Here is a 115343-nt window from a genome sequence, read left to right on the forward strand (position 1 = left end):
AAAGCGCGATGATGCATATGGGCCGCTACGTCGCCGGGCTGGCCGAGGCAGCCAGCCGGCACGGCGCGACGATCTTCGAGCAGGCAGCCGTCGCAGAACATCGGCAGGCGGGCAACCGTCATCATCTGAAGACGGCGCGGGGCAGTGTCACCGCCGATGCCGTGCTTGTTGCCACCGGTGCCTATACGCCTTCGACCTTCGGCTATTTCCGCCGCCGGATCATCGCTGTCGGCAGCTTCATCATCGCCACCCGGCCGCTGACGGCGGCGGAGATTGCGGCGACGATGCCGGGCAATCGCACCTGCGTCACGTCGATGAACATCGGCAACTATTTCCGGCTCTCACCCGACAACCGGCTGATCTTCGGCGGCCGCGCCCGCTTCTCGGCGACGTCCGACCAACGCTCGGACGCGAAAAGCGGCGCGATCCTGCGGGCGAGCCTTGCCGAGATCTTCCCGCAGCTTGCCAGTGTCGAGATCGACTATTGCTGGGGCGGTCTCGTCGACATGACCAAGGACCGCTTCCCCCGCGCCGGCTATCACGACGGCGTCTGGTACGCCATGGGCTATTCCGGCCATGGGGCGCAGCTTTCGACGCATCTCGGCATGATCATGGCGGATGCGATCCTCGACCGGCCGGACCGCAACCCGCTCAACGGTCTCGAATGGCCGGCGGTGCCAGGCCATTTCGGCAAGCCCTGGTTCCTGCCGCTCGTCGGCATGTATTACAAGATGCTGGACAGGTTCCAGTAGCGTACTGCTTATCCCTGTTTGTGGAAGCCGTCGAGGGCGAGGTGGTTACGCGCGGCCAATGACATCGATTATGGTCGTCTGCCACGTCTACACAACCATTCTCGGCCCTGCGTTGCGGGTGATGGAGGGCCTGAAATACGGATCGACGAAGGACTGATCACAACGCCGGAGGCTCCGTTCGATGGCGTCGAAGAGGCCGCATGCGCATTCTCCGTTACTGCTCGGTCAGCTCTTTCGCCTGGTCCTTTATGGAAGTGATTGTCAGGAGCTGATGCGTCAAGCCTGGAATGGCTGCAGGGAAGCGGCCTTCCAGAGCGGCGGTGCCAACCGTGAAGCCGGCGGCCCGGCCGCTGACGACGGCATGGATGCGTTCGGGGCGGTCGATCGAGCCTGCGACGATGACGGGCTTGACGACAGCGTCGCGGACCGCCCGGATGAGATCTGCGCCATCGACATCGGCGCGATAGGCAAGGAGATCGAGGCCGTGGACGCCTTCGCGGGCGGCAAGGTCTTTTGCGCTTGCAACGATCTCCGTCATGGAACCCTCCAGAACGCTGGGATGGCCCGCAATGCGGCCGGGGAAGGGGTAGTAGCGGATACCACTTCCCTCAAGGAGGGGAAGGACGTCGTCGAGATGGGTGCCGCCAAGCAGATAGTCGACGCCGAGCGTGAGGGCAGCGCGCACCGACGCGATTTCGCTGGCGCGGTCGAGTGAAACCACTTCGAGATAACTCTTCGCGCCTGCGGCCCCGATTTCCCGGTCAAGCTCGAAAGCACCTTGAGGGGTAGGCCGATACCCTTGAAGCCAATATGACGGACACCCGCAGAAAGCACCAAGGGAAGCTGCGCCAGCGCATCCGGGATCGTCCGGTCGTTGCGGGTCAGCATGAAGACGAAATCGATGCGGGTCATGTCAATCCTCCTGGTCGCACGGTGCCTTCGCCAGTCGGCGGGCGTAGTCGATCGCTGTTTCGAGACTCCTCGGATCGGCGATGCCTCGGCCGGCGATATCGAAGGCGGTGCCATGGTCGGGGCTTGTGTGCACGAAGGGCAGGCCGAGCGTGATATTCACGCCCTTTCCAGTCCGAGTTTTTTGACCGGGATCAGCCCCTGGTCGTGATACTGCGCGACGACCACATCGAAGCGGCCGTTTCGGGCCTGCATGAAAACCGTATCGCCGGGCCAGGGGCCGCTGGCGTCTATGCCTTCGGCGCGGGCCGCCTCGACGGCGGGCGCGCTGATGCGGATTTCCTCATCTCCGAAGAGACCGCCTTCGCCGGCATGCGGATTGATTCCCGCAACAGCGATGCGGGGCGGGCGATTCCCAGCGCGCGACCCCTCGTGGGCTAGGCGGATCGCGGACATCTGTGCCGGAAAATCCGCCCGGCGGATCGCGTCTGCCAGCGAACAATGGATCGTCACCAGCACGGTGCGGATATCGTCGTTGGCGATCATCGCCACGCGCCCCGCACCACCTTTTTTCCGCGAGGATTTCCGTGTGACCGGGTATGGAAGCCCCGCAGCGGCAAGTGCCTCCTTGTGGATCGGCGCGGTCACGATGCCGGCGACTTTACCCGATCTGGCGAGATCGATCGCTGCAACGACAGCATCATAGGCCATGCGGCCGCTGGTGGCGCTCACCTTGCCGAGTGCTGGCGGGGTTTCGATGCGGGACCCGGCGAGGATATTCAGGGCGCCATCCGGCTTCGCATCGGCGACGTCATGGATCGCATTCAGGTGCAGACCGGCGCGTCTCGCGCAGGCGACAACGAACGCGCTGTCGCTCGTTGCGTCGGCGTTGGAGGAAGTTCACAAAGTTGACGTGTCCCCGCCGATCGTCGTTTCCTGCGAACGGTCCGTCGCCATGCGCTGGCTGATCCCGCGGCTTTCGGAGTTCCAGGATCGCCAGCCCGAGATCGACCTTCACCTTTCCGTCGGTGGTGGGGGCTTCGATTTTGCGCGCGACCGTATCACGCTCGCGATCCGCAGACTGGATTTTGCGATCGATGCGAACTGGCAGGTCGAACGGTTGATCGAAGAGGAAGTCGGTCCCGTCATGCATCCCGCCATGGCGGATCGGTTTGCCGCCGGTGGTTATGTCGCGCTTGCTGCAAAGACCCGGCCGGATGCCTGGCAGAAGTGGTCCGCCGCCCATCCGGACGCGCCGAAGCCGCGCTCGACGCGCTTCCTTGACCATCATTTCCTGATGGCGGAGGCCGCAGCCGGCGGTCTGGGCGTGGCCATGTGCCCCAAGATCATTGCCCTCGACGATATCCGGAAAGGCGGCCTCGCCGCGCCGCTCGGCTTTCAGCCTAATGGCTCACATTACGGCATCATTCGTTCGGCGCTGGCGAAGAAGACGGCTGGAATCGATCAATTTGTGTCTTGGCTTCTCGCCGCCATTCACAAAGATTTCTATGTGGCGTCTTGAGCCCACACACCGTCGCGGTTCCTAACTTGATCTCAAAACCGGTCAAGCATTCGAAGTGCAACAACTCGCTTCAATACCAGACCGCTATCAGGTGCTCAGGCATTCGGGCCAAGTATGTTTGCTCTGGCTTCGACAATGTGGTCGTACATGTTTCGCTCGGCCTCTCTGCTGTCGCGATCTTTGATGGCGTCAAGAGTGGCCTGATGCTTGGCGATATAGGCCTTCATGCGCTCAGGGGTTAGTGACTGCTCCTTCATTTTCCCCCAGAGGTTTCCTGCCCGTACTGTGTGAATACCTTCATAGAGCGAGGCGAGAAGACCATTGCGGGCGGCTCCGACGATGATGCGGTGAAAGACAGCGTCCCATTTCTCGAATTCGACCAGGGTTTCCGCCGCGCTGCCCCGATCGATCGATTTCTGCATTTCGTCGATCTCCTGCCTAGTCGCCCGTAACGCCGCCAAGGCGGCGATCTTGGGTTCCATGATTAGCCGAGCCTCGAAGACTTCGGCCGGATAGGTGCGCAACGCGTCTCCCGTGCTGCCTGGCGGGCGACGGAGCGCCGTCGAGGTAACCCCGCTGCCAGCGATAAACGTCCCCCTGCCCACGTGCCTAATGAGCCGGCCCTCCTTCTCCAGAGAAGCAAGCATCCGCCGAAGTGCGGTGCGGGGCAGCCCGAGTTTGAGCGCCAGGTCGCGCTCAGGCGGTAACCGATCCCCGGGCTCCAGACCTTCGGCTTCGATGAAATCCTTCAAGACTACGCTCATGAGCCCTCGCTAATTATTTTTCGCAACCAAATTGATCTATATTGACACCAATTGCAAGACCAATCTTATATTGATTGAGGATCAGACCCCTGATTGGTAGCGAATGGCGCTGAACTACAGGGACTGCATGCTGCGTACTGCTTCAGAACGATTGTCGGAGGGCAGCACGCATAGGGCCGGCGACTAAAATCGCAAGGTAACCGCTCCGTTGAAAGGGAGGAATCTCGATGGCCGCTAGAACAGAGGCTGTTTCTGGAGACGACGCAGCGCTTTCGGTGCGTGGCCTGACAGTCGACTTGCCGAAAGGCATGGAACGGGCCCATGCCGTCGAGAACATCTCGTTTGATCTCAAGCGGGGCCAGATCCTGTGCATTATCGGCGAGTCCGGCTCAGGCAAGTCGGTCACGGCAAACACGATCATGGGGCTTTTGCCGAAGCTGATCCCCGTCTCGTCCGGCGCTATTCATCTCGATGGTACCGCCATCATCGGCGCACCGGCGAAAAAACTGCGAGGACTGCGCGGCCGCGTCGTATCGATGATTTTCCAGGATCCGCTCTCGGCGCTCAATCCGCTGATGACGGTCGGCGAGCAGGTTACCGAAGTCCTGACCGCACATGGCGTGGGCACGAAGGCGTCGCGGCGCCAGCGCGCCATCGAGCTGCTGACTGAAGTCGGTCTGCCCGATCCGGAGCTCATGTACTACCAATATCCGTTCCGGCTCTCGGGTGGGCAACGACAGCGCGTGATGATCGCCATGGCCCTGGCGCTCGAGCCCACGGTCCTGATCGCCGACGAACCGACCACGGCCCTCGACGTCACCACGCAGGCGCAGATCCTGAAACTGATCCGTGACATTCAGCGCCGCAAGGGCATGAGCGTGATGTTCATCACCCATGACTTCGGCGTCGTGGCCGAGATCGCCGACAGTGTCGTGGTGATGGAGAAAGGCCGCGTTGTCGAGCAAGGCAGCGCCGAGCAGGTTCTGAAATCCCCCACCCACCCCTACACCCAGCGCTTGATCGCCGCCGTTCCGCATCTGACGGGCGAGGATCGCGCAGCTCAGGCGAAGGCGAGCAACGAGACGATCCTGAAGGTCGAAAGATTGTCGAAGACTTATCGTAGCGGGAGTGCCCTGTTCGGCAGCCAACGCATCGTGCCTGCAGTGAAGGACGTCTCATTCGATCTGGCTGCGGGACGCACCCTCGGCGTTGTCGGCGAAAGCGGCTCCGGCAAGTCATCGCTCGGAAGGCTTTTGATCAAGCTGCAGGACAGTGATGGCGGTCGGATTCTTTTCGAAGGCCGCGACATCGCCAACCTTTCCGAATCCGAATTTCGTCCGCTGCGGCCGCGGATCCAGATGATCTTCCAGGATCCCTTCGCGTCGCTCAACCCGCGTTCGACCATTGGACAAATCCTTACCGTCGGTCCCGTCGCACACGGCATGCCTTACGCCCAGGCGCGCGAGGAGGCGCGAGCGTTGCTGGCCCATGTCGGTCTCGATGCCGGCGCCTTCGGCCGCTATCCGCACGAGTTTTCCGGGGGGCAACGCCAGCGCATTGGCATCGCCCGAGCTTTGATGTTCAAGCCCAAGCTGCTGATTGCCGACGAGGCGGTCTCTGCGCTCGACGTGTCCATCCAGGCCCAGATCCTCAAGCTGCTCGATCAGATCCAGCGGGAAACTGGCGTATCGATGATCTTCATCACCCATGATCTGCGCGTCGCTAGCCAGATCTGCGACGAAATCGCGGTGATGCAAAAAGGGCAGATCGTCGAGCGCGGTCCGCCATCACAAATCTTTCTGAACCCGCAATCGGCCTACACGCGCGAGTTGGTGGCGGCGATTCCGGGGGAGCGGCCGAGGAGCACACCGCCGGCTGCTGCGAACTTTTGAGAGCCACGGCGAAGATCGCCACTAGGGAGGAGACATCATGGCTAAAGATCCGACAACCACATCGACCTATTCTCGACGCGACGCGCTGCGCCTCATGGCAGCGGGCGGCATCGCCTGCTTTGCCGCCCCCAACCTGCTCGGCAAACCTGCCTTTGCCGAAACCGCCAACCCGACCGGCCGCGTCGTCGTCGGGCTTTCGCAAGAACCGACCGTCTTCAATCCGCTGATGGCCCATATCGAGGTAGACGACGCGGTCCATTTCTCGGTGTTCGACGCTCTCTTCCGCATGGATCCGAAGGGTGTTCTCCAACCCAATCTCGCGGCCGAAGTGCCATCACAGAAGAACGGCGGCATTTCGGAGGACGGTCTGAACTGGCGCATCCGCCTGCGTGACGGCGTGCGCTGGCATGACGGCGAGCCCTTCACCGCCGAGGATGTGAAGTTCACTCTCGAGCTAATCACCAATCCGAACTTCCGCGCGTGGCGCACGGGTGGGCATTCCCTGGTGCGTGACATCACGGTGGTCTCGCCGACTGAGCTGACCTGGCGCATGGAGGAGGCTTTCGCTCCTTATCTGTCGTTCCTCGCCGAAACCTTCATGGTGCCCAAGCACATTCTCGAGAAGGAGGCCGATCCCAACACCGCCGCCTTCAACCAGGCGCCCGTCGGCACCGGTGCCTTCAAGTGGGCGCAGCGGGTTGCCGGCGACCATCTCGAACTCGTCGCGAACCCGCAATATTTCGGCGACGGCCCCTATATCGAGCGGCTCGTCTTCAAATACATTCCCGACATGACGGTGCTCTACACCCAGTTCAAGAGCGGCGACATCGACTTGGTGGACCAGGCATACATAACCGCCGACCATTACGAGGAAGCCAAGACATTGCCCGGGCGTGTGGTGACGCTGGAGCCGGGGGCATCGCTCGAGTCGGTCTTTCTCAATCTCGAGAAGCCGCAATTCAAGGATCCGGCGGTGCGCCAGGCGCTCTATGCCGCAATGGATCGAAAGGCCATTATCGATGCGATCTACTTCGGCGTAGGCACTCTAACGGAGAGCTTCATGCCGAAGGAGTCTTACTACTACAATCCGAACCTTCCGGCGCAGGAGTTCAACCTCGATCGGGCGCGACAGATCCTCGACGAGGCGGGCTGGGTTCCGGGCCCGGATGGGATCCGGGCGAAGGACGGGGTGCGGCTGTCGTTCGCCAACTCGACGACGTCGGGCAACAATCTGCGTGAGCAAGTGCAGCAGTTCCTGCAGCAGACATTTGCGGAGATCGGCGTCGAGATGACGATCTCGAATATGCCGGCCGCCGTCATGTGGGGCGAGTTCTGGCTCAAGTCGCAGTTCGACTCGGCGATCGCCGGTGTCACCTATCTCATCGCGGCGGATCCGGACGCCACCAACCGTCTCCACAGCAGCGCCATTGGCGCGAAGGGCGGGAAGGGCTCGAACACCGCCCAATACTCCAACCCGGAAGTTGATGCGCTGCTCGAGAAAGGTGCCCGCACCTTTGATCCGGAAGAACGGCGGGCGATCTACAACCGCGTGCAGGAGATCGTCCGTCAGGACCTGCCGTTCCTGCCGCTGTTTGCCTATACAAACGTGTTGGGGCGCAAGGAAGGTCTCGAGGGCTTCGAGGCCAATGCCAATACCCGCACGGCATCCTGGCATGCCGCCGGATGGCGCTGGCAGAGCTGACCTACGCGTGACACACGCCGCCGCCGCTCAGGCGGCGGCCATTCTTTGACGCTGTCATAAGGAGGAAAGCCAATGCGCGGCTTCCTGCTCAATCGCCTTTCACAGAGCCTCGTCCTGCTCCTGATCGTTTCGGTCATCGGGTTCGTCGTCCTGAATCTGCTTCCGGGTGGCCCGCTGGCGCAGTTCGGGCTCGATCCCAGCATGACCCAGGACGATCTCAACCGTCTCAAAGAACAGCTGGGACTCAACCGTCCACTGTGGATGCAATATCTGGACTGGGCCTGGCGCCTCGTTCAGGGCGACTGGGGTCACTCCTTCCGTGACGGCGCTCCCGTGCTGGACGTGATTGGCCGCCACCTTGTTGCGACGCTGTTGTTGATGGGGTCCTCCACCGTGATTGCCATCGCCATCGGCACGTGGATCGGCATCCGCGGCGCCACGCACCGCTATTCGATTTTCGACTATCTGGCGACAGTCGGTGCCATGGTGGCGTTGTCGATCCCGACCTTCTGGTTCGGTCTCGTCGGCATCTACGTGTTCTCGCTGCGCCTGGGCTGGCTGCCAGCCGGAAACATGTACACGATCGGCGACGGCTCGGTCCTGAATTATCTTCATCACCTGATCATGCCGAGCATTGTGCTGGCGCTGGTGCATGTCGCCATCTGGAGCCGCTACATGCGAACGGCGACGCTTGACGTCATCAGCCAGGAATTCGTCAAGACCGCCCGCGCCAAGGGGCTGAGTGAGCGTCGGATCCTGATGAAGCATGTCGTCGGCAACGCGCTGCTGCCAATGATCACACTTGCGGGAATGCAGCTTCCCAGCGTTCTCACGGGTGCTCTGGTTACCGAGACGGTGTTTACCTGGCCGGGCATGGGCCGGCTGTTCCTCGATAGTCTCGGTTACAGCGACTACCCGGTCGTGATGGGGCTGCTCATGTTCTCGGCAATACTCGTCGTGCTCTGCAACCTGCTCGCCGATATCGTCGTCGCCATCATCGATCCCCGTATCCGTCTGAGCTAATCGCCTCATGGACGCTCAACAGGAGGCCACCATTATGACCGCCATTGTTGCAAATTCACGCCAGGAGCGTTGGTGGAACAGCCGAACGGCACACCGCTTCATGAACCACCATCTGGCCCTGCTCGGGATGGTGATGATCGCCGTCCTGACGCTGGCGTGCGTCTTGGGCCCCTACCTGCTGCCGTATGATTCACTCTATATCGATCTGCGCGCCCGCTTTGCTCCGCCCTTCACGGGCCACCATTACATGGGCACCGATCCGCTGGGCCGGGACTTGGCGGCGCGGCTCTTCATGGCTGGGCGCGTTTCCCTGCTGGTCGGCTTCTCCGCGATGCTGTTGTCGACGCTGATCGGCACCCTTGTCGGCGTGATTGCGGGCTACCGGGGCGGCTGGATCGGCACGACGCTGATGCGCACCGTCGATGGCTTCCTGTCGTTCCCGTCGATCTTCCTCGTGCTGGCGCTTGCCGCGGCGCTGAAGCCAAGCCCGATGATGATTACCGTCGTCATTGCCGCCACCAGCTGGATGGAGGTCGCCCGGATCGTCGAGGCCGAGGTCCGCTCCCTTCGCGAGCGCGAATTCGTCCAGGCCGGTCGCATGCTGGGCTTAAGCGGAACCCATATCATGTTCCGCGAGATCCTTCCGAACGCCATCGGTCCGATCATCGTCGCGGCCACCCTGACCGTCGCTCGCGCCATCCTCATGGAAGCCTATATCAGCTTCCTCGGTTATGGAATTCAGCCGCCGCTGCCCAGCTGGGGCAACATGCTGAATGGCGCGCAGCAGTATCTGGGGACCGCACCGTGGCTGGCGATCATTCCTGGTGCGGCCATTGCCATCGCTGTAACAAGCTTCAACTTCATCGGCGACGGGCTGCGCGATGCGCTCGATGTTCGCGGTGATCACAACTGAGGAAAATAAGCACCCCGGCGAAATCGCAGCAGCTTAGCGAAGGCAACACCCAACAGTTGGTTTTCAACAGGCGATGCATGCGCAAGCTGCTGCACCTGATCGAAACATAAGCCCGATGCAACTCGCCTCTCATCGTCATCAGTCCCACTAGGCCCTTGGCCGACGCAACGAGACGTTAGTCCCATGGAAGACTCCAGAATCGCAGACAAGAACACGCCCTACTGGTGGGAGGAGGCACCCGTCAAACCGCTGACGCGGCAGCCGCTGGCCAAGAAGGTCGACGTGGCGATCATAGGCGCCGGATACACCGGGCTATCGGCGGGTCTCGTTCTGGCGCGCGAGGGCCGCTCTGTTGCGGCCTTCGACGCAATGAACCCGGGTGAGGGGGCCTCGACGCGCAACGGCGGAATCACCAGCGGAAGCATTCGGCCGGACTACGCCACGATCACCCGGCGCTTCGGCGAAGAAAAGGCGATTGCAATCGAGGCGGAGGGCAAGGTCGCCCGCGAATTCCTCTATGACTTCATCAGGACCGAAGGGCTCGAGTGCGACTTTCAGCTGGTTGGCCAGTTCAAGGGCGTAATCGGATACGACGATTACGAGAAGACGGCCCGGAGCGCCGAAGTGCTGGCGAAGAGACTGGGGATCGATGCCTATGCGGTGCCGTACGCCGAACAGCGCAACTACATCGGCACGGATTTCTATCGCGGCGGCATGGCGCGGATGGATATTGGTGGGCTGCACCCGGCCAAGTTCCACGCTGAGCTCCTGCGGGTGGCGCTGGCTTCGGGACTGACGGTCCATGCAGGTACGCGTGTGACTTCGGTAACGAGGGATGGTTCCGAGTTCCGTGTCGCGACGGAGGCGGGCACGGTGGTGGCCCGCCAGGTTCTCGTCTGCACGGATGGCTATACCGACGGCGCCGTTCCCTTCTTGCGCCGCCGGCTGGTCCCGGTTCGCAGCCGGATCATTGTCACCGAGGAGCTCCCGCCAGAAGTGATGGCGCGGCTGATGCCGAAGCGGATGATGATGATTGAGGGCAGGCAACTGGGGTTCTACTACCGCCCGACGCCCGACGGCAAACGCATTCTTCTAGGGGGGCGCGACAGTTCGCGCGTCGGCGATCCGGCCGCGCCGAAGCTGTTTCTGCGCCGCGGCTTGGTGAACCTGTTCCCGGAACTGGAGAACGTTCGCCTGTCGCACACCTGGTTTGGCAATGTGGCGATGCACCGCGACATGCTGCCCCGCATCTTCGAGAAGAACGGCGTGGTCTATGCCACCGGTTTCTGCGGTTCGGGCGTGGTCTGGGCCCCATGGATCGGAACGCGCGCGGCTCACAAGCTGCTGGGGCATGCCGCGCAAGCGCGCACGGCTTTCGACTTCCGGCCGCCTGCATTCATTCCCCTTTACAATGGCAATCCCTGGTTCATGCCGGCGATCATTGAGGGCTATCGGATGCAGGACCGCATCGCCCTGTACCGCGCCCGCCGATAGAGCTTGACCGTTTGAGGACTCCAGCGCTCCTGCGGGGCGCTATCGAGAATCATGCACTATTGCAGAGGAATACAGATCATGCCGGTCGAGGTTCAGAAAGTCCCTGACAGCGCCTCTTTTCCAACCCAGGTGGATGTCGTCGTCATCGGGGCAGGGATCGTCGGTACATGCACGGCCTATGAACTCTCCCGCCAAGGCGTCTCCGTTGCTCTGCTCGAAAAGGGCATCGTTGGCGGCGAGCAATCGAGCCGCAACTGGGGGTGGGTCCGGCAGCAGAACCGCGATCTCCATGAGCTTGCCCTTGCCATGTACAGTCTGCGGCGCTGGGAGGAATTGGGCACCGAGATCGGCCGCGATCTCGGTTTTCGTCGGACCGGGATACTCTACTGCACCAAGAGCGAGGCGGATGTCGCCAGGTGGGAAAAGTGGGGAAAGGCCGCACGCGTCCAAGGATTCCACAGCCAGATACTCACTGCTTCCGAGGCGAATGAGCGGGCCTCGGGCGGCACGTCCTCCTGGGTCGGCGGCGTCTGGTCTCCGACTGACGGGAGAGCGGAACCGAGCCTTGCTGTGCCTGCCATCGCCGAGGCCGCGAAGGAAAACGGCGTATCGCTCCATCAGAACTGCGCCGTTCGAGGCCTCGACATTACCAATGGCCAGGTAACAGGGGTGTGGACGGAGCGGGGAATTGTGAAAGCGAGCACCGTTGTTTGCGCCGGCGGAGCATGGGCTTCCCGCTTTTCTCATCGCTATGGCATCGAAGTTCCAGTCGCCAACATCGCCGGGACCGCGATCAAGACAACCCCGGCGCCCGAAATCGTTCAAGCAGGATGCCTATCGGCTTCGAACTTCGTGTTGCGGCGTCGGATCGATGGCTCCTACACGGTTGCCGTACCCGGACACGGTACGCTCGACATCACGCCGCGAGGAATGCGATATGCATTCAAGTTCTACGAGATGTATCGGAGCAAGATCGGCAAGAAGCTCAAATACCGCCTCAACAGCAGCTTCTGGAATGGCCCCGATGCCTTCGGCAGCTGGGAGAACGACGAGATCTCTCCGTTCGAAAAGAGCCGCATTCTGGATCCGGCGCCCGACGCGGAACTCGTCAAACTCGCAGTGAAGAACCTTGAAAGCGAGTACCCGGCGCTGAAAGGGATCGGGATCGAGCGCGCGTGGGGCGGGCTCATCGATACCTCTCCGGACCTCGTGCCGGTTATCTCGAGAGTGGAGGAACTCCCCGGCTACGTGATCGCCGCCGGCTTCAGCGGACACGGTTTCGCGATCGGACCGGGGGCTGGCCGGCTGGTGAGCGAGATTGTCTTGAATGAAGAGCCACTGACCGACATTTCGCCTTACAGGCTGAGCCGGTTCAGCGATGGCTCGGCGATCCGACGGCCCGAAATGATGTAGCCGCCAGATCGGCTGCCTTTGTAACCCAAGGGATTATTGTCACTGAGCCTCGTCCACTGACGAGACTCCAACCGCTCATGCAAAGGTCGTGGCAACAACCGGGTGGGCGCATATGAAACTGGACAGAATTGACATCAAGATCCTCTCCGAGCTCCAGAAGAACGGACGTATTACTTATGTCGAGCTCGCCGAGCTCGTTAACCTATCCGCAACCCCTTGTCTCGTGCGAGTGAAGAAGCTGCAGGCAGAAGGCTATATCGGCGGCTATTCTGCGATGATCAACATGGGAAAGCTTGGCCAGGTTCTGACTGTCTTTACAGAGATAACCCTGAGGAACCATCGCCAGGCCGACATCGCCCGCTTCATGTCGGCCATCCAAAATATAGAGCAAGTCATCGAATGCCACGTCGTCTCGGGCGACTACGACTATCTCGTCAAGTTCGTGGCGAGCAGCATAGGAGAATACCAGTCGCTGATGGAGCGGCTGGTAGAAATGGACGTCGGAATCGAGAAATACTTCAGTTTCGTCGTGCTCAAATCGCCGATCACGAAGTACCACATGCCCCTGACGAATCTGTTCGACATTTAGGGAGCCGAACTGCCTGCCAGCCTCTATCCGGACCTGTAGAGGCCTCGCTTCAAACCGTCGTCAGATTGACCCTAGCCGTTCCCTCATCGGGTTAATGCAGAGCCGTGAAGCCACGGATGTATCACGGTCATGAGCCTCGCAGATTATCGCCGCAACCAATTTGATCTATATTGACACCAATCATAAAACCAATCTTATATTGATCGCGTGTCCAACCTGATTGGTAGCGAAGGTGCTGAACGTGAAGCCAACTCCCGCGCAAAAAACAACTCCGCTTGTCTCTCCCGCCTCGGCTGCCGTAGTCCGCGATGCTCCTACGCAACTGTTCATCGGCGGCGAATGGGTGTCTGCAAAAGAAGACCGCACCTTTGAAGTGGTCGACCCCTCGACCGGAGATGTGATCGCCACAGTTTCCGACGGTGATATCGGCGATGGAATATCCGCGGTCGACGCAGCGGAAAAGGCCGCTGCGGTTTGGAAGGCGACCTCGCCGCGGCGTCGCTCGGACGTTTTGATGAAGTGTTTTCACCTTGTGCTCGAACGGGCCGAATGGCTGGCGCAACTGATCACCGTGGAAAACGGCAAGGCACTTGCGGACGCCAGGTCGGAGGTCGCCTACGCCGCGGAGTTTTTCCGCTGGTACGCGGAAGAAGCTGTACGGGCGCCGGGCGAGTTCGGACCTGCCCCCTCCGGCGCCAATCAGATCATCGTCAACCACGAGCCGATTGGTATCGCCGTGTTGGTGACGCCTTGGAACTTCCCGGCAGCAATGGCGACCAGAAAGATCGCTCCCGCACTGGCCGCTGGGTGCACATGCATCCTGAAGCCCGCAGCGGAGACCCCGCTTACGGCACTGGCGATCGGCGAAATTATGCGGCAGGCAGGCGTTCCGGCCGGAGTGGTCAACATCGTGACAACGAGGAAAGCGGGCCCCGTGGTCAGCGCCATGCTGCATGACAAGCGGGTACGGAAGCTGTCGTTTACAGGCTCGACAGGCGTCGGCCGGACACTGCTGCGCGAGGCTGCGGACCAGGTTGTCAGTTGTTCGATGGAACTCGGCGGCAATGCGCCCTTCGTTGTATTCGACGATGCCGACCTGGAGACGGCTGTCGCCGGAGCAATGGTTGCCAAGATGCGCAATGGCGGCGAGGCATGCACTGCTGCGAACCGCTTCTATGTCCAGAAGGGAATTCTCGAGAACTTCACGCGGCGGTTTGCGGAAGAGATGGCGGCGCTCAAGGTCGGAGCAGGCCTGGCTCCGGACACGCAGCTCGGGCCACTGATCACCGAGGCCGCGGTCGCCAAGGTGGAACGCCTGGTGGACGACGCCATTGCCAAGGGAGCCCGCCTGGTTACGGGTGGCGGCCGGTTGAACCGCGACGGCTTCTACTATCCGCCTACCGTACTGGCAGACGTTTCTCCCGATGCCGAGATCCTTCGCGAAGAAATCTTCGGGCCGGTTGCGCCAGTCATTGCGTTTGAAACCGAGGACGAGGTCGTCCAGATGGCGAACGATACCGAATACGGGCTGGTGTCCTATGTGTTCAGCAGCGACCTCAAACGCGCGCTTGCGGTCGCCGGGCGGCTGGAAAGCGGCATGGTCGGAATCAACCGAGGCGTCGTCTCCGACGCTGCCGCACCGTTCGGCGGCATGAAGCAGAGCGGCCTCGGCCGCGAGGGAAGCCACCACGGCATGCTCGAATATCTCGAAACGAAATACATCGCCGCAAGCTGGTAGGCACTCTGCGATCCTGACCGCTTCCTTCTACCGTAATGACGGTCTCGTAACGAGGTCGGAGCCGACTCACATCCATCTCGTCTAACGACGACGCGGCTTTGCCTTCACCCAGGTAAAAATGGAGAACCAGATGTCACTACTCAAAACGATTGACCCGAGTCCCTCGTTCGAACCGAAGCACGCGTCCCCCGCGCCGGATCGCCTTATCGCCGGTGCACCCGCCTTCAAAACCTGGGCGCAGGACAGCGACAAAGAGGGTAAGGTGAATACCGGCGTCTGGGAGGCCACTCCCGGTGAGACGCACTCCATCAAGGGCGAAACCTTTGAGTTCTGCCATATCCTGCAGGGAGTGGTCGAGTTGACAGAGAAGGGTAAGGAACCGGTCATTTATCGCGCGGGCGACAGCTTCGTGATGAAACCCGGCTATGTCGGGGTCTGGAAAACGATCGAGACGGTACGGAAAATCTACGTCACCGTCACTTGATCGTTGCGCCGAAGAGACCGTTCCGACGCACATTACTTGCTTTTTTGAGAGGGGACGGGGCGACTTGGCAGGGCAGGTCTGCCGGTCGGCGATGCTCGAAAAATGGCTGGGCGATTATTCGCCCAAGCGTCTCTTAAACCCAGTTCGTGCTTCCAGCAGTATGCCTTTCACAAAGAGCTTGCGCTTCGCTGTTGCCTGAGATCTCATCACTCACCCCGAGAGCGGTAAAACCTGCCGCTGTTGTTTCCAAGGTGAGCGTGGATCCCAATGAAACGGATCAACCCATGCGAACGGAAACGTTCACTCTCGCGCCTTTCGAGGCTCACCATTTGGATGGTGCTCTGGGTCTGTCACGTGCAGCGGGCTGGGCACACAGGAGAGCAGATTGGGAGATGATATGGTCGCTAAGCGAGGGGCGGGTTGCCCTTGTGGGTGATCGTGTCGTGGGCACAGCTCTCATGACTCCCTTCGGCGACACCTGCTCAGCCATCAACATGATTATAGTCGATGAAAGCCAGCGGGGCCGGGGACTGGGAAGACAATTGACCAGCGCAGTGATGGAACTCGCCGGTGATCGGGAATGCCGTTTGACCGCGACAAGTGACGGTTTACCCCTTTACGAAAAGCTGGGGTTCATTGCGACGCATCAAATCGTCCGCCACCAGGGCGTTATTGGTCACGTCGATACACCTGAAAATGTGGGGTGGATCGGGCCCGACGCCCTGCCGCCAGTCAAAACGCTCGATCGTGCGGCTTTCGGCGCCGATCGCGACGCGCTCCACGATGCGCTGGCGAACGAGGGGCCCTTTGCCGTTATCCGGAACGGTGGCAATATCGTCGCCTTCGCGGCCACGCGGTCTTTCGGGATGGGCGAAGTCGTCGGGCCGGTCGTGGCAGAAAACGCCGAACAGGCGAGGGATTTGATTGCCTTCATCCTCTCCGGTAAGGAAGGTCGTTTCGTGCGTATCGACATCCCTGAACAGAGCGGCCTTTCGTCGTTGCTCGAAGGCTGGGGGCTACCTCACGGGGACGGAGTCGTTGCGATGGTCCGGGGTGCAAAAGGCCGGTCTCAAATATCGGCGGTTCGAACTTTCTGCCTGGCAAGCCAGGCTATTGGCTGACTGCATGTTTGAGGAGGCCGTTATCATTGAACCGGATTTGCGGATCCGGTAGCGGAACCCGGGGCTGGATGGAAAGTCGACGAAATTCATCGATCGGGGCAGCGCAGCGGAAACCCTGACTGAACTCTATCCGCTACCTCATCATCTTCGGAGCGGCTCGTAACGAGCGGCTCGTCTGGCTCCATTCGGGAGTTCATGCCGGCGTGCAATACCTGTGGAAATTCGAGAGCAGTCACCAACCATGCTCAAGGCTCCTCGAAGACGCCGGTATTGACTCTGCCCTCCTTGGCGGTGTCCTGCAACCAGGTCTTGAAAGCGCGACTGCCTGCGATGAGGCGATCCGGCTCGGCAGTTCTATGCTTCGGTTCAAACGATGGATTCTGGTCGATGGTTTTCAGTAGTCACATCTAGGTCTCAATTTTTTACCTGAGTGAAAGTGATATCCGCATCGTCGTTAGAAGAAGGATGCATCGTCATCCATTCCGCTAGCTTGCCTCTGCGCCTCGCTCCAAAACGGCTTACTTCTGATCTGACCTCCACGATCAGATTGCGCCGACTTTGACTTTCGAACCATCAACGAAACGCGACAGGCGGAAGGGGCTGGGGTCGACACAGGGTGTATCATTGGCAACCAGGTCGGCCGCCAGGCGTCCGATACCCGGCCCGAGCCCGAAGCCGTGGCCGGAGCCGCCCGCGGCCAGGTAAAGACCCTTTACACCATCGGCCGGCGAGATGACCGGCACCGCGTCCGGCGTGCAATCCACATAGGCTCCCCAGCTGTCGGCGACTTCGATGCCCGCCAGCGCAGGGAACTGCTCCGTGACACCTTTCAGAATAGCCGCGATCGTGCGGCGGCTCGGCGATGGGTCGAGAACGCGCATTCGCTCGAAGGGCGATTGGGTATCCTTGTTCCAACTCGCGAGCGCTTCCGGTCCACGGAACATGGATTTGCCGACACCGATTTGGATCGCAGACGCACGCACACGTTTACGCCTTCGCCATAGCGGTCGTCGCCGTCGACGATAACTTCGCCGAGATTGAGCCCTATTCTTAGCTCAAGCCGTTCGTTCTGCGTCGCGTCTGCGTTGCGCTCGTTGAGTGAGCGTTGCAGCGAAACGGCGCATTCTACAGCATCGACGGCGCTGCCGAACTCGGCAAGCAATCCATCGCCCATGAGCTTGAAGATGCGGCCGCGCCGCTTCGCGATTTCCGGCTCAATCAGCTCCTTGCGGATCGCGGTAAGACGTTCGAATGTCCCTGTCTCGTCACGCTCCATCAGCGCCGAGTACCCAACGACGTCGGCCGCTAGGATAGCCGCGAGCTTCCTTTCCATAGGGATCCCTCAAGCAAGACGACAAGCCGAACGTTAGCATATAGGCAATAAGCAACCTATAGGTCGCCTCTCCAGTGTTGGCGGCCCCTTCGAGAGTCAGGGCGATGCACGCACAGGACACGTGCAGTCAGCATTGTGCGGCGACTGTGGGTCAATAGCGGCGACCTGGCCAGAGCGCCGTTCGTATCGATGTAGATGATAATCGCCGAAGGCTGAACGCCTCGGAAGGCAGCGGCTCCCGTTGGCGTGTCACGGAGTCTATGCCACTTATTCCCACCTGCTGTTGGCCGCTCGCAAACGGATCAGATCGTCGGCATTTGAGCAAACGGGTGTTCGGTTGAAGGTTCGCAACGGCCTGAATCGGGCCATTCACGCGCCTGCTTTCGATGACCGCAACGGGTCGATCTTTCCGGTTCGATCCGTCGCAAAAAGGTCGGGCCTTGACCTTGAGCGGGACCAGCGAGGGCGGCGCTTCAATGAGAAGCGCCGCCATGAGCACTACAATTCAACTTGCTAAGAAATGGCCAGGGCGTCGTCCACCTCGATCCCGAGGTATTGTACGGTGCTCTCCAGCTTTTTGTGGCCGAGCAAGAGCTGGACGGCGCGCAGGTTGCCGGTCTTCTTGTAAATGTGGGCCGCCTTCGTCCGCCTCATCGAGTGTGTGCCGTAGCGTTTGGTATCAAGCCCGATGCTCGACACCCACCTTTCGACGACCCTGCTATATCGCCGCGTCGACAGATGCGGCAATGCGTGCACGCGGCTTGGAAACAGGTAATCCCGTTCACCGAGCCTGCGACTTCCAATCCATGCAGCGACAGCCTCCCGCGTTTGATCGGTGAGTTCGAATTGCACGGGTCGGCTGGTCTTCTTCTGAATGATGATCGCCCAACCGAGATCGCGACCAGATCACAAGCTCGCAATTTGCTGTCGATCGCGAGATTGAACAGCGCCAGGTCGGCGAGGGATTAAGCTCACAAGGGATTAACGCAAAACCCGTTACAGAAGATCGCATAATGTCGTCTGGAAGCGATTTTGCACGGCACCAGTAGGCTGCTAAATTCCAGCGAGCCGATCTAGGACCTCGTGCGGTCCCGATGCCGAATAACGGAGGCCAGCATGTCGGATCACCCTCATCACCACGGTCATGACCACCATCACGCAGAGGACCGGTGGAAACATAACGGCGTTCGCGTCATCAAGGGGGACCAACTCGATGACAATACGGCCCAGACTCCCGGCATGTATCGGCAGGCGGCCATCAATCATGCGCGTGTCGGCGCCCAGAGGATCTGGGCCGGCACCGTGTCGATCGAGCCCAATGCCAAGACCGGCGTGCATCACCATGGTCTGCTCGAAAGCGTAATCTTTGTCGTTCGCGGCAAGGCGCGCATGCGTTGGGGCGACAGGCTCGAATACGTCGCGGAAGCCGGCCCAGGCGACTTCATCTACGTACCACCCTTTGTGCCACACCAGGAAATCAATGCCGATCCCGACAACGTGCTCGAATGCGTGCTGGTGCGGTCCGACAACGAGGCGGTGGTGGTGAATATCACCGATGTCGATCCGGTGGAAAAGCCGGAGGAAGTCTATTGGGTCGATCCAATCCACAGACATCCAGGCTGACCGTTTGGGAGCCTCTGTTTCGTTCGGCGGGACGGGCTGTCCCGTTTGCGGCACGGACTTCGCTTCACGTTGCCTCACAGTGCGCGTGTCGGAAAACGCTATGGAAGTCAACCGGTTGCGCCATGCCCAGCGTTCCCGCAAATCAGGTGGCTAGCTAAGCTAGTTGTCGGATATAGAGCGGGCGACCATCACTCCGGCGGTTTTACAGAGCACACAGATGTACGGTCGACAAGTTTGCACGAGATGACACGACGACTCGCGCGCACCTTTTCTTCGGCAATGACGCTGTTCAGCCACTCGGCGCCTTGGAAACCGAGATCATAGTACGGCAATGCCGCGGTGGTCAGTTCGGGCTTCAGCGCCAATGATACGGTTCTGAAATCGTCAAAGCCAACAATGCTGACGTCCTGCGGGATTCTTAGTCCCAACGTCAAAGCCGCAATATAGATCTGAATCGCCATTTCATCATTGCCGCTCATGATCGCAGTTGGGCGATCCTTTTGCTGCAACATTTCGGTCGCTGCCGCAAACACATAATTCTCTTCTGCTCCGACCGGTCCTTCCATCCCAAGACGAATGGAGAGGTCGCTCTCCGCGAGGCCGAATTCCTTCACAGTGCGGCGGAAGGCATCGAGACGCAGTTCAGCGCCAAGCAGAATCGGGTTGAGCCTGATATAGCCGATCCTTCGATGTCCCCGTTCGAGCAAATATCGGGTGAGGTCCCGGGCGCCCTGGAAGTCGTCAGGCTCGATGGATGGCAAGAGCTCGCTCGTCTGCGGCCGGCAGTTGATCATTACTGTCGGTATGCTCACATCTCCGGCCTCGGGATCCACAACGCGGTGGTACATCGTCACGTAGAGTACCCCGTCGATACGGTGGGACTGGAACATTTTCCAGATTTCCGCCTCACGTTCGGGTAACCCGCCGGTGTTTGCCATCAGGATGCTTTTTCCATGCGTATTGGCCCAATCCTGGATTCCGCGCACGATATCGACCGAATACGGAGTCGTGGAAACATAGTCGGTGATGATCCCGAACGTGTTGGAGCGGCTTGAGCGTATTTGGCGCGCGGCCATGTTGGGAATGTAGCCGAGATCACGAATGGCCTTTTCCACTCTTTCTCGCGTGTCCTCGGTCACATGCGGTTCGCCGTTGATCACCCGGGACACGGTCTTGTTCGATACCCCGGCCGCTTTAGCGACACTGACGATGCTGACCATGCAGTAATCCTTTCTCTCTGAAGCAGTTGTACACCAAGGGAATGACAACGTCGACATTTTTGATGACAACGTCGACAACTCGCGTTGACAACGTCGTCATGGCGAGATTATGCTTCCCTTCATCGGAGGCTGGAGTGAGAGCCTCGCTCAAAGACAGGAGGATCTCATGAAGAATTTGCTTTCAGCCAGCGCGCTTGCGCTCATCTTCATGGTGGCGCCGGCGAATGCCGAAACCATCAATATCCTGGTCGAAGGCGGCGGCGAGATGCTGCAGAAGGCCGTGGCCGAGAAGTTCACCGCTGAGACCGGCGTCGAGGTGAAGTTCACGGTCGTTCCCTACCAGGGCGTATTCGACAAGTTCTCGGCCGAGATAGCCTCCGGTTCATCGGCGTTCGATGTTGTTACGATCGATGTTGTCTGGAATGCCAAATTCGCGGGCCATGTCGAGGATCTCTCACCGCTTTTCACCGACGCGGTTCGCAAGGATCTGCCACCAGCTTTGCTTGCCGACGCACAGGTTGGAGGCAAAATGATCGGAATGCCCGCCTGGGCGAATGCGGAGATCGTTTTCTATCGCAAGGACCTCTTCAGCAAACCGGAGGAGCAGAAGGCGTTCCAGGAAAAGTATGGCTATCCCCTTGCTCCGCCGAAGACCTGGCAACAATGGCGCGACATGGCAAAGTTCTTCACCCGCGACACGGACGGCGACGGCAAAACCGACTTCTGGGGCACCGACACCATCGGCACCTTTTCCGAAGAGTGGATGGCGCATGTGCTTCAGGCGGGCTCGCCCGGTGTGATCCTCGACAAGGATGGCAAAGTTATCATCGATAACGAAGCGCATAAGAAGGCGCTCGAATTCTACATCGCCCCGCACTGCACCGATCATTCGGTGCCGGAGAATGTGAATGAGATCGGTTGGGGCGAGGCTCAGAACCTGTTCTATCAAGGCAAGACGGCCATGATGAAATTCTGGGCCCACGCCTACAAGATGACGCCTGCGGATTCCAAGGTCAGCGGCAAGGTCGGCGTTGCACCGATGCTGGCGGGCGAGGCCGGAATCGCCGCCATTCCGGGGCCCTGGTACAATGTTGTTCCTTCGACGTCGCAGCACAAGGACGCAGCCAAGAAATTCATAGCCTTTGCGATCGCCAACAATGCATTGGGCATCGAAGCGCCGCTCGGCCTTGCCGCGACGGACTCCGCCTATCGCAGCTATTCCGGCAAGCCGGGATATGAGCATTTCACGCCGCTGCTTGAGACGTTGAGTGCGCCGGCGACCCAAGGGCGGCCGATGAATGAGAAATATCAGGAAATCGTCGATGAAGCTGTCCTTCCCGCCGTGCAGCAGGCCCTGGCCTGTAAGGCGGATGTCGGCAAGGTCCTGACGGATGCCAAGGAAACGATCGAGGACATCCTCAACTAACTCTACATCAGAGGAGAAAATTCTCTGCCTATCATCAGCTTTCGGAGACAGCCATGTCGGGTGAAGACCGATTTGTGCTCTGCATGCTTGCGCCGGCGCTCGCCATCCTAGGCCTGCTGGTCGCATACCCGGTGGGGCTCCTGGTGTTTGATTCCTTTTTCAAGGTAGACACCATCACCCCCCAAATAAGGGAGTGGGTCGGGCTCAAGAACTATATCGACGCGCTAACCTCCAAGCGCGTCGCCGAAAGCGCGTTGAGAACGATTCAATATTCGGTCTTTGCGCTGTTCTTCGAGTTTACCTTCGGCTTCTGCGCCGCTCTCTTGTTTTCGGCACTTCCTGGCAGATCGCGCTGGCATCGCACGGTCTTCACGCTGCCGCTGATGGTGCCGCCGATCGTCGCCGGCCTGCTGTGGCGCTTTCTGCTGGTCGGCAACATTGGCATTCTCAATTATGGGCTCGTCCAACTGGGTATTATCAGAGGCCCCGATGCGATCGCCTGGCTCTCCGACGAGGACATCGTCATCTATTCCGTTTCCTTCGCCGATATCTGGCTGACGACCTCCTTTGTCGCGCTCGTGTCCTACGCCGGATTGACGAACATTCCGAAAGACTTGCTCGAAGCTGCCCGGATTGATGGCGCGAATGCGTTCAAGCGGTTTTGGCACGTCACCTTGCCGCTGATGCGTCCGGTTATCGCCGTCATTGTCATCGTCCGCGCTGTAGATGCGGCCAAGACCTTCGACCTCATCTGGATACAGACGCAAGGCGGCCCCAATCACGCATCGGAAGTGTTCTCGATGAACATCTATCAGCGCATGGTTCGGTTCGGCGATCTTGGCGAGGCATCGGCATCCGGGACCCTGTTCCTGATCGTCATGATGCTTCTCGCCGCCGCGGCATATTGGAAGATATGGAGGCCGGCTCATGCGTAGGGCACGCCGCTTCAATATCAATGGCATCCTGGTCAACGCGGCGGCCCTCGTGCTCGTTCTGTCCTATGCGCTGCCATACGTCTACCTGCTCATGACCTCGATCAAGCCGGCGGCGGATGTCCAGCAGATTCCGCCGAGCTTCCTGCCTGCAGTGGTCTCGCTCGAAAACTTTCGCGAAGTGCTGCAATCGTCGGCTCTGCCGAAGGCGTTCGCCAGCTCGCTCGCGGTGGCGGTGCTGACAACAGTGCTCTCGCTGGCGGTGGCGGTCCCCGCAGCCTACGTCGCAACGCAGTACCGGCGTAGGATCACCACCCTGTTCCTGCTGTTTGCGCTGGTCACGCGTATGGTGCCGTCGGTGTCTCTGGGTGTGCCGCTGTTCCAGCTTTTAAAGTCTCTGGGCCTGCTCGACACGATCCCGGGCCTGGTTCTCGCCCACACCTCGGCTGCCGTCCCGCTGGCGCTGTTGCTCATGTCCGCCTTCTTCGAAGGCGTGCCGAAGGAACTCGAAGAAGCAGCACGCATGGATGGCTGCACACGTTTCCAGGCATTCCGGAAGATTATCCTTCCCGTCATGATTGGTGGGATCGCAGTGACTGCGCTCTTCACCTTCATCACGAGTTGGAACGAGTTCCTCTACGCGTTGCTGCTGACATCGGAGGCTACGAAAACGGCACCGATCGTCATCGCCGAATACAACTCAGTCTACGGGCTTGCCTGGGGAGCGATGACCGCAGCCGCGGTGCTCTATTCGCTTCCCGTGATCGTCGTAACGCTCGCACTTCAAAAACAGATCGTCGGCGGCCTGACATTCGGCGCTGTAAAGGGATGAGGGAGGCAGAAGCATGTCCGCCATAGAGCTGCGCAATATCAACAAGGTCTACGGAAACAGCTTTCACGCTCTGCGCGATCTGAGCTTCGACATCAGGGATGGCGAGTTCATGGTTTTCGTCGGTCCGTCAGGATGTGGAAAGTCTACGGCGCTCAGGATGATCGCTGGCCTGGAGAGCATTACTAGCGGTGAACTCAGGATCGGTGGCAGGTTAGTTAACGATGTCGATCCCAAGGATCGCGACATCGCCATGGTGTTCCAGTCCTACGCGCTTTATCCCCACAAGACAGTGCGCGAAAATATCGCCTTTCCCCTGCAGATGGCCGGGCTGCCGAAGACCGAAATTGCCAACCGCGTAGACGAAGCCGCGCGCACCCTCGAATTGACGACTTTGCTCGACCACAGGCCGGCACTCCTTTCCGGAGGCCAGCGTCAGCGTGTCGCCATGGGACGAGCGATCGTCCGCAAACCAGCGGCCTTCCTGATGGATGAACCGTTGTCGAACCTCGATGCCAAGCTGCGCGTGCAGATGCGCGCCGAGATCGCCAGCCTCCAAAGAAAACTGAATGTCACTACGATTTACGTGACACACGACCAGGTCGAGGCGATGACGATGGGTGACCGCGTAGTTGTCATGAAAGGCGGCGTGCTGCAGCAAGTCGACACACCGCAAAACCTGTACAATCGCCCTGACAATGTCTTTGTCGCCGCCTTTATCGGATCGCCCTCGATGAACTTGTACGAGGCCGTTCTGAATGGAAGGACCCTGACCCTGGGCAGCAACAGTTTCGAAATCCCTGACCGGGTCTTCGAATATCGCCCCTCGCTCAACGGGGCGTCCAACCGTCAGGTCATTATCGGTATCCGGCCCGAGCACATGAACGACGCCGCAATCCGGCCTTCTTCGGCCGAGATCTCGGCCCCGGTCACTCTTGTTGAGGCGCTAGGTTCTGAATCCATGGTGCATCTGAATATCGACGCATCTTGGGTGGATGCCGGCGACCCGGACGCCGTCGCCGACATCGGCGACGAAAAAGCTGCTGTAGCCCGTTTTTCTCCGAAGAGCACAGCACGCGCAGGTGACATCGCGCGCGTCGCTGTCGATGCCGAAGAACTTCACTTCTTTGAACCGGACACCCGCACCAGCATCTGGTGATGGCATAGCCAGGAGAAAAACAAGAATGACTAGCCCCTCTATCGCCACCAATCGCCTGCGACGCCTTCGGATCTCCGGCTAGGATCTTACTACAAAGCCAGACAGAGAGCTGGTTGAACGCATTCCCCAGTCGACTTGCAAGCAACAAGCCAATCAAGAACATCAGTCTACTACCGCTCTGGGAGTAAGAAATGTCCGAGAAGACATTAACAATGGTTAGCGAAAACTGTTATGACGTGACAAAGTATCCCGTAGGTAATCCCTATGAGGATATTGGGGCGGTCATCAATAGCATCATTGCAGATATTAAAAGCAGGCAACCTGTTTCCGATCTAAATGACGGCGGGAAACCTGGAGCAGTTATCTATGTACCGCCGGGCGATTACCGTCTTGCCACTCAAGTCGTTATTGACGTGAGCTATCTGAAAATTGTGGGCTCTGGACACGGTTTTACGTCTTCGAGCATCCGTTTCAACACGCCCGCAAACGAGCTGGCACGCTGGCACGAAGTGTGGCCGGGCGGTAGTCGTATACTTGTGGACATTTCTCCAGAGGCCGCCGACGGTGAGACTGCTGGAGCCGCGTTTTATGTTAAGCGCACCGGAAATCCTCGTATAAGCTCTGTGGAGTTTGCTGATTTTTGCATTGATGGTCTGCATTTCATTGACGATGGTTCGGGGCAAAATGATGCAGAAAATACATATAAGAATGGCAAAACGGGAATCTATGTAGGCAGCGCCAATGACTCATGCCGAATAACGGGGATGGGTCTTATCTATCTGGAGCATGGAGTTATTGTTCATGATGCAGATGCGCTGGCGATAGACAACAATTTCATTGCGGAGTGCGGCAGCTGCATCGAATTGAAGGGTATGGGGCAGGCCTCAAGAATAGCAAACAATTTTGTCGGAGCCGGTTATAAGGGACATTCCATTTATGCTGAAAATTATGGGGGCATTCTAGTATCCTCAAACAACGTATTCCCTCGAGGTGCTAGCAGTGTCTATTTTTCCGGCGTGGTGCGTTCCTCGGTCACAGGAAATAGATTCCATTCGTTTTATCCAGGAATGTTGGTTTTTGCTGCTAACTGTTGCGAAAATTTGGTTTCCTCAAATCACTTTTTGCGAGATCGCGAGCCATGGGCGCCCATGCAGAAGTACGATAACGGCTTGGATGATCTGTTCGGACTTTTGCAAATTGACGGCAGCAACAATTCGATAATTGCGAACCACATTTCAGAAACAATAGATACTCAATATATCAAGCCTCTCGCCGTCAAGCCTGTGATAATTAATGTGGTTTCCGGTAGCGGCAATTACATAGCAAATAATCACATCGTGGCGACAACCGAAACATCGCAAATCAATGATGCACCAAACAGTGCCTGTTTTTCAACACAAGTGGGCGCATTGCTTTCAACTAACAATGTGAAGCCGCTCGAAGTAACTACGGTACTCGTGCAAAATGTGTCCGTGCGGAATACAGTCCTGGATTCAGGGAATGACGAACAGGTTGAGATGGATAAAACAATGAATGCATTTAGGGGTACTCCAGTTCCTTGGATAAGTGGCAAAGTTTTAATATAGGCCGAACGCAGACTCTCGAAATTCAGTGACTATTCCGAAAAGTCATCAATGAGATCATCGAATGAAGAACAGGGTGCAATTGGATGCTGAGCACGGCGTGCGGTTCGAGATTTGGGCTCGGCAAAAGCTTGGAAAATCAGCTCCGGAAGAAGACGCCGATGCCTTCGTTCTGCGTGTCGGCGATTGGGTGGTTTACCGGATCGCGCAGCTGCCGCCCTATTTTCAATTCTATTCCTATACCCATTATGCGGCCGGCCCGCTCACGTTAGAATGGGACGATGGCGCCATTGAAATTCCACTGCTATACAGCTTCAACCCGGACGACGTCGCTGAGAAAGGCGTGACTTTCCTGGAGGTGCGCGACGGCCGCGTCATCGCTCGACCGAAGACATCCTGGCCAGAGTGGTACGAGAGCGATGCAAATCGCCCGCAGCTCAGATTCTCGCCGTTTCAGGCCTGGATGAACGATCCGAACGGGCTGTGTTTCGTTGACGGCCGCTATCACCTGTTTTACCAGTTCCACCCCGTTGAATCCGAATGGGGACCCATGCACTGGGGCCATGCCGTCAGCGATGACCTCTACCGTTGGATCCATCTGCCGGTCTTCCTGCATCCGGAACAGAATCTTTGGTCGCTGGGCGCCACCGGCGGCGCTTTCTCGGGAAGTGCCTTCGTCGGCCCCGAGGGCAAGCTCAGCTTCTACTACACAGAACGGCTGCCGGCCTATGACCTATTCAAGGACTACAAGGAGGTGCAGAAGCGAGTGCTGCCATCGGCCGATCTCCTGCGTCCGGATTCCACTAAGCTGGTACTTGTCAACGGTCCCGACGGTAGCGCCCACGACTTCCGCGACCCCAAGGTCTGGTATGATGCGGCCTGCCGCACATATCGGATGGTGCTCGGCGCGGCGATCGATGGTGATCCAGCCGTCCTGCTCTATGGATCCGAGGACGGCGAGGACTGGAAATTCTTGTCCGTCCTCTATCGCGCTCCCGAGCATTTTCGCCGGCACGGCGCACGCTGCGTGGAGTGCCCGGATTTCTTCGAGCTCGATGGCCATCATGTGCTGGTGATGGGCTTTGTAGGATACACTGAGCCGGAAACCGGCCGTCATAACCTGCTTTACGCGCAGGTCGGCACGTTCGAGGGCGATCGCTTCATGCCCGCGACCCCGGCTTTGCAGGAGTTGGATTTCGGCACCGACTTTTACGCGATGCAGAGCTTCCTGGCAAAGGACCGCCAGATCGCTTTTGCCTGGCTCTTCAATTGGGAATTCCGCAAGCCGGGAGGTTCGCCGTATAGCGGGGAGCTGTCGCTCCCGCGCGTGCTCGGCCTCGACGCCCAACGGAATTTGACAATGATGCCAGAGAAGGGGTGCCAGCGCCTGCGCGCCCGCACTCTTCCACAGACTGCACCTTGCCAATTCGCATGCGAACCGGGGCGCCCCGTCGAGTTGTCTTTGGCAGGCGGTCTGGATGGAGTTCAGATCATCGCGCGGGGCAGCGACGGGGAGAGCTTTAGGTTGGCTCACAGCGCCCGCCGGCTTGAGCTGGCCGTGGCGGAGGATAATGGTGACATCAAGTACCGCTCAGCGCCACTGACGCTCGAACGGTTGACGTTGTTCTTCGACCGCGGCGTCGTCGAGGTCTTCGCCAATGGGGGCGCGGTCTGCGGCACGCGCCGTACCTATAAGATCACAGACCTGACCTCGCTTGAAGTGAAGTCCGCCGACAGGGGCCGGATCGAAACCTATGAGGCATGGAGCTATGATTCCGCTTGGAGTAACTAGCATAGGCGGCGGCTGGTGAACCATATCCATCAACCGCACGTCTCGACGCCGAAGATGGTGCATGCGAATTGCGTATCTATGGTTCGATTCCGTTCAAGGCGGTCATCCCGCTAAATGCCTGTACTGCTGCACCATCTCCACTCTAGAAGAGACGCGAAGTCGCCCCAAGGGGACGCATTACCGCTTTACTGTTCTGCCGGCTCAGGCTCCCTCGTATAGACGCGCCGGAAGCCTCGCGCGATGTGACGGAGCTGGGAGATCGATGACGAAGCGTATCCTAATTACTGGCATGTCGGGAACGGGCAAATCTGCGGTGATCGCAGAGCTTGCGCGGCGAGGTCATCGGGCGATTGATCTGGACGTGCCCGAATGGTCACACTGGGTCGATGCCGCTCAAGGCGACGACCTGACGCCCAGAGATGGACAGGATTGGGTGTGGCGGGAAGATCGCGTCAGAGACCTCCTTTTGCTCAACGAGCGGGAAAACCTGTTCGTTAGCGGTTGCGCCGAGAATATGGACAAGTTGTTCGATGTGATCGACACGATCGTCCTTCTGTCTGCGCCGCTCGAGACGATCATGGACCGGCTGAGAGGGCGGTCGGGCGAAGGATACGGTCAAACAGCGGGCGAGCAGCGCAAGGTTGCCGAGCTGATCGAAGCGGTCGAGCCACTGCTCCGAGAGTCATCGGATTTCGAGATCGACACGCGACAGCCGGTAGCCCACACGGTTGACCAGATACTGTCCAAGGTTGCGTGACTCGCGCCGCCGTGCGGTGCGCCACCAGCCAAGCCTGCCTTATCGCGAAGGAGAGGCCGGCCCCGTGGAGGCTACTTGAGCTCTACAATCTGTTGCTCCGCCGGCAATGGGATGAACCTCTCGTGCAACGACACACTCACGGCACCAACACCTCTGCAACAAAGCGAAAAGTGTTATCCATGTCTCCGGTACAAAACGTCACCTCTCTCTCCGGACAGGCCTCATTCGAGTCTCAATTTGACCGAGCAATTGGGTTGAACCCAGGCGTTGATCCGGTATGCCGGCTTTTGAAGCTGAAAGCAGACGTTCAACGCTCGACGTGAGAGGCGGCCGCAAGTGGGCAAAGCTCCGCTTATGGACGTCCCCTGTATAAGGACTAGGCCCCGGGTTCGTGGCAAACCACTTCGATGTTATGCCCGTCCGGACCAATGACGAAAGCTGCATAGTAGTTCGCGTGGTAGTGCGGGCGCAGACCTGGCGCACCATTGTCTTTGCCACCCGCTTCCAGAGCTGCGCGATAGAAAGCTTCGACTTGCTGCCGATTCTCGGCCGTGAACGCCAAGTGAAGATGCGCCGGCCTCTCGTCGGTTTGGTGCAGGCACAATGAAGCCTTGCCCTTTGCGCTAAGCTCGACACCGTACGAAGGCGGCCCCTCCGAAACAACAGCGACGCCGAGCGGCTCGAGTGCCTTGAGAAAGAACGCTTTGCTCGCTGCATAGTCGCTGACTCCGAATTTGACGTGATCAAACATGAGTTCACCTGAAGTGTTGGGCCTGCCCTGGCGGAAAGGCAACCGGAGCATGCTTCCCAGCTGCGCACCTTGCAATGTCTGCTGGCGGCTGCAAGTGCCGATTGCCACGCTATTTTGCCCTTAGGCTCGTCTAAGCCATTGAAATTCACACAAGTCGTATTTTGGCGTCGACGGCAAACATTGGCTTTTCTGTCATCATAGTTTGCCCCTGCCGCCACAACGAGGCGTCTTCAAGGTTCAGCAAGCAGCAACGCGTCGCCAGCCAACTCAACTAGGTTGTCAGCCTGTACGGCCTTGGACCTTGCAGGGGCTCGCCCACCACGTCGGCATGTCTCGCACGACCTTCGCCGTAAAATTAAGGAAAAGGTCGGCCTCTCAGCGATCGACTACCTGACGCGCTGGCGCATGCTCCTGGCCGGGGACAGGCTGGCGAATACTCAGCAATCAATCGCTGCGATCGCATCGTCACTCGGCTATGAGTCCGAGAGCGCCGGCGCAGCGTTCAAAAGCGTCATGGGCTGCTCACCCAGGCAATTTGGTCGGAACGGAAATTCTCGGGCAACCATTCGCGGAGCGAGGGTCGCAGCCGGCGATCTGATCGAAAGGGGACGTGGTTTAGTGCGGAAATCGGCAGAAGTCGGCCGGCGGAAGCTGAATGGGTACGACGCGCAACCGTTCCTGTCGTCATGTGCCGCATCATCCCTTTACTGTGATCAGCGGGCTAATCTTCGCAACTTTCGTTATCATCGCCGCTTCGACCATGGGCTCTACGACGCTGTCGATTGGCTTATATGCTGCTGGCGCTTCTTCGTTGAGACGAGCCTGAATCTCGGCCACGATATCCTGCCGGCCACGCAAAGGCGCGCTTTGCGGATCGACAGGGCCGATGACGCGCAGCCCATTGCTTGTATTCGTTTTCGAGCGCGCTTCCTGCCGCGAGAGCTTGCGGCCCGCTCCATGGGCGGCTGAGTCTAGAAAGTCAGTCGAACCTCGTCCGGCAAGTAGCCATGTGCCATCTCCCATTGAGCCGGGCAGAATGACTGGCTCGCCCAGCCATTCGTATGGACTAGCGGCCAGGACACCAACACCTCTAGCTGGGCAGGCACCTTTTCTGTGGCGCACGATGTTTCCGCTTTCCCAAACGGCATTGTGTGGGGCGTCATAAACAAGACGGTGCCCGACCTCTCGTCCCAGCGCACGCGCTACAGCCTCCACTGCCGCAAGTCCGATAAAGAAACGGTTGGCAAATGCGGCATTCACCGCATTCGCATGGCCATTCATGTATCTTCGATAGAGCTGTGGTTGCGCCTCCATAGAGAGCACCCGCCAATCCTCGCCAATTCTGGAATTAGACCTCGATCTCTCTTTGGTTGCGGTGCCAACTCGCTGTCCAAAGTCGAGGGAACCGGAGTGGACGACAAGGATGATCGAACCCGCCTTCAGGCTGGCTGTCCTGGCGAATGCGCCATCTACAATGTGATCGACATAGCCAAGTTCAACGAAGTGATTTCCACCACCTATCGTACCGAGAATTGCATCACGGCGGTGGTCACTATTGATCTGCGCATAATCTGCAAAATCGGGATCGATGTGCTCGCACGCGAAAGCGCCATTGTCCGAATGGCGTTCGAGATCGGCCCACGCCCGCGAAAGATCCAGTTTGGAAAGCAGGCCTGTGCTTTTCCGCTGCAGGTTATCGAGAAGCGCCGGTAATCCCTCGCGCAGAATCGCGTGCCGATCCAATCCCGTCAATGCGATATCGCGTCCACCCTGAAAGAAGAGATGCCGAAGATGATGGTCGAGCAGCGGCGTCGACAGTTGATCGGCCGTGACATCGTCGAGAACGACCATACGCATCCCGCAACCGATGTCAGATCCGATCATGTGCGGAAGGACCGCGCCTTCGACGTCAGCTACAACGCCGACAGGCACGGGCTTGCCTGGATGAAAGTCGGGGGTCGTGGCTACGGCCAGCAGGGAGGCACTCTTCTGCGCCATCGCGTCGGGGGTCGGCAAAGCGCGCGCGAGATCTGCAAGTGAGTGCGAAAAGTTCCTGTCCGGCTCGTCGTAGGCTACGACAGACCTGATGACATGGCCAGCAATGTTGCTGGTGCGGCAGATAAATGATGGCGCGTTCATGTTGTTCTCCGTGAGTGCCTAGGTTCAGCAGCCGCGGCAATACGGAGTGCGGGTGCGTATGGCATGGAGCGAAGGAGAACACAATACCTCGACTCAAGCGGTGGGCTTAGAATGCGGTCATCAGGTTTAAACAGCTGATTGGAGCGGAACTCCTAACGAGGCTTATATTCGCTACGCAATGATCAGCGAGAGACCATACGCCCGGACGCAGAGCCGCCATCCCGTTGTCCACAGTGTCGTCCACAACTTGGGCGGCAGTCGCATCGGCGGCCATGCATCGGTCGTCTCAGGTGGGTGGACAGCGGAAGCTCGGTTGCCGCTAGGCTCATGTCTTATTTGCCTCAATGAGCGGACTTTGCGGGAATCGTCAGTGGCTCTTCAAGGACGCGTTTGGCTCAACACTCCTCAGGCGGCTTCACGTGCCGGAATTGCAGCAGCAGTAGCAGGTCGTAGGTGATCTTCAGTGCCGCACAGATGAGGAGGGGCAAGGATCGATATGATGCGGCGAAGAGAGCACCTGCGAGTGCAGGGCTGGCAGCCGCCGCAAGACTTCGGGGAACTGATGTGAAACTTGCCGCGGCAGCACGCTCCGCCTCCGTCACGACCGCCATCACGTAAGACGAGCGTGTCGGCACGTCCATCTGCGAGAGCGCCGCCCGAATGAGCAGCAAGGAAAGCGTCAACGGCAAGGTTGGCGCGAATGCCGCCAGCATCAGGGCTATGCTCGAGGGGATGTGAGTGAACACCATCGTGTTGATGAGCCCAACCCGCTTCGATAGCCATGCGGCGACAGGAAAGGAGAACGCCGACAGCACGCCCGACCAGAAGAAAAACACCCCGGCTTCCGCGAGCGATAGATTGAACCGCTCGAACAGCCACAAGGCGAGCAACGACTGGACCACGAACCCGCCAGCGAAAGCATCAAGGCTGAACAGGGCAGCGAGCTTGAAGACGATAGCGCGCGAAGGGCCAAGCACTGCTTTCGGGGGCTCGTCGCCGGTGATGCGCGGGGGTATGCGGGCATAAAGTACGGCGCCCGCTAGACCTAAGAGCGCATAGAGAATGAACATCAGCTTGATGGCGGTCAGTTGCCCGAGCCCCAGCGGCGTGATCAAGTCAGGCAGTGCTGCGGCAAGGGCGCCAAACGCGCTTGCGAGCGAGCCAACGAGGCTGTAGCGAGCGAACATCCTCGTGCGCTCGACACTCGCCACTTCGCGCGTGAGCACCGCGTGCTCCAGTGGCACGAAGACGCTCACACTGCCGGCCGATGGATTAATCGTGCCGGCAAATGCGACGACCAGCAGCAGCGCATAATCGTTGATCACGGACATGGCGGCACCAGTGGCGACCATCAGGCTCGCGGCGCCCAGAAGCAACCCGCGGAGATCGCGGTGCGCGCCCAGAAACCCGACCACGATCGTCAAGAACGCCGAGCCAAAGAGTGATGCCGTCGCGATGACACCGACTTGCAGCGGCGAAAATCCAAGAGCGAGCAGATAGACCGGCAGCAATATGGCGACGAAACCGTCCCCGAAATCGCGTAAGGCTCGCGCCGCAAAGAGGTATGTGGTCGGATGAATGCTTTGAACGGGTCGCATCACTTTCGATCGCGTCTTGTCGAGGAGCCGGACTCGCGCACCGCTCACCACTGTGCGCTAGGACTATCTCAGCTTAGATCGGATTGGTGCGCTAGACACACCCCATGAGGAATCCATAGGAAAGGCCGATGAACGAGCAGCCGGCCAATACCGTCAGCATGCCGATCGTGAAGCGGAACACTGCGAGCATCACCCCAAGCGTCAGGATCAGCGAGGCGACGTGGACGAAACTCAAGGCCGGGACATCGATCGCCATGCCGAGCCCGCGCTTCGTAGAGTTCACGGAACAACACGTGCAGCGCGAATCATACCAGATTGAGGATGACGCCCACGACCGCGGCAGTGATCGCATTGCTGCTTTGCTGACAAGGCAGTACTAAGTGGCCGCGTCAAGCGGCATCGGTCCGTCGCCCCGTCTCTGAATAGGCAAGCCAGGCGAACAGCCCGGCAATGCCGATCATTGCGATCCAGCCGACAATCATGCGCGTCTGTGTCTGCGCCGCCGGCATCTGCAGCTGGTCGACCTTCGGCCACATGACATGGATGTATCCATCCGGCTCGGCGGTCAGGGCCTTGTCCTCGGTATCGACCTCAAGCATGATTCCCGGCATCGGCCGATCGCCGCTGCTTACCATGACATGCACAGGCGCCATCGCAGCGATGACTTGTCCGTCGCGCTTCACGGTTCCCCAGCCCCATAGCGCGATCTCTGGCTTCATCGTCGGCAGTTTGGCCGTACCGATGCCCGTGTCGCCGTGCATTTCATGATCGTAGACCACCCCTGACCAGGTGGTGTATTGGCCGAGCGGATGCCGAGGCATGGGCTTGTCAACCATAATCTCGTAGCGCGCGCCACCTGACGTGAAGGTCGCGGTTACGCGCATGCCGTCTGTGTTTTGCACGTGCGACCATCGGTTGCCCATCTCAGAGGTCTCGATGCTGATGTCACCGCTGATCGGCTGCGTGTTTTTTAGATCGGTTGGATCCGGACCGACGACGCGTATGCCTTGACCGGATGCGCGGGCGCTCGCGAGCAAGGCATTGGTGCCCTTCTCGACGGGCAGGGTCTGACCGAAGACCGGATCAAGGGCGACGGCAACGAACAGCAGGACCATCGCCACTCCGGTCCATTCGAGCTTGCGGCGCCTCTTCATCAAATATCCGCCAAGCCACCAGCCAAGAAGGGCGGAGACGAGCGCTCCGGGGAAGGACCGCCACCAGAGGTCGTCATAGCCGGAATAGGTCGGAGGACGAAGCGGCAGGCCTCGCGGGCCGAGATACATGTTGTAGGCGGTCCAGACGAGCGCAAGCATCAGTGAGCCGACGATCCATCCCGTTCTGCCGACACCCGCATAGGCGGTCCACGCGCAGACGAAGACAAAGCCGATCAGTATATGCTGGACAAAAAAGGTGATACCGGGGAAATCGCGCAGCAGAACCATTTGCGTCAGCACCCCGTCGACGACGACGATCAAGACGGTGGTGACGAGGCCATAAACGGCGAAATGCCAGGTCTCGGCGCGCTCGATCCGCTGCGCCGGATGGTTGCGCCGCCAAAGCCAGAGCGCCAGAAGGTAGCCAGTGAAGATCGCCAGGAAGTGTGCGGGCACCCCCGTCACCCACAGATGATTGAAATCGAGCCACTCCGGCTCCTGAGGCAATCCCACAGGGGCTAGCCACTGGTAGTAGATTTCCAGAATTGCGGTGTGCACTGCGGTGAGGATCAGACCCGGAAGGATGCCGATGCCGAGAAAGGCCGTGCCAAACAGGAAGACGCTGGTGATCAAAAAGGATTTTGTTATCCAGTAGGTCCAGTAGGGATCATTGTCCCAGAAGAGCCCGTGGGCGATGACAGCATCGATGAAGATCGCGGAAAGGCCGACGAGAACGGCAAATTTGACTGTATCCTTGGCGAGCAGAAACATGGTCGCCACTCCTGTAAGAGCTTCCGACAACCGCCGCTTGTTAACCCAATCTTTCAGCGGTAGCTTTGTTCCTCCAGCCAGCCTCGTTGGCCAACGCCGCGCGAGGCGATGAGAGCCAGCCTGAGGACCACCGAGTTGCTCGTTCAAGCGAACGAGCAACTCTCGGCAAGCCGTGTTCAATTCGTGCGGTTCAGTCCTTCAGGTCCGCCGCGGTTCGTGAAAGCGGCACCAGCCATTGGGACTGATCTCGCCGGCAACGATCTCGCACGCATTTGGCTCGAGGAAATGGGTGCATCCCGCACAGCGGCGGCCCCGGTTGGGAGAATTCTGGTAAGCCGCCTCACGCTTCGGGGTAGTTCCCGCGCCACGCGCCACCGGCGCCATGCGCGGACTTGTCATGCAAGAGGTGAGTCCGACGGCTCCGGCAACTGCAGCCCCGGTCCCTGAGATCTTTAAAAAATTCCGGCGGGACAGCTTTCGGGTTGAATCTCCGGCTGTCGAGTTTTGCTTCACATCGTCATGGTCCTTTTTCATAATCTTTCCTCCCGTCGTGCGACCGCACGTGACCTGAAAGCACAGATCAAATCGACTTCAGGTATTCGATTAGTTCGCTCTTTTCTTGGTCAGTCAGCTTGAGTTCGAGGTGGCGGTCGTAATGGTCTACGACGTCCCCGAGGCTCGCGAACCGCCCGTCGTGGTAAAACCCTCCTTTATGGACCTTTTCCATATCCCAGAGGGCGCGAAGAGGCGCCGTTCGGTATCGTTCATCCGGAGAGCGCATCGCCTGGAAATCATCAATTCCGATCTCCTCCGCCTTGTGCAGGTTCCATCCCGGCTCGGTGAAGATCGGCGGAACGTGGCAAGTGGCGCATTTAGCTTTGTCGTTGAAGAGCGCCTTCCCCTTTTCCGCGGAGGCACGGTTGAAGGCCCCTTCCGGTGGCTGGGGCGTGGGCAGCGCAAGCTGGTAGAAGTGGAGGGCAGGCAGCTTGGGGGTGATCCGGTCTTCCTTGTCCTGTTTGTGGCCCTGTTTCGTCCTGGCGGCGACGGGATACTTTTCAGCATCGTCCAGCCTCGGATCGTAGAAGACGCCTTTCCCGTGCATTTCGAGATTGCCAACGTAGGCGTTCCAATAACTCACTGTCCCCCAAGCGCCAGTCCAGGTGTGGTTGTTCACGCCCGCCAAGCCGAAAGCTGGAGGATTGAGCGTGGCGGCCGTCTTGCCGTCTGGGCGGAAGGCCTTGCCGTCGAGGTTGATCTCGGCATCGAATTTCCCCGGACCCCAAGCCTCAAGCGCCTTCTTCACCTCTTCCTTGCTAAGCTGCAGCATGTCGGTAAAAGCGGTGAGATCGGGAGCCAGGGAGACGATCGCGCCGATGTCGAGATCACGGTTGGGCCAGCCATCGAGGCGGTGCCCGATACCGGGAGCATAGGCGTCATCGACTGTCGAGTGGCAAAGAGAGCATTGGATGCCGACCGATCTCAACGTCCTGCCGTCTTCGCTGAAGAAACTGGTCACGCCGACAACTGCATTGGACTTGAGCAGGACGAGCGTGCTGGCCGAGTCCTTGAGATCGACCTCGCCCTTGTTGAGCGCGTCGGCCACCTCCTTCGGGATCGCGTTCACGTCCACCTTCAATCCGAGCTCGAGAGCCTTTTCCGGACTGAGGCCTGGCCCGACGCCGCCGGCCTTTTCTCCCGCTATCGCCTCGTGAAGCTTGAGCTTGCCGCCCCAAAAGTCCTCGCTGCCGAACGTATCGAAGCGGAAAGTCTCGCGTCCTTCTTCGAGAAACCGCTTTGCCTGATCGGCTACCGCGGCGTCAAAGTTCTTGCCACTCGGTGCTTTCTTGCTCATTTGAGCAGCGGCGGGAATGAAAGCTGTCGACAGCAGAAATGAAAGAAATAAACCAGTATTTCGCCCACGCCTTTGCATCACACGTCCCTCCCAAGACATGAGTGGCAATCGGCGGTCATGTAGTGTTTCGCGGGTCCCCGTTGCGCGCGAAGCGCAAAACCGACCGAATATTAGCAATGGATCATGTTACACCTAATCCGCGCACCCGCAATACCAGTGTGCAAGCATGCGACCCGCGGCGCTAGCGGGTCGAGAATGCGTCTGGTGTGCTGCACGGGCCGGCACAGGAGACTGGTTGTCGTGCCAGTTTTTCAGCAGCCTATTAATGTGCGACTTGGGAAGCTGCCGACATCAGTTCCTCGGGATTCGGCGCCCTGAACGTATAGCCAACCTCCAAAACTTCAGTGAAGCTCCAGCGTACGATCCCCGCCCGGTCCAGCAGGAACTGACCGACAAGCTGCGCCTGGCCGGAGGCCATCATCTGCTGATCGGCTTCCGTAATTTCATATCCTTCCTTCCTGTTGAGAAACTCGCTCATTGCCATTACGTCCATAGGCTCGGGCAACTCGCTCGGGAGATGAACCCGTATCGCCATGACCGTGTCCATCCCCACCTCACGCAAGCCGAAAGCACGGTGCGAGGCGCGCTCCGGGTCGGACGCCGCGAGAAGATCTGGTGTCGGGTGGTAACGGAAATAGAGCCGCGCGCGTTCGACCGGCGTGTTGACGACCGCCAGGCATTCGACGCCTTTCTCATGCAGGGCCGGTTTGAGTTGCGCCATTGCCGCGACATGGCGCCGGCAGAACGGACAGTGTAGGCCCCGAAACAAGCCGATCAGTAACGGGCTATTGCCTCGAAAATCATTGAGCGCAATCTTGCCTTCGCGCGAGATCGCATCGAAAACAACATTCGGTGCCCGGTCGCCTGGCCGCAGCGGGCGGTCCACACTGCTCGTGGACATGACAACCTCCTTGCCCCAATCAGTCAAGAAAACGCTTCGTGATTGAACCCGTGCTCCTGCGCCAGGGTAAGTTAGCGTTCGGCCTTTGCCACATTGCCGAGCTCCAGACTAAGCGTTGGAAATCTATCTTAACATGGAAAAGACATTTGCGGCTCGCTCTCTCCCGAGTCTTCATGAGCGGTCGCTCTGAAAACGGACAGCGAGTTCCGGCGTGGCATTGGTGGATTTGCGCCGCGACGAGCAACGGCACCGCCAGATGCTCACGTTGGTCGAGCACAGATCTCGACTGCCTTCTCGCCGGCTGGTGTACCTTCCAGTATTCAAGTCTTGAAACTCGGGCGGCCTCGGGTGACTGGACGCTGAAATATGGCGAATGACCTCACATGAGAGCACTCGCGAATGCTGTTGCGCTGAAGGTCCGGTACCCGATCTCGTTTTGGACGCTCAGGTCTGCGACGATCAAGGTCGTCAACGGGTCGAGTGTTCCGGTTCGCATCCGTCGCGGTTGGATGGGGGCGGACGGACAGGCCGGCCTTAGGTCCGAATCCTGAGGCGTTCTCAACCGCAATATCATGCATGGCTCGCCGGGCGTCGCTCTGTCGCAAGTCGGCTACGCTTGCCCGACGAGTCGATCAACGAGGCGAGCGGCTTCCTCTGCAATAGCCGGGATGGTGCCTGATTTCCGTGTCGACCCGAAATCGAGGCCGGCGAAGAACAAGCCTGGTATGGCCCCCACCCCATCCTCGTGTACGGGTTGGCCGGCTGCGTCGAGGGCGCCGGGGAGCCGGACCCACGAGAAATCGCCGGTGAAGCCCGTGCACCAAACCACCGATCTGACACGGCTGGCATTCCAATCGATGGACCGGATCGGCGGGTCGGGCAGACGCGGTTCAACCATCTCGGCTGGGTCGTCCTCGGCTGGTGGCGCATCCAGGCCGGCACGCTCGATATATTCGTCGATCAGCCGCTTGGCATTCGCGGAGGCCTCGTCGGCAAATCGGATATTGTCATCGAGCTCGTCACCGAAGATGAGGCTGCCATTCTCCACGCCCCTGAAGCGGCCGAGCAACACCACCCCTCGCGCGCTCAGCGATTGTAGGCTGATCGTGTGGGTCGCGCCAGCGAGCGCGCGTGCTTGAAGCTTACCAGAGGGGAGGACGAGTTCTCTGCGGGGAACGTCGAAAAAGCCGGACAGGGTCAGCCAATTAAGTGTGTTTCCCCCGCGGTAGTGCCGGACCCATCGGCCGTTGCGACTGGTCGCAAGCAAGACCGTGCGCCCGGCTAGTGCCAAATCCTCAGCGATCTGGCCGCCAGATTGGCCGCTGCCGACCACTAGCACCGCGCCATTCTCAAGATCGGCGGCGATGCGGTAGGCCGAAGAATCGACTTGGTGAATGGCGATCGGCAAATCCGCCGACCCTGGTGGCCGGACCTGTCGGTTTTGGTCGCCGGTGGCAATCACCACATTGCGCGCCAGGAGCGCGCCACGAGCCGTGGCGACGCGAAAAAGCCCATCGTCTTTCGTCAGCTCAATCGCTGGGGTTTGGGTGATTACCGGCAGGCAGTGGCGCTCGGCATAGCCTTCGAGATAGGCCACGAACTCGTGGTGGGTTATCGCGCCCCAAGGATCGGGTCCTTCGTAAGCGTCACCGGGTAAGATGGAGCGGATTGTCGGCGAGTTCAGTCTAAACGAGTTCCATCGCTGCGTTCGCCACGTCTCGCCGATCCGGCCTCGATCCAGCACCTGGTGATTGCGACCCTCCTGTTTTAGAAAATAGCTGACGCCGAGACCCGCCGGGCCAGCGCCAATCACAAGCGCGTCGAGAACCTCGCTCATGCGTCCCCTGCAAAACTACAGGTTCATAGCATCGCATACTGCAGCTTCTGGCGGAAGCCGAAGCTAGCTTTCGATCGGCCGAGTCGAACGTGTTCTCAAGGGTCTCTCTCGGGTGGAACCAAGCCCTCAGAGGTCACAGGAGGGTGGAGAGCCGAATTTTGGCCCCACGCCTCAGTAACGCTCTGGTTGGCGCCAGTGAGGAGTATGAGGTCGTGGTGCTACATGCCTCTTCGGAATTCTCACTTAGGCTTTAGACATGGCCATCGGCAACGGTGGCATTTACAGCTTTCCCTTCCAGGGAACGAGGACAGCTTCGATAAACCGGATGGCGGCGGAGAAGGCAAAGGCGCAGATCGCGATGATGCCGATCCCGACGAAGACAACGTCGGTGGCAAGAAACTGTGCAGCGGACATGATCATGAAACCGATGCCGCGTGTCGAGGCGATCAACTCGGCGGCCACCAGTGTGCCCCATCCTATCCCGACCGCGATCCTCACGCCGGTCAGTATCTCAGGCAGGGCTGACGGCAAGACGATGTCGGTGAAGAGCTCAAGCGGTCGAGCGCCAAGCGATCGAGCCGCATTCACGCGCTCGATGGGTAACGAACGGACACCCGCCTGAGCAGATAGGCAGATAGGTGCAAACATCGCCAGCACCAGCAGCGTTATCTTGGACGTTTCACCAATGCCGAGCCAAATGATCATCAGCGGCAGGTATGAGAGAGGCGGCAGCGGCCAGTAGAACTCGATCGGCGTATCCAGGATGCCCTTTGCCCAGCGGTTCAGGCCCATGAGAAGGCCGAGGGGAATTCCAGCCGCTATGGCGATCGACGCCGCCAGGACGATGCGGAAGAGGCTTGCGAAGATATGCTCGGACAATGACGCGCCGGCATAGCCGTCGTAATAGAGCACGCCCACCTGGGTCAGAACCTCCCCAGGACGCGGCAGAAAGAGGTGTGGCACCAAATCGAGCTCGGCGACGAGCCACCATAGAGTCGCAACGGCGAGAGCAGTCGCGATGCTTATGGCTGCCGTGGGTTTCTCGCCCACGCCGAAGCGTACCATTTTGACAAGCCTTGGCTGCGGCCGCTCCTCAGCGGATGAAACAGCGGTCGTCTGGACAATGTCGCTCATGCCGCGCTCCTGAAGTCTTCGGCCCTGTGAAGAATGGCCCGTATTTCCTCGCGCAGGCTGGCAAATTCGGTTGACAACTTGATCGATCGTGCATCTCCGGTTGCCGCAAACCGGCGGACGAAGTCCAGATCGAAGCGGGCAACGACGCGGCCTGGCCTTGGAGACATGACCAGCACCTGAGTTCCAAGGAAAAGAGCCTCTTCGATCGAGTGGGTGATGAAGAAGATCCGCTTTGCCGTCCTGTACCAGATGGAGATCAGCAGTTCCTGCATCTGATCGCGCGTCAGACTGTCGAGGGCACCGAAAGGTTCATCCATCAGAAGGATGTCGGGTTCCGTAGCGAGGGCGCGCGCAATGCCCACCCGCTGGCGCATGCCGCCCGACAGTTCATAGGGCAAGGCCTTGGCGAATTCATCGAGGCCGACCAGCCGAAGCAGTTCATGGGCGCGTGCCCTTCGCTCGCTTTTGCTTACGCCCGCGAATTTCAGACCAAGTGCGACATTGTCGACCACCGTCTTCCACGGAAGAAGGGCATCCTTCTGAAATACCACGCCACGGTCAGCACCGGGACCGCGAACAGGCCGCCCATCGAGGATGATGGCGCCATCCGAGAGAGGTAGGAATCCGGCGATCGCATTGAGCAATGTCGACTTGCCACATCCTGAGGCGCCAAGAGCAACGACAAAGCCGCTCTCGGGAATTTCGAAAGATACGCGGTCAAGCGCATGGACGGTCCGGCCATCGCGCGCCGCGAAGAAGACACTGGCGTGATCGACTTTAAGCATGTGCTCTCTCGCATCTTCGACGCCGGCGCGACTGGGCGCCGGCGTAGGCAGGATCAGTTGCTCGCGCTTGTCAGCGCGTCGGCAGTAACGAATGCACCGTAGTTCGGCAGGACCTCGGAGACCTTCCCCTGAGCCTTCAGGAAAGCTGCCGTATCCTTCAGGATCTTGGCCGCACCGGACTTGTCTTCGCCGCCGAGCCAGGCCTCCGAAGCCTGAACCTCAGGCGTCAGCAACGAGAGGTTTTTCAATGCGGCCGCATGCTGTTCGGGGGTGCCGCCGAGCAACTTGGCGAGCGCCTTGGCGTTTTCGCTGTCGGCGCTCCATGCGCCTTTGTCGGATGCATACGAGGCATAGTACTTGTTGATGACGGAGGCGAAGCTCTTCAAGAAATCCGGATTGTCGGCCGCAAACTGAGAGGTCGCCACCCAGGCCGAGAAGGTCGGCGCGCCTTTGTCAGCCACGTCCCTGGAGGTGACGAGCACCTTGCCGTTCTTTTTCAGTTCGGTCAGCGCCGGATCCCAGACGAAACCGCCATCGATATCGCCGCGGTTAAAACCGGCAACGATCTCAGGCTGCGGGATTGCAAAGACCTGAACGTCCTTTTCGGTGAGGCCGAGTGACTTGATCAATGCCAGAAGCTGATAGTGGTCCGTCGAGACAGGGGCAGCCGCGAGCTTCTTGCCCTTGAGATCACTCAGGCTTTCTATGCCCGACCCGTTGCGAACCACCAGAGCTTCGTCGATACCGGAGATGGTTGAAAGATAAAACGCCTTCACCTCCAGGCCGCGCGAAGCCGCAGCCGCGAAGGGGCTGGACCCGACATAGCCGACCTGCACATCGCCGGCTGCGATAGCGGCGAAGATTTCAGCGCCGGAATTGAACTTGCGGAAATCGATGTCGTAACCCGTGGCCTTGGCGAAGTCGCCATTGGCTATGGCCACCGAGGATGGCAGCGCATCCGTCTGGTAGGCGATGACGACCTTCTTATCGGCGGCATCAGTTGCAGCAGCCATAGAGAGGCTGCCGATACCGACCGCGATTGCAGTGATAACACTCTTCAGATTCATGCTTTGCCCCTGTTCGACGAAAAACGTCTTCGGTGATCTCGTGAATTCAACAGGTGAGAGCGTAAGCAAGGGCAGCCGTTTTCACAGGAATAATACACTAAATTTATGATGTATGTAGGGAATGTTTCTCCTGAGCGGGGCACACCCACGAGGCCCACGAGTTCATCAACGCTCGGCAGCAAGCCTAAAGCGGCTAGCGTGGCCAATGCACAATTCGCTAGCCACGCCGGCTTGAGTCAAATCGGCTTTGTCATGACCCGCGATGAAAGCTTTCCTATTTCACGCCGCCATGTGCGAGTCCGCTCACCAGGTAGCGCTGCAGGAAGAGCGCGATCAGATAGACCGGTGCGATGCCGGCGAGTGAGGCCGCTGCCATCTGGCCGAAGTTCACCAGCCTGTCGCCCTGGAAGAGCGAGATGCCAACCGGGAGTGTTCGCGTCGCATCGGAAAAGGTGAAGGCCGAGGCGAAGAGGAACTCGTTGTAGGAAAGCACCGTGACGATGAGGAGGGTCGCCACGATGCCGGGCGCGATGATCGGTGCGACGATTTGCAATAGGGTGCGAAACGGTCCCGCGCCGTCCATCGCGGCCGCTTGCTCGATTTCGATAGGCATCCGGCGCAGGAAGGGCGTCAGCAGCCAGAAGGCGACCGGCACGTTGGCGAAGCCGTAAACGAGGATGAGGCCGGCGCGCGTGTTGAGGAGGCCGGTTGCCTTCAGCAGCAAGAAAAGGGGGATCAGCGCCACGATGGGCGGCGCCATGTAGCTCGAAAGCGTCACGTCCGCCAGCCACTTGCCGCCAATCTTGAGCCGCAACACCGCATAGGATGAGGGGAGCGCCAGCGCGATGGTGAGGAGCGCAGCAAGTACCGAGACAGTCACGGAGTTGAGAATGAAGCGCGCAATGTCGGCCGCTTCGAAGGCGCCTGGCCAGTTTGCGAGTATCGGCACTGTCGGCCAGAAATGGCCGCTCAGCACGTCGTCCCTGGTCTTGAAGGAAACGGTGACGAGGTAAAGGATGGGCAGCGCGAATAAGCCGATAATCGGCGCGGTCGCCAAGGCTAGCCAGACATGTCGAGCGCCGAGTCTCATGATTCTTGTCTTTCGAAATGCTGGTGTGGGCGGATAACCGGGAGCGTCGCCAGCCCTATGACGAGGCCGTAGACGATGGTCTCGGCCGCCGCACGGCCGACGTCGAACTGCTCGATTGCCCGCCGGTAGATGGAAAAGCCTGCCGATGTCGTCGCAAAAACTTGGTCCGCCGAAAGTCAGGCGGTGAGCGAGCCTCTCGCAACAAGAAATTTTTCGCTCGAGACTTCGCCAGCACCCTTTGACGTAAGCCCCTGCCAATGCTAGACGTGGGTAATCGATAACCCTAGGTGAAGCCGTGACCGTCTCCTTGAATGACATAGCCGAGCGCGCGGGCGTCTCCGTGAAGACGGTTTCGGGTGCGCTGCATGGCGGATCGGCCCGCATGTCGGAGCAGACCCGGCTACGCGTCAAGGAGATCGCCGAGGAACTCGGCTACGTCACCAACCTCGCCGCGCGCAGCATGCGGCAGGGCTGGATGCCGCTTATTGGCGTCGTTGCCGACGAGTTGATCACCTCGCCGTTCGCGACGGAAATCATCCGCGGGCTCGACGGCGCGGCGCGAGCCTCTGACATGGCGGTTTTCGCAATGACGCTGAACGGAAGCCGCGATGTAGGCGCGGTGATCGAAGAAGTGCGCCGCTTTCGGCCGCGGGCGATCGCCTATGCCGCCATGTACCACAAGACGGTCGCGCTGCCGGAGGCGTTTGTCGAGACAGTCGGCGTGATGATCAATTGCCGCGAAGCGAACAACCGGGTGACCTCACTGGTACCGGATGAGTTTGGCGCCGCCCGTGACATCACCAGTTACCTGGTCGAAGCCGGACGAAAGAACATCGCCTTCATCAACCTGCCCGGCCTGCTCGCCGGCGAATTGCGCGAGGCCGGTTTCCGACAGGCGATCACCGAGGCGGGCCTTGATGGCGCCGGCACCCGCGTGTTGCCGGCTGTTCGCAGAGCGATTTATAGCGACAGAGCGCACAGCCTCGTTCTTTCCCACATTACCGAACTGATGAGTGGACCGGACCGTCCGGATGCGATCCTGTGCGGCAACGACCGTGTGGCCATGGAGGCCTATGCGGCGCTACGCCGCGTTGGCGCGCAGATCCCCGACGACGTCGCCGTCGCCAGCTTCGACAACCAGGTCGATATTGCCTCGCGGCTCGATCCGCCCTTGACGACCATGGCCCTGCCGCACCGGGCGATGGGCCGACTGGCCGCCGACATCCTGCTTGGCGGCGATACGACACCGGGCGAGTTGCACAAGCTTCCGTTCCAATTGGTAGAGCGGTCATCCGTATAAATCAGTAGCCACGTAAAACCCGTTGAGGAGGAGAAACAGTGATGGGTAATCGATTACTTTCGTTCCTAATGGCATCGGTCGCGCTCGGAGGCCTGGCCGAAGCAAAAACCGTCATTCACGTGATGCACCAGGGAGACCCCGGCTGGGTCTCGACCTATGGCGAAGTCGCCAAGCGCTTCGAGGCCGCCAACCCGGATGTCGATATCGAACTCATCTATGCGCCACACGACGCCTATAACGAGAAGTTCAGCGCCGCGGTCATGTCAAAACAGTTGCCGGACGTCATGGAACTCGACGCACCCTTCCTCGCCAACTACGTCTGGTCGGGCTACCTGCAGCCGATCAAGCCGCTGATCGACCAGGACATCCTCGACGACATGACGGAGTCCAATGTCGCCCAGGGCACCTATCCGGTTGACAAGGAGCTCTACGCCGTCGGCCTCACCGACTCCTCCGTCGTTCTCTACGGCAACCGGAAATATCTGGAAGCGATTGGCGCCCGCATCCCGAAGGGCGTTGACGACGCCTGGACGCGCGAGGAGTTCGAAGGCTACCTCGAAAAGCTCTCGAAGCTCGAGGGCGTCAAGTGGCCGATCGACACGTTCCGTGGCTACGGCATCAAGACCGAGTGGATTACCTATGCCTACGGTCCCATCCTGCAGTCGGCCGGCTGCGACCTCATCGACCGCAAGACCTGGAAATCCGTGGGAACGCTCGACAGCGATCCTTGTGTCGATGCGCTGACGATGATGCAGAAATGGGTGAAGAACGGCTGGGTTGTGCCGCAATCCTCCGGCACCAACCAGTTCTTCGCCGAAGGCCATCCCGCGGCGCTCGCGCTCGGCGGTCACTGGTTCTATGCCGAGGCCGCGGCTTCGATGAAGGACGATATCGTCGTCATGCCGCTGCCGAAGTTTGGGCCGAAGGGCGCAAGCCCCAACGGCACCTGGATCTGGGGCATCACCACCGCCTCGGAACATCCGGAGATTGCTGGCAAGTTCGTCAGCTTCATGCTCAAGGACAAGGCACTCCGCAACTATGCGAAGGAGGATTCCGCCTATCCCGGTTTGAAGAGCTTCGCCGCCGATTCGCCGCTTTACGCTAACGGCGGTCCGATGGCCGTCGCCTTCGAGCAGGCATCGAAGACCGCGATCGCACGGCCGCCGCATCCGGCCTATCCGATCATCACCTCGGCCTTCATGGGGGCAGTCGACGAGATCTTCAATGGCGGCGACGTCAAAGCCGCTCTGACCGCCGCGGCCGAGAAGATCGACGAGGACATCGAAGAAAACGACGGCTACCCGCCCTTCGACGAACAGCAATAGCGCCCGCATGCGGCCGCGTGGCACCAATGCCGCGCGGCCGCGGCAGCCGATAGGCAGGCTACTATTTTCAGATGAGGAGGAGATCATGACCCTGCAGCAACCGGCGCTGCCAGCGACGGCTGTCGCGACGCGCCCCGCCCGGCGAAGAGACAGGGCCCGCCTGTTCCAGGAGATCGGCATGCTTGCGCCAGCCGTGGCCCTGCTGACGATCTTCCTCGTCGTGCCGTTCCTCCTGTCCTTCTGGACGGCGATGACCAACCAGCCACTGGTGCCGCGACCGACGCCGGTCCGCTTTATTGGGCTCACCAATTTCCTGCGCATCTTCAAGGACGATCTGTTCTGGACCTCGCTCTGGAACGTCTCGCGCTTCACCTTCTGGATCCTGCCCGTGCAATGTGGTCTTGCCTTCGCCACCGCACTGCTGCTCCACCAGAAGCTGCCGCTCCGCAATTTCTTCCGTGGCCTGTTCTTCCTGCCGGCAATCACCTCGATGGTCGTCGTCTGCGTCATTTGGGGAACGCTGCTCCAATATCCGACGGGGCCATTTAACCAGGTGATCGGCTTTCTTTCCGGCGGCCGCATCCAGCCGATCGACTGGCTCGGCGACCCCAACTGGGCGATGTTCTCGATCGTCCTTCTGTCCGCCTGGCAGGCCTATGGCTTTCAGATGATCGTCTATCTCGCAGGCCTGCAGGGCATTCCCGATGAGCTCTATGACGCGGCCAGGATTGATGGCGCCAATGCGTTCCAGCGCTTTTGGCACGTCACCATGCCGGGTCTCAGGCCGACGCATGTCTTCGTGCTGGTGATCACCACGATCCAGGCCTTCAAGCTCTATACCCAGGTTGCGATCCTGACCCAGGGCGGGCCGAGGAGCAGCACCGAGACCGTCGTGCACTACATGGTGCGCGCGGGCTTCGAAGAGCAGAAGCTCGGCTACGCCTCGGCCGTCTCGGTCATTCTCTTCCTCATCGTCCTCGTCATCGCGCTCCTTCAGCGCCAGCTCCTGAGGCGTTTCGATGTCTGATCTCGCTATCCCCACATTACAGACCGAGGCACGGCGCGAGCGCTCCGCGATCGGTTCGCTGCGCCTCGTCCAGACCGCCTGCATCCTCGTCATCGCGCTGGTCATCGTTTCGCCGCTGTTCATGCTGCTGATCGCCAGCCTGAAGGACGACCGCTTCCAAATTCTGGCCGATATGGGCAGTTTCCGCGCCTTCTGGGTCTCCAATCCGAGGCTCTCGAACTTCGCCGAGGTGAGCAATCTCTCCGGCGAGCTCGCCTTTGGCCGCTACCTGCTGAACTCGCTGTTCATTCTTGGCTGCACGGTCGGCGCCGGTCTGATCGTCAACTCGATGGCCGGGTTTGTGCTCGCCTGGGGTACGTTGCGCGGCCGCGCCCTGGTCCTGTCCTTGGTCATCGCCCTCTACGTGATTCCCCAGGAGAGCATCATCATGCCGCTCGTGATCATGGTGTCGCGCGCCGGGATGACCGACACTTTCGCGGTGCAGATCGTGCCCTGGGTCGCAAGCCCGCTGTATATCTTCCTGTTCTACCAGTTCTTCGCCCAGCTTCCGAAGGAGCTCTTCGAAGCGGCCGAGATGGATGGCGCGTCGGTGTTCCGCATCTACCGTTCGATCTTCCTGCCGTTGAGCCTGCCGGCGCTCGCCACCGTCTCGATTCTGATGGGGATCGAGAGTTGGAACCAGTATCTCTGGCCGATCCTGGTGACGCAGACCGACTATGCCCGGCCGATCGCCGTCGCCATCGCCACCTTCTTCGGTCAGGACAGCATCTATTGGGACCGCGCCATGGCAGCCTCCGTCCTGATGATGATCCCGATCCTCGCCCTCTATCTCGCCTTCCAACGCTGGTTCGTAAGTTCCTTTGTTGGCTCCGCCGTGAAAGGTTGATCAATGACAAGCCATGCAATCCTCTCCTCGCCCCTCGGCGGCAGCCTGAAGACATTCAGCGCCACGTTGCCGGCCGGAACGACGCTTCATGCGTGGCTGAAGCCGGTCGATGCAGTTACGCCTGCCGAACTGAAAGCGAGCCGGGACGGACAGGAAATCGGCCGCCTCACGGCGGAAAACGCAGAGGAGTTCGAGTTCCGGGCGCTGGTGATCGGAACGGCCGGCGAAACGTCTTTTAGTTATGACGCCGCGATCACGAGCCTCTCCGTCGTCTATGCCTTTTCGGAGGCGGACGTTCTGGAAACGGGCATCACTGTTCTTTACAGCGGCGAGGGGAATTCCACACCCGCCGTGCCTGGCAGCTATCATTTCCGTCCACCATTCGGCTGGATGAACGACCCGAACGGTTTCGGCCGTTTCGGCGAAAAGGTTCATCTCTTCTATCAGCACTACCCCCATAGCCTGCGCTGGAACACGATGCATTGGGGCCATGCGGTCTCCGACGACTATCTCCACTGGAAGCACCTGCCAATCTTCCTGTTACCGTCGGCGGAACTCTCCGCTCGCGCCGACGGCCGCGGCGGCGCCTTCTCCGGCTCGGCAATTCGGCTTGCTGGAGAGGAGGCCGCGATCCGTGTCTTCTTCACCGAACAGGTCAAAGACCGCAAGCCGGAAGAGCAGATCCAGTTGACCGCCGTCAGCCGTGACCAGATCAGCGCCGGCCCGGCGGAGATCATCCTGCCGGAACGGCCGGCCGGCCTCGACCTGACGATCGATTTTCGTGACCCCTATGTGATCAAAGGCCCGGACGGCCGCTGGAAGATGCTCGTCGGCAGCCGCGATCACGCGGGAGGAGTGATCCTGCTCTACGATACGGCCGATCCAGGCGCCGCCACGGGCTGGAACTTCGTCAGCATCCTTCACCGCGAAAACCGCTTCGGCATGACCGCCGCCGAATGCCCCTGCATCGTGCCGCTCGGTGGTCCCGCCGACGACCCGCAAACCCGTTGGGCGCTGATCTTCGCACTGCTCACCAGCCGCGATCCGGCAACGGCGCGACGCAATATCACCCTTGCAACGGTCGGCCGCTTCGACGGCCGTACCTTCGTCAAGGAATTCGAGCAGGAACTCGACTTCGCAACCGACGCCTATGCCTTCCAGGCCTTCGTCGATCATTCCGGCCCCGTGGGCATTGCGTGGCTGGCGAACTGGACGGAGATTTCGAAGAAGATCGATTTCCCGACAGCCATGACGCTTCCGCGTCGAGTCGTGCGCGAGCACGGTGTGTTGCTGACGCCGCCGATCGATGCGGTCGACAGCTTACGCCAGGAGTTGCTCGACGAGCGCCGGCTGCTCGCCGGAGACAAGGTCGAGCTCACCAACGGAGCCGTCGAGATCGTCATCGATCTCACCGCGCCCGGCGCCAGCTTCGATCTCGAATTCGACCATCCCGACGTCGAGCTCGGCGTCCGGCTCGATGCAGAGGGCCTGAGCATCCTCTACGACGTTCCGGACGGCAAATTGCTGCCCCGCTACATCGCGGCCGGGGCGAGGCCCTCGACGCTGCGCATATTTCTCGACGTCGGCTCGATCGAGGTCTTTGCCGACAACGGCCGATGGACCGGGACCAAGCGCTTGCCCGGATTTGCGAGCGTGCGTTCCGCCCGCCTCACGGCACCCAGAGACAATGTCGCCGCGGCCAGCATCTGGCAGCTCAAGCTCTAACAGGCAATCAACGGGAGGTATTCATGGCATCCGTCTCGATCGATCAGGTTCGCAAGCAATACGGCGCCGTTCCGGTGATTCATGACGTCTCCATGGACATCGAAGATGGCGAGTTCGTCACCCTCGTCGGCCCCTCCGGCTGCGGCAAGTCGACCCTGTTGCGCATGCTGGCCGGGCTCGAGGATATCAGCGGCGGCGAAATCCGCATCGGTGGTCGCGTCGTCAACGACGTCGCGCCGAAAGAGCGCGACATCGCCATGGTCTTCCAGAGCTATGCCCTCTATCCGCACATGACCGTCGCGGAAAACATGGGCTTCGCGCTGAAGCTGAAGGGCCAGGACAGAGCGACGATTGAAAAGAGCGTGCGCGAAGCGGCCGACATCCTCGCGCTCGGGCCTCTGCTCGATCGGCTGCCGAAACAGCTTTCCGGCGGCCAGCGTCAGCGAGTGGCAATGGGACGGGCGATCGTCCGTCAGCCGCAGGTCTACCTATTTGACGAGCCGCTCTCGAACCTCGACGCCAAGCTGCGCGTCACGATGCGCGCCGAAATCAAGGACCTGCATCAGCGGCTGAAGACGACCACCGTCTACGTCACCCACGACCAGATCGAGGCGATGACGATGGCCGACCGGATCGTCGTCATGCGCGGCGGCAACGTCGAGCAGATCGGCAAACCGCTCGAGCTCTACGACCGGCCGGCGAACACCTTCGTCGCAACCTTCATCGGCTCGCCGGCGATGAATCTGTTCGACGGGGCGATCAACAATGGGCAGTTCGTCACCCAAGGCGGGGTGGCGCTTCCAATGCCTGAGGGCTATCAAGGCGCGACGGCGGCGGTCTACGGCGTCCGTCCGGAACATCTCTCCATTGTCGATGAGGGGGCGCCGGCTAGGGTGATCGTGGTCGAGCCGACCGGATCGGAAACGCATGTGCTCGCAAAGCTCGGATCTTCGGACGTGACGATCGTGCTGCGCGACCGGGTCGACTTACAGCCTGGCCAGCCCATCAAGATCGCTCCCGACATGAGAAGGATTCACCTCTTTACATCGCAAGGCATTCGCACAATGTAACGGGTTCTCCGGGAACATTACCGGCGGGGATTGCACGGTGAAGCCAAGGCGGCGTCGGCGCCGGTCAGGAAGTTTCATTGGCGCCCTGATGCGGATGCTGCGATTTCCGTGACGCCATGGCTCCTGCCGCCAGACCGAGTGCCAGTGCGGCGTAGGTCAGTCCGATCGATCTCTTCGAGAGAACGGTCTCCCAACCGGGTGTCAGCCGCTTCGGAACCAGGTGGTAGTCGACTACGTAGGCAATAGCGGCGGTCAGCGCCGCCTTGCGCAGTATGACGGTCGGCTCCCTGGAGCGGTCGGCCGCCAGCCATGCTTCGAAGGGCAGAGCCCAGAAGATCGCCGACAGATGATGAGTGCAGTAACCGAGCAACGTGTGCTTCGCGTCCGCAACCCTGACGTGGCCGGCATCCTCGCCATGAAGCCAATGGCTCGTGGCATTGGTTGGCTGGAAAATGCTCCGTCCCTCCACTCCGGCCAGCAGCGCCAATGCCACCGTTGTCGTCAGGCTCGCGATCGTTCCGCTGGTGACGGCCAACGTGAACGGGCTGCTCCGGCTTTGCGGCGACCAATGTTCAAGGCCTGCCGCGCTGATACGCTGGTTGGAGGAGGAGGTGCTATCTAAAACAAGATCGTGCCCAATCGCCGACATTCGCTTGCCTCACGGTTTGTACACCCCAATCGCTGCAACGTCGCGATGTTCCGCGCGCTTCAGCAGCTTCGGCTCATTCGAGAAAGAATGCATGCAAACCGCGAAACCAATAAACGGACGCAAATGTCCGGCAAATGCGCGGCTCGTGTCAATGGCCGCGTCCGGCTCGGGATCCGGCCGTTCTGATTACTTGCTAGCGCGGTCCGCAACGGGTCGGAACTGGACCCAGATGTCTCCGACGGATGGTAAGCTGCAGTTCGCGCACCGGGGCTCGGCGCGCCGAAGGATTACAGGCTGGGATGGAGCCAGCGCCTCCCGGAACTGGTCCCGTCCGATTCATTTAAATTGGGACAATCGAGACATAGAGGAATTGAATTGGCTTGATTATCCGGCGAAATCGGTCTTCATTGTCCCGAATTCGAGGGCAAATGGGGTGGTCCATGCTGCGTGACTTCAGCGATACGGTGGCGTTCGTAAAGGTCGTGCAGGAGGGCAGCTTCACCGGTGCTGCGCGGGCGCTGCGAACGCCGAAGACGCGGATCAGCCGCAAGGTTCAGGAACTGGAGGCGCGGTTAGGGGCCCAGCTTCTCCACAGGACAACACGCAGCCTGAAGCTCACCGAGGCTGGCACGATCTACTTCCAGCGTTGCGAGGGCTTGGTCAAAGATATCGAAGATGCCGAAAGTGCTGTGGCCGAACTGCAGCAAAATCCCAAGGGCTGGCTCAGGATCACAGCTCCACACTGGTTGTCGACGCGCATTCTGGCGCCGGTGCTCAGCGAATTCAGAAGGTTCTACCCGGATGTCTATCCGCAGTTGCTTCTGGCCCATGAGGTGCTGGATGTCGTTGCCAAGGAGATTGATATCGCGCTGCGTCTGTCGGAGGGGCCGTTGCCCGATTCCTCGCTCAGTGCCCGCCGGCTTGGCGACCTGCCAATGGGCATATATGCGGCTCCCGCTTATCTTGAAAGGCACGGGAGCCCCTCGAACCCGGCAGAGCTCGTCAATCATGCTTGCCTGTTGACACAGTTCTATTTCGACAAGCCGGTCCACGCCTGGCCGCTGATGCGCGAGGGGCGCCGCAACGAGTTCCCGGTACGCCCCGTTGCGGTGGCCAGCGATCCCGAAGGGTTGCACGGCTTTCTGCTGGCGGGCGAAGGTCTGCAAATGACCAGTGATCTCCGTGTCAGGTCGGACGTCGCCGCAGGACGTCTCGTCCGCGTGCTCCCCGAATGGTCCGGGCCGGCCCCCACGCTTTACGCGATGAGAGCCGGCGGGCGTATCCAGCCGCCAAAGGTCAGGGCATTCCTCGACTTTCTGGTGCCGAGGATGAACCTCAATGAGATCCGCGAGAATGCGGCTGCTTCGCAATGATCGGCTCTGCGGCAGGGGCACGGTGAGGTGGAGCCGGCGCAACGGGCTCCGCTCCGTTGCGCCGCTATGGGTCGTTTTTAAGAGGCATAGTTGACGGGAACCCAGTCGTAATTCGTCGAATCGCGGCGAACATGGCCGATGCCCGGGAAGGCAATGTGAGCGCCGGCCACCAGGTATTTGCCGTCGGCCGCATGCGCGAAGGCCGCCTCCCTGGCACGAATGGCCTCGGACTGATCCGTATCGAACTGGATCGCCACGTCCGGCTCATCGAACTGAAGCACGTTTCCATGGGTAATGTCGCCCCAGAAAACGATCTTCGCGCCGGCGCTTTCCACAACGATCGAGCTGTGCCCCGGCGTGTGCCCGGCCCGCAGGATCGAGCCGATGCCCGGCAAGATTCTGGCATTATCGCCGAAGGTGCGAACCCTGCCGGCCTCGGCATAGGGCCCCAGACTCTCATGCGCCTCGACGAAATAGCTCAGCGGCACATTGGCCGGTCGGCTCTCCACAGGCGTTTCCATCCAGAAAGCATGTTCCCGTTTGTTGACGTGAATGGTCGCGTTGGCGAACACCGGCTTGCCTTTGATCGTCAGCCCGCCGGAATGGTCGGTGTGGATATGGGTCAGGATGATGTCGTCAATCTGGTCCGCTTTGTAGCCGGCCGCCTCGAGATTGGCGACGAGCTCGCCGAGCGCACCATCGAGATAGGCGCCCGTGCCGGCGTCGATCAGCACCAGCCTCTCCCCGGTGTTGACGAGGAAGGCGTTGACCGACGTATCTGTCGGCGTGCCCATGAAGGCCGCGGCCAGCGCTCTCCGCGCATCTTCGGCGTCGGTGTTTGTGTAAAGCTCCGGAAGAGGCAGCGGAATAGTGCCGTCCGAAAGCGCCGTCAGTTCGAAGCTCCCAAGCTTCATTCTGTAAAAGCCGGGAGCCTGGAAAGATTGAAGGGGTGCCTTCGCGAGGGCCGGGGTGAACCCGCCCGAAACGGTTCCCGCTGCGACGAGCGCCGCTGCGCTCTTAATGAGGCCTCTACGGGTGAGCATGGCAGTTCTCCGATGTTTGACGTTTCGTCCACCGTTTCCATGTTGATGGCCAACTGGTGTGAGCAGAAACCTAATCGGGCTCGAATGATCGCAGTAGGCGATGAAAATGGACCGCATTGTCTCGAAAATAGATACAATGCGCATGAGTTTATTGCATGAGGGGAGACGAGTTTGCAGGTCCCGAGTTGCGATTAGCACACCACGGCACCGACATTTGTTCCAACGACGAAGCTTGCCAAGAAAGGTGAACGTCCGCTTCGCACGCCCACGACGGACATACCGGCCATATCGGCGAATGACAGCAACGGGTCGATTTTTCGCGTTCACCACCGTCGGAGGTGGGTGACCTATCGCCGCCCTGATGAGCGGGCAGGAGCCGCGTCGCTCTGTGCCTCCGCCACGAGAGCCGAGCTTGCCAGGCAAACCGCACTAGGAGGGTGCGCGCTCATCCATGATGGTCATACGCATCAGCTCTACATCGCCGTTCATCGGCCGGTCGTCGGCATAGGCCGGAATGGCGGCGCGGATTCGTTGATAAAGCGCGTTGGTGCGTTGCGCCCTACCGGCGTCATGCGGCTGCAGGTCATAGGCCTGGGCCGCGGCCAAGAGCTCGATGGCGAGGATCGTCTTGAGATTGTCGAGGATCGCCAGCACCTTCGAGGCAGCCGGCGTCGCATGGGTGAGGATGTCCTCCTGCAGGGCAGAGGTGATGCCACCGTCGAGGCTTGCGGGTGCAGCGAGACGACGATTTTCGGCGGCAAGCGAGGCGGCCGTGTATTGGGCGATCATGAAACCTGAAGAGACCCCGCCGTCGCGCGCAAGAAACGGTGGGAGACCGCTCACCAGCGGATTTACCAGCCGATCGATGCGGCGTTCGGAAATCGCCGCGACCTCCGCAACCGCAACGGCCAGCGCGTCCATCGCGAGGCCGAGCGCGGCACCGACGGCGTGGGCCTGCGAATGAACCTCGGGCGCTTCGGGCGATCCCGAGACCGCAGGGTTATCGGTGAGGCTTGCGAGTTCGCGATTCACAACGTCGCCCGCATGCGCGAGCACGTCGCGCGCGGCCCCATGAATATGCGGCACGGCCCGCAGGCTCAACGGATCCTGCGTGCGATTTCCTGCGGTAGCGGCCAGCATTGGGCTGTCCTGGAGGTAATCGCGTAACTTGGCCCCGACATTCTGTAAGCCCGTCGAAACTCGAAACGACAGCGTACCGGCGGCAAAGGCATTTGCCTGGCTGCCGAGGTTCTCATAGCTCATGGCTGCGGCCGCATTCGCCCAGTCAAAGAGCCTTTCGGCACGCGAAAGCGCGACCGCGGCAAGACCGGTGGCGCAGGGCGTGCCGTTGACGAGACTCAAGCCCTCCTTTGCCTCGAGCCGTAAGGGCGAAATCCCGAGCAGTGAGAGCGCCTCGCCGCCGCTAATCTCGCCCTTGCCGTCGACGACACCACTGTGGCCGATGAGCACCAGACCGATTGCGGCGGCATGGGTGAGATAGCCTACGGAACCGCGCGACGGTATGCGAGGAATCAGGTCGGCATTGAGCAGCGCCAGCAGCGCCTCGACGGTCTCGATCCGCACACCGGAATAGCCGTGTGCGAAATTGGCGATCTGCGCCGCCATCACGGCGCGCGCTTCGCTCCGCCCCAGCGGTTCGCCGACGCCGCAGGCGTGGCTCAGGACGATGTTGTGCGACAGGGCCTGCTGGTTCTCGCGGCTGATGACGACATCGCAAAGCGCTCCGACGCCAGTATTGATGCCGTAGCCGCGGATGCCGCGTTCCACCAGTGCATCGACGATGCGGCGGGCATCAACGATCCGCTGACGCGCCCGCTCGGACAGCGTCAGGCGTGCGCCATCGGCAATCGCGGCAATCTCGGGCCATGTCAGCGGCGCATCGATGGTGATCGTTTCAGCCATGGTACTCGGGTCTTCCGTGCCGGCGCTGGACGAAGCGCGCGACATAGTCGTTTGCCGGGTTGTCGAGAATGTCTCCAGGCGAGCCGACCTGCACGACCTGACCGTCCTTCAGGATTGCAATCTCGGACCCGATGCGCAGGGCCTCGTCGAGATCGTGGGTGATGAAGACAATGGTCTTAGACAGATTCTGCTGCAATTGCAGCAATTGATCCTGCATGTCGCCGCGGATCAGCGGGTCGAGTGCGCTGAAGGCCTCGTCCATCAGGATCACGTCGGTATCCGCGGCAAGCGCCCGTGCCAGCCCGACGCGTTGCTTCATGCCACCCGACAGTTGATGCGGGAATTTCGCGTCATAGCCCGAAAGGCCAACCGTCTCTATCCATTTCATTCCGATCACGCGGGCGTCGCATTTGGACGTACCGCGCACGCGTTGGCCGTAGACGACATTCTGAAGCACAGTCCGGTGTGGCATCAGGGCAAAGCTCTGGAAGACCATGCTGACGCGCCGCATGCGAAAGGCGCGTAGCGCCTTCGGGTCGAGGTCAAGGATGTTGCTGCCGTCGAAGAGGACCTCGCCGCGCGTGGGTTCGATAAGCCGGTTGATATGGCGCACCAGCGTCGACTTGCCGGATCCCGAGAGCCCCATGATGACGAAGATCCTGCCCGCGCCGATCTTGAGACTGACGTCGTTGAGGCCGACGCTGGACCCGGTTCGGGCGAGGATCTCAGCCTTGTCCAGACCGTCCTTGGCCATGGCGAGCGCCTTCTTCGCATCATGCCCGAAGATCTTGTAGACATTGCGGATCTCGATGTCAGCCATTGCGGGCGTCCTCCGTCCGGGGCTTGCCGAAGCCCTGCGTGATGCGGTCGAGCACGATTGCGAGAATGACGATGCCGATGCCGGCCTCCAGGCCCTTGCCGACGTCGAGCGTCTGGATACCATTCAGAACCTGCTCGCCGAGGCCACGTGCGCCGATCATCGAGGCGACGACGACCATCGAAAGCGCCATCATGATAGTCTGGTTGAGGCCGGCCATGATGGTTGGGGTAGCGAGCGGCAGCTCCACTCCAAACAGGATCTGCGCCGGGCTGCCGCCGAAAGCGGTTGCCGCCTCGACAACCTCGCCGTCGACCTGGCGGATGCCGAGATCAGTGAGACGGATGAGCGGCGGAACCGCATAAATGATGGTGGCAAGGATCGCCGGCACCTTGCCGAGGCCGAAGAGCATCAGCGCCGGGATCAGGTAGACAAAGCTCGGCATCGTTTGCATCACATCGAGAACCGGCAGGGTGACGTTGCGTACGACCCGACTCTTGGCGACGAGAATGCCGATCGGCACGCCGATCACCACCGAGACGATGGTCGCCATCAGCATCAAGGCCAGCGTCTGCATCGTCAGGTCCCACAGGCCGAGCACGCCGACCGCGAGAAACAGCGCGCCCACGGCGATCGTCAGCGACCATCGCTTCGAGCTCTGCCAGGCAAGCGCCATGAACGCGAGAATCACGAGCCACCAGGGCAGGCCGCGCAGAATCCATTCAATGAACAGCACGGCCTTCAGCATGACGCCGCTGATCGCCTTGAACACCCAGCCGTAGTTGGTGACGAGCGCTTGAATGAACTCGTTCACCGGCCCGCGGATCGAAAAATTGAGAGAGTCCGGAAACATCGGAACCGTTCCTTGCTCATGGAAGCTGCCGGCGGTCATCGCCGCCCTGTTCGCGGCACGTCGGCAGCTCCTAGCGCCGCCGCTTGCTTCCGGCAACAAGGGCGGAAGGAAACGGCAAGCGCGGGCGATGAAGGGTGTCGTTACTTGAGGCTCGCTTCGATCTTGCCGCGTGCCTCGTCGGAAACCCACTTGCCCCAGACATCGGCCTTCGTCTTCAGGAACTCGGCTGCCGCGGCGGCCGCATCGACCTTGTTGTCGACCATGTAGGCAAGACTGCCGTTGACGTCCTCAAGCGGGAAGGTCGCCTTTTCGAGGATCTCGATGATTTCCGGAGCCTCCGAGGCGAAGGTGCTGTTCACACCATAGGCGACATCGACCGAGGGGAAGGCGCAAGCCTGATCGCGCTTGCCGTTGGCGCTGCTCAGTTCTTTCCAGCAGGCTTCGTTATAGGCGGGCTCTTCAAGCTGGATCAGCTTGAATTTGCCCATAATCGCGGTCGGCGACCAGTAGTAGAAGAGGATCGGCTCGCCCTGGAGATAGGCGGAGGTGATCGCCGAATCGAGCGCCGTGCCGGTGCCCGGACGGAAATTCACATAGGCTTCGCCAAGCTTGTAGGCTTCGAGCTTGGCGGTGCTGATGCCTTCGCAAGTCCAGCCGGATGGGCAGTTCAGGAACCGGCCCTTGGACGGTTCCTCGGGATCGGCAAAGATTTCGACGATCTTCGGATCGGAAAGCTGGGATACGCTTTTGAGGTCCGGGGCCTTGGCCTCGATGTTGCGCGCCGGATCGCCATGGATGATATACTCCGGTACGAACCAGCCTTCGCTGGCACCCACAAAGGTCTTGCCCACGGCCATCACCTTCTTTTCCTCGACCGCCTTGTTCCAGACGTCCGAGCGGCCGAGCCATTCCTCGGCAAAAATCTGGACGTCGTTGTTGGCGGTCGCCTGCTCCAGCGTCACGGAATTACCGGGAATGGAATCGACCTGACAATCATAGCCCTTGGAGAGGATGGTCTTCATGACCTCGGTGACGAAGGCGCCGCTTTCCCAGTCGATACCGGCGAAGGTCACGGTCTTGCCGTCGCCGCAATAGGAGGCGCTGGCGCTACCGGCGGATGCCGCCAGCATCAGACCGGCGGCGGCGAAGGTGAGTTTCATTGTGCTGATCGACATGCGCATTCCCCTTTTTTGATGTTGGCTTCGATTGCAGTTTTGATGAGTATGCGTGCTAAGGCGCGGTTGTTTCCTCTGTCCGGCCGTGATGTTCCTCGTGCATGCGGACGCCACTCATGTCGTGATGGACACCCCCCCAAAAATAAGCCGTACGCACCTGTATGATCTTGTATATGGAACTATAGATATTTTATGCTGGTGCGCAAGAACGAAATAAACGAAAAGAATCGTCGTCGTATGCACAGCATTCGATCGATCCAGTGGATGGGGGCTTAGCCTGATGGCGGCAGTGGAGCGTAAGAACGGGAGGGCGACGTTTGAAGACGGGCCGGTGCCGCGCTATGAGGCGGTCAAGCACTTTATCCGTAGCCGCATCGACAGTGGTGAATGGCCGGCGCACCATCGCATCCCATCAGAGAATGAGATTGTCACCGATTTCGGCGTCAGCCGTATGACCGCGAACCGCGCGCTGCGGGAACTCGCCAATGAAGGGATGATCACGCGGGTGCAGGGGGTCGGCTCGTTCGTTGCTCCGCAAAAGGGCAGCACGGCGTTGCTCGAGGTCCGCAACATCGCCGACGAGATCCGCGAGCGCGGACACGCGCACACGTCTCGCACTGAGCTGATGAAGCAGGAGGAGGCTACGTCGGAGATCGGTTATTCCCTGGGGCTCGCCACCGGCGCGCGCGTCTTCCATTCGATCATGGTTCACTTCGAAAACGGGCTTCCAATCCAGATCGAGGACCGTTTCGTAAATCCGGCCATCTGCCCCCGCTACATGGAACAGGACTTCACCGCAATGACGCCGAACGCCTATCTAACGGCGATCGCTCCCATTACCCGGACGGAACAGATCGTCGAGGCAGTCTCGCCGCAGCTTTGGGAACGCAAGCTGCTCGGCATCAGCCGAAATGAGCCGTGCCTCATGATCAGGCGCCGCACATGGTCCGATACGGCGAACGTGACGACGGCACGTCTCCTCTACCCTGGAACGCGATATCGCCTTGAGGGCATCTCATAACGAAATGGCTACTGCGTCGTTGCGACAGAGTTGCGTGACGTCACTTACCAACATGGACACGAAGGGGTCCGTCCGGCCACGTCTGGCGGAGCTGGCGATATTGCAGGTCTCGCTGACCGTCAGTAATGGGGCAAATACCGGATATTCCGATTTCATTGGTAGATGACCGCATTGGGTCGATTTTTCCGGTTCCGATTAGTCGCGGAATGGGGTCTGCCGAACTTTCCTATTGCTTAGAGTGCGAAATAGGGGCAGTCGCTCAGTCAGATCTGGTGCGCGCCATAGCCGGAGGTGGGTGCGCTCAAGCTCCATCTGAGATGAGGTCGGGAGCGGCACTGTCCGAGCGGTGGGCTGGGTCGTTGCCTGCGTCCCACGGCTACATTTGGCGGCGGTTAAGCAGCGGGGCTAGTGGCAGCTTGAGAACCGCGGCGCCAAGCAGCATCTAGACCGGAATGTTGAAGCCCCCGGTGCTGTCGCGCGCCACGCCAAGGAAGAATGGACCCAAGGCGCCGGCGAAGTAACCAATGCCGAGAACAAAGGCTATCCAGGAGTTCGCTTCGTTTGCATCCCGTGCGTGGTCGAGCGGCAGCACCATGCCGAGGGTGAAGGAGCCTCCGACGCCAAGGGCGATCAGCGGAACGAAAAGATACGGCATCGTCTGCGGCATGAGAGCAATCGCCGAGATGCCGAACAGAGAGGTAGATGCGAACAGGGCTATCAGGCGCCGTCGATCGTTGTTCCGACTGATGAAACCGGCAAGCGGATTTGCTTCCCAAGGCGCAGCCCGCGATCGCGGCCCTGCGTGAGCGCGGGCTCGATGCCACCCTGTTGACCGGCGACCTCGCGCAAGCGGCTGAGCGGATCGCGGCCCTGGTTGGCATCAAGAACGTCCAAGCGGGCCTTTCGCCGGAGGCCAAACGGCTTGCCCTGAATCGGCTCCGCGATGATCACGGTTCGGTGGCGATGGTCGGCGATGGACTGAATGACGGGCCGGTTCTCGCCGCCGCAGATGTCGGTATCGCCGTCGGCTCCGCCACCGATCTCGCCCGCGAGACTGCGGCGCTCGTGCTGCCTGCGGATGGATTGTGGATGCTGCCCTGGATCGTCGACGTGGCCCGCGCGGTTCGCAGGACCATCTTGACCAACCTCATGTGGGCGTTCGGCTAGAACCTCGTCGCGCTGACGTTCGCAGCATTTGGACTTCTGCAGCCGATCCTTGCGGCGGCGGTCATGGCTGGCTCGAGCATCCTCGTGGTGGTGAATTCGCTGCGGCTGGAGCGGCTGCCCGATCCTGTTCCAGCGCTGATCCCGAAGCAACGATCCGGCACCAAGGTGGAGCGTACCCACAACGGCACCGGCATTTCCGCAATGGCCGGCCCGGCCGCCGAACGGAGTTGAGTTTCAGCCAAACACGTCGTGCGTGTAGGCGTGATACGAGCCTTCGGCCGCGCTCAGCCTGCCGCCGGTCCTCGATGACTGAATACCGAAACTGGTACAGGGACAATGAAGCCTTTCCCTTTGGGCTAAGCTCGACACCGTACGAAGGCGCTCCCTCCGAGACAACAGCTACGCCGAGCGGTCCGAGCGCTTTGCTCGCTGCATAGTCGCTGACTCCGAATTGACGTGGTCAAACATGAGTTCTCCCGAAGTATGTGGGCCTGCCTACGATTCTCACGGATAGCCGCCAACCCACAGCGTCTTCTGATCATTCTTCCTTGTCAGGAAGTGTTTGGCTTTCCATCCTGCGCGGAGGCTCGAACGGCAGAACATCCGGCACCACGCGCACGCCGGTGGTAAACTTGAACGAATAGCCAAGGTCGTTCGGATAGGTCATCTCGAGGAAAAAGGCGATCCAGCCTTGGGCTGGCCTTGCCACCTTGCCTGTATAGACGCCGTCCCCTTCGTCGTTCAGCACTGAGCTGCGAAAGGCTGGCCCAATCGTCTCGAGACGGAAGTCGCGCGCTGTCGGGTTCGCCGCCTGCCACAATCGCACGACCGTCGGCTCCGTCTGCGTCCTGAGACGGATCGATCCGTCCTCTTCGAAGCTCCACTCAAAACGCGGCCGTTCCAAGCCGGCGATGATCGATTGGTAGAAGGCGAGGGCGCTCTCGGCCGCGTCCGAACCGCGCAGCGAGTGGTCGGTGTTCGGCACATAGCGCAGATAGGTCTCGCCCTTCAGGCCATCGATGTAGAACTGCGAAGAGTCCGGCAGAAAATACTGATCCCCCGTCGAATTGACGATCATCTTTGGCATCGTCAGCCGATCACGATAGGCGTAAGGATCCTCGATAGCGAGGAGCTCGCGCGATTGCGCCGTGCCGAACCATTGCATGAGCCCGGCTTCCTGATAGGGGCCGAGCGCAGAGGCCCAGCGTCCATAGGCGCGATAGTGATGCTCGAAGGAGGGCTCGATGTTCAGCATGTCGATGACCATCGGGACGATCGCCACCACTCGCTTATCGACCGCGGCCGTCGTCCAGGCGGTCCAGCCCCGCTTCGATCTACCTCCGACCACGAACCGATCGACGACCGTGGCGCCGCCCTGCGTGCTCGCGCAAAATGCGGTCACCGCGTCCATCGCCCGAACCGCGCTCTTCGTCATCGGCAGGCGGAGCGGCCATGTCTCATCGCCGGTTCTGAGGTACTTCCCCCAGCTATAGGCGATGATCGCGTCCTCCGAGCGCGGCCTTTCCTCGCCTGCGAACGTGAGCGGCTGGTTCGGCACCATGCGCACCTCGCTCACCACCGAGCGCGTCATGACCGCAAGCGACGTGAGGAGAGGATTGACGCGCGCCGGCGGACGGCTCGAGGTTGAGCCTCCGCTTATGACGAGAACGCCGATGCGGGTCTCGACACGCTCAGGCCTGACGATGGTCAGCCAATGCCTCCAGAGCGGCTTATCAACCTCCCGCGCCGCGCGCCATTGTTGCGAGGTCATGTCGAGGACGTGCGCCGTGTAGCCGTCGCCCGGTATGGTCGTCACGAGCTCATACCGGTAGGCCGGGTCGGCCGCGGCGACATAGCGGTCAAGCGCTGTCTCGCCGTAAGCCACTGCGGATGGCGTCGGCACAAGGGCCAACAGGGACGCGAAGATAGCGGCAAGCGTTGCCTTCGGCATGAGCAGGACTCCCGTACTGCAGAGCTGTATTCTACACCGCTTTTAGGCCTTGGAGGGCTGCAGGGTGGTGCAAAGCATCGCCATCTTCGAAGGGGCAACCGGGCAAGCCCCCCCGGGGCACGTCTAACAAGCCCGTGAGACAGAGAGGCGCGCGTCGGGTGCCTTGTTGCAAAATCGGCTGCCGAGGGCTCTTCTGCCTTGGCGTCAGATTGAATAGATGCCGAATTGGCCTGCTGGTTGGCGTGAGCATCTTGAAGAACCCGGCTTGCTCATATGCAAGACGATTGTCTCACAATGCGCTATTGTAATACTCCATGTCGAAGGAAACTGGGCAGCCGATTTCACCTGCCGCAGTTGACGGGCAGGATCTAGGCGCTCGCGACCTGATTGCGATCGTAACGGAATTCCTACGCGAGTTGCACCCGCAGCAGGCACGCTCGATCGACGTTGCTCCATCGAGCAGAATCGAGCGCGATCTCGGCATCGACAGTCTCGGCCGAACCGAATTGGCTTTGCGGATCGAGCGCGCCTTCCATATGAAGCTACCCGCCCGCGAGATGGCCGAAGCCGAAACCGTGTCCGATCTCGTGCGGGCGCTGGACCGGGCCCGACCGGCGGGCGAACGAAGCACTCCCGGCGGACGCCTAACCGCCGTCCTTCCGACCGTCCCCGCTGCGACCGAGGCACGTACACTGGTCGAGGCGTTGGAGCGGCACGAAGCGCGGCATCCAGAGCGGCTGCACCTTACAGTGCTGGAGGACGAGACCACCACCCTCGGTGCCCTTACCCATGCTGATCTCGGCAGGCGAGCGCGTCGGCTTGCCGGCGCACTCGTCGCTCGCGGTATCGCGCCGGGCGATCGGGTCGCCTTGATGCTCCCGACCGGACTCGATTTCTTTATCGCATTCTTCGCCATCCTCTACGCCGGTGCCATCCCCGTGCCCATCTATCCGCCGACGCGGCTTTCGCAACTCGAAGAGCATGTACGCCGGCAGGCCGGAATCCTCGGCAATGCGGGCGCCTCTCTGCTCATCACCTTGCCCGAAGGACGTCGGCTTGCCGGCTTGCTCAAGGCACTGGTCGACTCGTTGAATTCAGTCGATTGCGTCGCGGAGATGGAGGATTCGGCGGCGGAGCCGGACATCGCCCTTCACCATGGCGACCCCGCCGCAACGGCGCTTATCCAATACACGTCCGGCAGCACCGGAGACCCAAAGGGCGTCGTGCTCAGCCATGCCAACCTGCTGGCAAACATTCGCGCGATGGGCGATGCCATGCGCGCAGGCTCGGACGATGTGTTCGTGAGCTGGCTGCCGCTCTACCACGACATGGGCCTGATCGGCGCATGGCTCGGCTGCCTCTACTATGGAGCTCCGCTCTATGCGATGTCGCCTTTGAGCTTCCTCGCGCGGCCGGAAAGCTGGTTGTGGGCGATGCACCATTACCGCGGGACGCTGTCGGCCTCTCCGAATTTCGGATTCGAGATCTGCCTGAACAAGATCACGGATGCCACCATCGAGGGGCTCGACCTCGGTTCGGTGCGCATGATCGCCAATGGAGCCGAGCCGGTGCGCGCTGGTACGCTCCGCCGGTTCAGCGAGCGTTTCGGTCGTTTCGGCTTGGCCGTGGAGGCAGTGGCTCCGGTGTATGGACTTGCGGAGTGTTCCGTCGGCCTTGCTTTTCCGCCCCTCTCACGGTTACCACTCATCGATCGGGTGGATCGCGAGGCGCTGAGCACGCGCGGCATCGCCGAAATTGCGCGTGCGGATAGTCCGGCACTCGAAATCGTCGCCTGCGGCCAACCACTGCCGGGGCACGAAATCCGCATCGTCGATGAAGCGGGCCGCGAACTTGGTGAGCGGCGGGAGGGTCGGCTGGAATTTCGCGGCCCCTCCGTGACGGCGGGCTATTTCAACAACGAAGAGAAGACACGCGCGCTCTTTCATGATAGCTGGCTCGACAGCGGCGACCGCGCCTATATGGCCGGCGGCGACGTCTTTATCACGGGCCGCGTCAAGGACATCATCATCCGCGCCGGTCGTCACCTTTATCCTCAGGAGATCGAGGAGGCGGTGGCTGCCATACCCGGAATCCGAAAGGGAGGCGTGGCCGTCTTCGGCACGGCCGACCGTGCCGCTGGCACGGAGCGGGTGGTCGTTGTCGCGGAAACGGCCGAGACGGACACGCATGCGCGCGCAGCGATCGAGGAGCGCGTGGTCGCGGCCTCCGCCGACATTGCCGGCAGTCCGGCCGACGAGGTGCTCCTGGTGCCGCCGCGATCGGTGCCGAAGACGTCGAGCGGCAAGCTCCGGCGTGGCACTGCGAAGGCTCTCTTCGAGAGCGATCGTATCGGAACCGCCCGGCGGGCATTTTCAGTGCAATTGTCCGGATTGCTGCTGCTCGGTGTCGGCACGCAGATCCGGCGCTTCGCGCGGCTTGCCCGGGATACGCTCTATGCCGCCTGGTGGTGGGCCGTTCTTGGCGTGGCGATATCATTCGGATCACTCGCGGTGCTCTTGATCCCGAGTCTCTCCTGGCGCTGGCGCGCCGTCAGGAGGATCGCGCGCGGCGCACTTGCCGCCATGGGCATCCCGGTTGAGACCGCCGGCATCAATCGCATCCCGAAAGAGGGCGTGATGCTCGCCTTCAATCATGCGAGCTATATGGACGTGCTCGTCCTCGCCGCGATTCTCTCGGGCGAGCCGGCAATCGTGGCCAAAAGGGAGCTTGCCCGCCAATTCCTCACGGGCCCGTTGCTGCGGCGTCTCGGCACCCCCTTCGTTGAGCGCTACGATGTATCCGGCAGCCTGCAGGACGCCAGGGCGTTGACGGACCTGGCGCGCAAAGGCCGGGTTCTCGTCGTTTTCCCAGAGGGCGCATTCACGCGCAGGGCGGGCCTCTCCGGCTTCTATCTCGGCGCCTTCAAGGTGGCCGCGGAGGCGGGTCTCAAGATCGTTCCGGGCGCCATCCGGGGAACGAGGTCCATGCTTCGGGGCGAACAATGGTTTCCGAGACGCGTCCCGCTCAGCATCGAGATCGCCGAGGCGGTCGCGCCGACGGGAACGGATTTCGCAGCCATCCTGCAACTGCGCGACGCCGTGCGCGAGGCGATCCTCAGGCGCTGCGGCGAACCCGATCTCGGCGGTCTGGCAAAGCCCGAGCCGCCTCCCGCCTGAGATCACGATGATTTTAGATCGGGTGGACCTAAAATCATAAACGTCATCGATTCTAACGGGTTCGCGCGGACTGCGGGCGGAAAAACGCGTATATTTTTCCTGATCCCGCGCTAAACATCTGAAATCAGCGCCTGGATTGAAAGCTCGGCGCTGACGGGAGTTCGTAGCGGGAATATTCGCAGGCGGATTCCGGAGGTTGCGTGGTTGGTCGAACGAATGAATGGATGGGGCTTAATCGGTCATCTGACGGTTTCGGTCAGTTTATGGGCCTGACCCTAGGCTCAGCCCACCAAAATAGGGCGGCTCGACGTACCTCGCATGGTAAGAAATTCAGCTAGAGACACCTGGTCCTGATGAGACGATGGTTTTGGATCGCTGCGCTCCTGGTGTTCGCCATGGTGGCTTTCAAGCCCTTGATCTTCCGCGCCGTCGAAGCCCTTCTGGTGATCGAGGACGTCGCCGCAGGCTCTGGGGCGAGCCGCCTGAAGGAGTGGAGGGCGGCCCCCATCCGCGAACAGATCACCTATCGCGTACCAGGGAAAACGAACACCGCGGATGTTTATCGTCCCGGCGGAGGCGAGCATGCACGGGCGACCGTCGTCGTCGTCCCCGGAGTCGTGCGGCTTGGCAAGGACGACCCCCGCATCGTAGCGTTCGCGGAGACCATGGCGAGATCGCGATTCATGGTGTTCGTGCCGGACCTGAAAAGCCTCCGTGAACTGTCGATCCGGTCTGAGGATGTTGATGAGCTCAGCGCGCTCACTTGGCACATCGCCTCGAAGGAGACCGCTGGCGCCGAGAAGAGCGTCGGGATCGTCGCCTTTTCCTATGCTGCAGGGCCGGCCATCCTGGCGGCGATGAACCCACAGACGCGGAGGCTCGTCCGTTTCGTTTATGCCATCGGCACCTACTACGACATCATTTCCCTCGGCACCTATTTGACGACAGGCTATTTTCGCGAAGGCCCCGATCAGGGCTGGCAGAGACGAACGCCGAGCTCCTATGCCACCTGGGTCTTCGTCCACAGCAGCGCAGCGTGGCTGAAGGACCCCGCGGATCGGCGGATTCTCAAAGCGATGTCAGAGACAAAGCTTGCGGACCCCGACGCTGATGTGAGAGGTATGGCCGCGCAGCTTGGGCCAGAGGGTCAAGCGGTACATCGGCTGCTTCTCAATAGGGATCCGGAGAAGACGCCGCTGCTCGTCTCCGAACTGCCGGCGTCAGTACTCGCCGAGTTCCATCGCCTTGATCTGCGGTCACGGAATATGGCCGATCTCCAGGCCACTCTCATCCTCGTTCACGGCCGGGATGATACGCTGATCCCCTATTCGGAGAGCATCAGGTTGGCGGCCGCGGCTGACACGGACAGGACGCATCTTTTCGTCATTCGAAGTCTCGCTCATGTCGAGCTTGGCTCCAGCGGCGTTGTTGATCTGTGGATGCTATCGAGGGTCTCCTATCTGCTGCTTACCGAGCGCGACGCAATGCCCCCACCGGTGGGTAATCGGCTAATCAAGTAGCCGAGTTGGTGGCAAGCGACCCACAATCCCCAGAACCGCCGTGAGAGGATAGTGCGTGCTTCCTTAAGAGGGGGCGGGTATAGCAGGCTGCCGATGTTCAACGTCACGTGATCCGCGCGACGGAACGCGGCTATGAGGCATGGTGCGCGCCGTTAGCGGGGTGGCTCGCTACTCGTGGACGTGACAAACTCCTAGCCCCAATCAGTCAAGAAAGCGCTTCGCGATTGAACCCGTGCTCCTGCGCCAGGGTAAGTTAGCGTTCGGCCTTTGCCACATTGCCGAGCTCCAGATTAAGCGTTGGAAATCTATCTTAACATGGAAAAGATCTTTGCGGTTCGCTCCTCTCCCGAGTCTTCATGAGCGCTCGCTATAAAACCGGACAGCGAGTTCCGGTGGATTTGCGCCGGGACGAGCAACGGCACCGCCAGATGCTCAAGTCGGTCGAGCACAGATCTCGACTGCCTTCTCGCCGGCTGGTGCACCTCCCAGTATTCAAGTCTTGAAACTCGCGCGGCCTCGGGTGACTGGACGGAGCTTATTATGAGACGGTTTGCGTCCAACGTTCCTCTCTCGTCCTGCATACGCGTCCGTTCGGATCTTGATACCGCCCTGCTGGCATGCGCAGCCGGTGATGAAGATGGATTAAAGACGATTTACGATCAGGAAGCGACGCGGCTGTTGGGAATGGCTTACCGCATCGTTGGCGAGCGTGATCTGGCTGAGGATGTCCTCCAGGACGCCTTCCTTCAGATTTGGCAGTACGCCTCGAGTTTCGACGCGAACCGCGGGTCAGCCCGCGGGTGGATTTACTGCGTCGTACGTAACTGCGCAATAACAGTGCGGTTGGCGAGGCTTCACGAAGTCGCAATAGAGGACCGAATTTTGCTGGCGATGTTCGACGGAAATGCTGTTCAAGTTTCGCGCCTCCCGGAGAATTGTGCCTTGCGACGCGGCCTTGAGCAGTTGGACCCCAGGCGGCGTGACAGCCTGATCTTGGCCTATGTGCACGGTTGCACCCATGATGAGATAGCTGAGCGGCTCCGGGTCCCGGTTGGCACGGCGAAGGTTTGGATTCGTCGAAGCCTGATTACCCTACGGGCGCTCTAAACTTGAGGGGAAGCCGGTGATGCAACGATCGCGCAAAAAAGTGAAAACGGCGCAGAGCGAGAGAATGATAGTGATTGTACTCACTGGTGGGACTCAAACAAGATGGCAACGCAGCGGGAGAAAAAAATTATCCTTGCCGGAAAGTACGTCCTTGGCCCGCTTGACTTCTCACGCTCGAGCGAGATGATTTTAAGTTCTGGCCCACCACCTGCATTGATGGCCTCCGGGTTAGCTTATTTATCATTACCGGCGAGCACACCCTCCTCGACTACCTGCTTCGCTCGTTCTACGACAACTCTGTCCTTTATCACCATTAAGCCGGGCAGCTATGGACCTCTCTATCTCAAGGCCTGATGCCATTTGGCGACCGGCTCTCTCCCCTGACCTCTGCGGCGCCGGAATCGCTGCTGCTGAAATTTGTCGCCCATCATCTCTGGGATCCGGTCAGACGCGCCGAAACCCCGACCACGGCATGCCGGCTATGGGGGAAAGCGGCCTGCGGGTGAGCGAGGTCGCTCGCGAAGCATCGGAAATCGAACCGCGCCGCCACGGGACGCGACTTCCTGCGAACGGCATTCCCAAGGAAGTCGCTCCGCTGGTATTTGCCTTTCAACGGAACGCTTGAGCGGCTTGAGAACGAGTTTAAGGAACGCCAGCGCTTCCTGATCGATGCGGCGCATGAGCTCAGAACACCGATCGCCATCATGAAGGCCAAATATTATCTGCCGAAGAACCTGTCGAAGAAACCGGCGCTCGCCGTCGTCCTGCACGGATGCACGCAGATTCCAGCCGATTATGATGTCTGCTCGGGCTGGTCGAAACTGGCCGACAAGCACGCTTCGCACTGCTCTACCCGCAACAGGTGCGGAGCCGACGGTCACCGAAACGGTGGATGGGCACACGCGGAAGATCTGGAAGGACAACAAAGGCCAGGAGCTCGTCACCCTCTACAGCATCGAAGGAATCGGGCATGGGTTGCCGCTCGACGTGGCAAGTGGCTATGAAAAAAGCGGTCCCTACATGCTCGACGTCGGCATATCGTCGACAGCGCGAATGGCCCATTCATGGGGACTGACGCGAAAATTGGTGAGCCCCCGGCGCGAAGCCGTTGCAAATCCATCTTCCGAGCACTCCGCAGTCGCAGGCCATTCATCGTCGGCACAGGGTAAAATCCGGAAAGTCAACGAGGATGCACTTCGATTGACCGGACTGATGCTGAAATAGATTTCCTGAAGCCCAAGCGATGCTTCCATGAGAGGCGCTAACGGTATCATGGAGGGTTCAGCCCGATTTTCTTGCGAGCAGGAGATGCAATCTCCGGAGCCGGGGCTGGCCTCTTATACGATGTTTTGTCGACAGATTTCCGGCCGTTTGTTCTTGTGAACCGGCTTTAAGGCCTCGCCTGCGTTGCGGATTGAAGCTCGCAGGTTGCTCCAAGATCTCGATAGCTAGTATGTCGAGGGGAAGGGGTTGCCTCTGTCAGAAGCTTATACCGACGCCTGGCGCACGGGAACAAAGGCGTATTTGATGCGTTAGTCGCCACTTGAGCACGAGGTGCGCACCGGGGCTATCGCACTGCGCCGGAGTTCTCCTCCTCACTTTCCTGAAGGTGTTGGTTCAATCAACTGCTGCTGCTCATAAGGGGCGTGCTTTCATATGGCGAATGTTGAGGAGTTTCCACTTCCGGGGCGCCCGCTCAGCGAATACGATGCCTTGGTCACCGCAGCGCCCGGCGTGCTTGAGGCGATCCCGGGAGCCGTATATCTGTGCGACCACGAGGGATGGATCGTCCGTTACAATACGGCAGCCGTAGAGCTGTGGGGGAGACGTCCCTCGCTAACTGAGCCACGAGAGCAATTCTGCGGCTCTTACCGCCTGTTCCGAGTTGACGGCTCGTTTCTTCCGCTCGCCGAATGCCCGATGGCGGAGGCGGTCCGGTCTGGCGTTTCCACGCACAATGCCGAAGTTGTGATCGAAAGGCCCGACGGCTCGCGCGTTATGGCCCTCGTCAATATTCGGCCGCTTAGAGATCCTCGGGGGCACATCCAGGGAGCGATCAACTGTTTTCAGGACATTTCAAAGCAAAAGGAGGCTGAGGAGGTAGCCCGCCGCAAGAGCGAAGATCTTGAGGACTTTTTCGAAAACAGCGCAATCGGCCTGCACATCGTTGATGGCGCCGGAATAATCCTGCGGGCCAATAAGGCGGAGCTGGACCTTCTCGGCTACACGGCGGAAGAATATGTCGGGCGACACATCGCGGAGTTTCACGTCGATGCGCCCGTCATCGGCGATATCCTTCAGCGCCTGTCTTGCGGCGAAAAGCTCTATCGCTATCCAGCCCGCCTGCGCGCCAAGAATGGCTCCATCAAGCATGTGGTGATTACTTCCAACAGCCGGTTTGAAGGCGGTAGATTCGTCAATACCCGTTGCTTCACCACCGATGTGACCGAGCTTGTCAAAGCCGAAAACGCACGGCGCGAGAGCGAGCAACGTCTGGCAGCGACCTATCAGGCCGCCACAATCGGGATAGCCGAGGCCGATGCGGAAGGCCGCCTGGTCCGCGTCAACGACGCGTTCTGCACCATGCTCGGCCGCTCGCGCGATGAACTGCTGAAGATGACGTTTTTCGACTATACGCATGAAGAGGATCGTGAGAATGAGGCATACCAGTACGGGCGCCAAGTGCGAGGAGAGATCGAAAGTTACACGGCACGCAAGCGTGTCGTCAGGTCCGATGGGACAACGGTCTATCTCGACGTCTACAGTTCGTCAGTGCGAGATTGCAGCGGCGCGTTCCGTTACGGCGTTCGCGTCCTTCTGGACGTAACGGAAACCAAGAGAATGGATGATCGCCTTCGTGAAAGTGAGCGCCACATGCGCGACTTGCTCGAGGCGCTCCCCGCAGCCGTCTATACCACCGACGCAGACGGCCGCATCACTTTCTTCAACAAGGCGGCCGTGGAGATGGCCGGCCGTACGCCTGCACTTGGCGACAAATGGTGCGTTACCTGGCGGCTCTACAGGCCGGATGGGACCTATTTGCCGCATGATCAATGTCCAATGGCTGTGACGTTGAAGGAAGATCGGCCGGTGCGCGGGGAGGAGGCCATCGCCGAACGGCCCGACGGTACGCGCATCCCCTTCATTCCCTATCCGACACCGTTGCATGATGCGAACGGCAACCTCATCGGCGCGATCAACATGCTGGTGGATATCTCCGACCGAAAAAACGCCGAGGCCTATTCCGAACGGCTCGCCGCCATCGTGAAATATTCGGATGACGCAATCATAAGCAAGGACACGCAGGGCATTATACAGACATGGAATGTAGGGGCCGAACGCCTGTTCGGGTACATGGCGGAGGAAGTGATAGGAAGGCCTATAAACATTCTCATTCCGCCCGATCGCCAGAATGAGGAGCCGGGCATTCTTGACAGGATCCGGCGTGGCGAGCACATCGACCATTACGAAACCGTGCGGGTGCGAAAGGATGGAAGCCTCGTTGACATCTCCTTGACGGTTTCGCCGCTCAAGGACGGTCGCGGCCATGTGGTCGGCGCATCGAAGATCGCCCGCGACATTACCGAGAGGCGCCTTAGCGAGGAACGGCGCCAACTGCTGGTCAATGAGTTGAACCACCGGGTGAAGAACACGCTAGCCACGGTTCAATCGCTTGCCGCGCAAACTTTCCGTGGCGAAGGGGAGGCGGCTGCGCTGAGGCGGTTCGAAAGCCGTATCATCGCCTTGGCAAGGGCTCACGATCTCCTAACGCGGGAGAGTTGGGAGGGCGCGGACTTGCACGCGCTTCTCCGCGACACCATCGCCCCGATGTGCGCTGAACCGCAGCAGCGCCTCGAACTCTCAGGGCCGCCGTTGCGCCTGCGCCCAAAGTTGGCGCTTGCCCTGTCGATGGCCTTTCATGAACTTTGCACCAATGCCGCAAAATACGGGGCGCTGACGACCAGCGACGGGAAGATCAACATCAATTGGCATATAGGCGATCACCTGCGCATACGATGGCAGGAGACTGGCGGTCCGCGGGTCGAACCCCCAACAAGCAGAGGATTTGGCAGCCGCTTACTCGAGCGGGCCTTGACCCGGGAGGTTGGTGGAAAGGTGAATCTGTCGTTTGCGCCGACGGGTGTGATCTTCGAAGTCGAGGCGTCATTGACGTGAAACAGGGCCGGAAAAAACGCCGTTTGGCCGCTTCGCAACTTCACCCGGAGCCGTCGGCTTGACATGCGCAAACTTCGTGTGTTCCTCGTCGAGGATGAGGCCTTGGTAGCGATGCTGATCGAAGACCTTCTGCATGATATGGGGCATGACGTCGGACCTGTTGCATCAAGGATAGAGGACGCGCTGGGTACCGCACGGAACGGGCATTTCGATGTCGCCATTATCGACCTCAATCTAGACGGCCGATCCAGCTATCCGATTGCCGATATACTATTGGAGCGCGGAGTGCCTTTCATTTTCGCGACCGGTTACGGCGCGAGCGGTCTCGATCCAAGGTACTCGGGCACGCCCGTGCTGGTGAAGCCGTTCGCGGCCACGGAGTTGGAGAACATACTGTCGATGCTCCAAGAACGCATTTAGGCGCAGCCGGAGGGGCCCGACGAGCGAGCTGGTTGGCTCAAGGAGGCTGCCGATCTCGTGGTGCGTCATGGCTCCCGGGACGAGTGACAGTTGAAACTGAACGGTCGAACTTCGCTCCGGGTTCAATCGAGCCGTTCACCGTGCTTGTCATCAGTGGCTGCGGCGATCCGAATTTCCCGCCGCTGACCGCCCTTGTCGTGGGGCTGGTGTTGACGCAAATGCGGATCGAAAAATACATCGCAAGCAGAGGGACGGGCTCGTCGCTTAAGTTACTGGAAATCTATGCCCGGGCACGATGCCTACCCGAGGAGTTCAAGCACCTTCGGGAAACGCGGATGACTCCGGATCGGATCGAGATCCGAGTCGTATCTCACCCACCTCTTTGTTTCGTGGGTGGCACCTGGGAGAAGCTCTACCAGCAGGTCGATTGCTCGCTCATGTTCGCCCTCGAGCGAGTAAAAGCAGGCTACGTTGTATTTCGCCAGACGGTCGTCGGGATCGATGGCCAAGGCGCGTCCCGCCCACTCCTTAGCACGATCAAGCTCGCCAAGCGCCGCCAGCCCCACGGCCCCCAAGTAAGCGGGTCTCGGGTTTTCCGGGCGCAGCGTGAGCTCCCGCTCGGCGCGCGCAATACCTTCCCGAGCCGCCAACTTCATTTCCTGCTCGCGCCCGAGCGATCGGAGAACGTTAACGAGCACAAGCAAGGCTTGGTAATCATCAGGCTTGAGCTCTGCGGCGCGCTGGAAAAGCCTGGCCGCTTCGTCCAGCTTCCCTTGGGTGAAGCAGGCGCGGGCATAGAAGTAATAGGCTTCAAACAGATTGGGATCGAGGGCGATCGCCTGATCGAACTCTGCCAGCGCTTCCGAATGTCGTTCGCGAAGCGACAGAGCCAAGCCGCGTGAAGCATGGGCTTCTGCGAGGCCGCTTTCAAGCGCCAGCGCCTTGGCGCTGGTCGCCAGAATGCCGTCGATCGACACATCAGCGTTATAGTGAAGGAAGAGGAAGGAATCGCAGTCTGCAACTCCGGCATAGGCCCGTGCATAAAGCGGGTCGAGTTCGACCGCCATGGCAAACATGCGCTTCGCCAGGAAATAATAGGATTTCGAGTGCCAGTGCAGGAAATGCCGTCCTCTAAGGTAATACGTATAGGCCTCGAAGTTCCCGGTCGGCGCCCGACCGATCACTCTTTTTTCCTCTGGCAGCAGCTTGACCTTCAAGTGGTCTACGATGGTATGGGTGATCTCGTCTTGTAGGGCGAAGATGTCGGTGAGATCACGGTCGTAGCGGTCGGCCCAGAGATGACCGCCGCCCTTGCCCTCGACGAGCTGCGCGGTGACTCGCACACGCGAACCGGCCTTGCGCACGCTTCCTTCCAGGATAAAGCCGACCCTGAGATCCTGGCTGACCTGCTGCACCTTCACCGGCTTGCCCTTGTAGGTGTACGCTGTATTGCGCGCGACGACGAACAGGCCCGAGATCTTCGACAGATCGGTGATGATGTCCTCGGTGATTCCATCGCTAAAGTATTCTTGATCGGGGTCACCGCTTATGTTGTTGAAGGGCAGGACGGCGATGGACGGCTTCTCGATTTCCCAAGGCCCTTCTGGGATTGGATCCGAGTCGATCGCTCCGGATTCCGGAGGAACGTCCAGGGAAATGCTATAGGCGCGCACCGGCCTGTCGATGTTCTTGAGCCTCTGCTCGCCCATGTCCTCAAATCGAAGTTCGAGCCGATTTCCGACGTTATCGCGGACGGCCGCAGAGACCGCGATCCCTCCCGGCTTCGCTATGTTTTCAAGCCGCACCGCCACATTGACGCCGTCCCCGAAGATGTCGTCTCCCTCAACGATAACGTCCCCGAGGTTGATGCCCATACGAAGCTCGATCCGACTTGGCTGCGGCACATCCGCATTGCGCTCTCGCATACCACGCTGGACCATGGCAGCGCAGGTGACCGCATTCACGACGCTTGGAAACTCCGCTAGAAGTCCATCGCCGGTGAGCTTTACAATGCGCCCCTCATACTCCGCGATCTTGGGGTCGATCAGTTCCTTGCGGTGCGATTTCCACGTCGCGAGAGTACCTGCCTCGTCGCGGGCCATAAGGCGGCTGTACGTCACGACGTCTGCGGCGAGAATGGCCATCAAACGTCTGTGCACGATCGGATCGACCATGTGACCACCCATTATTCGCGTCTTGCCACGCTCGGGGTGCCCTAGTCCCAGCCCAATCCAATCATACTCCAAGCGGGTAGTGGATGTCTCATTTTGAAGCGGCCGGGACTGCGGAATTTCCGTTTCGAAATCGACAGCAGCAACTCCTCGACCCACCCTCCAGGCGCGCAGCGAAGCATTTTGGAAACTTCCGGCGGCGAGTGCTGCCGGCTAGCGTAGTCGGAACGTGTATAAGGCGACGCGGCGGTTAGCGCCGCTCGTCCATTTCGGCAAGGTTGCGAACATCGCGTCGGAAATCCTCAAAGGGGTGAAATGCGGGCGTTCTGTTTTGGCGCACTCGAGCGTGATGGCATCCGGAGCTACCGGACGAACGCCCGACTAGGGAACGGCATTTGCCGAAAACCCGATCAAGCGGAAGATCTCGCTCGGAGCATCGGTCGTGATCTGGCGCACTTTCGCTTCCAGGAGGGGATGCAGTATGGCGTCGCTGACCCCAACGCCAGGATTGACAGTCCAGGCGTCGGTCTCAATGCCGAGGTCCAACAGGTGCTTGACCAGCGGGAATCCTTGACTTTCCGCGGCGACGATGGTGTCGAACCGGAGATAGGCAAGGTTTAAGCCCGTTCTGCGCCGCTCGATGTGGCGCAGGAGCCGCTCGGGATTGCGTAGAGCTGGCCGTCGGGACACCGCCAGCATCGGATCGTAGCCGAGGCGGGCTCCGGGAATGGCGGCAACGAGACGGCGTGCATCGTCCAGGTGATGCGAACCGACAACAATGGCATCCCCGAGCCCAGCCACGGCCGCTGCCGCATCCGCCACCGCCGAATCCGGAAGCGCGTGCCCCTCGAGCAGCTTGAGGTCGAGCTGAAGGTTCGCCGATGGCGATCTCTGCAGGCTTCGGAGCGGGGCCACCAGATCGGCTAACGACAGCACCGGCGCATCCGGATCGCGGGTGCCGTCCGCGGCGCGGTGGAAGAGCCCTCTCATCGAAGCGATCGGCAGGCGCGATACGCGGCCGCGTCCGGTGGTCGAGGGACCGAGCGTCGGATCGTGGAGAACCGCAAAGCGGCGATCGGCGGTGGCGAGTATGTCGATCTCGAGACTCGCGCCGAGCTGCCAGCCAAGTGCGAGGTTCGAGCGCTTGAAGGGCGCTTCGGCGAGATGCGTGCGCAGTTTGTGCCACTTGAGCCGAACCGGCCCATAGGGACCCTCAACCGCCGCCGGCGGGTTGGATGCCTGGCTGCTCGCCTCAAGCGCTGCCATCGGCGCGTCCTCCTCTCCGCTTCGAGAAAATGGGCGGCTGCCGCTCGATCTTGTCAATCGGGTGCACGGACATGCGCGCCGGTGATGAGTTTCTGTCGCTGCGTGTCGAACACAAGTGAATTTTCGGGATGGAAATCGATGTTCACCTGTTCGCCCGTCGAGTGTGCGACCGAAGAACCCTGTTCAAGCACGCGGATTGCCCCCATGCCGGTTTCGACGACATAGAGGATCTCACGGCCCATCGGCTCGATCTGCGCGATCCGGCCGGCGAAACCGGTCTCAGCGAATCTCAGGTGCTCCGGCCTCAGGCCGATGGTCAGCGACCCCGAGGCACCCTCGACGGGGAATATTGCGCCGCCGACTGTGACCGTGCCGCCTGCGGCCTCGCCGGCCATGAGGTTGATGGGCGGCGAGCCAATGAAGCCGGCGACAAACAGGCTCGAAGGCCTGAGATAGAGATCGTCCGGTGTCCCGACCTGCTCGATCTGGCCGGCCCGCATGCAGATAATACGGTCGGCCATTGTCGTTGCCTCGATCTGGTCATGGGTGACGAGGACGGTCGTGACGCCGAGCTGCTCCTGTAGCGACTTGATCTCGGTCCGCATGGAAAGGCGAAGCGACGCATCAAGGTTCGAAAGCGGCTCGTCGAGGAGCAATAATTGCGGCTCCTTCACGAGGGCGCGTGCAAGAGCGACGCGCTGCTGCTGGCCGCCGGAAAGCTCGCTGGGACGACGGTCCAAGAGCTCCTCGACCCGGACAAGCTCCGCGGTGGCCTTGACCCGGGCGAGAGCTTGGTCGCGCGACGTTTTCTTGAAGCGTAGCGGAAACAGGATATTGTCGCGCGCGCTCATGTGGGGGTAGAGCGCGTAGGATTGAAACACAATGCCGACATTACGGTCGCGGGCCTCGACCTCATTGACGACGTGGCCGTCAAAGAGGAGCTCGCCGCCGCTCGGAAGATAGATGCCGGCGAGCATGAACAGGCTCGTCGATTTTCCGCAGCCGGAGGGGCCGAGAAGCGCGACGAACTCGCCGTCCTCGATGACGAGGTTCATGTCGGGGATCACTTCGACGGTGCCGAAGCGTTTCACCACGTTACGGAATTCGATCTTCGCCATCGTAGTCAGCCCTTCACGCCGCCGATCGACATCTGCATGAGATAGCGCTGCGCGGCCATGTAGAGGATGAGGCTCGGGACGAGGTAGAAGACGCCGACCGCAGAGACGACGCCATAGTCGACGCCCATGACATCATCGCGCACCCAGTACATGTAGAGGCTCATTGTCCAATTGCTGTTCCGGATCAGGAACGTGAACACGAAAATGTACTCTTCCCAGCCGCGGATGAAGGTGAAGACCGCGATGGCGAGGATGCCGTTCCTCACCTGCGGCAGCACCACGCTCACGAATGCCTGCCGTCGTGAAGCGCCGTCGGTCAACGCGCTCATCTCGATGTCCCACGGCACAGCGTCGAAAAAACCCTTCATGATGAAAATCGCAAAGGGCAGCTCGAAGGCGACAAGCACCAGTATGACGCCGGAAAGTGTATCGAGCAGTCCGATCCAGTAGAGCATCAGGAACATCGGGACGATCAGCGTCAGCACAGGGAAGGCGTGGAGCACCAGGAGCGAGCGCAGCATCGAGGAGCGGCCGGGGAACTGGAAGCGCGACAGGTAGTAAGCCGCCAACGAGGCGACGGTGACAACGATGACTGTCTGCGTGCCGGCGATCAGGATCGAGTTGCCGAAGGCATGCCAGACGTTGGGAAACTGGACCGCGCCTTTGACTTCGCCCACTCGCGACCGCACCACCGAGGCGAAGTCCGGTTCCCACAAGAAGATGAAATTGCCGAGGTGCAGGTCGGGGCCGACCAGGACGGCGAAAGCGAGGGCAGCGACGGCGGCGACTGCGGTAAGGCCGATCCAAAGTTGCCGTCGGCCTTGCGCGAGCGCGGCACTGAGCCAGAAGGCAATGACGGCCGGCACGACCACGGCCATCGAGCGCCACAGAACAGCTGTCTCGGCAACGCCGGTCTTGGCCGAGAAGGCGATCGTGACGAGCCAGAAATAGGGCAGGATGATCGGCAGCGACACGGCGATCAGGAAGGCGTAGAGGACTGTCGCCTTAGTACGCCGGGCGAGACGCGCCCGCGTTGCCAATGCGTCCCAGTCGACCGTCGGCTCGGATGCCGCCGTGGACGCCATGGGGATCGCTTGCGCGGCCATCTCAATGCACCTCTATTCGCGGACGTTGCAGCAGTCGCTCCATATCGAAGAAGCGCCAGCCGATAAGCGCGACGACAACGCCGATGACGATGAGAAAAAGCGCCAGGGCGGCTCCGTAGCCGTATTGGCCGCTCTCGAAGGCGCGGCGATACACGTAAAGCGCGTAGACGGTCGTGTCGTAGAACGGACCGCCCTTGGTGAGGAGGAGGATATATTCGAAACTCACCAGCAGCGAGAGCGTCTGGTAGATCGTCACGAAACTGATCGGCCACCGCAGCGCCGGCAGGGTGATGAATCGGATCGTTGCGAGGGTCCCGGCGCCGTCCACTGCCGCGGCGTGAAACAGGTGCTCGGGGATCCCGCGGATCGCGGCGGTGAAGATGATCATGCCCATCGAAGCGCCGATGAAGCCGTTCGAGATGATGATCAGCGCGATCGGCGCCGAGGTCAAAAGGTCGAGCGGCGCGTCGAGTCCGAACGCCTGCATGAGCACCTGGTTCACGAGGCCGGCTTCGGTGGGGCTGACGGCCCACAGCCAGAGCAGGATGTAAAGGACTGACGGGCTCATCCGCGGCAGCAGCCAGACACCGCGGAAGAAGCTGCCGGAAACATTCCTTATCGCCGTCGTGGTGATGGCGAGGATCAGGCCAAAGGTCACGTTGAAAATCGCCAACGTGCCGAAGACGTAAATGAAGGTGAGCCAGATGACCTGCGACAACCGGCGATCAGTTCGAAAGACCTTCTCGTATTGCTCCGTGGTGAACTCGCTGATGCGGAGCGAACGGCTGAGGTCGGTGAACGACACTGCGACATCGATGATCACGGGGACGGCGAAGAAAAGGACCGTCAGGACGATTGCCGGGCCGAGGAAGATCACAAAGTTCATACGCCTGCGCGCCACCGAACCTGCGTGGCCGCGCCGCTCGATCATGAGTTCGTCCGCTGTAGTCGTCATCATTCAGCTCGTACGGCAGACGTCCAGCAACCCTCGACCAGCGCCGGTCGAGGGCCGCGAGACCGATCGGACCTATTTGACGATCACGTCCTCAAGGGAGGCCGATGCCTCCTCGATGACGAAATCGGCTGCTTGCTGCGCCGACAGCCGTCCCGATTCTATGCCTTGAATTCCGGCATAGATGATGCCGTTGAGCTCGCCAAACTGCGAGTTGTTGGGCAGGAACTTGGTGATCTTGAGCAATTCCGTTGCCCTGGCGAGCGGCCAGGCCTTGGCATAGCGCGGGTCTTCGAGTTGCTCGGGCTTGATGCCGAGATGTGTCGTTGTGACCGCGTGATCGGTGTTGAGGTCGGCCGCCGAAGCGTGGCCAAGCAGGCGGACGGCGAGTTCCGGCTCCTTCGTGTCGGCAGCGATCACATAGACGATCGGATGGGTCAGACTGACCGGCGAGCCGCCCTTCTCTGGTGCCGGCCCCGCGATCCAGCCCCAATCCGCGAAGAAGGCCTTCTCGTCCTGCGGCAGACCATAGGTCGGGAACGCGACACTGCCGAGATCCCAGATGCCGTACATCCAGAATGCGGCATTGCCGCTGTAAAATTCCTTGCGAAGCGCATCGAATTCCATCGCGGTGTTGTTGGCCGGAATGACCCCGTTCTTTACTCCGCGTTCGAACCAACCGAAGGCGGCAGCGAGCTTGTCCCGCTCGAGCAGCAGCTTGCCGGATTGGGGGTCGACGAACTCGTTGCCGTAGGCGTTGAAGACCATGATGTAGTCCGGTCCCTTGTTCGGCCGGTGAAGCACGCCGTATTGTGCTTTGGTCTTGTCGACGACCTTTTTGGCGATGTCGAGCACCTCGTCCATCGTCAGGTCACCCGACAACGTACGCTCCGGCATGGAGTCGACGAAGGCAGCATCGTAGCCGGCCTCGCGCAGGAGCTTCTTGTTGTAGAAGAACATTCTCGCCTCGGCGTCCTGCGGAATGGCGTAGGTGCCGTCGGGACACTTCGCAGATGACCACAGCGACGGAAAGATTGTGCCGAAGTGCTGAGGATACTTGGCGATATAGTCGTCCAGCTTGAGGGCGAAGCCGTCCTCCTGGAAGGCGCAGATCCATTCGTGGGCGGCGATGAACATATCGGGGCCTTCGCCGACGCCGAATACCTTGAGAAGTTGCAGTGCGTCGTCGTCGAAGCCCTTGGCGGGGCTCTCGCGCACGACGACCTCGACGCGCTTGGGGGAACCCTCGGCTTCGAGTTCCTTGTTCAGCCTCTCGGCAGCCTTGACCACATTGCCGGGACGCAGCGGCCCCGACGGATCCTGACGTGACCAGAGCTCGAGCTTCACAGTTTCTTGAGCGAACAACGGCGTTGCCGCAAGGAAGACCACACTGCCGCCTGCCAATGCCGCGCTCAGAAGCGCAGCAGTTCCGAATTTCCAATGAATCATCCTGATTTCCTCCCAGCAGCGACACGTTTTCATCGTGCCGTCATTAATTGTTGCAATGCTGTGCAACACGATTATGAATGCGCTTCGGGGAATGTCCAGCGGAGTCGTTCTGGTGTCGGATACGAGAGACAGCAGTCAGGGCCGATTCGTGAGCGCCCAGGCGGTCGCCGAGCGTGCGGGCGTCTCCCGCTCGGCGGTTTCGCGGGCCTTCACCCCGGGTGCAAGCATCGCACCGGCAACGCTTGCGCGGGTGCAGGAGGCCGCCGCTGCACTGGGATATCAGGTCAACGATCTCGCCCGCGGGCTTCTCGCCAATCGAAGCCGGCTGGTCGGACTGGTGACCTCCGACGCCGATTCTCCATTCCGGGCCCAGATGATCGCAGCCCTCTCGCAGGCTTTGCTCGAGCGCGCCAATGTGCCGGTGATCATCAGCATCGGGCCCACCGCGGAGGACGTGGCAAATGCCAGCCGGCAGTTGCTGCGCTACCGGGCGGAGGCGACGGTCTTCCTCTCGGGCTCGCCGCCCGCCAGTCTTGTCGAGCTCACGCGGCGCAACGGCCAGCCGCTGATCCTGGTGAACCGGGGCGAGACCGGCCTAGACAGCGTCCATTGCGACGACAGAGATGGCGCGCAGCAGGCGTTCGAGGCTCTGCGCATGGCAGGAGCCTCCCGTTTCGCCGTGGTCAACCGGGCGAACCCGAGCCCGTGCCTCGCCGTCCGCGAGCGTTCCTTTGCCGAGATTGCCGCGGCTTCTGGGTTCGAAGCGAAGATTGTCCGGGCGGGCCTTGCCGACTATGATGGCGGGCAAGAGGCGGCGCGTCAGCTGCTGGGGAGCGGCCCCGCGCCCGACGCGGTCTTCTGCGTGAACGACCTCATGGCGTTCGGCGCGCTTGATCACTTTCGTGGCGTTGGCTTGCGCGTGCCTGCCGACGTTTCCGTCATTGGTTTCGATGATGTGCCCGTTGCCGCTTGGTCCTCCTACCGTCTGACCACGCTACGGCAGGATCCAGGGCGGATTGCCCGGGACGTGGTATCGATTCTCGACCGACGTCTCGGCGATCCCGACTCGCCGCCGATTTCCGTCGACGTCCCGGTCCGACTCGTTGTTCGCGAAACGGTCAGAGCGCGTCGGTAGAGCGGGACGCTCTTACGGTGGAGGATCATTCGAATGGCCTTCAGCTTCCTTGCCCGCGAAACGGGACGCGTTCATATCTGTGGCCACCGCGGCTATAGCCTCCGTTACCCTGAGAATACGTTGCCGGCATTCGAAGCGGCAAAAGCTGCAGGGGCCACCACTGTCGAGATCGACGCCGTGCTGACCGCCGACGGTGAGCCGATCATTTTGCACGACCTGACTGTCGACAGGACGACAAATGGACACGGCTTTGCGGCAGACCTCAGCCTCGAGCAGATCCGTGGGTTGGACGCGGGGGTCCGGTTTCATCCCGCCTTCGCTGGAACGGTCGTACCGACCGTCGCGGAGGCGCTCGATTGGGCGAGGGCGGAGGACATGGGTATCGTGCTCGAGATCAAGGAGGCCGAGCGACCGGACATGGCCGTTGATCAGGTGGCGGCCCTGCTGCGATCCACGGGCACTCTCGATCGGGCCATTGTCATCAGCTTCGACCACGTCTTGTTGAAGCGTGCGGTCGAGCGCCATCCGCGCCTCAGGACCGAAGCCATCACCCACGCTCGCCACGCCGATCTTGTTGGCGTGTTGAAGGCGTGCAGTGCGAGCTCGGTCTCGATCGAGCTCGACATGTTCCATCCCGACGATGCGAAGACGCTGCATGAAGCAGGCTTCAGCAACCGCTTACACGTGCCTCGCCCGGACGTGCTCGCCGAGTGTTGGCGTGGCGGACGCGATCGTTTGCCGGAGCTTGTCCAATGGATCGCCGACGGACTCATCGATACGATCTCTGGTGACGACGTGCCATTCATCGCCATGCTGGTCAAGCACGCCGGCCGCGGCGGCTGAGGCGCGCCCCTCTTAGCCATTCGACTTGCCCATGGTTATGTATACAATCCAGTTGCGGTCGAGTTCTTTTCGGCGAGAATAGTGGCGGCGTTTCCACGGTGGGTGCGCGGCTCTCGCTGCGGCGCCGGGATTGGTCGACGCGCTGAAATATGCTGCAATGGGCAGCTCGAATGAGGGACCGCCGAAGCTCGATGAAGGCCGTCTTCGTTCTCTTTGATTCGCTCAACCGTCACGTGCTCGCTCCATACGGGGGCGAGCGGGTGCCGACGCCCAATTTCTCGCGGCTGGCCGAGCACACCGCAACGTTCGAACGCCACTATGTCGGGAGCCTCCCCTGCATGCCGGCGCGCCGCGACCTGCAGACCGGGCGGCTCAGCTTTCTCCACAGAAGCTGGGGGCCGCTCGAGCCGTTCGACAATTCCTTTCCCGAGCTGTTGCACCGGGGCGGCTCGTACAGCCATCTCGTCACCGACCACTTCCACTATTTCGAGGACGGCGGCGCGACCTATCACACCCGCTATGACAGTTACGACTTCATCCGCGGGCAGGAGGGCGACCCATGGAAAGCCATGGTGCAGCCACCATGGGAGCGCCTGCGCCAGATGTATCATGAGCGGCAATTCAGCCAGTCGGCACGCGACAAGTTTCGCCGCAATATCATCAACCGCGAGTTCATCAAGGACGAGGGCGACTTCCCGTCGGTGCGCTGCTTCGCCGCCGGACTGGCATTCCTCGAGCGGAACCGCACCGCGGAAAACTGGTTCCTCCAGATCGAGACCTTCGACCCGCATGAACCCTTCACCGCGCCCGAGCGGTTTCGTGAGGAATTCAGAACGGGCTGGAACGGTCCGGTTCGCGACTGGCCACGCTACGGCCGCGTCGATGAGCTGCCGGAAGAGTGCGAGGAACTGCGCGCCAACTACTACGCTGTCGTCGCGCTTTGCGATTTCCTCATAGGGCAGCTTCTCGATTACTTCGATGAGCACGACCTTTGGCGCGACACCGCGCTCGTCGTCACCACCGATCACGGCTTTCTTCTCGGCGAGCACGATTTCTGGGCGAAGAACCGGATGAACATGTATGAGGAGGTCGTGCACATCCCGCTCTTCCTGCATGATCCGCGCCGGCCGGCAAGTGCGGGCGTCCGCCGGTCGGCTCTGACCCAGACCATCGATCTCGCGCCGACATTCCTCGATCTATTCAACGTGCGGACCGCTGCCGAGATGCAGGGGCATTCGCTCCTGCCGCTGCTTGACGCCGATCGCTCGCCGCGGGAGGGCGCACTGTTCGGCTATTTCGGCGGTGCGATCAACGTCACGGACGGACGCTATACGTATCATCGTTTCCCGCCCGACCCTCGCTCCCAGGAGCTTTATCAATACACATTGATGCCGACGCATATCTGGGAGCCGTTCACGCCGGAGGAACTCGCCGGAGCCTCGCTTGCACAGCCGATGCCCTTCACGAAGGGAACGCCGGTCCTGAAGATACCAGTGATCGACCGGTCGCCGATGTTCGACAACTATGGTCCCGGTGCGCTCCTTGAGAGTGAGACCCGGCTCTATAATCTCGCCGATGATCCGGGGCAGAATACGCCTCTCGCTTCCCCGGAGATCGAGGAGGCAATGACCCGCCTCATGCAGAAACTCATGCGCGCGAATGACGCTCCGCCCGAAGCTTACACACGTATCGGGATCGAGGCCGAATAATGCAGCAGACCGGAGCAACTATTGTCCGAGTGGCGTTCTCGTTATGTGCTTCGAAAGTCGCATAGTGTATCGACTGGAACACTCAGCCGAGCGGGGCAGGGCTCTGGCCGCCCTTCCGGAGCAGTTTTCAGATATGTCCTCTCGTTACCGGATTCCACACCGTCGCCGGAAGAATTTACCTGGCGCTCACGATAGCGCCCCGCCTTAGCTTCATTTACGATACCAAGGGCGTTCACCCCAACGATATCGAGAGCGCACCGCGCCTATACGGAGTTCGAAAATTGAGCGTCGCCTTCACCAAGGAAGAAAGTGCCGAAACGGCTTCGGAAACCCTGTTGCCTGACCGCCCCGTCTCGCCGCATCCGAACCTTGTAACGGAAGCGGGATTGAAGGCCCTGGAATTGCAGCTCCACCATGCGCGCCAGGCCTACGACGCTACCAGCACAATCGAGGACGTGAATGAACGACGGCGGCAAGCAGCAAGCCCACTGCGCGATCTGCGCTATTTTGCGGAACGCATTCGCACGGCCCAGGTTGTCCCCGACCCGCCTTCAATTGACACCGTTGCCTTCGGGAGCACGGTGACCTTCAGCCGTGACGATGGACGGGTGCAGAAATACCGCATTGTGGGAGAGGATGAAGCGGATCCCAAGGGCGGAACTATTTCCTACGTGTCCCCGGTCGCAGGGAAGCTGATAGGCAAAGCCGTTGGGGACGTTGTGAGCGTAGGCGATCAAGAGCTCGAAATTATCGCCATCGAGTAGAGTGGGGATCTGCAAGAGGCGGCACGTCGCCTCATGCCGCGGCCGGCGCTTCCGCATTCCGCCAGTCAACAGCAGACGTGCGTCTTGAACAAAACCGGCTCGCCCATGAGCGACGAAAAAAGCCCCGCAAGAATGGCGGGGCAAGTCCCGCCTCCGGTTGCCTTCGTTGGAAGCGGGGACGTAGCCTAGAGATGCAGCTACGCAGAGACGCTGTCTGCGGTTTGATCAGAGAGGAAGGTCTGGTTCCGCGTTTCCGGTACGCCTCTTTAAAAAATATCGGCAAGGGTACACGCTTTTCAGTTCTCGCCATCACGTACAATCTTCAACGTCCTGATCACATCAGCGGCATCGACGAGGGGCATCTCTTCCGCGGAAAGGTCGCGAGCGCGCTCAGAGGCTACGCGGGGGTCGATCAGAACGTCCTTGGCGCTGTGGCTACCAGCAACACCAGTCTGCCTCCAAAATGAAGAAGACCTCGGCCTGAGCTCCTTGTGCTACTTCGTCTTGCCGGCAACCGCCGAAACATAGAGCGCCACGGCGTCGACCTGTTCTTCCCTCAAGGTCTCGTTGGCAGGCATGGGCCCGATCCCGTTGACGATGGCTGTCTTGACCCGCGCGGCGTCGGGCTTCATGTCGTCGAGGCTCGGGCCGATTTTGCCGGTCGTTCCGGCGTCCGCAAGCGTGTGACAAAGTCCGCATCGCGGCTCGGAGATCTCGAGAAAGACTTTTCTCCCCAGGTCGAGCCTGGCCTCGTCGCCGGAGGCGGGCGTTATGGCCAGACCGACGATGAAGGCGGCCAAACGGGCGGCCAATGAGATCATGAGTTTTTTCCGAATCGAAACTAGGGACCGACCGTCGCCAGTAATCACCGGCGATGGTCGGTACGTCTGTCAGACAATGTTGATTTCGACCGCCGGCGCACGCCAACCGTTGTGGCTGTAGCCGCCGCCATTCAATTCCGGCTCTTCGGGTTGGACGTTGCCTTCGGAATCCGTTGCGCGGCTAACCAGGCTGTACGTCCCAGGAGCAAGTTCGACCGGGAGCACGAAGACCTTCCAGGCGAACCGACCGAGATCAGGACCGATAAACTCGCCTTTCTGCCAGGTCTGGCCGCCGTCCGTCGAGACGTCGACGCCTGCGACTGCATTCATGCCCCCGAAGGCGACGCCAGCGATTTGAATCCGTCCGGACTTTGCGCCCTCGAGCGGCGCTGTAATCCAGGATTTGACTGGTTGCTCCCAGATTGAAGGCTGATCGGGAGCGCCCTTTTCACCAACGGCATGCATGCGATAACTGGAGCGCTGGATCTTGGCGTCGGTCTCGACTTCAGTCAGCGCGACCGTCTTGACGTATTTGACATTATTGATGCCCGAGTAGCCGGGAACGATCATTCGCAGCGGCCCGCCATGGGCGAGGGAAATAGGCTTGCCATTCATCTCCCAGGCGAGAATGACATTGTCCAGATTGCTAATCGGCACGGAGCGTTCGACGACCAGGTCCTTCGGGTCAAGGCCAGCAGGAATTTCCTCGCCCCCAGTCCCAGTAACGAACTTCGCGCCATCGCCCGCGCCGCCCAACGTATCCACCACGGCTCTCAACGGAACGCCGCTCCAGAGAACGCAGCCGGCAGCTCCGACGGTCCACGGCGTGCCGCTGATCTTCTGATCGCCGGTGAGCCTGTCCTGAAAGTACTTGCGGCCGTTGCCCGAGCATTGCAGCACGGTTGCGACCGTCGCGAGCCCCATGGTCTTGAGCTCGGCAACGGTAAGGGTTTTCGGTTCTCTTACGCCCTTGAACTCGACTTGCCAGTCCTCGGGATTGGCGACGATCGCGGCCGGCGGCGCGTTCACGTTGTTCCGGATATAGAGCTTTTCCTCAGGGGTGATAATGCTTGTGCCAATCTCGCCACGCTTGGTCTCGATCGTTTTGTCGCTGTGGACGATCAGCGCGTCGGCGTCTTTCCACTTCGCATAGTCGGGCAGCGATGTGGCATCCTGCGCACGGGCCTCTGACCGAAATTCCAAGAGGCCGCCGGCGACGACGGCTCCTGCGCCGCCTGCCAAAAACGTGCGGCGGCCTATGGTCGATGTCGCTATCATAACTTTCCTCCCCCACGGTGTTGCAGGCGTCCGTAGGTGATTTTTGTTCCTTCCTGCTGTGAGGCTAGATAGTGCGACCGCCTAAAAAGGCGACCGTTTATCAGTCCCTGGCGAAAATGAGGCGGCCACCAGAAGCGGCTTTCAGACCAATAATGAGACCCGCGCTCTAGCGCGTTCTTCTCGGCTCGCCATGAAGCTGCCCAACAGTGTCGATCGGCAAGGCGTTGCCATAGCAACCTTTGGATATATCGTTGGCCGGCTCAGCCCGTGCTACGGCCAGGTTCGTCTGGCAAGTCGCGACTGCGTTCATCGCAATTTTGCTGATCCCGGTAGTGGGTTGTGTTAATTTAGCAATCAATCAAATAGCGGTCCCGCTGGGGGAAGCCATGGATCGTAAGCTTGGCCGAAGTTGGAGCCGCAGCAGGCGATATCGACAAAGCCGTATCATGGGCAGACTTCGGCATCAGGAATGATCCAGCCAATTCAATGCTCGCGTTCATGAAGGGTTTCGTGCTGACAGCCAGTGGCAGGTATCAGGAATCGGACGAGAGTATGATGGCGCTGGGAGACTGGTTTGCGGGCATCCCTCTTGTCAGGTCGATCAACGCCGTTAACCTGGGAAAGATCGAGGAAGCAAAGAGCCAAACGAAGAAGGCTCTTGAGCTTGATCCGAGCTGGACTGCGGAAAAATGGAGGCAGCTCACCTTTCGACGCCGACGTTCTGGACCGACAGGTGAGCGACTTGATCAAGGCAGGGCTGCCAGAGAAGTAGCGGCCAAAGTCGCCGACCATTGTAGCGCAACATCAGCGAGTGCAGCCCGCAAGATGATGAAATTCCTTGCGGTCTTTTGATCTACCCACGCAGCTGAAGTGACCATCACGGATATTTCATTGTGCAGCGCAGCAACAACTCTGGCCCAGCCACGTTGTTACTCGGCCGCGCCATCCGTCCGCTGACGCAAAGGAGATATCCATCCATGAAAACCCTATCCATTACACTTGCAAGAATCGCGCGACTGAGGACAGGCAAAGCCGAGCAGCTGCACTCCCGCAATAGGCTTGCCACACTGACGAATTTCGGGTCGAACCCAGGTAAATTGAAAGCCAGATATTATTTGCCTAACAACCTGGCGAAGAAACCGGCGCTTGTCGTCGTCCTGCACGGATGCACGCAGATTCCAGCCGACTATGATGTCTGCTCCGGCTGGTCGAAACTGGCCGATAAACACGGCTTCGCACTGCTCTACCCGCAACAAGTACGCGGCAATAATGGCAATCTCTGCTTCAACTGGTTCTTGCCGGGCGATATCAGGCGCGGAGCGGGCGAGGCTCTGTCCATTCGTCAGATGATCCAGACAATGTGCTCAAGGCACAAGGTCTCCAAAGAAAGAATATACGTCACGGGACTGTCCGCCGGCGGTGCAATGGCGAATGTCTTGCTTTCGACCTATCCCGAGGTTTTTGCCGGCGGCGCGATCATCGCCGGCCTCCCATATGCAACCGCGCTAACCGTTTCGGAAGCATTCGAGCGAATGCGCGGCCACGGCATCCCGAATCCGCGAGAACTGCGCGCCAAAGTTCTGGCAGCGTCCAGTCATTCAGGACCATGGCCGACGATCTCCGTCTGGCATGGAACGAGGGACAGCACGGTTGCCGAAGTGAACGCGCGCGCAATCGTCGAACAGTGGCGCGGCGTGCATGACTTGGGCACGGCGCCGACGGTCACTGAAACGATAGACGGGCAGAAGCGGAAGGTCTGGAAGGACAATGACGGACGGGAGCTCGTCAGCTTCTACAGCATCGAAGGCATGGGGCACGGGCTGCCGCTCGACGTGGCGAGCGGCTATGGAAAAAGCGGCCCCTACATGCTCGACGTTGGCATATCGTCGACCGCCCATATTGCCCATTCATGGGGACTGACGCGAAAACTGACGAGAGATCGCCGGGACAAAGCAAAGCCGCCTTCCGCGTCCTCTTTAAATGCGGATCGTTCACCCTCGGCTCAGAACAAAATCGGGAAAATCATCGGCGACGCTCTTCGAGCAGCCGGGCTGACGCGCTGAGGGCGTTCGCTGAAAACGCGCACCCCGGATGACACCCTCCGCCGCCCTCTGGGCCCGGCTAGTAAGTGTACCCGTGGGTAAATCTTGACGGCAAACGTCCGCCGAATCCGCCGCAAAGGCGACGCTGTTTGGCGGTTTGGCTGAGGCCTCCGCTATCAATCACACATCGGCGGCCTCGAGAGATTTCGTCCAGGGACTTGGGGGTGAAAAGGCTGAAGAACCCCGAGCCCTTCAAGGGTTTGCTAGTACCAGCGTCCTCGACCGTACCAGCCGCCACCTAACAGAAGAATGATAAGTACAATAATTAAAAGCGTGGTGATATCCATCTGGGGCCTCCCGGAGCACACATCCATCGCCTTGCACGATGGTCCTTGGTTGTACTCTGATTAGTGGCAACGTCCCGCGGGGAGGGTTGGTTCCAACGAGTTTCGGGCGACGCATTGGTGATGGCGCCCATCGGCGGCTTCACCAATCATTCGGCGCGGCTAGGGCATCATACTGCGGTACCGCTCGTGTTCGTGTTGGACCTGGTCCAGGTGTGCGCGCCCGCATCCTCGTCAAACCGCGACCGCCTCTTCGGCGTAGAGGCCCCGGCAGGCGGCAGCATCGTCGCGGGCCCGTTGCTGCAATGCTTCGGGTTTGAACGCCCGACTGTCGTCCACCCTTGCCGTCACCAACGTGACTCCCCGGGAATGCCCTCAGAGTAAACAAGGGGCTGGTCCCGCGATACAAATGCTTTGGTAGGTCGGGCGGCAATTCTTGCCAGCGCTGACAGCGACTCGCGCGGGGTGGTCGGCACTGGCGACAGGCAGTAGATTCAAGGTTTGCGGGGATCGTTGCCGGCCGCTCGATGTTCCTCAATCCGCTCAGGTTCTTCCTCGTCGATCCTCATCAGATCGTTCCGAGCCGCACCTTCAACACGCAGCAACTCGTCCAGCTTAGCATGAAGAGCCTGTGTGTCACGGTATTGGGCTCTCTGGATGAAGAGGGTCATAGCCCAGACTATCAGAGTGACGAGGCCATGCGGGTCTAAGGTTTCCGGCCAAAACAAGAGCCAGAGACCGCCGTAGAGAATAACGATCAGGAAAGCCCAAGGTCGAGCGGTTAGAGTTCCAAGGTCAGTGAGGTGTCGGCCAATCGTGTTCTCGGACATGCCATGGAAACGCGCGCCCATGCGACGTGTTCCGATGACCGCCGCATGCCAACTACCCTTCGAAATTATTGCGTTTCAAGAAAGTCTGCTTCTGGGTTTATGGGATTGTTGCACGATGTTGGGCACACGTTCGTCGAGATAGTGACCTGATTCGGAGATCATAAATCACGGGCATTTCGGTCGAGGCGACGCTGGCGCTCGCCGGCGTCGCTCGATGCCGCCCGCTGGGCCCGCAGTTCCCGAATGAAATCGTAGGTCGTCATCGTTCGCTGCCTCTGAAAAACAGAGGCTCAGCCCCGAGATGATGGGCTTGGGTCAATGACCGCCTGGCCCACCGGAACCGCACGTGATCTGCGACGCGAACTTCGGGCGGAGCGTTGCACAAGTAAATACGAATAACAGAAACCCCTAAAATGTTACTGGAACGCCTAATACTTTCGTATAAGGTCGACCTCGCAACGGCACATCTTCTAGCATTGCCATTGCTTGTATAGGGCTTTGCAGCGGACCGTATTGCCGTGTCCTTGCTTTATATTGCAGAAATCCAATTGATGCAAAAAAGCCCTGACCGGAAACGGTCAGGGCCACACCTCACCGCTTTCTTCCTTTCCCCGACAGATCTTTGGAGGGGAGCCCTGATCCCAGAGCAGAGATTTGCCAATAACCCACGCCCCCGCTGGCGACCGCAAGCCGCCGCACGGCGCGCCCGCTAGCCGCGCAGCGCTTTCAGCCCGTTGGTCCAACTCGCGAACGGCTGCGATCCGGAACAGAGCCTTGCTGATCGTATAGATCCGACAAACCGGCGAGTAAGGCCGGGGCGAGAAGATAAAGGATGATGGCGATCGTTACGACGCCTGTGAACCCGACATGCATCGCAAGCAGTGCGGCGAGGATCGCGCTCAGCACCGACGCAGAGCCATTGATCCCCCAGGCCCAGGGAATAAACTCGTCCGAGTGTGCACCGACGAAGCCGAGGCCGAGCGGGAACGGCATACCCATAAAGACGGCGAGCGGCGCTATGAGGAGGAGTGTGATCGCAATCTTCGCGGCATCCGGCAGTGCCAGCAGCCGTTCGAAGATCAAGGGCAATGTGAGCAGGTAGGTGGCAGCCAGGAATGCGATCACCACGACGGCTAGGGCAATGCCGCGCACCGGTGATCCGCGCCCGACCGCGGCCATCCACCGTGCGGCTACGGCGCTACCGAGACCGGCGAAAGCAAGGAAACCCGCAAGCACGACAGCGACAGCGTAGAGCGGATGGCCGAGGAACAGCACGAAGCGCTGGATGAAGGCGATCTCGATGAAGAGGAAGGCCAAGCCCAAGGCAAGGAAATAGAGCCCGAAGCGCAGCCGGTGTCCGGCTCTCCCGAGTGCGCGCCGGCGAAGCCAGAGCGGCAGGAGGATCAAGACGGCGCTGAGGATCGCGGCCTGGCCGAGCGTCGTCACCAGGATCAGGTAGCCCCAGTCGAGCATCGCTGCCCCACCTTGGGTGCGCAGCGTCACGAGTTCGGGCAGAGCGCGCCAGCGGAAGAAGTCGAAGAAATAGGGCCGATTGTCAGTCGCCGGTGCAATATCGAACTTGTAGCGCTCGATGAAGTCGGCGCGCCCAGGACCGAGGAGAGCGAGGGCTCCCGCGTAGAGATATTCCTGGTCGAGCTGGTTGTAGCGGTTCACGTCGCTCGCGGAGATGCCTGGCGCCCAGGAGATATCAAAGAAATTCTCGGCGGCGAAGCGGCGGATGGCGGCGATGTCTTCGCCGGTGAAGGGCGATTTGGCGACGAGCAGGGTTGCCGTATTCCAACTCCGGATCAGCACCAGGTGCCGGCCTGGCTGGGACACCCCATCCGCTTCAAGCGCAACGGTAGCAGTGGCAAACAGCTTGAGGATGTCGCGCGGCGGCATCCGCAGCCATCGCGTGATCGCGACGATCCCGTCTGCTCTCAACACCGCTAGGTAATCCCGCATTGCCTCCACGGTGTAGGTATAGTTCTCATGCATGCTCTGCACTCCGGCCGCGGCCGCGCCGAAGGAGTCGAGGAGCGGCATCTGGATCAGTTCATAACGCTCGCCAGTGGTCGCAGCGAAGGCGCGCGCCTCGGCTAGATGCAGATGCACGTTCGGTCGGCTGAAGATGCCGCCGACGAAATCCGCGAAGCGACTTCGGGCGAGGTCGATCATCTGCGGGTTGACCTCTACCGCATCGACGATTTCGGCTCCGGCGCGTAGCGCCAGCAGCACCTGCTCGCCGCCGCCGGCGCCGAGGATTAGCACTCGCGGCCGCTCAAGGATGCGGTACGGGAGCGCCGCCGTTGTCCGGTCGATATAGGCGACCGTCGCCGGATCGCCGCCATAGGTGGTGATCGCCGTAATACTGTCGCCATCGGTAAAGACGGCGAGTTGCGCGGGCGGCTCTTGGCTGTTGGCGAGGCTGAGGCCCGGCGCGTACCGGAAAGGGATGGTCGGGCTCTCGACGACCGTCAACAGTCCGAGAGGGCTTGATCGCTCCTCGACCACCCGCGCATTCGGCACTTCGAGAGCCATGCGGAGGCCCTTGTACTCAGACATGTGCGGGCCGGGGGCCGTCCAGGACTGTGGTAGCCACACCGTGATGACCGCGGCTGCAAGCCCGAGGATGCCCGTGGCGAACCATCGATGGCGAGGCATGCCCGTCGCGGCGAGGGCAGCCGCCGCGAATCCCAGCGCTGCGACGAAGCGCAACGCTTCGGAGGGAAAGACCAGGAACAAGAGTCCGACGATGCCGAGCGCACCGATCCCTGCGCCGACGAGGTCAAAGGCATAGACGCGTCCGGTCTGGCCAGGATGGCGGCTGAAGGCAAGGCCGATACAGGTTGCACCGAAAAAGAAGGGCAAGATCAGGAGAGCATAGATGGCCGCGAGCCAACCGAGCTGCCGCGGATTCCAGACGATCTCGAGCGCGTTGAACGGCAGGCGCTCGGCACAGGCGAAGCTGGCAACCGCAGTAATTCCGAACAGAGCCGCCGACGCTGCGAAGGCGGCCGGGTACCGTTCCACCAGGGGGCGGCGGGCCAACGCAATGAATGTACCGCTCGCGCCAAAGCCCAGGAGCGCGATGCTTATCATCATATAGGCAAAATGATGCCACTGAATGATCGAAAACAGCCTTATCAGCAGCACTTCGTAGGCAAGGGTTGCCGCCGATATGAGACCGATCGGCAGCAGGCGCCCCGCTCTCATCGGGCGCCACCTCCACGCAGCGGCACAAAGCTTACTGGCAGCAGCTGCCGGGTCGTGATGCTTCCGTCCCGTCGCTTCTCGACCAGCATGAGAAACTGGGTCGCGAAGGGACCTCCCACGGGGACGACCATCCGGCCCCCTTTGGCGAGCTGCTCAACCAGCGGCGGCGGGATGTGACTGGCGGCGGCGGTCACCACGATGCCGTCGAAAGGCGCGCGCGCAGGCCAACCATAGTAACCGTCGCCTACCTTCACCTCGACATTGTTGTAGCGGAGCTCCGCGAGGCGGGCGGCCGCCCTTTCGCCCAGTTGCGGTATGATCTCAATCGAATAAACCTTCCCTGCGAGCGGCGACAAGACGGCTGCCTGATAGCCCGAGCCAGTACCGATCTCGAGGACAGAGTCGCCAGGCCGGACGTTGATCAGATCGGTCATCAGCGCGACGATGAAGGGCTGCGAGATGGTCTGGCCGTATCCGATCGGCAGTGGCCTATCTCCATAGGCTGCGCTGCGCTGCTCCTCAGGCACGAAAAGGTGGCGCGGCACCTTTCCCATCGTCGTCAGCACCGCCGGATCGATGCCCTGTCCCTCGACCGCGGACGGCGCTGAGCGCGCGTGCCCTTTGATGGTTTCGATCATCGCTGCACGCTCGGCCAAGCGATTCTGAGCGGGTGCGGATGTCGATACCATGGCGGCAGCGCTCGCGAGAACCACGACCAGCAACGCTCGGCACTGGGCTAGTCGACGCATGAACCCTCTCCCGGCTGGAACGACGAGTATAGTGGCGGCAGCGGCAATTTTGAACAAAACTCGCTCGTCTCTGCGGCGTTCCAGCTTATTGCTTCGGAAAAGAGCGAATGGCCCCGAGCCGGAGGAGGCATTGGCGGCCTTTAAACTTGATCGGGGGGGAGCTGGGTTGAACGAGCCCTCGAGCACTGTAAGGACGAGGGCGCTTCGTTATAGATAGAGACCACGAAAAGGCGTCTACGCCTCCTCAGCGTCTCCACCTTCCGAGAGAACTTGTACCAGGCGGGCGCAATCGGCGTTATTGCCGGGCAGCAGGCTCACCGGATCGACGACACCCACACCGACGCCTATGGCATTTGCGGCCGCCCATGCCCAATCTTCCTGCGCGCGCTGAAGAAGCCTCGGAGCCTCCGTGGCAATGCACGCGCGTCCTGCCTGAACGATCTCGGCTGATGGCACGCCCTGCAGGCGCTCTGACACCTCAGCCTGCAGCGGGCCCACGACAAGGATGGCGAACAGATAGCTGAGGAATTCCGACACTACGTGCTCCTGGTTAGTTGCTGCGTCAGATATAAGGATCGGCGCAGGCGAGTGCCAGAGTACCTGCGCCGACTGCGACGACGAACCTGCAGGGATCGGAGTTCGGTGACCGTTCTCAGTCTAAAAAATCATAAAACGTCAATGGTTTAATTCCACAAGTGGGCGTTATGTGATCCGATTGCAGTCGAGCCTTTGTGTTAGGGGCGTCAGCTCCATTATGACGATGCAGCGCCAACAACCCGCACGCGCAGCACCAGAATTGAGACGCACAGATAAATCACCACACGACCGACTTGATCGATCACCGGACGGTCTGGTGGGTTGGTTTGTGGACCTATGGACGTGTTGAGTGCCGCGCTCCTCAAGCGGAAGTCGCCCTGCCCGCAGCGAGGGGATCCGCCCTCAGGACGTGAGGGTGTCTAGCTAGGCGAATCAGCCCGGGAAAGTTGCATTGCGTTTTTAGCGGTCTTTACGGATTCGATAGCCCGCCCTGGGTCCGGACCTCCGCGGCCAGCCTTTCACCCGCGGATCAGGCGCCCAAGCTATTGTTCTTCAAGGGGAGCTTGCGGATTCGCTTGCCCGTAGCCGCGAAAACAGCATTCAGGACCGCAGGTCCAGCAACGGCGATCGTCGGCTCACCAACACCCCCCCAGAAATCGCCCGACGGCATCAAGATCGTTTCGACGGCCGGCATTTGGTCCATACGCATGACCTCATAGGTATCGAAATTCTCCTGTTCGACCCGGCCGCCAGTGATCGTGCACTCGCCGAACAGGCACGCCGAAAGGCCGTAGACGAACGAGCCTTCGACCTGCCGCTCCGCTTGGGCGGGGTTGACGACGTGGCCCGGGTTGGTTGCGGCAACGATCCGATGGATCTTCACTTGGCTGTCAGTCACGGAGACTTCTGCAGCGGCTGCCACATAACTGCCGAACCCCATGATCTGGGCGAGACCGCGATGGATCCCAGTGTCGGCCGGTCTTTCCCAGCCGACTCGTTCGGCAACGGCCTCGAGCACGGCAAGATGTTTCGGATGGTTGACGAGTAGCTTCCGGCGGAAATCGAGCGGGTCGATCCTCGCTTCGTGTGCAAGCTCATCGATGAAGCATTCCAGATAAAGGGCGTTTTGATTGAGGTTGACGCCGCGCCAGAACCCAGGTGGCACAGGGGGGTTGCGCATGGCGTGGTCGATCAGCAGGTTTGGAATGGTGTAGCCGAAAGCGCCCTCGGCACCACCATCGTTCAAACCCTGGAAAACCGCCGGATCGCGGCCGGTCTCACGTACCTCGGCACGCAGAGGCCAGAGGATTGATTGTCCGCTGATGCGCATGTGGAGCGCCGTCACATTGCCGGTTGAATCAAGCGCCGCTTTTAACCGACACTGGGTCACTGGGTGATAGGCGCCGTGAAGCATATCCTCTTCACGCGACCAGATGAGCTTGACCGGCAGCCCCGGAAATTCCTTCGCAAGCCTAACCGCCTGTCGCACATATTCCTGATAGTTGCCGCGTCTGCCGAAGCCGCCGCCAAGATGCAGCTTATGAACCTCACAATCTTCGATCGGCAGACCGGCGGCTTGCGCAGCAGCGGCAAGGCTGGCCTCGCCATTTTGCGTTGGCACCCATACTTCGCACTTGTCCGGAGTGTACAGTGCCGTCGCATTCATCGGCTCCATGGTGGCATGGGCCTGATACGGGAACGAGTACGTGGCAGAGACAATCTTGGCGTTGCCGGAAAGCACGGACCCCGCATCGCCTATGGAAGTGCCGAGCACCGCTTCTTCAGCGTCCAGACCTTCCTCCAGCATCGCGGCAATTGAATCGCTATTAACGCCGGTATTTGGACCCTCATCCCAGACGATCGGCAATGCGCTGAGCGCCGAGTGCGCTTGCCACCACGTGTCGGCGACGACGGCAACTGACGTTTGGTCAACCTGAACGACCTTACGAACGCCGGGCATGGTGGAAATGGCAGCCGCGTCAAAACTTCTAATCTTGCCGCCAAAAACCGGACACGCCTTGATCGAGGCGTTCAGCATGCCCGGCAAGCTCAGATCGACGCCATACACCTGCTTGCCAGTGAGCTTGTCGCGTGTGTCGAGCCGCGGGAGCGGCTTGCCCGCGATCTTCCAGTCTTTCGGATCCTTCAATGTCAATTGGGTCGGCACAGGCATCTGCGCCGCCAACGAAGCGACTGCGCCGTACGTGACGGTGCGTCCCGAAGGATTGTGGGTAATGATGCCGTTGGCCGTAGAGCACTCGGCCGCGGGCACTTTCCAGAAGGTCGCCGCCGCGGCAACAAGCATTTGCCGCGCGGCGGCTCCCCCTTGGCGAACATACTCGTGCGACTCCCGTATCCCGCGGCTTCCACCGGTCGAGAAGCTGCCCCAAACACGGTTTCGCCTCAGGCTTTCCCCGGGTGTTGGATATTCCGTTGTCACCTTCAACCAATCGCATTCGAGCTCTTCTGCGACAAGCTGGGACAGACCGGTCAGCGTTCCCTGGCCCATTTCCGACCGCGCGATCCGGATGACTACAGTGTCGTCCGGATGGATAACGACCCAGGCATTCACTTCGGGCAGCACGGTGGGCTTCTCTTGAGCCTCCACCGGGAAGGGTACGTAAAAGCCGAGCGACAGCCCTCCCGCCGCAGCGGTGCCAATGAGGAAGTTACGGCGTGACAAGGTTGCGACAGTCATGGGGCAGTCCTCATCCTTTCTGAGCTTCGCTCACGTTTTCGGCAGCAAGCTTGATGGCTGCGCGGACGCGGTTATAGGTGCCGCAGCGACAGATGTTGGTGATCTCCGCGTTGATGTCCTCGTCCGTTGGTTTCGGCGTGGTACTGAGCAGGGATGCAGCTGCCATGATCATGCCGGCTTGGCAGTATCCGCATTGTGGAACATCGAGCTCCAACCATGCCTGCTGGACGGGATGGGAACCGTCTTCGGATAGTCCTTCGATCGTGACGATCTGTTGAGTTGGTCCAACCGCGCTAATCGGCAAGGCGCAGGACCGCGTGGCAACACCGTCGAGGTGAACAGTGCAGGCGCCGCATTGCGCTATCCCACAGCCGAACTTTGTTCCCGTGAGGCCCGCCTGTTCGCGGAGCACCCAGAGAAGCGGTGTTTCCGGATCCACGTCTATATCTCGGATCTCACCATTGATATTCAATCGAGCCATGACGCGCTCTCCTGTTGGTTAGTGAGGGAACGATTGCACCCGCAGCGCTCACGTCCGGCGGCCTCGTCGGCGCATTGCCGCGAGCTACCCGCCGGAGCGATCGCGCAGATACTCGATGATGGCCGTGCGTTGCGCCGCATCGCGGATACTGACACTCATCGTTGTGCCAGGCACGACCTGGCGAGGGTTGTTTAGATACGCCTGCAGCCGGTCCTCGTCCCACGCAAACCCGGAAGCAGTGAGCGCCTTCGAATAGCGTGCTCCCGCGACGCTTCCTGCTTTGCGGCCCAGGATACCAGCGAGATGTGGGCCCACCCGGTTTTCGCCCATGTTGACGCTGTGGCACGAGCCACAACGGCTCCGGAAGAGTCTCTCTCCTCCAGCAGTTGATGGCTCCTGTGCCTGACTCTGGGCGGAACAGAGAGCGGCACCAACAATGATGGTTGATACGAGTAACTTGTTTGTCATCGGTAATCCGAGGTCCTGGGTCGTCAACACGGAGGTGGATGGCAACCCCATGCGATGCTTTCGAGAACAGGACCGTAATGGAGGTTTGTCGCAGAGCTTTGCCGGTTGTACGGGAAAGTTGTAACCAAATGTCTCAGGAGCGGCGGAAGGCCGTGATCGTTATGTACGTGCACGCAGAGTCGCCTGCGCGCGGCGTATCGTGCCGTTGTATGCCTTGTCCGGATACCAGGGCATCGCTGCGATATCCTTGAAGCCAGGGATGGTGTCCATGTGACGCACCATGCGCTCGCGCATCTTCGCGTCTGGGAGCGGACCTGTCAGAGCGGCGATATTTTCGCGCGCATGCTGTGGATTGGACGTGGAAGGCAGCGCGCACGTGACAGCCGGATTGGCGATGACCCACTTGAGAAAAAATTGGGACCAGCTCTCCACGCCGATCTCTTGGGCGAAGTCCGGCAGTGGTCGGTCGCCGATAACCTTGTGCAGCCGTGCCTTTTCCAACGGCATGTTCACGAGTACGCCAATTCCGCGCTCGGCCGCCGCCGGCAGCACACGTGTTTCGGCATGCCGGTTGAATATCGAATAGTTGACTTGAACGAAGTCAACAACATCGCGCTCGATCCAGGAGGCCAGTGCGTCATGATAGAGATTTTCGTGGTGCGTGACGCCGATAAAGCGGACGTGCCCTTCTTTCTTCCAGGCCCGTAGAATATTCACGACGTTGTCCACATTGGTGAGGCTGTGGCAATGCATTATGTCGATTTGGTCTCGCCAGAGCCTGCTCTTGGACTGCTCTAGGCTTCTTAGAGCGTGACTCTCGTCACCCGCAAACTCTCCTGTGGACCATATCTTATTGGAAAGCACGATCTCGTCACTAATTCCGAGAGCAGCTGCGAAGGCACCGACCGTGTGCTCGGCTGTGCCGTAGAGGGGCGAAGTGTCGATCAACCGGGCGCCACCATCCCAATATGTTTGGATGACGTCGCTGAGGTCGTTACGCCGGGCACCAGGCAACCGGTCGAATGTCATGAAGGTACCCAGGCCGATTGCGGGCACCACTGTATCCGAGCGGGGGAGGGTCCTTGTCGTCAGCGATCTCGTCTGCGCACTGGCACCGGTATCGGTCTGGGCTGCGGCAGATGCGGAATTCATAAGCGACCCGGCTGCCACAGTACTCATCGCCACGCCAAGGCTCATCGCCTTCATAACGTCGCGTCGGCTCGGCCCGAGCGCAGCCTTTTCCTCAATGATCATAGTCTGGTCTCCGTATTGAGCCTAGCGCCCCAGTGATTAACTTGGATAAACTTGAGAATAAGCGTCACTTGTATTTGAGCTATGCCGGATTTTGTACATAAATGGGCAAAACTTTATTTAATTGTGTCAAACAGGTTGCTGAGGACAATTGGATACAATTCCGGGCGCGGTTGGGATAAATTTGCGACAGGCCTACCTTAGATTACGGCAGTGGCGGACGGAGAACGTGCGCCGACGCGTCCTCAAGAACCGTTCGGATCGGCGACCTGCGACGGGCGGCTGCAAGAACGGTTCGCCGAGGCCAAAACCGCATCTACGAGAGGTCCAGAGACATGAAGTTTAGCTACACCGATGCAGAGGAGGCCTATCTGCGGGATCGCCGGGATGCTGCCGCAAGACCTGGCACCAATCTGCTCGTAGGGATGCTATTGAGCGCCGCCGCTGCCACAGCAGTTGCACTGCTCCCCAGAGAACTTAGTTTCGGCGAAAGGGCCTATGCGACGAAAGCCTTTGAACCCGGCCTCCATGACGATTGCCGAATCGTCCTCGTGCCCACCGATGGGTTTGCGAACAGCAGCCTGCATGCCGGAAGCGCCGGTCCCAGGCGGCGATGCACAGAGGCCGCTGGGTAACTGCAAAGACACGCATCCCTCGGGGCTCTACAAAGCTCGTTCATGTGACCAGAAACCGCCGCACCGCCGAGCAGCAGGATCTTCGGTAAAACTCCACGATTCCGGCCTCCCCGATCTTGCAGGCATCGGGCCTGCCTGAATCTTGAAGCATGGCGGCGTCGCTTGTGCCAGGCGCTGCGAGCGCCAACCGGCTGCGAGACGCACGGACGGAGGCAAGAGTGGTCCACGATAGCACGCGTGAGACTACGAAGGGTTTGAAGCGCATGAAGCGGGTTCGGCGATTGTTGCGGCCTTCTGGACCGTCGCCTTAGCGAGTTAGGCTGGGGAGAACCGGCTCCGCTTCCGTCTTGCGCCGAGCGCGCGCTTTAAGCTGCCTCTGCGGAGCGCACCGACTTAGGCAGCGTGATTGTGGCACGCAGCCCCTTTTCCGGCCGAGCTAGGGTAATATCGCCACCGTGGTGACGGACGGTCGCCCGTGCGATCGAAAGGCCAAGCCCTACTCCGCCGGTTTCCCGGTTGCGCGAGGTTTCCAAGCGGAAGAAGGGCGCAAAGACACGCTCAAAATCCTCCTCCGGGATACCTGGTCCATCATCCTCTATGATGATCTGCACGCCTGAGGGTCTCTCGCTGAGCCACACGCGCGCCCCGCCGCCGTAGCGCACGGCATTTTCGATCAAGTTGCGGGTGGCGCGACGAAGCCCTTCGGGGCGACAGCGATAGGTGATTTGGGGGCTATCAAGGAAGACTACATTTTGGCCAAGGTCGGATAGGTCGTCGCAGAGACTTTCAATCAGGGCTGTGAGATTGACCGTTCGCGTGGGTTCGGTGACCGCTTCCTCGCGCGCGAATGCCAGCGCGGCTTCGGTCATCGTTTGAATTTCCTCGATCGTCGCCAGCATTCGTTGTTGGACGTCAGGGTCCGACACGAATTCCGCCCTAAGGCGCAAGGAGGTGAGCGGCGTTCGAAGATCATGGCTGATCGCCGCAAGCATGCGCGTGCGATCCTCGACGAAACGGGTCAGCCGCGCCTGCATCCGGTTGAAGGCTTCGGTCGTCCTGCGGATGTCATCTGGGCCGGTTTCCGGCAGCGGCTCGACCGATTGGCCTCTGCCAAGCGCCTCTGCTGCGCCGGCCAGTCGGCGCATCGGTCTTGCGATACGATTCGCCACCATAATGCCGATCAAAGCGAGCGTTGCCGCAGTGATCGCGAGCGAGATCAATGACTGACTGTTCCAAAGAGCGCTCGCGATGGTCTTTCGGTAAACCGAGTTCAGCCACTGGCCGTTGCTAAGCTGCACAGCAATTCCCATCCCATGGGACTCGCCCAGCGGCAGAAACTTGGCAAATCGCGGCAGGGTCCACATCTCCGAGGAAAGCTGCGTCCAGCCTTCGGAGGCGACGGCCTTGTCGAAGAAGTGAATAGCCGGGATAGAGGGCGCCGTAGACGGCGCCGCGGAGATCAGCTCGGGTTTGCTATAGGCGGGCAGGAGGTTCGGCAACGGTTCTGCCAGCCGAGTAATTGCCTGTTTTCGCCAGACGGCTGCGTCGATCGGATCGTCCGTCGTTAGCCAGAACCGCGTATAAGTCGTTCCGCTGGCGCGCAAGACATCGGTATGGAAGCTCGGCGGAATGGACTCGAGCAACTTCGCCAACGATGCTGTGCGGCTGATAAACTCGCCCTTCGATGCAGCACGCAGCGCCTTGTCGCGTTCGTCCCAGGAGACCAGGAAACTGATTGCTTGGGAGACGACTAGCGCCATCAACAAGAAACAGATGAACTGAGCCGCAAGGCTTTTCCTCCACCATCGCATCAGTAGGCTTCTACCTCCGCCATGAAGCTGTATCCTCCGCCCCAGTGGGTCTTGATCAGAGACGGGTTTTTCGGGTCACTTTCGATCTTCTTACGCAACCTGCTGACCTGATTGTCGATACTGCGATCAAAGCTATCTGCCGCCCTCCCAGCAGTCAGGTCCAGCAGCTGATCGCGGCTAAGCACCATGCCTGGATGCTCCAGGAACGCCTTGAGCAACCGGAACTCCGCCGTGCTCAAGGCTACGCTCACACCATCCCGTCCGAGCAACTCCCGTCGGCCAGTGTCGAGTTCCCAGACGCCGAAGCGGACTGTCTTCGCTTTTATGCTGCTTCGCTGGGGAGGAAGGCTGTTTACGCGCCGAAGCACTGCCCTGATCCTTGCCAGGAGCTCGCGCGGGTTGAACGGCTTTGTCAGGTAGTCGTCAGCGCCCAACTCCAGCCCAACAATACGGTCGGTACCATCCGCCATGGCAGTCAGAAAGATAACCGGCAGGTCGGTCGTCGTGCGCAGCTGGCGGCACACGGTCAGGCCATCCTCACCTGGCATCATGATATCAAGCACCACGAGGTCCGGTGCGCCCTTTTCCAAGAGCCGACGAAGAGCCTCGCCGCTTTCCGCGACAGAAACGCGGTAACCCTGTTGCGCCAGATATTTCCCGACGAGGTCGCGGATGTCGCGATGATCATCCACAACAGCAATGTGAGGTGTAGACTGCATCTTTTACATCTGCCGAGTTAACTCGGAAATACATATCTTTCCCGCTGGGGATGCGCACTCAAAAAAGTGTATCAAAGAGTGTCAACTGCGAAACTCTGGCACCGCATCTAGCACTCGTCCGCGAACGCCCTTTTGCGGTGCAGCATGATTGACATGGACTTTGGCCGCCTGGCCATGTCCGTAGATGCATCTCTCCATTGTTACAATTTGCCAAGAAACGTCCCACGACATCGCATAACCCTGCGACATCTCATCCGTAAGGTCTCCCTCGTCCGAAGCCATGCGATTAGCCGCATCAATTTTGGACGTCTCGCCATCGCGCCTCGAATGCCTCCCGGTTGGGGCGCGGTGGCAATCGGACAAAGGAGAATCTCATGAACACCAAGTATCGCATCGTAACTGCTCTTGCGTCGCTCATTACATTCGCGAGCGTGGGACCGGCCTTCGCGACCGGTGACTACTATGCCGGCGTCGACGTGAACGCTCAGCGCGAAGGGCCTGCTGCAGCGAAGGTCACAGACCGCCGCGCAACCGGCTCTATCGGGACGAAAGCTTCCACTTATGGGTTCCCGAATGCACGCGAGACGCGTCCAGCGTTCAAAGGGGGCGAGGGCGAATATTATCATGGGATCAACCCGCGCTGATCCCACCCTTGCGGGCGCTTCGGCGCCCGCAAGGCTCTGCGCATGAATTGAACGCAGAACCTATTGAGCCGGACGAACGAGCGAAGTTCCTGAAAGGGGCCTTAATGACAAGGGGACCGATTGAGAAAACCGCCGTGGGCCTGCCGCGAAAGAGGTCGCGTGTGCGGCTCATGCTTTCGATCGGCGGGTTCATCGTGGTCACCGCTGGTGCCGGCGCGGCCTACAATGCTTCGAGCCAAACGCAGACGGTTGCGGCTGCTCCACCTCCGACACCGGTGAAGGTCGCCCGCGCGGCAGTCCTTGATGTTCCGCACGTGATCGAAGTCGTTGGAACCGTGGATTCTCTTAGCGACATGTTGATCCGCAGTCAGGTTGAGGGTGTGCTCACCGCTGTCAATTTCGAGGAGGGGGATCTTGTCCGGGCCGGCGCCTTGTTGGCGACAATAGACGACCGGCCATATCGCGCCGCGCTGGCAGCAGCAAAAGCCCAGCTTGCGCGCGACCGCGCCTTGCTTGCGGCCGCCGAACGCGAGCTCGCGCGAGCCCAGGCACTTCAGCGCCAGAACGTGAGCTCTGTCCAAACCGTCGATCAGAGATCCGCAGAGGTTGAACAGTTGCGGGCGACCGTCGCACTCAACGAAGCCAATGTTGAGAGTGCGGAGGTGAACCTATCCTTCACGAAGATTTATTCACCGACCACGGGGCGTGCGGGCTTGCGCGAAGTCGATCCCGGAAACCTTGTCCGACCCGCAGACGCCCACGGAATTGCATCGATCGTTCAGATGGACCCGATCTCGGTCGTGTTCACCATTCCACAGCAGATCCTGGCACAACTCAAGGAACACGCGCGGCTCACAGGGGGCGGGGACGTCGCCATCATTGACCGCGAAAGCGGTACCCGCATTAAGGGAAAACTTGCCGCGTTTGACAACCGCATTGGCGATGGGACCGGCACCGCTCGGGTCAGGGCGGTTTTCGACAACAAGGACGAACGACTGTCGCCCGGCGCCTTTGTTTCCCTCGAGATCCAGACGAGTATGTCAAAGCAAGTCGTGGTTGTCCCCAAGGTGGCGGTGCGGCTCGGCATTGACGGCAATTTCGTGTTCCGCGTTCGCGATGGTGTGGCCGAACAAGTTCGTGTGGCGACAGCCTACAGCAACGATGAGATCGCCGTTGTTCGGGACGGCATTCAAGCGGGCGACGCTGTCGTGACCGACGGCTACTCGCGGCTCGGGCCTTCAGCAAAGGCGGAAATAGTTGAAGTATCGCCCGTGGCAGCCCCCGCGCTCGCGCGTGTCGCGGAGGTGACCGGGCGATGACTTCCAGATCCCAGTCCGACGGCGCAGCCGCCCCTAGTGCTCCGCCCCAAGGCCTGTCGGCCTGGTTCATTCGCAGACCCGTCGCTAGCGTCTTGATGGCGATTGCGGTGACATTGCTGGGAGCCCTTGCTTTTCCCGCTCTACCGGTCGCGCCTCTGCCGCAGGCCGACTTCCCGACCATCCAGGTTAGCACCACTTTCCCTGGCGCGAGCCCCGAGACGATGGCGTCAGCCGTGGCCACACCCCTCGAGATCGCGTTCACGGGCATCCCCGGCGTCACAGAGATGACCTCGACGAGCGCCCTTGGCCAGACCAACATCATCATCCAATTCGAGCTCGAACGGGACATCGATGTCGCCGCGCAAGAGGTGCAGGCGGCATTCGGATCGCTGCGCTTTGTCGCCTGCTGGAGGCGCCGGCGTTTCTACCGCATCGGAGGTCGAGCGGGCTGAACGATGGTGTCGCATCGTGCCTAGCGGGCACGCTTGTCCTTGCGACCCGCAGCCTGAATCACGTGGCGAAGACCCTGACGTTCGGCATATTGGATCGCAGAGTCCAGCGTGGGAAAGCGCAGTTCAACCTGCTGAAGCGTATCTTTGCCGCCGGTATATCCCAGGAGCGGGTCGATAAAAGGCGGGCTGCGCATCTCAAAGACGAGTTTCCAGTCCTTGTGCGCCGGGTGGGAAGTCGCGACCGAGCGGGACGGCCGAAATATGCGGGCAACCGCATCCTCGGGAAACAGTGAACCGCTCATTGTAAGCGGCTGAGCGCGGTCGTAAGTTGTTCTTTGCCCCTCCGCTGTTTTTTCAGGCGGCGAGCCTCGCATCGTCGCACGCGTTGCATACACGGCGGTGTGCTCCATGAATACTACGCCCGGACCTCCTGACGTTGAAAAGCAACGTAGGCGAGTGTGAACAGCAGGATCATCGCTGCCACCATACCGGAGAGCTGCGGCCAGACGACCAGGAGGCTCTGCAAGGTAGGCAGCGGTGCGCCTACGATCGCGCCTTGAAGCTGATCGAAGAACAAGGGGCTGATCGATCGGGCAGCCGGATCGAGCAGTATCGCCGCAACCTCGCCGTAGAGCCTTTGTGGAGACAGTCGAGCGATTGCCTGCTGCGTCTCGTACTGCGTCACCATCGTCATCGGGTCGAGCGGATCGATCGGCGCGACGGCACCCGCGACGAGGGGCGCGATCATCCCCCAGAACACCGTTAGAACCAGCCAGACCGACAGCGCCGCGAGCGCCGAAGTCGCGGGAGAGCGGATCATGGTAGAAAAGGCAATCGCGAGCGCCAGCCAAACGCCGGCATAGGCAAGCGTGGCAGCCATATAGGCGAGGCCGCGCACGACATCGGCAGCCGATGGCGGCAGCCCGAGGAAGAGAATCCCGAGCCCCGTCATCAATAGCCACAATGTCAGCAACGCGACGGCAAGGACGATCATCGCGCCCAGGAACTTTCCGAACAGCACGGCGTCGCGATAGATCGGTTGAGCTAGGAGGCGGCTCATCGTACGGCGCGCATATTCGCCGTTAACAGCGTCGAAGCCCAATGCGATCGCCACGAGCGGCAGTAGGAATCCCAGCAAGGCGGCGAAAGATGGAAGCGGTTCTCGGGCGATCGTCAGGAGCTTCAGGAACAGGAACGGATCCTCCGCCGTCGTTTCGGTGATCCGCCCGATGGCGCCGTAGACCGCGCCCGTGGCCGAGAGCATGACAAGCAGCATGATCAGGTGCATGCGCGCACTGGTCATGTGATCGGCGGCTTCCTTCATTGCGATGGTCATCGCTCCCTTGAACGGCGAGCCCTTACGCGTCATGGCCAACCTCCGCAAAATACCGGTTATAGGCCTGGTGGAGCTGGGCGCGACGCAAATCCAGGTTCCTCAGGGAGCCACCGCCCTCGACGACGAGCCGCGCAAGCTCCGGCCGCACATCCCGGTTCGCCTCGACCAGCCAATGACCACGTCGTCCGGGCACAACGGATTTCACCCCGTCGGTCCTCGCGCTCAAAGTGGACAAGTCGACGCCCTCGGCTTCGACATCGATAACGAATGCCCCGCCGCCAATTCTGTCCGCAAGTTCCTCGATCGTGCCGATGAAGCCGATCCTGCCCTTGTTGAACAAGGCGACGCGGTGGCAAATGGATTGCACGACATTAAGCATGTGCGACGCCAACAGAATGGTCATGCCGTGCTGGCTCAGAGACTGGATCAGAGCCAGCAGCTCCTGGGTCGACTGGGGATCGAGACCCGACGTCGGTTCGTCGAGAATGGCAACCCTGCAATTGCGCATCAGCAACTCGGCAAGTCCGAGGCGCTGGCGCATGCCGCGGGAGTAAGTGGCAACCCGCCGGTCCGCGACCCCCGACAATCGCACCTTGTCGAGCGCTGCCCCGATGCGTTCCCGCGCCAAATCCTGCGGTATGCCGGCGAGCCGGGCCGTATAGGCAAGGTTTTCGCGACCGGTCATCGTTTCGTAGAAGCCGACCGCATCGGGCAGGTATCCCACCTCCTGCTTCACCTCGAGCGGTTGGCGCAGGGGATCCTTGCCGAGGATGCGTACGCTGCCCTCGCTCGGTTCGGTAAGGCCCAGCAGCATCAGGATGGTCGTCGTCTTGCCTGCACCGTTCGGTCCGAGCAGGCCGACGACTTCGCCGGCGTTGACGGCAAGATCGACACCTGCGACGGCAATCGTCGAGCCATACCGCTTGACCAGCCCCTTTGCGTCAATGGCTCTATTGCTCATCGCCGGCCATACCTCATCACCGCCATGCCGAGGACAAGGGCTGCCGCCGCAATGACGCCAATTCCGGCCATGCCCCAGGCGGTCGAGGCCTCAACGGTGACCCGGAACTCGGCTGACTCCGAAACGGGACCGCTGCTGGCGCGCACGTTGACCATGTAATCGCCAGCGATGGCGCGTTCCGAAGGCGTAATCTTCACATTCACGCGGCTGGTGGAATCGGGCGCGATCGCATCGATGCGCTCAGGCTCGAACTCGACCTTCCAGCCTGATGGCGGGCTCGCCGAGAGCTCGATGTCGGTCGCCGGCGCACTGCCTGTGTTCGCAAGCGTGAAGGGGAAGCTCGACTCCTTGCCCGCGACGGCTTGACCGGAGAGGCGCTCCTGGGGACCTGTCAGTGAAACCTCCGGCTGACCCGTCACCTCGATGCTGAGCTCCGTCGCAGCACTCGCGCCACCTCCCGAGACCTCCATCACCACCGGATAGCGGCCGGCTGCGGCGGATCGAGGCGGCGTGACTTCCAGCGTCACGGTCTCACTCGCACCAGCTTCGATCGGGAGCCCGGTGATTTCCTCAGAACCGTAGCCGCGTTTGAAGCGGGTCTGGAAGCCCTCCGGGACGTTTGCCGCGAGGTTGAAGAGGCTCTCCTCTCCATCGTTCTTCACGTCCACCTTGAAACTGAACGTCGAACTTGCCGTGCCCCTCAGCGCTGGCAGTTCGGATTTCAGTTCCAGCCCAGCCTCCGGTTTATCGGACAATGAGACGAGAAGCGGCAGTTCGGCCACCTCATTCCCATAGCGTGCCCTGATTTTGATCGGAATGCGGTCGCCCCTGGCGCCTTCAGGCGGCGTGAGCTCGAGATTGAGATTCTCAGAAGCATCGGGCCCAACGATCACGGCTCCGACATCGCGGCCGCCGCCCTTAAGCGACCATCGCCATTTGTCGGGCACGCCCGTGATCTCCAGGGACGCGCGTTGCGGCGGCAGGTTGGAGTTGCGTAAAGTGAGCGCAATCGACTGAGTTTCGCCGGGGCGGATGGCCAGTTCGGGATGCGGCGTCGTCAACCAGAAGCCGGTGAGTTCAGCTGTTCGTGGCTCTTGAGCCGAAACGGCGGCGGGGTAGGCAAATATCGCTCCCAGGACCAGTACGATTGCAGTGAGCCAGGGCGCAGTTCTCTTCATCTCCTTCTCCATTGAAGTTCAACATAATCACGCCGCACCTCTATCGAACCACGAGGAACAGCCTCATGCCGTCTCTATAGAGGTCCAGCGCAATCGTTCCGCTAACCTCTTTCAAGGCGGATGCGAGCTCGGCAGCAGAGTTCACCGGCCGTCGGTTTACGGCCACAATGACGTCTCCAGCCTGCAACCCGGCTCGCGCCGCCGCACTGCCTTCATCGACGCTCGCGACCACGACGTTGTCCGCGGCATCCTGAAAATGTGCGCCTTCGAGGGCGCGCGGCATGGCTTCCGTCCCTTCGTTCGCGCCTTCCGGCTCGACACGCAGCCTTGCCGCCTTACGGCTCCCGTCGCGCAGAAACTCGATCTCGACGTCGGAGCCGACCGGGGCAAGGCCGATGCGATTGCGCAGATCGGCCGAGCCGGAGATCGGATGCTTGTCAACGGCGACGATGACATCGCCGGCCTGGAGGTTCGCCCGAGCCGCTGGCGAATCGCTTTCGACGCTTCCGACCACCGCCCCATAGGTCTCGCTAATGCCGAGCGCTTCGGCGAGGTCTGGCGTCAGGTCCTGGATCGCGACTCCGATCCGTCCGCGCCGCACTTCGCCGTGCTCGATGAGTTGCTTCATCACCGCCGACGCCATGGAAATCGGAACGGCAAAGCCGATGCCGACATTGCCGCCGGCTGGCGCGATGATCGCGGTATTGATGCCCACCAGCCGGCCATCCGTCGTGACCAGCGCGCCGCCGGAATTGCCGGGATTGATCGAGGCGTCGGTCTGAATGAAGTCTTCATAGCCTTCGACATTGATGCCGCTGCGCCCGAGCGCGCTGACGATGCCGGAGGTCACGGTCTGTCCGAGGCCGAACGGGTTACCGATCGCCACGACGGAGTCGCCAACCCGCAGGCGATCGGAATCGCCAAGGGAGAGCGCCGTCAGATTTTCCGCCTCGATCTTGAGCAGCGCGATATCTGTCGCTTCGTCGCTTCCGACCAGTTGAGCGGTGAAGCGGCGGCGGTCCTTGAGCGTCACAGCGATCTCGCCGGCGTTGTCGACGACGTGATGATTGGTAAGGATATAACCGTTGCCCGCATCGACGATCACGCCGGATCCGGCGCTCAGCCGCTGGCGCTGTTCCGGCAGGTTGAAATAGCGGCGGAAGAACGGGTCGTTATAGAGCGGGTTGTTTTCGGCGGACGCCTGGGACCTCACTGCGATGTTGACGACTGCAGGCGTGATCTTCTCCAGCACATCCGCGAGAGATTGTTGCACAGGGGATGAGGCAACCGGTTCGACCGGCAACGCCGGCTGGGCTGTAAGAAGAACCAAAGCAAGAAAGCCAAGAACGGGCACCGCGTGCCGAGCACGCCTCGCGTTTCCCGCCTGCTCCAAAGCCCAAGGGGGACGATGGCTCGAACGACTGCCGTTCGCCTCGGCAGGCGTCTTTCGCTTAGATGCAGTGATCACGCGGGAGTAAAACGACATGTCGTTCTCCTCGTCGGCAAACACGATCTCTATGGGTCTTCGCGCCTCTCCCGAAGCGGTTCGGGGCGCCGGTACGGCCCTCTCGGACCCTCCGCCAATCGATCTGGTTGTTCGTTTTTTTCATTTCAAGACGCGCGGCAATTTTTTGCCGCATTCTGCAGGAGGGCGCGCATGCAAGGTCCTTCGTCCCATATTTTGTCGGGGTCGCGCAGCTCGAAGGGCAGTATGCGTCCCCAGCGCGATGGCGCCCGCACAACGGCTTTCCTGTTTCTTGCCGCGATGCCCGGACGACCGATCCCGCCGCGTTGCCGCCTTCCCCTTTTTCTGAATTCCGCTGAGGCGGCGGCGAGGCTGCTGGCAAACGGGGCCACAACGGCCATATTGAACAGAGCTCCTATGTAGAGGGCATGCTGAACATGCCAGCTTGGGCGTGAGGGAGCTGGACTGAAGGCGTAATTCGACGCAGCCATGTGCCAATGCGAGAGTCGTCGAAGCACAGGCTAACTGGGCGGAGTGATGAGGTGAGTGAAGATCCGTATCAGATTCTCGGCGTTCCGCGTACTGCCACGCAGAGCGATATCCGAAAGGCCTACCGCAAGCGTGCAAAGGAACTGCATCCCGACCTGCACCCAGGCGACAAACAGGTGGAGGCCAAATTCAAGGCCCTTTCCGCAGCCTATCATCTGCTGAACGATCCGGACCAGCGAGCCCGTTTTGACCGCGGCGAGATCGATGCTTCCGGGGCGGAGCGACCCCAGCAGCGTTTCTACAGAAACTACGCCGATACGGACCAGGCGGGCCGGTATACATCGGCGGGCGGAGCGGGCGAATTCGAGGATCTGTCCGACATCTTCTCCGACCTCTTCGGCCAGCGCGGGGGAGGGGGTCGTTTCCGAACGGTGGGGCAGGACCTCCACTATCAGTTGGAGGTCGAGTTTCTCGATGCGGCCAACGGCGCGCGACGACGCATCACCCTTCCCGACGGAAACACGATCGACCTGGCCATCCCGCCTGGCACGCGCGACGGCAGCACGCTGCGGCTCAAGGGAAAGGGAGCGCCGGGTTTTGGCGGCGGTGCGCGTGGAGATGCCCTGATCGAGATCAGAGTCCGTCCTCATCCGGTTTTCCAGCGTAAGGGCGACGATATCGAGGTCGATCTGCCGATCACGCTGTACGAAGCAGTGCTTGGCGCAAAGATCGAAGTACCGACGATTTCCGGGCGGGTGTCTATGACCGTGCCGAAGGGGTCGAACACCGGGGATGTCCTGCGTCTCAGGGGTAAGGGCCTGAAGTCTGGACAGGGCGCCGCCGGCGATCAGCGCGTGAAGCTGCAAGTGGTCTTGCCGGAACGGGTCGATCCTGACTTGCAAGCTCTCATCGAAACCTGGCGCCGGGCACATCCCTATGATCCGCGGGAAGCGCTAAGGAGGGTCTCATGAGACTGAATGAGGGCCAGGTTCTCGAACTCTTCCGCACGGTCACGGCGAGACAGTTGCGCCAGTGGGTGCGTCGCGGCTGGATCGTGCCGTCGCGAGTAGAGAGCAGGCTATTGTTCGACGATGTCGACATCGCGCGAATGCGTCTGGTTTGTGAGCTGCGGGACGACATGAACGTCAATGACGACGCCGTGCCGATCATCCTGGCGCTGCTGGATCAGCTCTACGCGTTGAGACGTGAGCTTAGAACGGTCGCCGATGCGCTCCGGGACCAGCCAGACGAGGTTCGTCAGCATGTCAGGCAGGCCCTTTCGGTGATAGTGAGGCGACAAGGATAGTGCAGGTGGCACTATCCTTCACCGGATCCGCCTCCACCAACCGGCAAGGTGACGGGTGCCCCGGCCGTGGTGCCGAGCCACGAAGGCGGATCACTTGCCGGGAACGACTCGAGCCCGGCCAGGAGAACTGGGTCGATAGTCTCGTCGAATTCGATCGGAACGGAGATCATTTCGTTGCCCACGCTCTCGCGGGGCTCGCCTGCGACCGCCAACGAATGTTGTGCCCATTGCGTCATGTTCGACTCCACCATTCCTTCTTTGAGTAGGACACCCTGGTCGGCCAGGAGAGGCCCGCCGCCAAGGCGGCGGGCATGAGGGCCGGGCCTACTAGGCACGGGCATGGGGGTTCTGCCGTTCGTCCCACAGCGCCCAAGCCGATATCGCCGCGACGAGCAGGCCGAGGACCACGTGTGTCCACATGGCGTTCACGTTCGCGGCGAAGTTGAGCAGCCAGGGAGAAACGAGCAGCCAGATGCCGATTAGCATATTCGCCCATTCCTCCCATTCCGAGAACGCGGTCAAAGTGGCGAGCGCCAAAGCACCTATGACCACGCCAACGATCCACGCGTTCCAGGCGGCCATGAACTCACCAGCGAAGCCCATGACCCACGGCGAGACGAAAAGGGCGACGGCAAGGACGAGGTTCATCCAGTCCTGCGGTTTTTTCCTTTCCATCAGCATTGCCATCACAACCTCCACGGACGAAAGTTGAACGAATTTACGCCCACTTCAGCAGGCGTAGAAATTAGATAAGTTGCGCTAACTTGCATTCAATATGGCTCGGTTGGTCCGCTGAGAAGCAAGCTCGCGTCGGAGCCCGCTTGTCGGGTTGAGCCTGTCGAGGCGATTCAGTCTTCGACGGCACGACTGGAATTGGAGGCGCACACACGCCGCTGAATGGCAAGCAGCAAGGGTCGACCCGGCTGCATTCGAGCAAAGAAAACTTAGGCAGATTGGTCGGGATCGAGTGTGTCACGCCTAGTCAGTAGCACTGTTCGCAATGCTTACGCCGAACTCGCATACCGATCGGCCGGGCGACGAAATCGAGGAACTTCGCCAAATCGACCGAAGGATGGCGGGAGGCGTAGATGACGTCGCGGTTCTTGATCGGGAAGGTCTGGCCGACGATCAGGCTGTCCGGATTGGTCATGTTGAAGGATTTGACGTCGCTTTCACCGCTTTCCCTCACTCGCCTCCGGATGAGTACCGTCCGAAACCGAGCCAGGATGAGGGTCGGCCACGACCTGGTCCTTCGGCACGGGCTCTCTCTGCGTCTTCTTTCCCGGCGACGGGCGGCTCCGCTCGTCTTCGCTCTGTTTGCGTATCTTGTCTGCCACGGTGGCCTCCTGTTTTGCATCCGCTATCCGCCTCCCCAAAGAATGCTTCCGCAAAGAAAAGCGTTCCACGTGCAGGCGGCGAAGCGGCAGGCCGCCACGGGCGGGTAACTCCCAGGGTGGCTTGAGGCAGCGAAAGCACTCCAACGGCGGGACGATCGATTAATCGTCTTCGCCGAAGAGACTCAGTCGATAGCGCCGACTTACAAGCCGCAGCGAGCGATCCGGTTCGATCACGTAAGTCTCATAAACCCGGCGGCCGAACCGATCGTTGAACTGGTGTGGCACAATGCTGCCGACCGGAGCCTTTGTGAGCCTCGTCCGCGGTTGGCCGCCATAGGTGATGCTGCCCGGGATCGGCTCGAGATAGGCGGAATAGGCAGCCGAGTAGCCCACGGCCGTGGCCTCGCAGCCGCTCAAGAGAAGCGCGGTGCACAGGATGGTAGTCAGGTTTTTCATGGCGGTTGTCCAAGAGCTTCGTTTCTGTCTATTTATTGCTATCCGCGAACTTTTGTTCCGATCGGTCGCTTTGGCCGGACAGTAAAGAGCGCAATGCACTCAGCGGCAGGTTTCCCCGCATCCCTTCGGAACCAATCTCATCGGGCAATGGTTCAGCACCTCGCAAGCAGCGGAACGAGGCAGGGAAATGGCCC

The 115343-nt window shown here is 60.5% G+C and carries 95 protein-coding genes and 12 pseudogenes (1 of these 107 cut by a window edge); 49 read left to right on the forward strand and 58 right to left on the reverse strand.

The genetic code is table 11. The features are described 5' to 3' along the window. Nucleotides 1–752, forward strand: a 752-nt coding sequence (locus AYK65_RS17245; protein WP_139793218.1) for an NAD(P)/FAD-dependent oxidoreductase, incomplete at its 5' end; no start/stop codon positions are given. A 214-nt stretch (nucleotides 753–966) separates the two neighbouring features. On the opposite strand, the gene AYK65_RS17250 is transcribed toward AYK65_RS17245, so the two are convergent. Continuing rightward, nucleotides 967–1473: a 4-hydroxythreonine-4-phosphate dehydrogenase gene (locus AYK65_RS17250; protein ID WP_244559988.1), complete on the reverse strand. Its 507-nt coding sequence runs from the start codon at nucleotides 1471–1473 to the stop codon at nucleotides 967–969. A 192-nt stretch (nucleotides 1474–1665) separates the two neighbouring features. Next, a pseudogene (locus AYK65_RS32740) lies at nucleotides 1666–2495 on the reverse strand (PdxA family dehydrogenase). A 79-nt stretch (nucleotides 2496–2574) separates the two neighbouring features. On the opposite strand from AYK65_RS32740, the gene AYK65_RS17260 reads away from it, so the two are divergent. After that, a complete protein-coding gene (locus AYK65_RS17260; protein ID WP_244559989.1) occupies nucleotides 2575–3183 on the forward strand; it encodes a LysR substrate-binding domain-containing protein in 609 nt (202 codons plus the stop codon). A gap of 95 nt (nucleotides 3184–3278) precedes the next feature. Here the strand turns inward: AYK65_RS17260 and AYK65_RS17265 are convergent, their stop codons facing one another. After that, entirely contained in the window at nucleotides 3279–3947 is a 669-nt protein-coding gene (locus AYK65_RS17265) for a FadR/GntR family transcriptional regulator (RefSeq protein ID WP_014761032.1), read from the reverse strand. A 227-nt stretch (nucleotides 3948–4174) separates the two neighbouring features. Between AYK65_RS17265 and AYK65_RS17270 the strand changes: the two genes are divergently transcribed. The 10 genes from AYK65_RS17270 to AYK65_RS17315 all read left to right on the forward strand — a co-directional run bounded on the left by AYK65_RS17270 (nucleotide 4175) and on the right by AYK65_RS17315 (nucleotide 16316). After that, nucleotides 4175–5839, forward strand: a complete 1665-nt coding sequence (locus AYK65_RS17270) for an ABC transporter ATP-binding protein (protein ID WP_081159106.1) — start codon at nucleotides 4175–4177, stop codon at nucleotides 5837–5839. 37 nt (nucleotides 5840–5876) lie between these two features. Then, the gene (locus tag AYK65_RS17275; RefSeq protein WP_046117147.1) at nucleotides 5877–7541 is read left to right on the forward strand and encodes a peptide ABC transporter substrate-binding protein; all 1665 of its coding nucleotides are present in this window, start codon (nucleotides 5877–5879) and stop codon (nucleotides 7539–7541) included. A 72-nt stretch (nucleotides 7542–7613) separates the two neighbouring features. Continuing rightward, on the forward strand, nucleotides 7614–8564 hold the full coding sequence (locus AYK65_RS17280) for an ABC transporter permease (RefSeq protein ID WP_026617083.1): 951 nt from the start codon (nucleotides 7614–7616) through the stop codon (nucleotides 8562–8564). Between the two features lie 34 nt (nucleotides 8565–8598). Next, nucleotides 8599–9477 (forward strand): ABC transporter permease, encoded by an 879-nt coding sequence (locus AYK65_RS17285; protein WP_081159108.1) that lies wholly within the window; start codon nucleotides 8599–8601, stop codon nucleotides 9475–9477. A 183-nt stretch (nucleotides 9478–9660) separates the two neighbouring features. Further along, nucleotides 9661–10971 carry an NAD(P)/FAD-dependent oxidoreductase gene (locus tag AYK65_RS17290; protein WP_081159109.1) on the forward strand — a complete coding sequence of 437 codons (1311 nt, stop codon included), beginning with the start codon at nucleotides 9661–9663 and terminating at the stop codon, nucleotides 10969–10971. Between the two features lie 78 nt (nucleotides 10972–11049). Further along, on the forward strand, nucleotides 11050–12384 hold the full coding sequence (locus AYK65_RS17295; protein WP_081159111.1) for an NAD(P)/FAD-dependent oxidoreductase: 1335 nt from the start codon (nucleotides 11050–11052) through the stop codon (nucleotides 12382–12384). A gap of 112 nt (nucleotides 12385–12496) precedes the next feature. Next, complete coding sequence (locus tag AYK65_RS17300; protein WP_026617087.1) at nucleotides 12497–12973, forward strand: Lrp/AsnC family transcriptional regulator; 477 nt, start codon at nucleotides 12497–12499, stop codon at nucleotides 12971–12973. 241 nt (nucleotides 12974–13214) lie between these two features. Beyond that, nucleotides 13215–14711 (forward strand): NAD-dependent succinate-semialdehyde dehydrogenase, encoded by a 1497-nt coding sequence (locus tag AYK65_RS17305; RefSeq protein WP_081159243.1) that lies wholly within the window; start codon nucleotides 13215–13217, stop codon nucleotides 14709–14711. 130 nt (nucleotides 14712–14841) lie between these two features. Then, nucleotides 14842–15195 (forward strand): cupin domain-containing protein, encoded by a 354-nt coding sequence (locus tag AYK65_RS17310; RefSeq protein ID WP_026617089.1) that lies wholly within the window; start codon nucleotides 14842–14844, stop codon nucleotides 15193–15195. Between the two features lie 284 nt (nucleotides 15196–15479). Continuing rightward, complete coding sequence (locus tag AYK65_RS17315; protein ID WP_081159113.1) at nucleotides 15480–16316, forward strand: GNAT family N-acetyltransferase; 837 nt, start codon at nucleotides 15480–15482, stop codon at nucleotides 16314–16316. A 254-nt stretch (nucleotides 16317–16570) separates the two neighbouring features. Here the strand turns inward: AYK65_RS17315 and AYK65_RS32995 are convergent. The 4 pseudogenes from AYK65_RS32995 to AYK65_RS17335 all read right to left on the reverse strand — a co-directional run. Next, a pseudogene (locus AYK65_RS32995) lies at nucleotides 16571–16714 on the reverse strand (cupin domain-containing protein); the annotation flags it as partial. A 144-nt stretch (nucleotides 16715–16858) separates the two neighbouring features. Then, nucleotides 16859–17296: pseudogene (locus tag AYK65_RS17325) on the reverse strand (NAD(P)/FAD-dependent oxidoreductase); the annotation flags it as partial. Continuing rightward, nucleotides 17257–17649: pseudogene (locus AYK65_RS17330) on the reverse strand (adenylate/guanylate cyclase domain-containing protein); the annotation flags it as partial. The pseudogenes AYK65_RS17330 and AYK65_RS17325, both read right to left, overlap by 40 nt. 513 nt (nucleotides 17650–18162) lie before the next feature. Further along, a pseudogene (locus AYK65_RS17335) lies at nucleotides 18163–18581 on the reverse strand (tyrosine-type recombinase/integrase). Nucleotides 18582–18765: 184 nt separating this feature from the next. Between AYK65_RS17335 and AYK65_RS17340 the strand changes: the two are divergent. Further along, on the forward strand, nucleotides 18766–19272 hold the full coding sequence (locus AYK65_RS17340) for a cupin domain-containing protein (RefSeq protein WP_081159115.1): 507 nt from the start codon (nucleotides 18766–18768) through the stop codon (nucleotides 19270–19272). A gap of 188 nt (nucleotides 19273–19460) precedes the next feature. Here the strand turns inward: AYK65_RS17340 and AYK65_RS17345 are convergent, their stop codons facing one another. Continuing rightward, on the reverse strand, nucleotides 19461–20492 hold the full coding sequence (locus tag AYK65_RS17345; protein ID WP_026618182.1) for a LacI family DNA-binding transcriptional regulator: 1032 nt from the start codon (nucleotides 20490–20492) through the stop codon (nucleotides 19461–19463). A gap of 166 nt (nucleotides 20493–20658) precedes the next feature. Between AYK65_RS17345 and AYK65_RS17350 the strand changes: the two genes are divergently transcribed. The 7 genes from AYK65_RS17350 (at nucleotide 20659) to AYK65_RS17380 (ending at nucleotide 28970) form a co-directional block, all read left to right on the forward strand. Further along, on the forward strand, nucleotides 20659–21918 hold the full coding sequence (locus AYK65_RS17350; RefSeq protein WP_081159116.1) for an ABC transporter substrate-binding protein: 1260 nt from the start codon (nucleotides 20659–20661) through the stop codon (nucleotides 21916–21918). 53 nt (nucleotides 21919–21971) lie between these two features. Next, nucleotides 21972–22853 carry a carbohydrate ABC transporter permease gene (locus tag AYK65_RS17355; RefSeq protein ID WP_081159118.1) on the forward strand — a complete coding sequence of 294 codons (882 nt, stop codon included), beginning with the start codon at nucleotides 21972–21974 and terminating at the stop codon, nucleotides 22851–22853. After that, on the forward strand, nucleotides 22846–23682 hold the full coding sequence (locus AYK65_RS17360; protein WP_026618185.1) for a carbohydrate ABC transporter permease: 837 nt from the start codon (nucleotides 22846–22848) through the stop codon (nucleotides 23680–23682). Before AYK65_RS17355 ends, AYK65_RS17360 begins: the two co-directional genes overlap by 8 nt. 13 nt (nucleotides 23683–23695) lie before the next feature. Further along, nucleotides 23696–24838 carry an ABC transporter ATP-binding protein gene (locus AYK65_RS17365; RefSeq protein ID WP_081159120.1) on the forward strand — a complete coding sequence of 381 codons (1143 nt, stop codon included), beginning with the start codon at nucleotides 23696–23698 and terminating at the stop codon, nucleotides 24836–24838. A 212-nt stretch (nucleotides 24839–25050) separates the two neighbouring features. After that, nucleotides 25051–26424, forward strand: a complete 1374-nt coding sequence (locus tag AYK65_RS17370; protein WP_139793219.1) for a NosD domain-containing protein — start codon at nucleotides 25051–25053, stop codon at nucleotides 26422–26424. Between the two features lie 61 nt (nucleotides 26425–26485). Further along, complete coding sequence (locus tag AYK65_RS17375; protein ID WP_081159123.1) at nucleotides 26486–28213, forward strand: GH32 C-terminal domain-containing protein; 1728 nt, start codon at nucleotides 26486–26488, stop codon at nucleotides 28211–28213. A gap of 262 nt (nucleotides 28214–28475) precedes the next feature. Then, entirely contained in the window at nucleotides 28476–28970 is a 495-nt protein-coding gene (locus AYK65_RS17380) for an AAA family ATPase (RefSeq protein WP_046117138.1), read from the forward strand. A 376-nt stretch (nucleotides 28971–29346) separates the two neighbouring features. Here the strand turns inward: AYK65_RS17380 and AYK65_RS17385 are convergent, their stop codons facing one another. Beyond that, nucleotides 29347–29721 carry a VOC family protein gene (locus tag AYK65_RS17385; protein WP_026620390.1) on the reverse strand — a complete coding sequence of 125 codons (375 nt, stop codon included), beginning with the start codon at nucleotides 29719–29721 and terminating at the stop codon, nucleotides 29347–29349. Between the two features lie 280 nt (nucleotides 29722–30001). Here AYK65_RS17385 and AYK65_RS17390 point away from each other — a divergent pair. After that, nucleotides 30002–30267: pseudogene (locus AYK65_RS17390) on the forward strand (helix-turn-helix domain-containing protein); the annotation flags it as partial. Nucleotides 30268–30417: 150 nt separating this feature from the next. On the opposite strand, the gene AYK65_RS17395 reads toward AYK65_RS17390, so the two are convergent. The 12 genes and pseudogenes from AYK65_RS17395 to AYK65_RS17450 form a co-directional block, all read right to left on the reverse strand. Then, entirely contained in the window at nucleotides 30418–31860 is a 1443-nt protein-coding gene (locus AYK65_RS17395) for an RtcB family protein (RefSeq protein ID WP_081159125.1), read from the reverse strand. Nucleotides 31861–32255: 395 nt separating this feature from the next. Further along, on the reverse strand, nucleotides 32256–33458 hold the full coding sequence (locus AYK65_RS17400) for an MFS transporter (protein ID WP_026618189.1): 1203 nt from the start codon (nucleotides 33456–33458) through the stop codon (nucleotides 32256–32258). Between the two features lie 91 nt (nucleotides 33459–33549). Next, nucleotides 33550–33808, reverse strand: a pseudogene (locus AYK65_RS17405) (chromate transporter); the annotation flags it as partial. Between the two features lie 39 nt (nucleotides 33809–33847). After that, nucleotides 33848–35383, reverse strand: coding sequence for a hypothetical protein (locus tag AYK65_RS17410; protein ID WP_081159126.1), 1536 nt, complete (start codon nucleotides 35381–35383; stop codon nucleotides 33848–33850). 198 nt (nucleotides 35384–35581) lie between these two features. Next, nucleotides 35582–35917, reverse strand: a complete 336-nt coding sequence (locus AYK65_RS33855; protein WP_077068269.1) for a twin-arginine translocation signal domain-containing protein — start codon at nucleotides 35915–35917, stop codon at nucleotides 35582–35584. Between the two features lie 46 nt (nucleotides 35918–35963). Next, nucleotides 35964–37235 (reverse strand): hypothetical protein, encoded by a 1272-nt coding sequence (locus AYK65_RS17420; protein ID WP_244559992.1) that lies wholly within the window; start codon nucleotides 37233–37235, stop codon nucleotides 35964–35966. Nucleotides 37236–37557: 322 nt separating this feature from the next. Next, nucleotides 37558–38196: a peroxiredoxin-like family protein gene (locus tag AYK65_RS17425; protein ID WP_026618193.1), complete on the reverse strand. Its 639-nt coding sequence runs from the start codon at nucleotides 38194–38196 to the stop codon at nucleotides 37558–37560. Nucleotides 38197–38806: 610 nt separating this feature from the next. After that, the gene (locus tag AYK65_RS17430) at nucleotides 38807–40033 is read right to left on the reverse strand and encodes a flavin-containing monooxygenase (RefSeq protein WP_081159129.1); all 1227 of its coding nucleotides are present in this window, start codon (nucleotides 40031–40033) and stop codon (nucleotides 38807–38809) included. Nucleotides 40034–40312: 279 nt separating this feature from the next. After that, nucleotides 40313–41167, reverse strand: a complete 855-nt coding sequence (locus tag AYK65_RS17435; protein WP_081159131.1) for an ABC transporter permease subunit — start codon at nucleotides 41165–41167, stop codon at nucleotides 40313–40315. After that, nucleotides 41164–41952: a taurine ABC transporter ATP-binding protein gene (locus tag AYK65_RS17440; RefSeq protein WP_081159132.1), complete on the reverse strand. Its 789-nt coding sequence runs from the start codon at nucleotides 41950–41952 to the stop codon at nucleotides 41164–41166. Before AYK65_RS17440 ends, AYK65_RS17435 begins: the two co-directional genes overlap by 4 nt. 53 nt (nucleotides 41953–42005) lie before the next feature. Continuing rightward, nucleotides 42006–43019 carry a taurine ABC transporter substrate-binding protein gene (gene tauA, locus AYK65_RS17445; protein ID WP_081159134.1) on the reverse strand — a complete coding sequence of 338 codons (1014 nt, stop codon included), beginning with the start codon at nucleotides 43017–43019 and terminating at the stop codon, nucleotides 42006–42008. Nucleotides 43020–43293: 274 nt separating this feature from the next. After that, on the reverse strand, nucleotides 43294–44109 hold the full coding sequence (locus AYK65_RS17450) for a carbohydrate ABC transporter permease (protein WP_081159136.1): 816 nt from the start codon (nucleotides 44107–44109) through the stop codon (nucleotides 43294–43296). A gap of 295 nt (nucleotides 44110–44404) precedes the next feature. On the opposite strand from AYK65_RS17450, the gene AYK65_RS17455 reads away from it, so the two are divergent. From AYK65_RS17455 to AYK65_RS17480, 6 genes are all read left to right on the forward strand, one after another. Continuing rightward, nucleotides 44405–45409, forward strand: a complete 1005-nt coding sequence (locus AYK65_RS17455) for a LacI family DNA-binding transcriptional regulator (protein WP_026618194.1) — start codon at nucleotides 44405–44407, stop codon at nucleotides 45407–45409. A 41-nt stretch (nucleotides 45410–45450) separates the two neighbouring features. Next, complete coding sequence (locus AYK65_RS17460; protein ID WP_026618195.1) at nucleotides 45451–46734, forward strand: ABC transporter substrate-binding protein; 1284 nt, start codon at nucleotides 45451–45453, stop codon at nucleotides 46732–46734. Nucleotides 46735–46819: 85 nt separating this feature from the next. Then, nucleotides 46820–47761: a carbohydrate ABC transporter permease gene (locus tag AYK65_RS17465; RefSeq protein WP_046117133.1), complete on the forward strand. Its 942-nt coding sequence runs from the start codon at nucleotides 46820–46822 to the stop codon at nucleotides 47759–47761. After that, on the forward strand, nucleotides 47754–48647 hold the full coding sequence (locus tag AYK65_RS17470) for a carbohydrate ABC transporter permease (RefSeq protein WP_081159137.1): 894 nt from the start codon (nucleotides 47754–47756) through the stop codon (nucleotides 48645–48647). The genes AYK65_RS17465 and AYK65_RS17470 overlap by 8 nt, the downstream gene beginning before the upstream one ends. Nucleotides 48648–48650: 3 nt before the next feature. After that, a complete protein-coding gene (locus AYK65_RS17475) occupies nucleotides 48651–50372 on the forward strand; it encodes a beta-fructofuranosidase (protein ID WP_081159139.1) in 1722 nt (573 codons plus the stop codon). 23 nt (nucleotides 50373–50395) lie between these two features. Further along, complete coding sequence (locus AYK65_RS17480) at nucleotides 50396–51442, forward strand: ABC transporter ATP-binding protein (RefSeq protein ID WP_026618199.1); 1047 nt, start codon at nucleotides 50396–50398, stop codon at nucleotides 51440–51442. 64 nt (nucleotides 51443–51506) lie between these two features. Here AYK65_RS17480 and AYK65_RS17485 read toward each other — a convergent pair whose 3' ends face one another. Continuing rightward, complete coding sequence (locus AYK65_RS17485) at nucleotides 51507–52091, reverse strand: hypothetical protein (protein ID WP_244559993.1); 585 nt, start codon at nucleotides 52089–52091, stop codon at nucleotides 51507–51509. Nucleotides 52092–52531: 440 nt separating this feature from the next. Here AYK65_RS17485 and AYK65_RS17490 point away from each other — a divergent pair, with 440 nt between their 5' ends. After that, nucleotides 52532–53464: a LysR family transcriptional regulator gene (locus AYK65_RS17490; protein ID WP_081159141.1), complete on the forward strand. Its 933-nt coding sequence runs from the start codon at nucleotides 52532–52534 to the stop codon at nucleotides 53462–53464. A 77-nt stretch (nucleotides 53465–53541) separates the two neighbouring features. Here AYK65_RS17490 and AYK65_RS17495 read toward each other — a convergent pair whose 3' ends face one another. The 5 genes from AYK65_RS17495 to AYK65_RS17515 all read right to left on the reverse strand — a co-directional run bounded on the left by AYK65_RS17495 (nucleotide 53542) and on the right by AYK65_RS17515 (nucleotide 59275). Beyond that, entirely contained in the window at nucleotides 53542–54507 is a 966-nt protein-coding gene (locus AYK65_RS17495; protein WP_081159144.1) for an MBL fold metallo-hydrolase, read from the reverse strand. A gap of 429 nt (nucleotides 54508–54936) precedes the next feature. Then, entirely contained in the window at nucleotides 54937–56430 is a 1494-nt protein-coding gene (locus AYK65_RS17500) for an HAL/PAL/TAL family ammonia-lyase (RefSeq protein ID WP_081159145.1), read from the reverse strand. After that, nucleotides 56423–57250 carry a betaine/proline/choline family ABC transporter ATP-binding protein gene (locus AYK65_RS17505; RefSeq protein ID WP_081159147.1) on the reverse strand — a complete coding sequence of 276 codons (828 nt, stop codon included), beginning with the start codon at nucleotides 57248–57250 and terminating at the stop codon, nucleotides 56423–56425. Before AYK65_RS17505 ends, AYK65_RS17500 begins: the two co-directional genes overlap by 8 nt. After that, nucleotides 57243–58100: an ABC transporter permease gene (locus tag AYK65_RS17510; protein ID WP_081159245.1), complete on the reverse strand. Its 858-nt coding sequence runs from the start codon at nucleotides 58098–58100 to the stop codon at nucleotides 57243–57245. The genes AYK65_RS17505 and AYK65_RS17510 overlap by 8 nt, the downstream gene beginning before the upstream one ends. A gap of 140 nt (nucleotides 58101–58240) precedes the next feature. Beyond that, nucleotides 58241–59275, reverse strand: a complete 1035-nt coding sequence (locus tag AYK65_RS17515; protein WP_081159246.1) for an ABC transporter substrate-binding protein — start codon at nucleotides 59273–59275, stop codon at nucleotides 58241–58243. A 280-nt stretch (nucleotides 59276–59555) separates the two neighbouring features. On the opposite strand from AYK65_RS17515, the gene hutC reads away from it, so the two are divergent. Then, on the forward strand, nucleotides 59556–60296 hold the full coding sequence (hutC, locus tag AYK65_RS17520) for a histidine utilization repressor (RefSeq protein WP_081159148.1): 741 nt from the start codon (nucleotides 59556–59558) through the stop codon (nucleotides 60294–60296). Nucleotides 60297–60738: 442 nt separating this feature from the next. Here hutC and AYK65_RS17525 read toward each other — a convergent pair whose 3' ends face one another. Next, nucleotides 60739–60963 (reverse strand): hypothetical protein, encoded by a 225-nt coding sequence (locus tag AYK65_RS17525; RefSeq protein WP_081159150.1) that lies wholly within the window; start codon nucleotides 60961–60963, stop codon nucleotides 60739–60741. Between the two features lie 98 nt (nucleotides 60964–61061). Between AYK65_RS17525 and AYK65_RS33000 the strand changes: the two genes are divergently transcribed. Beyond that, on the forward strand, nucleotides 61062–61463 hold the full coding sequence (locus AYK65_RS33000; RefSeq protein ID WP_244559994.1) for an HAD-IC family P-type ATPase: 402 nt from the start codon (nucleotides 61062–61064) through the stop codon (nucleotides 61461–61463). A 63-nt stretch (nucleotides 61464–61526) separates the two neighbouring features. Continuing rightward, complete coding sequence (locus tag AYK65_RS33005; RefSeq protein ID WP_244560004.1) at nucleotides 61527–61694, forward strand: hypothetical protein; 168 nt, start codon at nucleotides 61527–61529, stop codon at nucleotides 61692–61694. Nucleotides 61695–61785: 91 nt separating this feature from the next. Here AYK65_RS33005 and AYK65_RS33010 read toward each other — a convergent pair. Both AYK65_RS33010 and AYK65_RS17540 read right to left on the reverse strand, forming a co-directional pair. Then, nucleotides 61786–61931: pseudogene (locus tag AYK65_RS33010) on the reverse strand (VOC family protein); the annotation flags it as partial. Between the two features lie 70 nt (nucleotides 61932–62001). Further along, nucleotides 62002–63414, reverse strand: a complete 1413-nt coding sequence (locus AYK65_RS17540) for a PhoPQ-activated pathogenicity-related family protein (protein ID WP_081159151.1) — start codon at nucleotides 63412–63414, stop codon at nucleotides 62002–62004. Nucleotides 63415–63728: 314 nt separating this feature from the next. Here AYK65_RS17540 and AYK65_RS17545 point away from each other — a divergent pair, with 314 nt between their 5' ends. From AYK65_RS17545 to AYK65_RS17570, 6 genes and pseudogenes are all read left to right on the forward strand, one after another. Then, on the forward strand, nucleotides 63729–66590 hold the full coding sequence (locus tag AYK65_RS17545; RefSeq protein ID WP_081159153.1) for an AMP-binding protein: 2862 nt from the start codon (nucleotides 63729–63731) through the stop codon (nucleotides 66588–66590). A 353-nt stretch (nucleotides 66591–66943) separates the two neighbouring features. After that, nucleotides 66944–68110, forward strand: a complete 1167-nt coding sequence (locus tag AYK65_RS17550; protein ID WP_081159154.1) for an alpha/beta hydrolase family protein — start codon at nucleotides 66944–66946, stop codon at nucleotides 68108–68110. 684 nt (nucleotides 68111–68794) lie between these two features. Continuing rightward, nucleotides 68795–69217: a sigma-70 family RNA polymerase sigma factor gene (locus AYK65_RS17555; protein WP_244560002.1), complete on the forward strand. Its 423-nt coding sequence runs from the start codon at nucleotides 68795–68797 to the stop codon at nucleotides 69215–69217. A gap of 502 nt (nucleotides 69218–69719) precedes the next feature. Next, a pseudogene (locus AYK65_RS33860) lies at nucleotides 69720–69933 on the forward strand (sensor histidine kinase); the annotation flags it as partial. 940 nt (nucleotides 69934–70873) lie between these two features. After that, nucleotides 70874–73393 (forward strand): PAS domain S-box protein, encoded by a 2520-nt coding sequence (locus tag AYK65_RS17565; protein ID WP_081159158.1) that lies wholly within the window; start codon nucleotides 70874–70876, stop codon nucleotides 73391–73393. Nucleotides 73394–73456: 63 nt separating this feature from the next. After that, nucleotides 73457–73813 carry a response regulator gene (locus tag AYK65_RS17570; protein WP_046117119.1) on the forward strand — a complete coding sequence of 119 codons (357 nt, stop codon included), beginning with the start codon at nucleotides 73457–73459 and terminating at the stop codon, nucleotides 73811–73813. Nucleotides 73814–74112: 299 nt separating this feature from the next. Here AYK65_RS17570 and AYK65_RS17575 read toward each other — a convergent pair whose 3' ends face one another. The 6 genes from AYK65_RS17575 to AYK65_RS17600 form a co-directional block, all read right to left on the reverse strand. Then, on the reverse strand, nucleotides 74113–75987 hold the full coding sequence (locus tag AYK65_RS17575) for an adenylate/guanylate cyclase domain-containing protein (RefSeq protein ID WP_081159160.1): 1875 nt from the start codon (nucleotides 75985–75987) through the stop codon (nucleotides 74113–74115). 378 nt (nucleotides 75988–76365) lie between these two features. Beyond that, nucleotides 76366–77250: a glycerophosphodiester phosphodiesterase gene (locus tag AYK65_RS17580; RefSeq protein ID WP_081159162.1), complete on the reverse strand. Its 885-nt coding sequence runs from the start codon at nucleotides 77248–77250 to the stop codon at nucleotides 76366–76368. Nucleotides 77251–77303: 53 nt separating this feature from the next. After that, complete coding sequence (locus AYK65_RS17585; RefSeq protein WP_081159164.1) at nucleotides 77304–78368, reverse strand: ABC transporter ATP-binding protein; 1065 nt, start codon at nucleotides 78366–78368, stop codon at nucleotides 77304–77306. 5 nt (nucleotides 78369–78373) lie between these two features. Next, on the reverse strand, nucleotides 78374–79474 hold the full coding sequence (locus AYK65_RS17590) for a carbohydrate ABC transporter permease (RefSeq protein WP_081159166.1): 1101 nt from the start codon (nucleotides 79472–79474) through the stop codon (nucleotides 78374–78376). Nucleotide 79475: 1 nt separating this feature from the next. Beyond that, on the reverse strand, nucleotides 79476–80429 hold the full coding sequence (locus tag AYK65_RS17595; protein WP_081159248.1) for a carbohydrate ABC transporter permease: 954 nt from the start codon (nucleotides 80427–80429) through the stop codon (nucleotides 79476–79478). A gap of 72 nt (nucleotides 80430–80501) precedes the next feature. Next, entirely contained in the window at nucleotides 80502–81875 is a 1374-nt protein-coding gene (locus tag AYK65_RS17600) for an ABC transporter substrate-binding protein (protein ID WP_081159168.1), read from the reverse strand. A 112-nt stretch (nucleotides 81876–81987) separates the two neighbouring features. Here AYK65_RS17600 and AYK65_RS17605 point away from each other — a divergent pair, with 112 nt between their 5' ends. The 4 genes from AYK65_RS17605 to greA all read left to right on the forward strand — a co-directional run bounded on the left by AYK65_RS17605 (nucleotide 81988) and on the right by greA (nucleotide 86326). After that, complete coding sequence (locus AYK65_RS17605) at nucleotides 81988–83010, forward strand: LacI family DNA-binding transcriptional regulator (protein WP_244559995.1); 1023 nt, start codon at nucleotides 81988–81990, stop codon at nucleotides 83008–83010. Between the two features lie 33 nt (nucleotides 83011–83043). Continuing rightward, nucleotides 83044–83853 carry a glycerophosphodiester phosphodiesterase gene (locus tag AYK65_RS17610; protein WP_046117114.1) on the forward strand — a complete coding sequence of 270 codons (810 nt, stop codon included), beginning with the start codon at nucleotides 83044–83046 and terminating at the stop codon, nucleotides 83851–83853. 191 nt (nucleotides 83854–84044) lie between these two features. Continuing rightward, a complete protein-coding gene (locus tag AYK65_RS17615; protein ID WP_081159250.1) occupies nucleotides 84045–85562 on the forward strand; it encodes a sulfatase family protein in 1518 nt (505 codons plus the stop codon). Nucleotides 85563–85843: 281 nt separating this feature from the next. Then, nucleotides 85844–86326 carry a transcription elongation factor GreA gene (greA, locus tag AYK65_RS17620; RefSeq protein WP_046117112.1) on the forward strand — a complete coding sequence of 161 codons (483 nt, stop codon included), beginning with the start codon at nucleotides 85844–85846 and terminating at the stop codon, nucleotides 86324–86326. Nucleotides 86327–86820: 494 nt separating this feature from the next. Here the strand turns inward: greA and sorU are convergent, their stop codons facing one another. Further along, the gene (sorU, locus tag AYK65_RS17630) at nucleotides 86821–87147 is read right to left on the reverse strand and encodes a SorU family sulfite dehydrogenase c-type cytochrome subunit (RefSeq protein WP_046117111.1); all 327 of its coding nucleotides are present in this window, start codon (nucleotides 87145–87147) and stop codon (nucleotides 86821–86823) included. Between the two features lie 69 nt (nucleotides 87148–87216). After that, nucleotides 87217–88425, reverse strand: coding sequence for a SorT family sulfite dehydrogenase catalytic subunit (sorT, locus tag AYK65_RS17635; RefSeq protein WP_046117110.1), 1209 nt, complete (start codon nucleotides 88423–88425; stop codon nucleotides 87217–87219). A 399-nt stretch (nucleotides 88426–88824) separates the two neighbouring features. Between sorT and AYK65_RS17640 the strand changes: the two genes are divergently transcribed. Both AYK65_RS17640 and AYK65_RS17645 read left to right on the forward strand, forming a co-directional pair. Beyond that, a complete protein-coding gene (locus AYK65_RS17640) occupies nucleotides 88825–89277 on the forward strand; it encodes a tetratricopeptide repeat protein (protein WP_046117109.1) in 453 nt (150 codons plus the stop codon). Nucleotides 89278–89402: 125 nt separating this feature from the next. Continuing rightward, complete coding sequence (locus AYK65_RS17645) at nucleotides 89403–90488, forward strand: extracellular catalytic domain type 1 short-chain-length polyhydroxyalkanoate depolymerase (protein WP_081159175.1); 1086 nt, start codon at nucleotides 89403–89405, stop codon at nucleotides 90486–90488. A gap of 817 nt (nucleotides 90489–91305) precedes the next feature. Here AYK65_RS17645 and AYK65_RS17650 read toward each other — a convergent pair. The 10 genes from AYK65_RS17650 to AYK65_RS17700 all read right to left on the reverse strand — a co-directional run bounded on the left by AYK65_RS17650 (nucleotide 91306) and on the right by AYK65_RS17700 (nucleotide 104206). Beyond that, nucleotides 91306–91662: a low affinity iron permease family protein gene (locus AYK65_RS17650; protein ID WP_244559996.1), complete on the reverse strand. Its 357-nt coding sequence runs from the start codon at nucleotides 91660–91662 to the stop codon at nucleotides 91306–91308. A 705-nt stretch (nucleotides 91663–92367) separates the two neighbouring features. After that, on the reverse strand, nucleotides 92368–94857 hold the full coding sequence (locus AYK65_RS17655; protein WP_210190406.1) for a polyamine aminopropyltransferase: 2490 nt from the start codon (nucleotides 94855–94857) through the stop codon (nucleotides 92368–92370). Further along, entirely contained in the window at nucleotides 94854–95606 is a 753-nt protein-coding gene (locus AYK65_RS17660) for a protein-L-isoaspartate(D-aspartate) O-methyltransferase (RefSeq protein ID WP_081159177.1), read from the reverse strand. The genes AYK65_RS17655 and AYK65_RS17660 overlap by 4 nt, the downstream gene beginning before the upstream one ends. A gap of 234 nt (nucleotides 95607–95840) precedes the next feature. Further along, on the reverse strand, nucleotides 95841–96143 hold the full coding sequence (locus tag AYK65_RS17665; protein ID WP_081159179.1) for a hypothetical protein: 303 nt from the start codon (nucleotides 96141–96143) through the stop codon (nucleotides 95841–95843). A gap of 529 nt (nucleotides 96144–96672) precedes the next feature. Next, nucleotides 96673–98841, reverse strand: a complete 2169-nt coding sequence (locus AYK65_RS17670; RefSeq protein ID WP_081159181.1) for a xanthine dehydrogenase family protein molybdopterin-binding subunit — start codon at nucleotides 98839–98841, stop codon at nucleotides 96673–96675. Nucleotides 98842–98851: 10 nt separating this feature from the next. Further along, nucleotides 98852–99322 carry a (2Fe-2S)-binding protein gene (locus AYK65_RS17675; protein ID WP_026614335.1) on the reverse strand — a complete coding sequence of 157 codons (471 nt, stop codon included), beginning with the start codon at nucleotides 99320–99322 and terminating at the stop codon, nucleotides 98852–98854. 84 nt (nucleotides 99323–99406) lie between these two features. Then, the gene (locus tag AYK65_RS33485; protein WP_338031398.1) at nucleotides 99407–99841 is read right to left on the reverse strand and encodes a c-type cytochrome; all 435 of its coding nucleotides are present in this window, start codon (nucleotides 99839–99841) and stop codon (nucleotides 99407–99409) included. 108 nt (nucleotides 99842–99949) lie between these two features. Further along, nucleotides 99950–101044, reverse strand: a complete 1095-nt coding sequence (locus AYK65_RS17685; RefSeq protein ID WP_081159183.1) for an aldo/keto reductase — start codon at nucleotides 101042–101044, stop codon at nucleotides 99950–99952. A gap of 997 nt (nucleotides 101045–102041) precedes the next feature. Continuing rightward, the gene (locus AYK65_RS17695; protein ID WP_081159185.1) at nucleotides 102042–103487 is read right to left on the reverse strand and encodes a HAMP domain-containing sensor histidine kinase; all 1446 of its coding nucleotides are present in this window, start codon (nucleotides 103485–103487) and stop codon (nucleotides 102042–102044) included. Then, nucleotides 103487–104206, reverse strand: coding sequence for a response regulator (locus tag AYK65_RS17700; protein WP_046117103.1), 720 nt, complete (start codon nucleotides 104204–104206; stop codon nucleotides 103487–103489). The genes AYK65_RS17695 and AYK65_RS17700 overlap by 1 nt, the downstream gene beginning before the upstream one ends. 374 nt (nucleotides 104207–104580) lie before the next feature. On the opposite strand from AYK65_RS17700, the gene AYK65_RS17705 reads away from it, so the two are divergent. The 3 genes from AYK65_RS17705 (at nucleotide 104581) to AYK65_RS33025 (ending at nucleotide 106621) form a co-directional block, all read left to right on the forward strand. Next, nucleotides 104581–104850 carry a hypothetical protein gene (locus tag AYK65_RS17705; protein WP_081159187.1) on the forward strand — a complete coding sequence of 90 codons (270 nt, stop codon included), beginning with the start codon at nucleotides 104581–104583 and terminating at the stop codon, nucleotides 104848–104850. 170 nt (nucleotides 104851–105020) lie between these two features. Then, on the forward strand, nucleotides 105021–106169 hold the full coding sequence (locus tag AYK65_RS17710) for an efflux RND transporter periplasmic adaptor subunit (protein ID WP_244560003.1): 1149 nt from the start codon (nucleotides 105021–105023) through the stop codon (nucleotides 106167–106169). Then, on the forward strand, nucleotides 106166–106621 hold the full coding sequence (locus tag AYK65_RS33025) for an efflux RND transporter permease subunit (RefSeq protein WP_081159191.1): 456 nt from the start codon (nucleotides 106166–106168) through the stop codon (nucleotides 106619–106621). Before AYK65_RS17710 ends, AYK65_RS33025 begins: the two co-directional genes overlap by 4 nt. Nucleotides 106622–106671: 50 nt before the next feature. On the opposite strand, the pseudogene AYK65_RS17720 reads toward AYK65_RS33025, so the two are convergent. The 5 genes and pseudogenes from AYK65_RS17720 to AYK65_RS17740 form a co-directional block, all read right to left on the reverse strand. Beyond that, nucleotides 106672–106995 (reverse strand): annotated as a pseudogene (locus AYK65_RS17720) (NADH dehydrogenase ubiquinone Fe-S protein 4); the annotation flags it as partial. 41 nt (nucleotides 106996–107036) lie between these two features. Then, nucleotides 107037–107990, reverse strand: coding sequence for an ABC transporter permease (locus AYK65_RS17725; RefSeq protein ID WP_081159193.1), 954 nt, complete (start codon nucleotides 107988–107990; stop codon nucleotides 107037–107039). Continuing rightward, entirely contained in the window at nucleotides 107980–108918 is a 939-nt protein-coding gene (locus AYK65_RS17730) for an ABC transporter ATP-binding protein (RefSeq protein ID WP_081159195.1), read from the reverse strand. The genes AYK65_RS17725 and AYK65_RS17730 overlap by 11 nt, the downstream gene beginning before the upstream one ends. Continuing rightward, a complete protein-coding gene (locus AYK65_RS17735; RefSeq protein ID WP_244559997.1) occupies nucleotides 108915–110096 on the reverse strand; it encodes a COG1470 family protein in 1182 nt (393 codons plus the stop codon). The genes AYK65_RS17730 and AYK65_RS17735 overlap by 4 nt, the downstream gene beginning before the upstream one ends. Nucleotides 110097–110136: 40 nt before the next feature. After that, a complete protein-coding gene (locus AYK65_RS17740) occupies nucleotides 110137–111582 on the reverse strand; it encodes a DegQ family serine endoprotease (RefSeq protein WP_244559998.1) in 1446 nt (481 codons plus the stop codon). Nucleotides 111583–112103: 521 nt separating this feature from the next. Here AYK65_RS17740 and AYK65_RS17745 point away from each other — a divergent pair. Both AYK65_RS17745 and AYK65_RS17750 read left to right on the forward strand, forming a co-directional pair. After that, nucleotides 112104–113021, forward strand: a complete 918-nt coding sequence (locus tag AYK65_RS17745) for a DnaJ C-terminal domain-containing protein (RefSeq protein WP_081159201.1) — start codon at nucleotides 112104–112106, stop codon at nucleotides 113019–113021. After that, nucleotides 113018–113356 (forward strand): chaperone modulator CbpM, encoded by a 339-nt coding sequence (locus AYK65_RS17750; protein ID WP_081159203.1) that lies wholly within the window; start codon nucleotides 113018–113020, stop codon nucleotides 113354–113356. Before AYK65_RS17745 ends, AYK65_RS17750 begins: the two co-directional genes overlap by 4 nt. Nucleotides 113357–113367: 11 nt before the next feature. On the opposite strand, the gene AYK65_RS17755 is transcribed toward AYK65_RS17750, so the two are convergent. The 5 genes and pseudogenes from AYK65_RS17755 to AYK65_RS17770 form a co-directional block, all read right to left on the reverse strand. Then, nucleotides 113368–113592, reverse strand: a complete 225-nt coding sequence (locus AYK65_RS17755) for a hypothetical protein (protein ID WP_139015668.1) — start codon at nucleotides 113590–113592, stop codon at nucleotides 113368–113370. A 91-nt stretch (nucleotides 113593–113683) separates the two neighbouring features. Further along, nucleotides 113684–114043, reverse strand: a complete 360-nt coding sequence (locus tag AYK65_RS17760) for an SPW repeat protein (RefSeq protein WP_081159207.1) — start codon at nucleotides 114041–114043, stop codon at nucleotides 113684–113686. 295 nt (nucleotides 114044–114338) lie between these two features. Further along, nucleotides 114339–114521: pseudogene (locus AYK65_RS31785) on the reverse strand (hypothetical protein); the annotation flags it as partial. A gap of 7 nt (nucleotides 114522–114528) precedes the next feature. Further along, entirely contained in the window at nucleotides 114529–114693 is a 165-nt protein-coding gene (locus AYK65_RS32420; protein ID WP_167549655.1) for a hypothetical protein, read from the reverse strand. Between the two features lie 159 nt (nucleotides 114694–114852). After that, nucleotides 114853–115149 (reverse strand): hypothetical protein, encoded by a 297-nt coding sequence (locus AYK65_RS17770; RefSeq protein WP_026613664.1) that lies wholly within the window; start codon nucleotides 115147–115149, stop codon nucleotides 114853–114855. Nucleotides 115150–115336: 187 nt separating this feature from the next. Here AYK65_RS17770 and AYK65_RS17775 point away from each other — a divergent pair. Next, nucleotides 115337–115343: pseudogene (locus AYK65_RS17775) on the forward strand (MBL fold metallo-hydrolase) (it continues 867 nt past the right edge of the window).

Source organism: Ensifer aridi (genome assembly GCF_002078505.1).
In the GTDB taxonomy this organism is placed as follows: domain Bacteria; phylum Pseudomonadota; class Alphaproteobacteria; order Rhizobiales; family Rhizobiaceae; genus Sinorhizobium; species Sinorhizobium aridi.

Coding starts and splice junctions, on each gene's coding strand:
- AYK65_RS17265 (WP_014761032.1), bottom strand. CDS start 3,947: ATGAGCGTAGTCTTGAAGGATTTCATCGAAGCCGAAGGTCTGGAGCCC.
- AYK65_RS17270 (WP_081159106.1), top strand. CDS start 4,175: ATGGCCGCTAGAACAGAGGCTGTTTCTGGAGACGACGCAGCGCTTTCG.
- AYK65_RS17275 (WP_046117147.1), top strand. CDS start 5,877: ATGGCTAAAGATCCGACAACCACATCGACCTATTCTCGACGCGACGCG.
- AYK65_RS17280 (WP_026617083.1), top strand. CDS start 7,614: ATGCGCGGCTTCCTGCTCAATCGCCTTTCACAGAGCCTCGTCCTGCTC.
- AYK65_RS17285 (WP_081159108.1), top strand. CDS start 8,599: ATGACCGCCATTGTTGCAAATTCACGCCAGGAGCGTTGGTGGAACAGC.
- AYK65_RS17290 (WP_081159109.1), top strand. CDS start 9,661: ATGGAAGACTCCAGAATCGCAGACAAGAACACGCCCTACTGGTGGGAG.
- AYK65_RS17295 (WP_081159111.1), top strand. CDS start 11,050: ATGCCGGTCGAGGTTCAGAAAGTCCCTGACAGCGCCTCTTTTCCAACC.
- AYK65_RS17300 (WP_026617087.1), top strand. CDS start 12,497: ATGAAACTGGACAGAATTGACATCAAGATCCTCTCCGAGCTCCAGAAG.
- AYK65_RS17310 (WP_026617089.1), top strand. CDS start 14,842: ATGTCACTACTCAAAACGATTGACCCGAGTCCCTCGTTCGAACCGAAG.
- AYK65_RS17315 (WP_081159113.1), top strand. CDS start 15,480: ATGCGAACGGAAACGTTCACTCTCGCGCCTTTCGAGGCTCACCATTTG.
- AYK65_RS17340 (WP_081159115.1), top strand. CDS start 18,766: ATGTCGGATCACCCTCATCACCACGGTCATGACCACCATCACGCAGAG.
- AYK65_RS17345 (WP_026618182.1), bottom strand. CDS start 20,492: ATGGTCAGCATCGTCAGTGTCGCTAAAGCGGCCGGGGTATCGAACAAG.
- AYK65_RS17350 (WP_081159116.1), top strand. CDS start 20,659: ATGAAGAATTTGCTTTCAGCCAGCGCGCTTGCGCTCATCTTCATGGTG.
- AYK65_RS17355 (WP_081159118.1), top strand. CDS start 21,972: ATGTCGGGTGAAGACCGATTTGTGCTCTGCATGCTTGCGCCGGCGCTC.
- AYK65_RS17360 (WP_026618185.1), top strand. CDS start 22,846: ATGCGTAGGGCACGCCGCTTCAATATCAATGGCATCCTGGTCAACGCG.
- AYK65_RS17365 (WP_081159120.1), top strand. CDS start 23,696: ATGTCCGCCATAGAGCTGCGCAATATCAACAAGGTCTACGGAAACAGC.
- AYK65_RS17370 (WP_139793219.1), top strand. CDS start 25,051: ATGGTTAGCGAAAACTGTTATGACGTGACAAAGTATCCCGTAGGTAAT.
- AYK65_RS17375 (WP_081159123.1), top strand. CDS start 26,486: ATGAAGAACAGGGTGCAATTGGATGCTGAGCACGGCGTGCGGTTCGAG.
- AYK65_RS17380 (WP_046117138.1), top strand. CDS start 28,476: ATGACGAAGCGTATCCTAATTACTGGCATGTCGGGAACGGGCAAATCT.
- AYK65_RS17385 (WP_026620390.1), bottom strand. CDS start 29,721: ATGTTTGATCACGTCAAATTCGGAGTCAGCGACTATGCAGCGAGCAAA.
- AYK65_RS17395 (WP_081159125.1), bottom strand. CDS start 31,860: ATGAACGCGCCATCATTTATCTGCCGCACCAGCAACATTGCTGGCCAT.
- AYK65_RS17400 (WP_026618189.1), bottom strand. CDS start 33,458: ATGCGACCCGTTCAAAGCATTCATCCGACCACATACCTCTTTGCGGCG.
- AYK65_RS17410 (WP_081159126.1), bottom strand. CDS start 35,383: ATGTTTCTGCTCGCCAAGGATACAGTCAAATTTGCCGTTCTCGTCGGC.
- AYK65_RS33855 (WP_077068269.1), bottom strand. CDS start 35,917: ATGAAAAAGGACCATGACGATGTGAAGCAAAACTCGACAGCCGGAGAT.
- AYK65_RS17420 (WP_244559992.1), bottom strand. CDS start 37,235: ATGAGCAAGAAAGCACCGAGTGGCAAGAACTTTGACGCCGCGGTAGCC.
- AYK65_RS17425 (WP_026618193.1), bottom strand. CDS start 38,196: ATGTCCACGAGCAGTGTGGACCGCCCGCTGCGGCCAGGCGACCGGGCA.
- AYK65_RS17430 (WP_081159129.1), bottom strand. CDS start 40,033: ATGAGCGAGGTTCTCGACGCGCTTGTGATTGGCGCTGGCCCGGCGGGT.
- AYK65_RS17435 (WP_081159131.1), bottom strand. CDS start 41,167: ATGAGCGACATTGTCCAGACGACCGCTGTTTCATCCGCTGAGGAGCGG.
- AYK65_RS17440 (WP_081159132.1), bottom strand. CDS start 41,952: ATGCTTAAAGTCGATCACGCCAGTGTCTTCTTCGCGGCGCGCGATGGC.
- tauA (WP_081159134.1), bottom strand. CDS start 43,019: ATGAATCTGAAGAGTGTTATCACTGCAATCGCGGTCGGTATCGGCAGC.
- AYK65_RS17450 (WP_081159136.1), bottom strand. CDS start 44,109: ATGAGACTCGGCGCTCGACATGTCTGGCTAGCCTTGGCGACCGCGCCG.
- AYK65_RS17460 (WP_026618195.1), top strand. CDS start 45,451: ATGGGTAATCGATTACTTTCGTTCCTAATGGCATCGGTCGCGCTCGGA.
- AYK65_RS17465 (WP_046117133.1), top strand. CDS start 46,820: ATGACCCTGCAGCAACCGGCGCTGCCAGCGACGGCTGTCGCGACGCGC.
- AYK65_RS17470 (WP_081159137.1), top strand. CDS start 47,754: ATGTCTGATCTCGCTATCCCCACATTACAGACCGAGGCACGGCGCGAG.
- AYK65_RS17475 (WP_081159139.1), top strand. CDS start 48,651: ATGACAAGCCATGCAATCCTCTCCTCGCCCCTCGGCGGCAGCCTGAAG.
- AYK65_RS17480 (WP_026618199.1), top strand. CDS start 50,396: ATGGCATCCGTCTCGATCGATCAGGTTCGCAAGCAATACGGCGCCGTT.
- AYK65_RS17485 (WP_244559993.1), bottom strand. CDS start 52,091: ATGTCGGCGATTGGGCACGATCTTGTTTTAGATAGCACCTCCTCCTCC.
- AYK65_RS17490 (WP_081159141.1), top strand. CDS start 52,532: ATGCTGCGTGACTTCAGCGATACGGTGGCGTTCGTAAAGGTCGTGCAG.
- AYK65_RS17495 (WP_081159144.1), bottom strand. CDS start 54,507: ATGCTCACCCGTAGAGGCCTCATTAAGAGCGCAGCGGCGCTCGTCGCA.
- AYK65_RS17500 (WP_081159145.1), bottom strand. CDS start 56,430: ATGGCTGAAACGATCACCATCGATGCGCCGCTGACATGGCCCGAGATT.
- AYK65_RS17505 (WP_081159147.1), bottom strand. CDS start 57,250: ATGGCTGACATCGAGATCCGCAATGTCTACAAGATCTTCGGGCATGAT.
- AYK65_RS17510 (WP_081159245.1), bottom strand. CDS start 58,100: ATGTTTCCGGACTCTCTCAATTTTTCGATCCGCGGGCCGGTGAACGAG.
- AYK65_RS17515 (WP_081159246.1), bottom strand. CDS start 59,275: ATGTCGATCAGCACAATGAAACTCACCTTCGCCGCCGCCGGTCTGATG.
- hutC (WP_081159148.1), top strand. CDS start 59,556: ATGGCGGCAGTGGAGCGTAAGAACGGGAGGGCGACGTTTGAAGACGGG.
- AYK65_RS17525 (WP_081159150.1), bottom strand. CDS start 60,963: ATGCCGCAGACGATGCCGTATCTTTTCGTTCCGCTGATCGCCCTTGGC.
- AYK65_RS33005 (WP_244560004.1), top strand. CDS start 61,527: ATGGCTGGCTCGAGCATCCTCGTGGTGGTGAATTCGCTGCGGCTGGAG.
- AYK65_RS17540 (WP_081159151.1), bottom strand. CDS start 63,414: ATGCCGAAGGCAACGCTTGCCGCTATCTTCGCGTCCCTGTTGGCCCTT.
- AYK65_RS17545 (WP_081159153.1), top strand. CDS start 63,729: ATGTCGAAGGAAACTGGGCAGCCGATTTCACCTGCCGCAGTTGACGGG.
- AYK65_RS17550 (WP_081159154.1), top strand. CDS start 66,944: ATGAGACGATGGTTTTGGATCGCTGCGCTCCTGGTGTTCGCCATGGTG.
- AYK65_RS17555 (WP_244560002.1), top strand. CDS start 68,795: ATGGCTTACCGCATCGTTGGCGAGCGTGATCTGGCTGAGGATGTCCTC.
- AYK65_RS17565 (WP_081159158.1), top strand. CDS start 70,874: ATGGCGAATGTTGAGGAGTTTCCACTTCCGGGGCGCCCGCTCAGCGAA.
- AYK65_RS17570 (WP_046117119.1), top strand. CDS start 73,457: ATGCGCAAACTTCGTGTGTTCCTCGTCGAGGATGAGGCCTTGGTAGCG.
- AYK65_RS17575 (WP_081159160.1), bottom strand. CDS start 75,987: ATGGTCGATCCGATCGTGCACAGACGTTTGATGGCCATTCTCGCCGCA.
- AYK65_RS17580 (WP_081159162.1), bottom strand. CDS start 77,250: ATGGCAGCGCTTGAGGCGAGCAGCCAGGCATCCAACCCGCCGGCGGCG.
- AYK65_RS17585 (WP_081159164.1), bottom strand. CDS start 78,368: ATGGCGAAGATCGAATTCCGTAACGTGGTGAAACGCTTCGGCACCGTC.
- AYK65_RS17590 (WP_081159166.1), bottom strand. CDS start 79,474: ATGGCCGCGCAAGCGATCCCCATGGCGTCCACGGCGGCATCCGAGCCG.
- AYK65_RS17595 (WP_081159248.1), bottom strand. CDS start 80,429: ATGACGACTACAGCGGACGAACTCATGATCGAGCGGCGCGGCCACGCA.
- AYK65_RS17600 (WP_081159168.1), bottom strand. CDS start 81,875: ATGATTCATTGGAAATTCGGAACTGCTGCGCTTCTGAGCGCGGCATTG.
- AYK65_RS17610 (WP_046117114.1), top strand. CDS start 83,044: ATGGCCTTCAGCTTCCTTGCCCGCGAAACGGGACGCGTTCATATCTGT.
- AYK65_RS17615 (WP_081159250.1), top strand. CDS start 84,045: ATGAAGGCCGTCTTCGTTCTCTTTGATTCGCTCAACCGTCACGTGCTC.
- sorU (WP_046117111.1), bottom strand. CDS start 87,147: ATGATCTCATTGGCCGCCCGTTTGGCCGCCTTCATCGTCGGTCTGGCC.
- sorT (WP_046117110.1), bottom strand. CDS start 88,425: ATGATAGCGACATCGACCATAGGCCGCCGCACGTTTTTGGCAGGCGGC.
- AYK65_RS17645 (WP_081159175.1), top strand. CDS start 89,403: ATGAAAACCCTATCCATTACACTTGCAAGAATCGCGCGACTGAGGACA.
- AYK65_RS17650 (WP_244559996.1), bottom strand. CDS start 91,662: ATGGGCGCGCGTTTCCATGGCATGTCCGAGAACACGATTGGCCGACAC.
- AYK65_RS17655 (WP_210190406.1), bottom strand. CDS start 94,857: ATGAGAGCGGGGCGCCTGCTGCCGATCGGTCTCATATCGGCGGCAACC.
- AYK65_RS17660 (WP_081159177.1), bottom strand. CDS start 95,606: ATGCGTCGACTAGCCCAGTGCCGAGCGTTGCTGGTCGTGGTTCTCGCG.
- AYK65_RS17670 (WP_081159181.1), bottom strand. CDS start 98,841: ATGACTGTCGCAACCTTGTCACGCCGTAACTTCCTCATTGGCACCGCT.
- AYK65_RS17675 (WP_026614335.1), bottom strand. CDS start 99,322: ATGGCTCGATTGAATATCAATGGTGAGATCCGAGATATAGACGTGGAT.
- AYK65_RS33485 (WP_338031398.1), bottom strand. CDS start 99,841: ATGGGGTTGCCATCCACCTCCGTGTTGACGACCCAGGACCTCGGATTA.
- AYK65_RS17685 (WP_081159183.1), bottom strand. CDS start 101,044: ATGATCATTGAGGAAAAGGCTGCGCTCGGGCCGAGCCGACGCGACGTT.
- AYK65_RS17695 (WP_081159185.1), bottom strand. CDS start 103,487: ATGCGATGGTGGAGGAAAAGCCTTGCGGCTCAGTTCATCTGTTTCTTG.
- AYK65_RS17700 (WP_046117103.1), bottom strand. CDS start 104,206: ATGCAGTCTACACCTCACATTGCTGTTGTGGATGATCATCGCGACATC.
- AYK65_RS17705 (WP_081159187.1), top strand. CDS start 104,581: ATGAACACCAAGTATCGCATCGTAACTGCTCTTGCGTCGCTCATTACA.
- AYK65_RS17710 (WP_244560003.1), top strand. CDS start 105,021: ATGCTTTCGATCGGCGGGTTCATCGTGGTCACCGCTGGTGCCGGCGCG.
- AYK65_RS33025 (WP_081159191.1), top strand. CDS start 106,166: ATGACTTCCAGATCCCAGTCCGACGGCGCAGCCGCCCCTAGTGCTCCG.
- AYK65_RS17725 (WP_081159193.1), bottom strand. CDS start 107,990: ATGACGCGTAAGGGCTCGCCGTTCAAGGGAGCGATGACCATCGCAATG.
- AYK65_RS17730 (WP_081159195.1), bottom strand. CDS start 108,918: ATGAGCAATAGAGCCATTGACGCAAAGGGGCTGGTCAAGCGGTATGGC.
- AYK65_RS17735 (WP_244559997.1), bottom strand. CDS start 110,096: ATGAAGAGAACTGCGCCCTGGCTCACTGCAATCGTACTGGTCCTGGGA.
- AYK65_RS17740 (WP_244559998.1), bottom strand. CDS start 111,582: ATGTCGTTTTACTCCCGCGTGATCACTGCATCTAAGCGAAAGACGCCT.
- AYK65_RS17750 (WP_081159203.1), top strand. CDS start 113,018: ATGAGACTGAATGAGGGCCAGGTTCTCGAACTCTTCCGCACGGTCACG.
- AYK65_RS17755 (WP_139015668.1), bottom strand. CDS start 113,592: ATGACGCAATGGGCACAACATTCGTTGGCGGTCGCAGGCGAGCCCCGC.
- AYK65_RS17760 (WP_081159207.1), bottom strand. CDS start 114,043: ATGGCAATGCTGATGGAAAGGAAAAAACCGCAGGACTGGATGAACCTC.
- AYK65_RS17770 (WP_026613664.1), bottom strand. CDS start 115,149: ATGAAAAACCTGACTACCATCCTGTGCACCGCGCTTCTCTTGAGCGGC.